Source organism: Pseudomonas sp. HN2-3 (assembly GCF_020691745.1).
Classification (GTDB): Bacteria; Pseudomonadota; Gammaproteobacteria; order Pseudomonadales; family Pseudomonadaceae; genus Aquipseudomonas; species Aquipseudomonas capeferrum.
Map to the genome: position 1 here is coordinate 4209565 of NZ_CP085704.1, position 112652 is coordinate 4322216.

Below are 112652 nucleotides of genomic sequence, written 5' to 3' on the forward strand. Positions count from 1 at the left end.
CGATAGCCGCCGTGTGCGGCAGGCCTTCTTCGTCACCGTTCTGGGTAACCACAATCAACGCATCGATCGATTGCGGATCAAGGTCAGGGTTGGCGGCGAACAGGGCCTGGGCCGCTTCGACGCAGAGGTCGGAGGTTTCCTGCTCTTCGGCCTTGCGCGGCAAGAACGACGCGCCGATCTTGCCGAACATGAACTCTTCGTCCTTGCCGAACTTCGCACCCTGGACGTAGTTGTCCAGGCCAGCGGTGGGCACGTAACTCGCGATGCTTTTGATGCCAATCATTCTGGCTTCCCAATGAAAACAGCCAAAGACCACCACTCGATGAATTGAGGGCGCCAAATACCGGAGCGTCACCCCACGGGGGCGAGCAAGGCCTGGCAGCCTGGCTCGCATGCAAACCGGTAACAAAATGCTGCAACAGCTGCTGCATAGAATACAGGGAAGATGACCGTTTTGACTCATTGGTCACATTGAAATGCTACGAAAGCCTTGCGAGGGGTGTGGAAACTGGGGAGTTCTGCGGGGGATTGAGGGCTTGGGGCTGCAAGGCAGCCCCAAAATCTCACAGGCCGATCAGAGCTTGTTGAACAGGCTCAACTGCGAAATGCGCGCAAATGCCAGCTGCGAAGCCTCGAGCATCGCCTGTTGCAGGGTCAGCTGGATGGTCGCCGAGGCCATGTCGGTGTCGCCAATGGCGCTCTGGGTGGTCTTGTTGGCCAAGCCCAGGCTGATGTTCTCCTGCTCCTGGATCTCCAGCGAGTTGCCGCGCGCACCAATCGAACCGCGGGTAATGTCGATACGCTCACGGGCACTGGCCAGGTTGGAGATCGCCGAGTCGGTCGCCGTCTTGAGCGCTGCCTGCGCCTCCGGACTGTCGACCGGCTTGCCCAGCGCCGTGCGCAATTGGCCGAGGCTGTCGAGCACGTTCTGCGTGCGGTGCGTGTTGGCCGTCACCGAGAACTGGTCGCCTTCACCAGGTGCACTGTCGAACTGGAAGGTCACGCCCGCCACCGTCACCGCGTTACCCGCCCCGACAGTGCCCGAGGCCACCGGTTTGCTGTCGGCACTGTACGGCTGCGCATACAGCGAATACTCGGTCGCACTGGTGAACTTGATCACCGCGCCGTTGCTGGGGAAGGTGCTGCGATAGACATCCGCATCGGTAATGCTGCTACCGGTGACCTGCGCTGTCGATGCGTTGCCCGCGCTGCGTGTGGCATTCAGGCTGTCGGGCTTGGCTTCCAGGGTGAACACGTGGCCGGCGACGACCGCGTCGGCATCGTCACCTTCCTGCAGGTTCAGGTTGATCTCGAAATCGACACCGCGCAGCGAAATCATCTTGCCGCCTTCAGTGTTGACGTCGAACTTGCCGTTGCTCGCGGTTTCGCTGGTGATGTCCTTGCCGGTGGCATCCTTGACGCTGTACTCGGTGGCACTGGTGAAGGTGATGGTGTACGGCTGACCGCCGGCGAACTGGTTGTTGTAGGTGTTCGCCGAGGTCATCAGGCCACCGGACAACAGCACCTTGCCGTCATCCGGGGTCGGCGCCTGCAGGCTCGACTGCGTACGGCTGTTGTTGGTCGCCTGGTCGAAGATGCTGAAACCGCTGTCATTGGTCGCCAGGCTCAAGGTATCGGACACCTGCAGGCTAAGCTGGGTCTGGTCACCCTGGTAGCTGTAGGTACCGTCGCTATTGCGCACATAGGGCGGCGTTGCCGACTTGGAGCCGCCGAACATGTAGTCGCCATTGGCGTCGCGGGAATTGAGCAGGCCGAAGACGTTCGCCTCGATCTCTTTGATCTCGCTGGCGATCGATGCGCGGTCGGCATCGCTCTTGCCACCGTTACCCGCCTCCAGCGCCAGCTCGCTGGCACGCTGCAGGGCATCGTTGATGGTCGAGAGCACGCTCTCTTCCTGCAGCAGGGCATTCTTGACCGTGGTCATGTTGCCGTTGTACTGGTCCAGCAGCGCGCTCTGCTGCTGCAACAACAGCAGGCGCGCGGCGCCGACCGGGTCGTCGCCCGCCGTCTGGATGCGCGACTTGGAGGTGATCTGCTCGGTGGTCTTGGCCGTGTCCGAGAAGTTCTTCGAGTAGGTGTTGGCGCTGGTCTCATAAAACTGAGCAGTAGAAATACGCACGGCCAGCACTCCTTAAAGGGCGTTGATCAAGGTCGAAAAGGTTTCTTGCGCCGCCTTGATGATCTGCGACGACGCGGTGTAGTAATGTTGGAACTTCACCAGGCTGGCCGCCTCGTCATCGAGGTTGACCCCTGAAACCGCGCTGCGGCTTTCGGCGGCGGACTTGAACACTGCCTGGGTCGCCGTGGTGTCGATGGAGGCCTGGCTGGCCTTGGCGCCCACGCGCTCGACCAGCGAGGCATAGGCCGAGGTGAAGCTGGTACCGCCACCAGACCCGGTGTTCACCGTCGACTTGGTCTGCAGGTCGAGCAGCGCCGTGGCATTGCGGTTGTCGGCCTTGCCGTCTGCATTGAACGACAGGGTGAAGCTGTCGTTGGCAGACGGGCTGCCGCCGATGGTGGTCTCGACATTGAAACTGCGCGGCTTGCCGTCGCCATCAAGGATCGGCTGGCCAGCGGCATCGAGCATTGGCACGGCGATGGACAATTTGTTGTCCTGGCCAGGCACCACGCTGCCGGTGCCGATCTGCGTGCCCTTGGCATCGAACAGCTTGTAGCCTTGGGAACCGCCGTTGGCGGCGTCGAACACCACGCGCACCGGCATCGAGTCGCGAATCGCCTGCTGCACCAGCGCTGTATCGGCACCGCCGTAGATATCCAGCGAATCGCCCAGCACCGGCTGGGTGATGGTGCCGGTGCCACCGTTGCCGCTGCCCGCCGTGGCGCTGATCGGCCCGGCAAAAGCTAGTTTGTTGGCATCGGTCATGATGGTCGAGATGTTGCCCGCCGCGGAACGGGTCGGGATGACCTTGAAGCTGTCCCCCGCTGCCAGGCCACCGCCCTTGAGCGCCAGGCTGAAGCCGTCGATCACCGGGGCCGGGTCGGCGCTCAGGTCGAAGCTGCCCATGTCGGTGCCATCGGAGCGGCGCACGCTGTACTGGTTGGCGCTGGTGAACTTCACTTCGTAATCGTATGTGGTCAGCGCGCCGCTGTCGGCAATGGTCACATCGAGGTTGCCGGACCCGGCACTGTTGCTCGACGAAGCCAGGCTGCGCTGGGCCAATGCACTGGCGCTGTTGATGCTGGAGAACAGCGCGCTGCCGAATTGGGCGTTGGCATCCAGGCCTTGGCCCAGCTGGCTGTTGATGCTGTCAGCAACCACCAGGGCCACACGGCCGAGCTCGTTCATCGACGGCATCAGCACGTCCTGGCGGTAGCGCAGCAGGCCGCCGATCGTGCCACCGGTCACCACCGAGGTCACGTCGGAGCTGAACGACTCGTAGTTGATGCGCAGGCTGGCTTGGCTTTTGTCAGCCACACCCGGCTGCACCGACAAGGTGTTGCCCTTGACCCCGGTGACCAGTGACTGGCCACTGCCCAAGTAGACGTCGTAGTTGCCGTCGCGCTCCTGCACCGTGACCCCGACCAGCTCGTTGAGCTGGCGCACGGCTTCGCTGCGCGCATCCAGCAGGCTGTTAGGGGTATTGCCGGTGGCGGTGGCCGCGACGATCTGCTTGTTGTACTCGGCGATGTTGCTGGTGAGCTTGTTGACCTGGCCTGCGAGCGTGCCGAGCTGAGAGTTGATCGTTTCGTTCTGCTGGGTCAGCTGCGTGCCCACCGCATTGAAGCGGTTGCTCAGGGTTTGCGCCTGGGTCAGCAGCAACTGCCGCGAGGCGACATCACCCGGCGTGGCCGAAGCGGTCTGCAACGCCGAGAAGAACGCGGTCAGCACCGAGCTGATGCCGGTATCACGGTCGGCCAGCAATTTGTCGACGCTGGTGATCTGGTCCTGGAACGCCACCGAGTCGGCCTGCAACGAGGTCGCGGTCTGCAACTGATTGTCCAGGTAGGCGCTGTAGATCCGGCGCACATCCGACAGCGTGGTGCCCGTACCCAGAAAGCCCGCGCCCATATTGTGCGAAGGGCCCGCAACCTGAACCGCTTGCTGGCGCGAATAGCCACTGGTGGCGGCGTTGGCAATGTTGTTACTGGTTACCGACAGTGCCGCCTGGCTGGCACCCAGGCCACTCAGACCGATCGAAATCAGACTCGACATGTTTTAGTCCTTATAGATTCGTAGTTCTGCCAGCCATGGCGTATTGCGGGGTTGCTTGCATTTGCTGGGCGATGCTGATGATCTTCTTCGCATAGCCCGGGTCAGTCGCATAACCTGCCTTTTGCAGCTCTCTTGCAAACTGCTCAGGGTTATCGGCCGCGTCCAGCGCACCTTGATAGCGGGAATTGCCCTGCAACAGATTCACCAGGTCATGGAAGCTGTCCTGGTAGGAATCGTACGAGCGGAACGCCGCCGTTTCCTTGACGAATTGGCCATCACGGAATTCGCTGGTGATCGCCCTCGCCTGCTCGCCCTGCCAGTTGCCACTGGCCTTGATGCCGAACAGGTTGTGGCTGCTGCTGCCATCGGTGTTGCGCATGACCGACTTGCCCCAGCCCGTTTCCAGCGCCGCCTGGGCCACCAGGTAGCGCGGGTCGATACCGATGCGCTTGGCGGCCTGCTCGGCCATCGGCAGCATGGTCGCCACGAACGTGTCGCTGTCGCTGAAGGCTTTGTTCGGCGCCAGCGGCGGCTGGGCCACGGCACGCCCGACAATGCGCAGGCCGTTTTCCGGCACGGCAAAGGCCTTGGCCACTTGCTGGCCGTCACGGGCCGGCACGGCGGCGCCGTTGCTGGTCGCGGCCGACGGCACGATGCCGGCCAGCAGGCGGTCGGTGAGCTTGCTCGGCAGCGCCAGGCGCCGCGCATTGAGGGCCGCGACGTCGTTGCGGGTGGCACCCGACTCGGTGGCATGCACCGGCTCAGCCACCTTGTTGCCCCACAGCGCCGGGCCACTGCCCTCGCCGCGCGCAAACGGGCTGCTGGCGCCTGCCGTGCTCTTGCTCTTGGTCAACTGGCGCACCAGCACGTCCTGCAGGCCGATACCGCCACCCTCGCGGGACATGCTCACGGCCAACTGCTGGTCATACATGTCGCGGTACTGTTTGACCGTCTCGGTGTTCATCGGGTTGTCGGCGGCCAGCACATCGCTGGCCTTGCGCGAGGCCTTGAGCATTTCGCTGATGAACAGCGATTCGAACTCCTGGGCCACCTTGCGCACGTTGGCTTCGCTGTCGCGGTCGCCGTGCTTGAGCGAGTTGAGGCGGTTGAGGTCGGTGTAGGCGCCGCTGTCGACGCTGCCGGATACCAGACTTTTGCTGTTCATCCTGCGTCCTCAGATCACGATCAGGTCGGCTTGCAAGGCGCCGGCCTGTTTCAGGGCTTCGAGGATCGCCATCAGGTCGCTGGGCGCCGCGCCAACCTGGTTCACCGCGCGGACGATTTCATCCAGCGTGGTCCCCGGGCCGAACTTGAACATCGGCTTGGCTTCCTGCTCGGCGTTGACCCGCGAGCGTGGCACCACGGCAGTCTGGCCATTGGAGAACGGCCCCGGCTGGCTGACGATCGGGTCTTCGGTAATGGTCACGGTCAGGCTGCCGTGGGTCACTGCGGCCGGCGACACCTTGACGTTCTGGCCAATGACGATGGTGCCGGTACGCGAGTTGATGATGACTTTCGCCACCGCCTGGCCCGGGTCGATCTCGAGGTTTTCCAGGATCGACAGGTAATCCACCCGCTGGCTTGGGTCCATCGGCGCACTGACGCGTACCGAGCCACCGTCCAAGGCCTGGGCGACGCCCGGGCCAAGCAGTTCGTTGACCTTGTCGACGATGCGCTTGGCGGTGGTGAAGTCTGGGCGGTTGAGGTTCAGGGTCAGGCTGTTGCCCTGGTTGAACCCGCTCGGCACGGCCCGCTCGACGCTGGCGCCGCCCGGGATACGCCCGGCCGACGGAACGTTGACGGTGATCTTCGAGCCATCGCGCCCTTCGGCATCGAAGCCGCCGACCACCAGGTTGCCTTGGGCGATCGCGTAGACGTTGCCGTCGATACCCTTGAGCGGGGTCAGCAGCAGGCTGCCGCCGCGCAGGCTCTTGGAGTTGCCGATCGACGAAACGGTGATGTCCACCACCTGGCCGGGTTTGGCGAACGCCGGCAGGTCGGCGTGCACCGACACCGCCGCGACGTTTTTCAACTGCACGTTGCCGGAACCCGCCGGCACCTTGATGCCGAACTGCGACAGCATGTTGTTGAAGGTCTGCAGGGTGAACGGCGTCTGGGTGGTCTGGTCACCCGTGCCATTGAGCCCCACCACCAGGCCATAGCCGATCAACTGGTTGGAACGCACGCCAGAGATACTGGCGATGTCCTTCAAGCGCTCGGCCTGGGCCGCGAAGGCACAGGACAGGAGCAGGGTAGCGGCAATCAGCTGCCTCACGTTGAACATGGTCATCCGTACTCAGAAAGGCCAAAGCGGGCTGATGAAGAAGCGGTCCAGCCACCCGGGCTGGCTGGCATCGGCAAACGAGCCAGTCCCCGAATAGGTGATGCGCGCATCGGCCACGCGGGTGGACGGCACGGTATTGTCGGTGGCGATGTCGTCGGCGCGGATCATGCCGGCAATGCGCACCAGCTCTTCGCCGGTGTTCAGGGTCAGCCACTTCTCGCCGCGCACGGCGATGATGCCGTTGGGCAGCACTTCGGCCACGGTCACGGTGATCGAACCGGTCAGGGTGTTGCCCTGGGTGGCCTTGCTGTCGCCCTTGGTGGCACGTTCGCCGCTGTAGCCGGCCTCCAGCGAAAGGTCACCGCCGCCGAACGGGTTGTTGGTGTTGGGCGTGCTGCCGAACAACGAGCTGAGGCCGATGTCGGCCTTGCTGTTTTTCTGGATCTGCGAACCGGCGTTCTTGCTGGCCGAGGTGCGCTCGTTGAGGGTGATGGTGATGATGTCACCGACCCGGAACGCCTTGCGGTCGCTGTACAGGTTCTGCTCGAAACCGGCCTGGTAGATCGAACCGTTGTTGGCCGCCGACGGCAACGGGGTGCGCGGCAACACCGGCGCATAGTACGGGTCGTTGGGCTTGGGCGTCGGCGCGACGCAACCTGCCAGCAACACCGCCCCCCCCAGGGCGAAGACGGACAACAGACGATTCATGACGCTACCTCACGGTGTAACTGGGCTACGTGGACCAGGTTCAGGGTGTTACAGCTGCTGGGTGACGAACGACAGCATCTGGTCGGCGGTGGAGATGACCTTGGAGTTCATCTCGTAGGCACGCTGGGTGGTGATCATGTTCACCAACTCTTCCACGGTGCTGACGTTGGAGTTTTCCAAGGTCTGCTGCAGGGTGGTGCCGAAGCCGTTCAGGCCTGGGGTACCGACTTGCGGCGCACCGCTGGCGGCGGTTTCCAGGAACAGGTTGTCGCCGATTGCCTGCAGGCCGGTCGGGTTGATGAAGTCAGCGGTCTGGATGTTGCCGATGACCTGGGCCGCCGGGTTGCCGGCAGTGGTGATCGACACGGTGCCATCCTGGCCGACGGTGAAGGTCTGCGCGTCGTTCGGCACGACCACCGCAGGCTCCAGGGCAAAGCCGTTGGCCGTGACGATCTGGCCATCGGAGTTCAGGTGGAAGGTGCCGTCACGGGTGTAGGAAACCGTGCCATCTGGCTGCAGGATCTGGAAGAAGCCACGGCCGTTGACCGCCATGTCCAGCGGGTTTTCGGTGGTCTGCAGGCTGCCGGCGGTGAAGTTCTTCTGGGTGCCGACAATGCGCACACCGGTACCCACTTGCAGGCCCGATGGCAGCTCGCTGTCCTGGGTCGACTGGGCGCCAGGCTGACGCTTGATCTGGTAGAGCAGGTCCTGGAACTCGGCGCGATCACGCTTGAAGCCGGTGGTCGAGACGTTGGCCAGGTTGTTGGAAATGACCGTCAGGTTGGTGTCCTGGGCGGACAGGCCGGTTTTAGCGACCCAAAGAGCCGGAAGCATGCTGTTCTCCTCGTGCGCCTGTTTTACGGCACCCGTTCAAATGTGATTAGCCGATTTGCAAAACACGCGCCATGGCTTCGTCGCCTTCCTTGGCCGTGTTCATCATCTTGACGTGCAGCTCGAACTGACGGGACAACGCCAGCACCGAGGTCATTTCCTCGACGGCGTTGACGTTGCTGCCTTCCAGGAAGCCCGACACCACGCGCACATTGACGTCGGCGTCGGCCGGTTGGCCATTGCTGGTATGGATCATGCCGTCCAGGCCCTTGGTCAGGCCTTTGGTGTCGGGGTTGACCAGCTTGATACGGTCGACCTCGGCCATTACCCGCGGGTCTTCACCCATGGCGCGGATGCTGATGGTGCCGTCGGCGCCCACTTCAACCTTCTGCTCCGGGGGGATGGCAATCGGGCCACCGTTGCCGATCACCGGCATGCCGTTGCCGGCACGCAGTACGCCCAGGGCATCGATGTTCAGGCTGCCGGTGCGCACGTAGGCTTCGCTGCCGTCCGGGGCCTGCACGGCGATGAAGCCCTTGCCGGTCACGGTGACGTCCAGCTCGCGACCGGTCTCGATCATCGGGCCTTCGCTGAAGTCAGTGGCCGGGCGCTCGGTCATGGCAAAGGCGCGCGCCGGAAAGCTGTCGCCAAACACCGGCATCGAGCGCGCCTGTTCCAGGTCGCGCTGGAAGCCGTTGGTGGAAATGTTCGCCAGGTTGTTGGCATGGGCCTTCTGCGCCAGCGCGTTCTGGCTGGCGCCGGTCATGGCCACGTAAAGCATCTTGTCCACAGCATCTCCTCTGCGCGTACCTGCCGCGCTGTCACTGAGCAGGGATAAGCAATAATCGAACCAGGTCTTAAGCCCAATGATTACAGGGGTTGTAGCACGCCGAGGGGAAAAAACCGTCAGTTTGTCGGCGGATGTTTGCCGCCAGCGGCAAGGCAGTGCTCAGTACGCCCGGCAACCGGCGTTGTTGTAGGGGCCGGAAAAGCGCATCCAGCCTTCGCCTGGGTTGGTGGCCGAGCACATGAAACGACCGGTGACCAGGCTTTGCCATTGGTAAAAGGGGGCGGGGGCGGCGAACACTGGCGCAGCGGCGATCAGGAGAGGGAGCATCGCTAACAGCAGCAGCCTTTTCATGGGGGTAAACCTTCCAAAAATCTGGGGCCGCTTAGCGGCCCCAATTACAGACAACAACACACCACGCAGACCACCATCAGCTCATCTGAATGATGGTCTGCATGATGGTGCTTTCAGTAGAAATGGTCTTGGCGTTTGCCTGGTAGTTGCTCTGCGCCTTGATCAGGTTAACCAGCTCGCCAGTCAGGTCGACGTTCGAGTCTTCCAGCGCGCCACCAGTAATCTGCCCCAGCGTTCCGGTATCCGGTTCGCCGACAACAGGCACTCCTGATGTGTAGGATTCTTTCCAGGCAGTACCACCCACCGGCGTCAGGCCTTGGAGGTTGGCGAAGTTGACCAGTGCGACCTGGCCGATCACCTTGTTCTCACCGTTGGTGAAATTGGCGAACATGTTACCGCTGGCATCGATGCTCAGCCCAGACAACTCACCCGTCGCAAAACCATCCCCGCTCTTGGCGGTGGTGGCAGACGCGGCGTTGTATTGCGTGGTGGCGATCATGTCCAGCTTAACCCCGGAGGCATGCGCGTTGGCGCCGTTGGCGGCCCACACACCTGCAACAGTCTTCTGCGCCGGCACCCAGCCGTCCAGATTGAAGGTCTTGTCAGCGTTGATGGTGAGCCCACCTGGCACCGCACCTGCGCTCATGCCAGCGGTGTTCAAGGTGCCGTCACTCTTGAATGGCAGCGTGTTTGCCAGCGGGGTGGTCGAAGTCGGGTCGGCTGGGTTGCGGCCGTCGATGGTGGTGTACATGGTCCAGGAGTTGGTACCAGCATCCTTCATGAAGTACTGATTCATCTGGTGCAGGTTGCCCTGGCTGTCATACACATCGGTGTTGAAGGTGTAGTTGTAGGTCTTGACGTTGCCCGGGTCGAACGGCGCCTCGGCCGGGGCGGTATCGCTGGACTTGAGGTTGAGCGTCTCAGTGATGAGACCGGTAGGGTTGGGCGTCAGGTTGGACGTGTCGATCTTCAGGTCGGTCAGCGCACCCGGGACAACATTGCCATTGCCATCAACGCCATAACCTTGCAGCTTGGCGCCCGACGAGCTGATGACATTACCTTCCTTGTCGCTGTAGAACATGCCGGCACGGGTGTAGATCTTCGAACCATTGTCATTCAGGGCGAAGAAGCCGTTACCATCAATCGCCATGTCCAGAGCTTGGCCGGTACCGTTGATATTGCCCGGCGTAAACATCTGCGACACCGCAGCCGTTCTCACGCCAGTGCCGACGACCGTCTTGCCGCCGCTGGTGCCGCGAATGGAGTTGGAGTACTGATCAGCGAACTCGGCACGCGATGCTTTGAAGCCGGTAGTGGCGACGTTGGCAATGTTATTGCCAGTGACGTTCAGGGCCTTGTTTGCTGCATTGAGGCCGCTAAGGCCGGTATTGAAAGACATGTGCTACTCCTGTCGTTAGCTTAGGCCCTAGATGCCAATGGTTTGAACTTTGGACAGCGCAACGCTGCCCAGCCCGGCGAGATTGAGCGTCATTTCTGCGCCGTTGGTACCCATGGTCACACTGGTGACCGTGGCCGGCAGGTTGGTGGTCATGGCTTTGGCAGTGCCATCGATGCTGGCGGTAGCCTTGAAGGTGTAGGTACCCTCCTCCAACGCCTCGCCATCGTCGTCCAGCCCATCCCAGGTGAAGTCGGCCTTGCCGGCGGCCTTGGAGCCCAGGTCCAGGGTGCGCACCAGCTTGTCGTCTTTGTCGTAGATGCCGACGGACGTGGCGGTGCTCGAAGAGGTCAGGTTGACCGAGCCTTTGAGCTCCTTGCTGGTGTCGACCACGGCCTTGTCGGTCTGGACGATCACGTTGCGCCCAACCAGCGACGAGGCCTGCAATGCCTGGGACGACTGGAACGAACCGGCGATGTAGTTCACCGTTTCGTTGAGCGTCTGCATGCTTTCAAGGCTGCTGAACTGCGCCAGCTGCGCCACGAACTCGCCGTTTTCCTGCGGGTCGAGCGGGTTCTGGTTTTTCATCTGCGTTACCAGCAACTGCAGGAACGCGTCCTTGCCCAGCGCACTGCCGGCAGCGCCGGTGCTGCTGTCGGTCTTGCTGGTCTGCTTTTGCAGCGAGGTCAGGTACGCGCTGCCGACGTCACTGGTGGAATTGGTCGTGGTCATGTCGGCTTCCTATCACTGACCCAAGGTCAAGACTTTCTGCATCATGCTTTTGGCGGTGTTCATCAGTTCGGCGTTGGTCTGGAACGCACGGCTGGCAGAGATCATGTCAGCCATCTCCTCGACCACGTTGACGTTCGGGTAGTAGACGTAGCCGTCCTTGTTCGCCGCCGGATGGTTGGGCTCGTAGCGCGCTTCCAGGTTGCTCTGGTCTTCGACGATACCTTTGACCTGCACGCCCTGCCCGGCTTCGCCCTGGTCCTCGAACAGCGACTGGCTGGTACCGCCTTGCGCGTCCTGGAAGGTGGTGGCGAATACCGGATGGCGTGCGCGGTAGGTCTGGTCGATGCTCGACGACACGGTCTCGGCGTTGGCGATGTTCGAGGCCACGGTGTTGAGGCGAGTGTTTTGCGCGCTCATGCCGCTGCCGGCAATGTTGAAGACACTGGATAGGGACATGGTTACTCTCCGCGCAGGGCCGAAACCAGCCCTTTGAATTTACTGTTGAGCAAGGTGAAGCTGGCCTGGAAACCGATGGCGTTTTCCGTGTAGTTCGATTGCTCGATCTGGGCGTCCACGGTGTTCTGGTCGATCGACGGCTGCAGCGGCGTGCGGTACTTGAGCGCCTCGTCGCTAAGGGCCAGGCCATCGGCCTCGATGTGCCGGCTGTTGGTCCGGTCCAGAGCGAAGCGGCCGCTTTGCTGTTTTTCACTTTCGGCGGCGAGCACCGAGGAGAAGTCCATGTCACGCGCCTTGTAGTTGGGCGTGTCGGCGTTGGCGATGTTGTTGGCCAGCACTTCGGCGCGCTGGGCGCGGAAGTCCAGGGCCTTTTCGTGAATGCCAAGCGCCTTGTCGAAGCTGATGCTCATGTCGGGGAAACCTTCGAAGGTTGACCGGAGTGTCGTTGAGCAAGGCATAGCAAGGGCTGTGCCAACCAGCGGAAAGGCCCGGAAATACGGGCTAGCAAGACGGAATGCTGTCAGGGTGATGCCAGAAAAGCGGCAAAGGTCTTCCGCTTGAAGGGGCGCAAGCGGCAATTGCCGGTCGGCATGGGCGGCAAAACAAAAAATTGACGTGCTTGGCGATAGCGGTGTGGCGCCTATGAGACCGAGCGCCGCGCGGGCGGCGCTCGATCTCATAGGCGCCACAACCCTCAAGGCAAACCCTACTTGGCCTGGTAGATAATCCCCGGGCTGCACTGCACCATCTGGTAATGGTCCGGCAACCCGTTCAGCGCCTCGGAGGCGCCAAGGAACAGGTACCCGCCCGGCTTGAGGGTGCTGTGGATACGCAGCAGGATGTCTTTCTTCACCTGGGCCGAAAAGTAGATCAACACGTTGCGACAGAACACGATGTCGAACTTGCCCAAGCTCGCGTAACTGTCGAGCAGGTTGAACGAGCGGAACTCGACGCGGCTGCGAATGGCCGGCTTGATCGCGTAACGCCCCGCCCCCTTGGGGTCGAAGTAGCGCTGCAGGCGCTCCTGCGATAGGCCGCGGGCAATCGCCAGGCTGTCGTATTCGCCGGTCTTGCAGTTGGTCAGCATGGTCCCGGACAGGTCGGTCGCGACAATCTGCGCGCCCATCTTCAACTGGCCCAGGTTGCTGCGCTCGAACTCATCGATAGCCATCGAGATCGAGTACGGCTCCTGCCCCGACGAGCAGGCCGCCGACCACATGCGCAGGCGCTGGCCCGGGTTGTTCTTGATGAACTCGGGGATGACCTTGTTCTTCAGCACCTCGAACGGGTAGGTATCACGGAACCACAGGGTCTCGTTGGTCGTCATCGCGTCGACCACCTGTTCGCGCAAACCGCTGCGCGGCTGGGTCTGGATGCGCTGCACCAGCTCGCCCAGGCTCTTGATACCTTGTTGCTCCATCAGCTTGTTGAGACGGCTGGAGACCAGGTACTGCTTATTCTCGCCCAGCAGGATGCCACAGGCTTTCTCCAGGAAGACCCGGAACTGTTCGAAATCCAAATTACCCGTAGACACTACTGCCGCCTCTTTTCAATCGCTGGTGCCGGGAGCGTGCTCCCGGCTGCTTCAATGTGTTGCCTTGATCCGGTCGACCACGCGCTGCGCCAGGTCGTCCGGTTTGAACTTGGCCAGGAAATCATCGGCGCCGACTTTCTTGACCATCGCCTGGTTGAATACCCCGGACAGCGAAGTATGCAGGACGATGTGCAATTTTTGCATGCGCGGATCGCTGCGGATCTCCGCGGTCAGCGTGTAACCGTCCATTTCTGGCATTTCAATGTCCGAGATCATCATCAGGAACTCTTCCTCCGGCCTTTTGCCCTCCTCCACCAATTGCCGGAGGTAGTTGAGCGCCTGGCGGCCATCGTTGAGCGCCACCACTTCGACGCCGACGGTTTGCAGGCAGCGGCTGACCTGCTTGCGCGCCACCGACGAATCGTCGACGGTCAACACCCGCAGCAACACGGCCTTGTCCTGCACCTCGGCATCGACCACACCGGCAGACACCTGCTCGGACGACGGCGCCACTTCGGCCAGCACCTTTTCCACGTCGATGATCTCGACCATGCGGTTATCCACCCGGGTGACCGCAGTCAAGTAGTGGTCACGGCCGGTGCCCTTGGGTGGCGGATGGATTTCTTCCCAGTTCATGTTGACGATGCGCTCGACCGAGTGCACCAGAAAGCCCTGGGTCTTGGTGTTGTACTCGGTGATGATCACAAAACTGTTGCGCGTGTCCTCCTGCAGTGGCGCCAAACCAGTAGCCATCGACAGGTCGAGGATCGGGATGGTCGCCCCGCGAATGTTGGCCACGCCGCGCACCACCGGGTGGGACTTGGGCAGCACGGTCAGCGCAGGGCACTGCAGCACCTCCCTGACCTTGAACACGTTGATGCCGTAGAGCTGGCCGCCATTGAGGCGAAACAGCAACAATTCCAGGCGATTCTGCCCCACCAGCTGTGTGCGCTGGTTGACCGAATCCATAACACCCGCCATGCCAGACTCCTTTACGTTTCAGCCTTTCGTTGCAAATCAGGTACCGAGTCGGCACGGGCTTTGCTTTTTTGAGCGCCATGTACACGAAAACGACATTTTTCCGACGATTGACGCACCTGCTGACTGGCTCGCTGGCCACGCTGTGCCTGCTGGCGCCCGGCGTTCGCACGCTGGCGGACGCGTTTACCTTGCCTGAACAGCTTATCGGTGTCACCCAAGGGTTTCTTGAATTCACCGTAGAAGATTATCTGGCCACCACCCAAACCGTCGGCCGTTACGAGATCCAGGTCAGCACCCTCGACCCGCGCTTGCGCATGCCATTGTGCAGCCAGCCGCTGGACGCTTCGCTGGAAAGCCCCGCGCAGCCACTGGGACGGGTCACGGTGCGGGTGCGTTGCGACAGTGCGGCACCGTGGACCGTGTTTGTGCCGGCAACGGTGCGGCTGTTTCGCGATGTGGTGGTGGTCACCCGCCCGCTCAAGCGTGACAACGTGGTCAGCGAAGGTGACGTGGCCCTGCGCGAGCGTGATGTCGGCACCCTCGGCCAGGGCTTTCTCAGCGAGCTGGACCAGGCAGTGGGCATGAAGATGCTGCGCCCTACGGTCATCGACCAGGTGCTCACCCCGCAGCACCTTGAGCAAGCCGAAGTGGTGCGCAAGGGCGACCACGTGGTGATCATCGCCCGCAGCGGCAGCCTGAGCGTGCGCATGCCAGGCGAAGCGCTGAGCAAGGGTGGCCTGAGTGAACAGATCCGGGTGCGCAACCTCAACTCTAAACGGGTGATCAAGGCCCGCGTGACCGGCCCCGGCCAGGTCGAGGTGACGATGTAGCAGGATTGCGCTGGCAGTGTGGAACCGCTTTTCCTAAACTGTGTCAGAACACGGGTTCGCGAGCTTGCTGACAGGCGGCTATGCATTTGTGCCTAAAGTTTCTTTCGGGTTGGCCGAAAACAAGGCAAGCGTCCAAATACCCAGGGGTTTCTGATCATGGTCATCGACTTCAGTCGTTTGAATAACTCTCCGTCCGTCACGGGCGGCGTTCGCGGCAATGCCGCGCCCGGCACCGCCGAAAAGCCCGGCGCGAGCCAGGAAGCGCCTAAAAGCACCAGCGCCAGCGGAGAAGCCGTACACCTCAGCCAAGAGGCCCAGCAGTTGCAAAAGATCAGCGACACGCTGCGCGAACAGCCCGTGGTCAACAGTGCCCGCGTGGCCGAGTTGAAACAGGCGATCGCCGATGGCAGCTACCAGGTCGATGCCGGCCGGGTCGCCAGCAAACTGCTCGATTTCGAAGCCCAGCGCTGACCGTTCGGCGCGCTGACTTCACGGACGCTTAACAAAGCCAAGAGTTAGCCATGCACGACACCACCTTGCTGCAACTGATCGAAGATGACATCGCCCCGATGCAGGAACTGCTCGACCTCCTTCATAAAGAAGCGGTCGCCCTGCATGGCCGCGAGATGGCGCTGCTGGAACAGATCCTGGCCCGCAAGCAGTCATTGATCATCTTGCTCGAGCAGCATGGGCAGCGGCGCAGCCAGTTGCTCACCGGCCTCGGCCTTAGCGCCGACCGCGCCGGTGTGCAGGCAGTGGCAGCGCAGTCGCAGCATGGCGAAACAATGCTGCAACGGCTCGATATGCTCTCGCAACTGATGGACACCTGCCAGCAGATCAACGAGACCAACGGGCGCATCATCCAAGTGCAGCAACACGTCACCAACAACCAGATCAGAATCCTCATGGGTGGCGATTCTCCGTCGCTCTACGACAGCCGTGGCGGCACCTCGCTGCTGGCCAAGCCGCGCGCCCTCAGCCAAGTGTGATACTTCTATCAAGGCACGGAACATACTGGCAAAATGCCGTTACTTGCGTGTGTCGTTTTTGCCTGGAGATTGATTAGCCGTGTTCAATGAAGCCGATGCCCCGCAGCCGCCGAAGGTGCTGAGTACACCTTTGGAGATCGCAGCCAACCTGCGACAGCTGCAGGAAAGCCATGACCCCCTGATCATCACCTTCCATGATCGCAACCAGCGGTTCCAGAGCTACGTGGTGAATGTTGACCGCGACAGCAATACCCTGGCACTGGACGAAATGATCCCCCGCGACGGCGAAAAATTCATCGAGAACGGCGAACCGTTCCGCGTCGAAGGCTTCCACGATGGCGTGCGCATCGCCTGGGAATGCACTGCCCCGCTGACCATCAGCGAAGTCGACGGCCACCGCTGCTACCGCGGCGCGATGCCGGAAGAAATGACCTACCACCAGCGCCGCAACGCCTTTCGCGCTGCGTTGAAGCTGTCGCAGCTGGTCGATGTCATCCTCGACGGCACCCACCTCAAAGGCAACGGTGCCCTGCGCGGCAAGCTGCTGGACATCTCTGCCACCGGCTGCAAGCTGCGCTTCGAAGGCAACGTCGAGGACCGCCTGCAACTGGGCCAGGTGTACGAGCGCTTCAAGGCCGGCAACCCGCTGGGCCTGATCGACACCATGGTCGAGCTGCGCCACCTGCACTTCGAGGAGCGTATCAACACCACCTTCGCCGGCGTGCGCTTCCATAACCTCAACGGCCAGGCGCAACGCAAGATCGAAAGCTTCGTCTACCAGTTGCAGCGTGAAGCGCGACGGTTCGATAAAGACGACTATTGAGGTCATCGCCTGATGCGCCAACGCCACCCAAACGGGTGGCGTTTTTGTTGGCGCCCATTACCCGACCTTGCATGCGGGCAACCGGGTTTGCTGACCAGCAAGGTTTCCCGCTTACCGCTGTTTTGTCGGCTGCTTAATGTGGTTTTGTACCGCCCGGCTGGGCGGGTCAGAGGAGCAGACAGCGCATGATTCGTTCCACATTTACCGCAGAATTGCATAGCCAGTTTGGCCGGATCGGGGTGGTTGATACACCTTATTGGGCCTATCCGCCTTTTGCTGCAAACCAGGACGGCTGGTTGTGTACCGACGACGAACGAGGTGATTCAGTCAGTTTCAAACCGCTCACATTCAAATTCACCTTCATCGAAGAAACGGCGAACCGCCTCATTTATCGAATCAACAGCACCGCAGACGCCAAGTTCAATAACGCAAGGCTTGAGCAAAACAGCAACGGCTGGCTGGGTATGTATGGGTACGGGCTGACACATGAGCTCACCAGCGGACTCAATCCTTCGGTGCTCCTGAACAAGGCCCCCTTCTTCCAGGATCAATGGAAGATTGAATTACTCGACAAATGGGACGGCAACCTGACGGGCGCCGAAGACGTCGAGTTTTACTTACGTGACAAAGACGGCCATCGGGTCTCGCAGGTTCTGTCGGTCTACAAAGACCGATTCGAGACACTCCGTCACTGGTTCTTGCACGCAGGCACCAAGGACGGAACGATACTGAAATTCCACCTGCACGCCATCAAGGTGTTGTGATCGGCGGTGAGTCACCGCGACGCCCAGCGACGGATACGGCTCATTCGGCCTTCAACGCTGGGCGGCCTGACCTCACACAGACTTGTCGACTTCAGGTTGCGCCTTGGCTTCGCGCTCTACCGAGCCTTGGTCCGCTTCCGTATCCTCCGCCGCCACCGGCGCCTGCATCACATCCTGCACCGTCTGCTCATCGACCCGTGGGTCGAGCGCTGCCGACAACGGCGAACCGGCCGCCGGCATTGCCACGTGGCCCAGCGGCGCGTCCTGCACCTGGTGCAGCCCGGTGACCGCTTTCGGCCGAATGCGCCACACCAGCACCAGCGCGAAGAACGTGAAGAACGCATACAGCATCTGCGCGCCCAGCACTTTCATCAATACGCCCGCCGCCAGAGGGCCGATACAAGCGCCCACACCATAAGTGACCAGCAGCATGGCGGTCAGCGAGACCCGCCGCTCGCTCTCCACGTGGTCATTGGAGAACGCAACTGCCAAGGGGTACAGGCAGAACTGCAATAATGAAATGACAAAGCCGATACCGAACAGCAACTCCAGCGGCACGCTGGGCAAGAGGGCCAGCGGCGCAGAGGCCACCGCCAGGCCCACGGCAGCACTGCGGATCAGTAACGCGCGGTCGTAGCGGTCGGACAGCCAGCCCAACGGCCACTGCACCAGCAGCCCGGCAAAGATGCAGCTACCCATGAACAGACCGATCTGCTCGGTGGACAGCCCCTGATTGGAAGCGTACAGCGGCGCCAAGCCGTAGAACGAACCGACGATCAGGCCCGAACCGAGCACCGTGCTCAACGACTGCGGCACCCGCTTGATGAAGAACTTCGGCTCCATCGGGGCCGGGCGCAAAGGCGCCGGGTGAATGCGCCGGGTCATCGCCACCGGCACCAGGCACAGGGCGAAGCACATGGCGACCAGCATCAGCAGTTCAGGGCCGAGCTCGGGGTGCACCACCAGAATCAGCTGGCCGAGCACCAACCCCAGGTAGGAGGCGATCATGTAGCCACTGAATACCGCACCGCGGTGCTTGGCATCGGCCTGTTCGTTGAGCCAGCTTTCGATGACCATGTACTGGCACATCATCCCCAGGCCGACCACCATCCGCAGCCCGACCCAGGCCGGCAACCAATTGGTCATGCCATGGCCGAGCACCGCCGCGCAGACGATACCGGCGCAGGTGGCATACGCGCGAATGTGCCCTACCCGGCCGATCAGCCGGTGGCCGACCTTGCCGCCCACGGCCAAGCCGAAGTAGTTGGCCGCCATCAACGCACCGACCCACAAGCTGTCGACATGGTCGGCCGCCAGGCGCAGTGCCAGGTAGGTACTGAGCAGGCCTGAGCCGATAAGCATCATCAAGGCAGCGAAATACAGCGACTGAAACGGCTTCCAGATGTTTCGCATACGTCCCGTCGGGCTCCTTGGTCAGGTGGCGTTGGCCTGGCAAGCATAAAAGCAATTGTGTTGCAGCGCAGTCCCTTGCCTGCGAAATAGCGTGCAGGGGACGCGTCCAGTAGCGGTTGTGTCGCGATCAGGCCTGTGCTGCCAGCACCCGACGCTCCCACGGCGTGATCTCGTCGAAGAAGTCGGTCAGCTCCAGCGTCTTGCTGGCAACATAGCCTTCGATGAACTCGTTGCCGAACAGTTCCCGCGCCAGCGCGCTGCGCTTGAGGCGCTGCAGTGCTGCGTGCAGGGTGCACGGCAGGCTCAGGTGCTCTGGCACCTCGAACTCACCCTGGATGGCCGGCGCCGGCTGCAAGCGTTGCTCGATGCCGTGCAACCCGGCAGCCAGGCTTGCGGCAATCGCCAGGTACGGATTGGCATCGGCGCCGGGCAAGCGGTTTTCCACGCGCCGGGCCACGGGCGCGCTGGCCGGTATGCGCAAGCCCGCCGCGCGGTTATCCTCGGACCAGCAGGCGTTGTTGGGCGAGGCGTACGGGTGGCACAGGCGCTGGTAGGAATTGACATTGGGCGCAAACAACGCGGTGAAGTCCGCCATGCACGCCTGCAGGCCACCGATGAAGTGCAGGAAGGTGGCGGTCGGCTGTCCCTGCTCATCGCTGAACACGTTACGCCCGCTGCCGATCTCCACCAGGCTCTGATGAATGTGCATGGAACTGCCGGGGGTCTTGGCCAGGGGCTTGGCCATGCACACCACGGTCAACCCATGCTTGAGCGCTACTTCCTTGAGCAGGTGCTTGAACAGGAAGGTCTGGTCGGCCAGCAGCAGCGGGTCACCGTGCAACAGGTTGATCTCGAACTGGCTGATGCCCATCTCGTGCATGAAGGTGTCACGTGGCAGGCCGAGCGCTGCCATGCACTGGTAGACCTCGTTGAAGAACGGACGCAAGCCATTGTTGGAGCTGACACTGAACGCCGAATGGCCAAGCTCCCGGCGGCCATCCTTGCCCAGGGGCGGCAGAAAGGGCTGCACGGGGTCGGTGTTGGGTGCAAAGACAAAGAATTCGAGTTCGGTTGCCACCACCGGGGCCAGGCCCAAGGCTGCGTAGCGGGCGATCACCGCCTTGAGCTGGCCGCGAGTGGACAACGCAGACGACCTGCCATCCAGTTCGTTGGCGTCGCAGATGGCCAGGGCGCGGCCATCCTCGCTCCAGGGCAGGCGGTGAATTTGCGTGGGCTCGGCCACCAGCGCCAGGTCGCCGTCATCACTGCCGTAGAACCTTGCCGGCGGGTAGCCGCCCATGATGCATTGCAACAGCACGCCACGGGCCATCTGCAGACGCCGGCCTTCGAGGAAGCCCTCGGCAGTCATCACTTTGCCGCGCGGCACACCGTTGAGGTCAGGGGTGACGCATTCGATTTCATCGATGCCGTGAAGGTGTTCGGCGAGGGTGCTCTGGCCTGCGGTGGTCATGACGCGTGTCCTTGTTGTTATGGCTGACAACAACATAGGCTGGGGGTGTTTAAAATATCAAGCACCTACTGGGTTGCCAGTGCCGGCCTCTTCGCGGGGCGAGCCCGCTCCCACAGGTACCCTGTTGCTCTTTGATTCACCGGTGTGGGAGCGGGCTTGTCCCGCGAAGAGGCCAGCACTGGCAACCCTTTATTCGCGCAGGGTCATGCCATTGGCCGGCAACGGCAAGGCGGTCTTGTAGCGCACCTGCTTCAAGGCAAAACTCGAGCGAATGTTCGCCACTCCCGGCAACCGCGTCAGGTAATCGAGAAACCGCTCCAGCGCCTGAATGCTCGGCAACAGCACCCGCAGCAGGTAGTCCGGGTCGCCGGTCATCAGGTAGCACTCCATCACCTCGGGGCGCTCGGCGATCTCCTCCTCGAACCGGTGCAGCGACTGCTCCACCTGTTTTTCCAGGCTCACATGGATGAACACATTCACATCCAGCCCCAGCGCCTCCGGTGACAACAAGGTCACCTGCTGGCGGATCACCCCAAGTTCCTCCATGGCCTTGACCCGGTTGAAACAGGGGGTGGGCGACAGGTTAACCGAACGCGCCAGCTCTGCATTGGTGATGCGGGCGTTTTCCTGAAGGCTGTTGAGAATGCCGATATCGGTACGATCGAGTTTGCGCATGAGACAAATTCACCGGTTTTTTGTGTTTATGCGGAATGTTTATCTGCGCCCGTCGGCAAAGGCAACCAACTTGAGAGAAATATTCTTCTGCCGTGCCACTAAGATGTAGGGGACGCTGACTTGCCAGTCACGAGCCGGTACTCAGCGGCGGCCGCTTCAGAGCTCACAAAAACAACATTCGAGCGAGCGTAAAAAGCATGAACGAGTACGCCCCCCTGCGTTTGCATGTGCCCGAGCCAACCGGCCGGCCAGGCTGCCAGACCGATTTTTCCTACCTGCGTCTGAACGATGCAGGTATTGCCCGTAAACCTTCGATCGACGTCGACGCTGCCGACACCGCCGAGCTGTCCAACAGCTTGATCAGAGTGCTGGACGAGCATGGCGACGCACTTGGCCCGTGGGCCGAGGACATCGACCCAATGGTCCTGCGTCAAGGCATGCGCGCCATGCTCAAGACGCGTATCTTCGACAGCCGCATGGTGGTTGCCCAGCGCCAGAAAAAGATGTCCTTCTACATGCAGAGCCTGGGCGAGGAAGCCATCGGCAGCGCCCAGGCCCTGGCGCTGAACCGCACCGACATGTGCTTCCCCACCTACCGCCAGCAGAGCATCCTCATGGCCCGCGACGTGTCGCTGGTGGAGATGATCTGCCAGCTGCTGTCCAACGAGCGTGACCCGCTCAAGGGCCGCCAACTGCCGATCATGTATTCGGTGCGCGAGGCAGGTTTCTTCACCATCAGCGGCAACCTGGCGACCCAGTTCGTGCAGGCGGTCGGCTGGGCCATGGCCTCGGCGATCAAGGGCGATACCAAGATCGCCTCGGCCTGGATCGGCGACGGCGCCACTGCCGAGTCGGACTTCCACACCGCCCTGACCTTCGCCCATGTGTACCGCGCGCCGGTGATCCTCAACGTGGTCAACAACCAGTGGGCGATCTCCACCTTCCAGGCGATTGCTGGCGGTGAATCGACCACCTTCGCCGGCCGTGGCGTAGGGTGCGGCATCGCCTCGCTGCGCGTCGACGGCAACGACTTCGTCGCTGTCTACGCCGCCTCGCGCTGGGCTGCCGAACGCGCCCGCCGTGGTCTGGGTCCTTGCCTGATCGAGTGGGTCACCTACCGTGCCGGCCCGCACTCGACCTCCGACGACCCGTCCAAGTACCGCCCCGCCGATGACTGGAGCCACTTCCCGCTGGGCGACCCGATCGCCCGCCTGAAGCAGCACCTGATCAAGATCGGCCACTGGTCCGAGCAAGAACACCAGGCCGTCACCGCCGAGTTCGAAGCTGCGGTCATCGCGGCGCAGAAGGAAGCCGAACAGTACGGCACCCTGGCCAACGGCCACATCCCGAGCGCAGCCTCGATGTTCGAGGACGTGTACAAGGAAATGCCCGAACACCTGCGCCGTCAACGCCAGGAACTGGGGGTTTGAGATGAACGACCATAACAACAGCATCAACCCGGAAACCGCCATGGCCACCACTACCATGACCATGATCCAGGCCCTGCGCTCGGCCATGGATATCATGCTTGAGCGTGACGACAATGTCGTGGTCTATGGCCAGGACGTCGGTTACTTCGGCGGCGTGTTCCGCTGCACCGAAGGCCTGCAGAACAAATACGGCAAGTCGCGCGTGTTCGACGCGCCGATCTCCGAAAGCGGTATCGTCGGCACCGCTGTGGGCATGGGTGCCTACGGCCTGCGCCCGGTGGTGGAAATCCAGTTTGCCGACTATTTCTACCCTGCGTCCGACCAGATCGTCTCGGAAATGGCCCGCCTGCGGTATCGCTCGGCCGGCGAGTTCATCTCGCCGCTGACCCTGCGCATGCCGTGCGGGGGTGGAATCTACGGCGGCCAGACCCACAGCCAGAGCCCGGAGGCGATGTTCACCCAGGTGTGCGGACTGCGCACGGTCATGCCGTCCAACCCCTATGACGCCAAGGGCCTGCTGATCGCCTCGATCGAATGCGACGACCCGGTCATCTTCCTCGAGCCCAAGCGCCTCTACAACGGCCCGTTCGACGGCCACCACGACCGCCCTGTGACGCCCTGGGCGAAGCACCCGCACAGCGCCGTGCCGGATGGCTATTACACCGTGCCACTGGACAAGGCGGCGATCACCCGCCCGGGCAATGATGTCACCGTGCTGACCTACGGCACCACGGTCTACGTGGCCCAGGTGGCCGCCGAGGAGACCGGCGTCGACGCCGAAGTCATCGACCTGCGCAGCCTGTGGCCGCTGGACCTGGAAACCATCGTCGCGTCGGTGAAGAAGACCGGCCGCTGCGTGGTGGTGCATGAGGCCACCCGTACCTGTGGTTTCGGTGCCGAGCTGGTGTCGCTGGTTCAGGAACACTGCTTCCATCACCTCGAAGCGCCGATCGAGCGCGTCACCGGCTGGGACACCCCCTACCCCCACGCACAGGAATGGGCTTACTTCCCAGGGCCTTCGCGGGTAGGTGCGGCATTGAAACGGGTCATGGAGGTCTGAATGGGCACGCACGTCATCAAGATGCCGGACATTGGCGAAGGCATCGCACAGGTCGAGTTGGTCGAGTGGTTCGTCAAGGTCGGCGATGTGATCGCCGAGGACCAGGTAGTGGCCGATGTCATGACCGACAAGGCGACCGTGGAAATCCCTTCGCCGGTCAGCGGCAAGGTGCTGGCCTTGGGTGGCCAGCCGGGTGAAGTGATGGCGGTCGGCAGCGAGCTGATCCGCATCGAAGTAGAGGGCAGCGGCAACCATGTCGACGCGCCGCAGGGCAAGCCGGCCGACACCAAGCCGGCCGAGGCAGTTGTCGCGCCAGTCGCGAGCACGCCGCAACCGCGTGCCGCAGTGCCAGCGCCCGCCTGCCAGGGCGCAGCCCCCCACACCGCCGCGCCCATCGTGCCGCGCCAGGCCGGCGACAAGCCACTGGCCTCTCCGGCCGTGCGCAAACGTGCGCTGGATGCCGGTATCGAACTGCGCTACGTGCACGGCAGCGGCCCGGCCGGGCGCATCCTGCACGAAGACCTCGACGGTTTCATGAGCAAACCGCAGACCGCAGCCGGGCAAGCCCCGAGCGGCTACGCCAAGCGTACCGACAGCGAGCAGGTGCAAGTCATCGGCCTGCGCCGCAAGATCGCCCAGCGCATGCAGGACGCCAAGCGCCGGGTCGCGCACTTCAGCTATGTCGAGGAAATCGACGTCACCGCCCTGGAAGCCCTGCGCCAGCAGCTCAACCAGAAGCACGGCGACAGCCGTGGCAAGTTGACCTTGCTGCCGTTCCTGGTCCGCGCCCTGGTCGTGGCCCTGCGCGACTTCCCGCAGATCAACGCCACCTATGACGACGAAGCACAGATCATCACCCGCCATGGCGCGGTGCATGTGGGCATCGCCACCCAGGGTGACAACGGCCTGATGGTGCCGGTGCTGCGCCATGCCGAAGCCGGCAACTTGTGGGGCAATGCCAGCGAAATCTCGCGCCTGGCCACTGCCGCGCGCAGCAACAAGGCCAGCCGCGAAGAACTGTCCGGCTCGACCATCACCCTGACCAGCCTCGGTGCGTTGGGCGGCATCGTCAGTACGCCGGTGGTCAACACCCCGGAAGTGGCGATCGTCGGCGTCAACCGCATGGTCGAGCGGCCGATGGTGATCGACGGCCAGATCGTCGTGCGCAAGATGATGAACCTGTCCAGCTCGTTCGACCACCGGGTGGTCGATGGCATGGATGCCGCGCTGTTCATCCAGGCCGTGCGTGGCCTGCTTGAACAACCCGCCTGCCTGTTCGTGGAGTGAGCATGCAACAGACTATCGAAACCACCCTGCTGATCATCGGCGGCGGTCCTGGCGGCTATGTGGCCGCCATCCGCGCCGGGCAACTGGGTATCCCCACCGTGCTGGTCGAAGGCCAGGCGCTGGGCGGCACTTGCCTGAACGTCGGCTGCATTCCCTCCAAGGCATTGATCCATGTCGCCGAGCAGTTTCACCAGACCTCGCGGTACACCGCGCCGTCGGCACTGGGCATCAGTGTCAGCGCGCCGCGCCTGGACATCACCCAGAGCGTGGCCTGGAAAGACGGTATCGTCGACCGCCTGACCAGTGGGGTTGCGGCCTTGCTGAAAAAGCACGGGGTCAAGGTGATCCACGGCTGGGCGAAGATCCTCGACGGCAAGCATGTCGACGTCGATGGCCAGCGCATCCAGTGCGAGCACCTGCTGCTGGCTACAGGCTCCAACAGCGTCGAACTGCCGATGCTGCCGCTGGGCGGGCCGATCATTTCCTCGACCGAGGCACTGGCACCGGCGGCCTTGCCGCAGCACCTGGTGGTGGTAGGCGGTGGCTATATCGGCCTGGAGCTGGGTATCGCCTACCGCAAGCTGGGCGCACAGGTGAGCGTGGTGGAAGCACGCGAGCGCATCCTGCCAACCTACGACAGCGAACTGACTGCCCCGGTGGCCGAGGCGCTGAAGAAGTTGGGCATCGCCGTGCACCTGGGCCATAGCGTCGAGGGTTACGATAACGGCTGCCTGCTGGCCCGTGACGGCCAGGGCGAGCAACTGCGCCTGGAAGCGGACCGGGTACTGGTGGCCGTGGGCCGCCGCCCCCGCACCCAGGGTTTCAACCTTGAATCCCTGGCGCTGAAGATGAACGGCGCCGCCATCGCCATTGACGAGCGCTGCCAGACCAGCATGCACAATGTCTGGGCCATCGGCGACGTGGCCGGTGAACCGATGCTCGCGCACCGGGCCATGGCCCAGGGCGAGATGGTCGCCGAGATCATCGCTGGCAAGGCACGGCGCTTCGAACCCAGCGCAATCGCTGCGGTGTGCTTTACCGACCCGGAGATCGTGGTGGTCGGCAAGACGCCTGAGCAGGCCAGCCAGCAGGGCCTTGACTGCATCGTCGCGCAGTTCCCGTTCGCCGCCAACGGCCGGGCCATGAGCCTTGAGTCCAAAGCCGGCTTCGTGCGCGTGGTAGCGCGCCGCGACAATCACCTGATCCTGGGTTGGCAGGCGGTGGGCGTGGCCGTTTCGGAATTGTCCACGGCCTTTGCCCAGTCACTGGAAATGGGCGCATGCCTGGAAGATATCGCGGGCACCATCCACGCCCACCCGACGTTGGGTGAAGCGGTCCAGGAAGCGGCATTGCGTGCGCTGGGCCACGCCCTGCATATCTGACGCTGAAAGGGCTCAGGCCGATTGAGTCCCTGGGGGTGCGGGTAAAACCGCTCCCCTCAGGCACCCGCTAAATCAGCAAGATCCGTGTTGTTCTGCAAGCGCAGTCAGGTCATCTGCTATCGCGTTCTTGCCCGCCCCCTTGGCCCGGTACAGGGCCTTGTCGGCACGGGCCAGCAGGTCATCCGGCGCATCACCTTCCTGCCACTGCACCACCCCATAGCTCATGGTCAGGCGACACTCGCCGACCGGCTCCACCTTCTCCATCACCTGGCGCAACCTTGCAGCCACTTCAAGCGCCTCGTCCAGCAGCGTCTGCGGCAGCACAATGACGAACTCATCGCCGCCCCAACGCGCCCGCAGGTCATATTCGCGCAGGCAGGTCCGCAGGTTGTCGACCACCTGGACCAGCGCCGCATCGCCACGGGCATGGCCATAGCGGTCATTGATCGGTTTGAAGTCATCCACGTCCATGGCAATCAGCGACAACGGCTGGCGGAAGCGTTGGCTCCGCTCGCATTCCTGCTGCAGCACCTTGTCCAGCCGATAGCGATTGGCGATCCGGGTCAACGCATCGCGCTCGGCTAATTCGCGGTTTTCATCCAGCTGGCGCTGCAACTGCTGGTTGACACAGGACAACTCACGGGTGCGTTCGGCCACCAGGCTTTCCAGCGACAGGTTCTGTTGCTCAAGCTGCGCTACCCGCCGCTTGCCGGCATCGATGTTGCGGTGGGCGCCAAGCATGCGCGCCACCGAGCCGTCGCTGTTGCGGGCGATGATGTAGCCGCTGTCTTCGACCCACAGATAACTGCCATCCTGGCAACGACATCGGTACTCGATCAGGTAGCGCTCGTTGCGTTGGGTGATGTAGGCCTCGAAGTGCGCCATTACCCGCGGATAGTCCTCCGGGTGGATCACGCTTTCCCAGGTCAGCACCGAGTTGGCCATGGAATGGCTGGCGTAGCCGAGCATGGCGTACCAACCCGGGTTGCGATAGACGTAGCCAGTGTTGGCATTCCAGTCCCAGATGCCGTCGCTGATCAATTCGAACAAGGTATGCAGCTGCTGCTCACTGAAGCCGGCGGGTGCCGGCCTGGTGTTGTGACTCATGGACGCTCTCCCTGATGTCCAGCAACTGCGCCCCGGTCAAGAGCTGCCGACAGTTTTGATAGGTGCCGCAGGCGGCAAGGCAATGCCGCTGACGGGCAAGCATATGCCCGCCAGGGTGCAACCGGAATAGTACCAAGGGGCTATTTCTCGATGGGCCTCGCGGCGGCGGCTGGTTTGGCTGGCATTGCGTTTCGTATAAGATATCCACAAAGCCTGATTGCTGGAAAATCCCGTGCCGCTGCCGTCGTTCAAAGCTACCAACCTGGGTGCCACACCTTCGATGTCCGAAATCATCGCCAAGCACCTGCGCGAGGCGATCATCTCGGGGCAGCTCGCCGAAGGCGAACCGGTGCGCCAGGACGAGGTGGCGCAGGCCTTCAATGTCAGCAAGATTCCGGTGCGCGAGGCGTTGAAACGCCTTGAAGCGGAAGGCCTGGTGGACTTTCATCGCAACCGTGGTGCCCTGGTTACGCGCATTTCCGAGCCTGAGCTGGCGCAGATGTTCGAGGTCAGGGTGCTGCTGGAGGTGAAGGCGATTCGCCTGGCGATCCCCAACATGACCGAAGCGCACTTTGCCCGTGCCGAAGCCATCTGCGCGGAGTTCATCGGCGAGGACGATATCGGCCGCTGGGCCGACCTCAACTGGGCGCTGCATGCGTGTTTGTACGAGCCCGCAAAACGCCCCTACCTGATCGGCCTGATTCGCTCCATCCATGACAAGGTCGAACGCTATCTGCGCATGCAGATGAGCTTGTCGGCCGGCAAGGACCGCGCGGATCACGAGCATCGCGACATTGTCGCCGCCTGCCGCGCACGGGACGTGGAGCTGGCTGCCCGGCTGATCGAGACGCACATCAATGGGGTGTGCCAAAGCCTTTACGATCATCTGCCCCATAACTGAGCAGCCCTGCCTTGATTTTTAGGGTGGCGTATAGCGAGCGCCGCCCGCCCGCGACCGCCTGTCCTTGGCTTCGTTTTTGCTTATCTAGATATCGTATACGAAATACAATATAAGGAATGGACGGCACCCAACGATGCCGAACTGCCTACTCCTTCTTCCAATAATACGTATCGGAGTGCAAAACGATGACCACACCCACAACTGCGGCATCAGTGAGTGCCGCGAACACAGCAGAAAAGGCGCCTGCGGGCATCAAACGCGTGGTGGCAGCCGCAATGGCGGGCGCCGTTGCCGAGTGGTACGAATTCTTCCTGTATGGCACCGCGTCCGCGCTGGTCTTCGGCCAACTGTTCTTCCGCCAGACCGGTAGCGCGATGGACGGCATCATCGCGGCATTCGCCCTCTATGCCGTGGGCTTTCTCGCCCGCCCCATCGGCGGCCTGGTATTTGGCCACTACGGTGACAAGGTCGGGCGCAAACACTTGCTGCAGATCAGCCTGATCGTGGTCGGGGTGACCACCTTCCTCATGGGCTGCCTGCCCACCTTCGAACGCATCGGCTATGCCGCCCCCATCCTGCTGGTGGTATTGAGATTGATCCAAGGCTTTGCCTTTGGCGGCGAATGGGGTGGGGCCGTGCTGCTGGTGTCCGAACACAGCCCGGACAACCGTCGCGGCTTCTGGGCCAGCTGGCCGCAAGCGGGCGTGCCGGCAGGCAACCTGATTGCCACGGTCATCCTTCTGCTGCTCTCGACCAACCTGTCCGAAGCGCAATTTCTCGACTGGGGCTGGCGCGTCGCCTTCTGGTTCTCGGCCGTGGTGGTGCTGATTGGCTACTGGATCCGCACCCGGGTCGATGATGCGCCCATCTTCAAAGAAGCCCAGGCCCGCCAGCAGCGGGTGGAAAGCCAGCAACTGGGCGTGGTCGAGGTGGTCACCAAATACTGGCGCGAAGTGCTGATCGGCATCGGTGCCCGGTTTGCGGAGAACATCCTCTACTACATCGTCGTCACCTTCTCCATCACCTACCTGAAGCTGGTGGTGCACAAGGACACGTCAGAGATCCTGCTGCTGATGTTTGGCGCTCACCTGCTGCACTTCTTCATGATCCCGCTCATGGGCTACCTCTCGGACATCATCGGCCGTAAGCCTGTGTACCTGATCGGCGCCGTGCTCACCGCGTTCTGGGGCTTCGTCGGCTTCCCGATGATGGACACCGGCAACGACTGGCTGATCATGGCGGCCATCACCCTGGGCCTGGCCATCGAGTCGATGACCTACGCGCCCTACTCCGCCCTGATGGCCGAACTGTTCCCGACACATGTGCGCTACACCGCCCTGTCGCTGTGCTACCAGGTGGCGCCGATCCTGGCCGGTTCGCTGGCGCCGCTGATCGCCGTGACCCTGCTGAAGGAATACAACAGCTCAACGCCGATCGCCTGGTACCTGGTGGCCTCCGCCGTGATCTCGATCATTGCCGTCGCCGGTGCCAGGGAAACACGTGGCAAGTCGCTGCGGGCGGTGGATGAAGAATCCCTGGCACGCACCGCCGACCGCTGACAGACCAACAAGAACGATAACCCTCGAGGTAATGACCATGAGCAACATCTTCACCGGCACCATCCCCGCACTGATGACCCCGTGCACCCCCGAGCGCAAGCCCGATTTTGACGCCCTGGTGCGCAAAGGCCGCGAACTGATCGAAGCTGGCATGAGCGCCGTGGTGTATTGCGGCTCCATGGGCGACTGGCCGCTGCTCACCGAGGCAGAGCGCCAGGAGGGGGTGGCACGCCTGGTAGCGGCCGGCATCCCGACCATCGTCGGCACCGGTGCGGTCAACTCCCGCGAAGCCGTGGCCCATGCCGCCCATGCTGCTAAGGTTGGCGCCCAGGGGTTGATGGTGATCCCCCGTGTGCTGTCCCGTGGTGCGTCGGCAGTGGCCCAGAAGGCCCACTTCAAGGCCATCCTCGATGCCGCCCCGCAGCTGCCGGCGGTGATCTACAACAGCCCGTACTACGGGTTCGCGACCCGCGCCGACCTGTTTTTCGAACTGCGCCGCGAGCACCCCAACCTGATCGGCTTCAAGGAGTTCGGCGGCGCTGCGGATATGCGTTATGCCGCAGAGTTCATCACCTCCAAAGATGATGACGTCACCTTGATGGTGGGCGTCGATACCCAGGTGGTGCACGGGTTCGTCAACTGCAATGCCACCGGCGCCATCACCGGCATTGGCAATGCGCTGCCGCGCGAGGTGCTGCACCTGGTGGCGCTGGCCAAACGTGCAGCCCAGGGCGATGCCAAAGCGCGGCGCCTTGCCGGGGAACTGGAAGCGGCCCTGGCCGTGCTGTCGTCCTTCGATGAAGGCTGCGACCTGGTGCTGTACTACAAGCACCTGATGGTGCTCAACGGCAACCCGGAATACGCCCTGCACTTCAACGAAACCGATGCATTGACCGACGCCCAGCGCCACTATGCCGAACAGCAGTACGCGCTGTTCCGCGCCTGGTACGCCGACTGGTCGGCGGCCAACAACGTGGACTGACAACGCGCAGCCATGCCCCCTTCCCTTGGGCAGGGGGCAGCAGTGTGTAAGATCTACCCTTGCGGCCAACTTTCACGGGCATTACCTTGGCAGCAACCCTCGCCCTCCCGGACACCGTCAAGGACTTCAAATGCCGTACCCCAGCGCGACCCAAGCGTTCAGACAGGGCGCCCACAGCGTCCTGCCGTTGACCTCCGGGGTCGTGCCGTTCGGCTTGATCACCGGGGTCACGGCCATCGGCATGGGCCTGTCGCCCGCCGATGCCATCGGCATGACCTTGCTGTTCTATTCAGGCTCGGCGCAAATGGTGGTGATGCAGTTGATGCAGAACAGCGCCCTGCCGGTAACCATGGTGGTCACGGCGCTGGTGATCAACCTCCGCTTCCTGATGTACAGCGCCAGCCTGGCCCCGCACCTTGGCCATCTGCCACGGCGGCACAAGTGGCCGATGGCCTACCTGCTTTCGGACCAGTCCTTTGCCTTGTGTTCGTTGAAAATGGCCTCGGGGGAACTGGGCCGTTTCGCCTTCCACTACTACGCCGGCACGGCCATCACCATGTGGTTCGGCTGGAACCTCTCGGTGCTGGCCGGCATATACCTGGGCGCGGGCATCCCGGAAGACTGGTCCCTGGGCTTTGCCATCCCCTTGTCGTTCCTGGCGCTGCTGATCCCCAGCCTGCGCAGCCCGGCGACCATTGGCGCGGCATTGACCGGTGGTGTACTCGCCGTGCTGGCGGTAGACCTGCCCTATAACCTGGGCCTGTTGGCGGGTGCACTGGGCGGGATCATCGCCGGCCTGCTCCTCGAGCGCCTGCAAAAAGGCAGAACCGTGCAGCCTGTGGCTGATGAAAACCGCGAACAGGAAGCATCATGAGCGAAATGACCCCGTGGATGACCTTCTTGCTGATCGGCCTGGGCACCTTCGCGGTGCGCTTGTCGTTCATCGAGTTCTACGCCGTGCTGCGCATACCGCCGCTGTTTCGCCGCGCCCTGGCGTATGTGCCGGCCAGCGTGCTGGCCGCACTGGTGCTGCCGGCCGTGGTGCTGCCTGACCGGCAGGCCGACTTCGACTGGCTGAACCCGCAGATACCGGCCGCGATACTCGCGGGCCTGGTTGCCTGGCGCACGCGCAGCACGCTGCTGACGCTGGGCGTGGGCATGGGCGCGCTGTGGGCGTTGAAGCACTGGGGGCTGTAGGCTTTGGCGGAGGGTGTGAAGAAATGGCGTCCCAGGCAGGAATTGAACCTGCAACCTTCCCCTTAGGAGGGGGATGCTCTATCCAATTGAGCTACTGAGACGCAAACACCGGCAGTGAGCACTGCACGGTTGGACGGCCAGCATGTTAACCAGCATGCTGGCGTTTGTCATGCTGCAACAGGCCTTTTTCACGTAATCCTTTTCTGCGGGCCGGTGCCGGGCGCGTCTGGCCCGGCAATCACGCCTTCATCGTGCAGCAGTTTGAACAACCTGGTCACCGCCGCTTCGAGCGTGGTGGAGTTGTCCAACACATGCACTGACGGATCGGCGACCGCCTGCAGCCCGCTGTTACGTGCCAGGCGCTGCTCGATCTCTTGCGCGGTCTCCCGGCCTCTGGCAAGCAAGCGCTCGCGCAGCACCTGCAGTTTCACGTCGATGAGCACCGGCAGAAGGTCTGGGTAGCGCCGCCGCGCTTCGCTCAGGTAGGCCCGGGAACCGTTGACCAGTACCGGCCTGCCCGCCTGCAGCCATTGATCGACCTGTAGCGGGATGCCGTAACCCAGGCCATTGGCGCGCCAGTGCATGGCGAAAGCACCTTGGGCACACAGCGCTTCGAACTGCTCGGCAGTGACGCCATGGGCAGCTTCACCCTTGGCTTCGGCCGAACGGGTGATGACGCGACGGGCGATTTGCACCCCGGCTGCAACAAGTTGTTCGCGCGCGGCATCGATCAGGGAATCTTTCCCGGAACCCGAGGGTCCTATGAGAAATATCAGCCGGCCTGTCGCTGATCGACGAGCGCTTGCGTCATGTTGCATAGCCACTATGCTCTAAGGAAGGAAACCCGCGCATTCTAGGTGTTTTCTTGGCCTTTTGCTGCGTTTTACCAGTTTTTGACGGCAGAAGAATGACGGCAGGGCAAGTTGGGGCAGGTAAAACTTTTCAAACCAGTGCTCATTTCTGATAATTGGTACTGGCATAAAGCCTTTATCCAGCTCACTATTTGTCACAGAATTGACGCCAAGGAAACGGCGAGCATGAGGCAAGATGAGCATCCAATTTTCCATGTCGGTTGAACATTTTGTCGTCGTCACGGTCGTACTTCCACCCCCGTGCGGCCAATTTGACAACCGCGTCCCCTGAACCAGAAAATCCGGTCAATTTATATGCGCCCATTGAAACAGGCTATTTATTCGAGCCGCACTGCTGACAAGTTTGTCGTCCGCCTGCCAGACGGGATGCGTGAGCGCATTGCCGAGGTAGCGCGCAACCATCACCGCAGCATGAACTCCGAAATCATCGCGCGCCTGGAACAGAGCCTTATCCAGGAAGGTGCGTTGGGTGACGAGCTGAGCATGCGCCTGGACAGCCCTGAACTGTCCCTGCATGAGCGCGAGCTGCTGCAGCGCTTCCGCCAACTGTCGCACCGACAGCAGAACGCTCTGGTCGCCCTCATCGCTCACGATGTGGAAATGGCCGCAGACGCTTCCTGACGTCAGCTTGCAATCGAGTACAAAAAAGCCAGCGTAAGCTGGCTTTTTTGGTTCTGCCTGTGGGAGCCGGGTTCACCCGCCCCCACACGCCAGGGTTCAGAGCAGGAACAGCGTCGCCAGCCCGAGGAAGATGAAGAACCCGCCACTGTCGGTAACCGCAGTGATCATCACACTCGACCCCATCGCCGGATCGCGCCCCAGACGCGTCAGCGTCATCGGGATCAACACGCCCATCAGCGCGGCCAACAACAGGTTTAGCGTCATCGCCGCGGTCATCACCAGGCCCAGCGACCAGCTGTCATACAGCCAGAACGCCACCACACCAATCACACCGCCCCAGATCAGGCCGTTGAGCAGCGACACCGCCAGTTCCTTGCGCATCAACCGACTGGTATTGCCTGGCGACACCTGGTCCAGCGCCATGGCGCGCACGATCATGGTGATGGTCTGGTTACCCGAGTTACCCCCAATACCTGCCACGATCGGCATCAGCGCAGCCAGCGCCACCAGCTTCTCGATCGACCCCTCGAACAGGCCGATCACGCGCGAGGCCAGGAACGCCGTGATCAGGTTGATGGCCAGCCACGCCCAGCGGTTGCGCAGCGAACGCCAGACCGAAGCGAAGATATCTTCTTCTTCGCGCAGACCTGCCATGTTCAGCACTTCGCTCTCGCTCTCCTCACGGATCAGGTCGACCATTTCGTCGATGGTCAGACGGCCGATCAAGCGATCGCTCTTGTCCACCACCGGGGCGGATACGAGGTCGTAACGCTCGAAGGCTTGAGCAGCGTCGTAGGCATCTTCATCGGGGTGGAAGGACACAGGGTCGGTCGCCATGACCTCCGCCACCTTCTTGTCCGGATCATTGACCAGTAGACGCTTGATAGGCAGCACGCCCTTGAGGATGCCGTCATAGTCGACCACGAAGAGTTTGTCGGTGTGGTTCGGCAACTCTTTCAGGCGGCGCAGGTAACGCAACACGACTTCGAGGCTGACGTCTTCGCGGATGGTGACCATCTCGAAGTCCATCAGCGCACCCACCTGCTCCTCGTCGTAGCTCAACGCCGAGCGCACACGCTCGCGTTGCTGGGCATCGAGAGTTTCCATCAACTCGTGAACGACGTCGCGCGGCAGCTCCGGCGCCAGGTCGGCGAGTTCGTCGGCGTCCATTTCCTTGGCAGCGGCGAGCAGTTCGTGATCGTCCATGTCGGCGATCAGCGACTGACGAACCGAATCGGAAACTTCAAGCAGGATGTCGCCGTCGCGGTCCGAGCGCACCAGCTGCCAGACCGTCAGGCGGTCTTCCAGGGGCAATGCTTCGAGGATGTAGGCGACGTCGGCGGGGTGCAGGTCATCGAGCTTGCGTTGCAGCTCGACCAGGTTCTGGCGGTGGACCAGGTTTTCCACCAGGTCGTGGTGAGCACCCTCCTGGCGGTGGGTGAGGTCTTCGACCACACGCTGACGCTGCAGCAGTTCGACCACCTGGGCCAGGCGATCCTGCAGGCTCTCTTGCGCTTTCTTTACTTCTACTTCAGTCATAGGCGAGCTCCACTCCCAGCAGCGGAGCACGCCGGGGGAATCAATCGGTCAGATCTTTCTGTATGAAACTTGTTAAGGAGTAACTACTGGGTAAGTCCATGGTGGTATTCCACAAGCCCCGGCGGGGCTGACGGGCGCAATCATACACTGCCTCGGCGGGCAGATCGCTTAAATTTTTGGCCAGAACAATCGTTTGCGAGATAAAGCTAGGACAACGCTCGAAGCTATCAGTGCGACGGCTGTACTGGATCAGGAAGCACATTTGTTTTCTTGGCAGGCGGCGCGCCAGCTTCTGGCGGCACCCCAGCGATTACAGAAAAGCTTAGTTGGACATCGCCGACAATTCAGCGAAACAGAAAAACAAAAAGCCCGCTTGAATAAGCGGGCTTCTTGTTTGTGTGTGTGGCGGACTCAGCAGGATTCGAACCTGCGACCGCTCGGTTCGTAGCCGAGTACTCTATCCAGCTGAGCTATGAGTCCGCAATGGGTAGTTTTAGACCAGATTACCACTGGTTGTCTGAAGTAGCTTTGCAAGCAGAGCCACTTCAAAAAGTGGCGGACTCAGCAGGATTCGAACCTGCGACCGCTCGGTTCGTAGCCGAGTACTCTATCCAGCTGAGCTATGAGTCCGCAATAGGTAGTTTTAGACCAGATTACCACTGGTTGTTTGAAGTAGCCTTGTAAGCAAAGCCACTTCAAAAGTGGCGGACTCAGCAGGATTCGAACCTGCGACCGCTCGGTTCGTAGCCGAGTACTCTATCCAGCTGAGCTATGAGTCCGTGTCTTGCCGCGCATTATAGGCCGCTGAATCATTTTGGCAAGAACTTTTTTCGTTTAATTTCAACGACTTAGCGTTCTTACCGATTACAGCGCCCTAAGCGAATAATGGCGGTGAAGGGGGGATTCGAACCCCCGATACCCTTATGAGGTATACTCCCTTAGCAGGGGAGCGCCTTCGGCCACTCGGCCACCTCACCGCAACACGAGGCGAATATTAAAGAACCTCTTTCACCTTTGCAACCCTTTTTTTGAAAAAAACTTCAAAAAAATTAAAGGCTTGGCTCTTCATCCTTCTCCTTCTTGATCCGCAGGTAGATTTCCTCGCGGTGAACAGCCACTTCTTTAGGGGCGCTGACGCCAATACGCACCTGGTTGCCTTTGACGCCAAGCACCGTCACGGTGATCTCGCCGTCTCCAATGATCAGGCTCTCGGCGCACCGACGAGTCAGAATCAACATAGCTTTCTCCTTACGCATAACTTTCAGGGGTAACAGTCTTGGGTATCAGGGCCTGGCCGTGGACGACGACCCAGGCCCTGGTTGTTCGCCACGCAGGGCAAGCGCCTGCCTGGCGAGCAGAAACGCGAAGGGCGCGGCAAGCCGCGCCCTTCCAGGCAGCGCCTTACTCGCCCTGTCGGGCAGGAGCGTCGAGCTCGAACGCGGTGTGCAGCGCGCGTACGGCCAGCTCCAGGTACTTCTCTTCGATCACTACCGACACCTTGATCTCGGAGGTGGAGATCATCTGGATGTTGATGCTCTCCTTGGCCAGGGCTTCGAACATGCGGCTGGCAACGCCGGCGTGTGAGCGCATGCCAACGCCAACGATCGAGACCTTGGCGATCTTGATGTCGCCGATCACTTCACGGGCACCGATTTCGCGGGCGGTGTTTTCCAGCACGCTTTGCGCCTTCTCGTACTCGTTGCGGTGTACGGTGAAGGTGAAGTCGGTGGTGTTATCGTGCGCAACGTTCTGCACGATCATGTCGACTTCGATGTTCGAGGCGCTGATCGGGCCGAGGATCTTGAAGGCCACGCCCGGGGTGTCCGGCACGCCGCGAATGGTCAGCTTGGCTTCATCACGGTTGAAGGCGATACCGGAAATGATCGGCTGTTCCATGGATTCCTCTTCATCAATGGTAATGAGGGTACCTGAACCCTCCTTGAAGCTGTGCAGCACGCGCAGCGGGACGTTGTACTTGCCGGCGAACTCCACCGAACGGATCTGCAGCACCTTGGAGCCGAGGCTGGCCATTTCCAGCATCTCTTCGAAGGTGATCTTCTCCAGGCGCTGCGCCTGCGGCACAACGCGCGGGTCAGTGGTGTAGACGCCATCGACGTCGGTGTAGATCTGGCACTCATCGGCCTTGAGCGCCGCCGCCAGGGCCACGCCGGTGGTGTCGGAGCCACCACGGCCGAGGGTGGTGATGCTGCCGTGCTCGTCGACGCCCTGGAAGCCTGCAACCACGACCACGCGCCCTTCCTTGAGGTCGTTACGAATCTTCTGGTCGTCGATCTGCAGGATGCGCGCCTTGTTGTGCGAGCTATCGGTCAGAATGCGTACCTGATTGCCGGTGTAGGACACCGCTGGCACACCACGCTTGATCAAGGCCATGGTTAGCAGGGCAATGGTGACCTGCTCACCGGTCGACACGATCACGTCCAGCTCACGTGGAACCGGCTGATCGGTGATCTGCTTGGCCAGATCGATCAGGCGATTGGTTTCACCGCTCATGGCCGACAGCACAACCACCAGGTCGTCGCCTGCCTCACGGTGTTTCTTGACCTTTTCGGCTACCTGCTCGATCCGCTCGATGGAACCGACAGAGGTGCCGCCAAATTTCTGTACGATCAACGCCATTTCAATGGTGCCTCAGCCCATACAGGGCCCCAAAAAACAATCCAACATGAAGGGGCCGGCGACTACCCGCCGGCCCCCTCATCTCAAAGTCCCTGCTCTGCGAACGGCACGGCCAGCGCCAGGGCCTGGTCCAGCGCAGCGACGTCGACGCCACCACCCTGGGCCATGTCCGGACGGCCACCGCCCTTGCCACCCACTTTTGCTGCGGCTTGTTTCATCAGATCGCCAGCCTTGAGTTGGCTGGAGAGGTCTTTGGTCACGCCGGCCACCAGCACGACCTTGCCCTCATGCTCGCTGCCCAGCAGGATCACTGCGTGGCCGAGCTTGTTCTTCAGCTGATCGACCAGGGCCAGCAGGGCCTTGCCATCCTGCCCATCCAGGCGAGCGGCAAGTACCTTGGCACCTTTGACCTCAACGGCCGCGTTGGAGAGATCATCCCCGGCGGCGCTGGCGGCTTTGGCCTGCAGCTGTTCCAGCTGCTTCTCCAGCTGACGGTTGCGCTCGAGCACAGCCGACAGCTTGTCGATCAGGTTGTCACGATTACCCTTGACCAGTTGCGCGGCTTCCTTGACCTGCTCTTCGGCAGCGTTCAGGTAGGCCAGCGCAGCCGCGCCGGTAACCGCTTCGATACGACGTACGCCAGAGGCCACGCCGCCTTCGCTGATGATCTTGAACAGGCTGATATCACCCGTGCGCTTGGCGTGTATACCACCGCACAGCTCCACCGAGAAATCGCCACCCATGCTCAGCACACGCACGGTGTCGCCGTACTTCTCGCCGAACAGGGCCATGGCGCCTTTGCGCTTGGCGGTTTCGATGTCGGTCACCTCGGTCAGCACCTCGGTGTTGCGGCGCACTTCACGGTTGACGATCTCTTCCAGCGCCTTGATCTGCTCTGGCTTGACCGCCTCGAAGTGGCTGAAGTCGAAACGCAGGCGCTGGCTGTCGACCAGCGAGCCCTTCTGCTGTACGTGGTCGCCCAGCACCTGGCGCAGCGCTTCGTGCAGCAGGTGGGTGGCCGAGTGGTTCAGCGAAGTGGCGTGCTGCACTTCGGCATCGACCTTGGCCTCGACCTCGGCACCCACGCTCAGCGCTCCGCTGGCCACCACACCGTGGTGCAGGAAGGCACCGCCGGTCTTGGTGGTGTCGCGCACGTCGAAGCGCACGGCGCCAGCCTGCAGGTAACCGCAGTCACCGACCTGGCCACCGGACTCGGCGTAGAACGGCGTGCGATCGAGGACCACTACCCCCTGTTCGCCCTCGCCCAGTTGCTCGACGGCCTGGCCGTCCTTGTACAGGGCGATGACCTTGGCCTGGCCTTCGGTGGTGGTATAGCCCACGAAGTCAGTGGCGGTGTCGACCTTGACCAGGCTGTTGTAGTCCATGCCGAAGGCACTGGCAGAGCGGGCACGCTCACGCTGGGCGTCCATTTCGCGCTCGAAACCGGCTTCGTCGATGGTCAGCTCGCGTTCACGGGCGATGTCGGCGGTCAGGTCCATGGGGAAACCGTAGGTGTCATACAGCTTGAACACCACGTCACCCGGGACTACGTCACCCTGCAGTTGCGCCAGGTCCTGTTCGAGGATACGCAGGCCTTGCTCCAGAGTCTTGGCGAACTGCTCTTCTTCAGCCTTGAGCACGCGTTCGATATGCGCCTGCTGGCTTTTCAGTTCAGGGAAGGCTTCACCCATTTCGGCCACCAGCGCGGCAACGATCTGGTAGAAGAAGCTGCCCTTGGCACCCAGCTTGTTACCGTGGCGGCAAGCGCGGCGGATGATGCGGCGCAGCACGTAGCCACGGCCTTCGTTGGACGGCAGCACGCCATCGGCAATCAGGAAGCCGCAAGAACGGATATGGTCGGCGACCACTTTCAGCGACGCCTGGCTGTCATTGCTGCAACCGATGGCCTTGGCCGCCGCGCTCAGCAGGTTCTGAAAGAGGTCGATCTCGTAATTCGAGTGAACATGTTGCAGTACCGCACTGACCCGTTCCAGGCCCATGCCGGTGTCTACCGACGGGGCTGGCAGCGGGTGCAAGACGCCATCGGCGGTGCGGTTGAACTGCATGAAGACGTTGTTCCAGATCTCGATGTAACGGTCGCCGTCTTCTTCCGGGGAGCCGGGTGGGCCGCCCCAGATGTCGGCGCCGTGGTCGTAGAAGATCTCGGTGCAGGGGCCGCATGGGCCGGTATCACCCATGGTCCAGAAGTTGTCGGACGCGTAGGGGGCGCCTTTGTTGTCACCGATGCGCACCATGCGCTCGGCCGGCACGCCGATTTCCTTGGTCCAGATGTCGTAGGCTTCGTCATCGGTGGCGTACACGGTAACCCAGAGCTTTTCCTTGGGCAGGTTAAGCCACTTGTCCGAGGTCAGGAAGGTCCAGGCGTAGGTGATCGCGTCACGCTTGAAATAGTCGCCGAAGCTGAAGTTGCCCAGCATCTCGAAGAACGTATGGTGACGCGCGGTGTAGCCGACGTTTTCCAGGTCGTTGTGCTTGCCGCCGGCGCGTACGCACTTCTGGCTGCTGACCGCGCGGGTGTAGGCGCGTTTTTCCTGGCCGAGGAAGCAGTCCTTGAACTGGTTCATGCCGGCGTTGGTAAACAGCAGGGTCGGGTCATTGCCCGGAATCAGGGAGCTGGAGGCGACTCGGGTATGCCCCTGCTCCTCGAAGAAGCGAAGGAAGGCTTCACGGATTTCTGCGCTTTTCATAGGTTCTTCCACGGAAACGGCGGCCCTGGTGGGCAAACGCGTCGACGAAACGACGGCAAAGGGCCGCATTATATCGGTCCTGCAAGCTCGGTGCAGTGTGTTTATGCGATGGAAAACGTCGATTAGACGGTTTTCAGGCGGTTGCAAACGAAAATGACATGACCGGATGCTAATTGCAGCCTTTCGCCACTGGCAAGCCCATTACGGCCGAAGGGAAGGGAAAATGGAATAGACGGTGAATTAAAAGGTTTTCATCTGAAATCGGATCCAAACCGACTCTCTCACTGGCGGCGGGTTGGCCGCGCCGACCCGCAAGCAGCACCCTGCATAGCACACTGAAGAATGTCTCAGCGCTATTTGTGTAGCGCCCTGTGTCCTGCGTTCATACCTAGTCTGGCCAGCCATTTTCCCAGAGCACATGCACATGACTACCCATGCAGTAACTGCGCAGCGCGTGGACGGTAATGACAGAAGCAAAGGCGCCGGTTTCGGCGAAATGGATGAAGCAATCGGCTATGACAACCCGTCGCCTTCAGGGCTCGGCGTCTCTCGGGTGTATTTCAATTACGAACTGTTCGATCTCTACAAGGCGCCCTTGGTACATTTTCAGCGCAGGGTCATCGAGGCCATCGATGACGAGGAAAGCGTCGGTAACCTGGACGAGATTCTGGTCTGGTTGAGTACCGCCAATGTGAAATTGAGCCAGGGTAGCGATATCACCCTGGAAGTCGAAGGCGAGTCTTTCATCATTCAGCAGGCCTCACCTGAGCAGCGGCTTCATTTGCTGTTCATGGGCACAGCGCTGCCAGAAACGATTGGCGATGGCGTCACGTGCCCGCTGCGCATTGACGCCAGCGCCGACCCGGACAGGCATTTTGAAATCACCGCCATCGAAAACCTGTACCTCTACGGCACCCCACAGTTCCTGGCACGCGTCTTCGAACAGCTGGCCCTTCTGCCGGGCTACCCCGAACTCAAGCGGCTTCTGGATACAGCGCGCCAACAGTACGCCAGCGTGCCTGATATCGTGCTCATGCAGCGCCATGCCGGGCCGCCGCAACAGGGCCCGGGCTTTGACCTGCAACGCGTGATCCCTGCCAAGTATTCACATCTGCTGCCGGGCAGCTACACCGCTGTGCTTTACGACCCCTATGACGCCAGCGGCCTCGACGGACTGACCACGTTGGCGAGAATCCTGCAGCAGGCCTATGACGCACTGGCACCAGACATGCTGGCCCCTGCCCCAACGTCAGCCGACTGACCGGTTCAGGACAGACTACGCCCTTCATCAGGCACGATGAGAATCCCTGCCCTGAGGCCATTCCTGACCTTGGGGTTGGGGAAGATGATGCGCGCACCCTCCTCTTCGACTACCCAGCGCATCTCGGCCAGGTCTTCAGCCAACAGGTAACCTTTGCTCAACTCGGAGAAGTTTTCGATATCCGCCGGCAAGTGCAGGCGGAAGCCCTCGCTGTGCTTGATGATCTCGCGGGCGACACTGAACAGTTTCAGGCCATCGAGCGAGTCTTGCGTCTCGGGTTCGGTGCCTTCGATGATCTGGATCAGGCGCTTTTCCAGCTTGTCCAGATTGACCTCTTCGTTCTGCCCGAACGGCCGCGCCCTGCCCAACTCCAGGGTAAACGCCTCGGCATCGAGCTGCTCATAGGTGAATGCACTGAAGGTGATGGACGACTTGCTCTGCAGCAGCACCGCCTCCATGCCGGCTGCCGCCAGGCGCGCCAGCTCTCGACGAGAATGTTTGCGCCCCTCCTTGTACGGGTACAGGGCGAACTGCTCGATCTTCGAACCACGGATGGCGGTATGCAGGTCGTAATGCAAGCGCAAGCGCTCGGGCTTGCTGAAGAACACCCGGGCAAACTGCTCAAGCTCCGCGGCGCGCAGCGCCTCGAAACCACTGGAAAGCTCGTGACGGCCATTGAACAGGCGGTTGATGTCTTGCTCGATGAAGCGCTCGCCCTTGCGGATGGCCGCCGGGTTACCGAACAGGAACAACACCCGCGCGCACGGTTTGATCTTGCCATTGGCCACGCCATGCAGCAGCCGTTCGAGCAATTCGATCGGCGCTGTTTCGTTGCCATGGATGCCGGCCGACAACAGCAGGTCGAGCCCGCAATCTTCAGCCTCGGTCGGGCGCACTTCGAGTGCGCCCTCCCCCAGCCAGCGCAAACGCACGCCCTTGGGTGTAACTTGGGTCTTCTCGGCCGGTTCGTGATCGGTCAAGGTCAGCTCAAGCAATTTGCCGAGGGCGAGCATAGGCACTTCCTTAGTGTTGGTGGCCGCAGTCGGGGCCATGGACGTGATCGTCGCCGTCAGCGACTTCGGCCGGCTCCATCTCCAGCTGCAGGCTGACCAGGTTGGTGGCCATCGGGCGCAGCAGCAGGTTGGCGTACTCGGTGTCGTCTTCCTCGACGTCCACGCCAATCAGCAACTGGCCGCGGCCGTCCTGCTGAATCCACACTTCCTTGCCTTGCCAGACAACGGCAAAGCGGGTGCAGGAAGTTTCCAGCTGGGTGCCGTCTTCGTCTTCGAGGATCAGGCGCAGGGCATCGGTCATTACTTAGTCTCTCTTCAAGGTTGGCGTTGGAACGGATAGACCGAACCCAATTGCAGAATCTGAGTCAACTCATCCAGTGCCGTACGGCATTCGACCAACAACTGCGGGTCGGCAAGGTCCGCTTCGCCCATGCGGTCGCGGTAATGCTTGTCTACCCACTGCAGCAGCGTGTCGTACAGCGGCGCGGTCATGATAACGCCTGGATTGACCGCCGCCAGTTCCGATTCCTTCAACGCTACGCGAAGACGCAGGCAAGCAGGGCCTCCGCCGTTCTGCATGCTTTGCTTGAGGTCGAACACCTTGACCTCGCTTACCGGGCCGCCCTGCTGGGTCAACTGGCCAAGATAAGCCCAGACCCGCTCGTTGCTCCGGCATTCTTCCGGCACCACCAACAGCATGGAGCCGTCATCGCGGCTGAGCAGCTGGCTGTTGAACAGGTAGGAACGCACCGCATCCTCCACCGCCACTGCCGCACGCGGCACACGGATGGCCTGGAAGTTGCCACCCTTACTGGCCAGTTTAGCTTGCAGCTGGCCAAGCACCGCATCGGTCTCGAGGAAGGCGTCTTCGTGGTAGAACAGCACCTCGCCGTTACCCACCGAAATCACGTCATTGTGGAACACGCCCTGGTCGATCACCGCCGGGTTCTGTTGAGCGTAGACCACGCCGTCGTCGCTCAGGCCATGCAGCCGGGCCACGGCTTGGGACGCTTCCAGGGTCTGGCGCGCCGGGTACTTCTGCGGCGCGGGGTAGCGGCTGTCGAACGCGCTGCGGCCGTAGACGAAGAATTCGACGCCCGCTTCGCCGTAGCGACGGCAGAAGCGTGTGTGGTTGGCCGCACCCTCGTCGCCGAACTGCGCCACCGCCGGCAACGCCGGGTGGTGAGCGAAGTGCCTGTCATCGGCGAACATCGCACCCAGCACACGGCTGGTGGTCGGGTGCTCGATGCTGCGGTGGTACTTGCAGTTGAGGTTGGCGGCCGTGAAATGCACGCGGCCATCGGCCGTGTCAGCACTGGGGCTGACCGTGGCGGCATTGGCCACCCACATGCTCGACGCCGAGCAACTGGCGACCAGCAAGGGCATGGCTTCCCTCGCTGCGCGCTGGATCACCTCGGCATCGCTGCCTGAGAAGCCCAGCCGGCGCAACGCGGCCACGTCTGGCCGTTCCTGCGGGGCCAGCACGCCCTGCTTGAAGCCCATGTCGGCCAGGGCCTTCATTTTTGCCAGGCCCTGGCGCGCGGCTTCGCGCGGGTTGGACGACTGCTGGCTGTTGCTCTGCGAAGCTACATTGCCGTAGGACAAGCCGCCATAGTTGTGGGTTGGCCCCACCAGGCCATCAAAATTCACTTCGTAGGATTTCATCGGCTAGGCTCCGAGACCGTTTGTTATAGGGTGACGCCCGGCGTCAGGGTTGCCGGCAAGGCGAGGCTGGCGGTCTCCAGCGAGGCCACGGGGTAAGCGCAGTAATCGGCTGCGTAGTAGGCACTGGCGCGGTGGTTGCCGCTGTTGCCGACGCCACCGAACGGCGCGCTGCTGGCGGCACCGGTCAGCTGCTTGTTCCAGTTGACGATGCCCGCCCGGCTGCGCAGCCAGAAATACTGGTAGCGCGCGCGGGAGTCGGAGAGCAACCCGGCGGCCAGGCCGTACTGGGTGTTGTTGGCCTCATCGATGGCGGCATCGAAGTCGGTGTAGCGAATCACCTGCAGCAACGGGCCGAAGAACTCTTCGTCAGGGCGCCCGGCAACGGCGCTGACATCGAGGATGCCAGGCGTCAGCAGTGCGGCGTCGGCCTGCGGCTGGGTCATCTCCAGCAACTTCACAGCGCCCTTGCCCACCAGGTCGGCCTGGGCTGCAATCAGCGCCTGGGCCGCCTGCAGCGAAATCACCGAGCCCATGAACGGCGCTGGCTGCTGGTCGAATGCGCCCACCGTGATGCTTCTGCACACCTCGACCAGCCGCGTGATCAGCGTATCGCCCCAGGCCCCTTGCGGCACCAGCAGGCGACGCGCGCAGGTGCAGCGCTGGCCAGCGGAAATGAATGCCGACTGGATGATGGTGTACACCGCAGCGTCGAGATCCTTGACCTCGTCCACCACCAGCGGGTTGTTACCGCCCATCTCCAGCGCGAGAATTTTGTCCGGGCGCCCGGCGAACTGCTGGTGCAGCAGGTTGCCGGTGCGACTGGAGCCTGTGAAGAACAGCCCGTCGATCCCCGGGTTGGCCGCCAGCGCCACACCGGTTTCGCGCGCGCCCTGCACCAGGTTGAGCACACCGGCGGGCAGGCCGGCAGCGATCCAGCAGTTGACGGTCAGCTCGGCAACCTTGGGCGTCAGCTCGCTGGGCTTGAACACCACGCTGTTGCCCGCCAGCAGTGCCGGCACGATATGCCCATTGGGCAAGTGGCCCGGGAAGTTGTAAGGCCCGAACACCGCCACCACACCATGTGGCTTGTGCCGCAACACGGCGGTGGCATCGGCCAGCGGGCCACTTTTTTCGCCGGTCCGCTCGCGGTAGCTCTGCACCGAAATCGCCACCTTGTTGACCATGCTGGTGACTTCGGTCGCCGACTCCCATAGCGGCTTGCCGGTTTCTTCACCGATGCAATGCGCCAGCGCCTCGGCATGCTGCTTCAGCTGTTCAGCGAATTTTTCCAGCACGTCGATACGCGCTTCCAGGCTCAGCTGTGCCCAGGCCGGAAAGGTCTGGCGAGCAGCCCGCACGGCGGCATCAACCTGGCTGGCATCGGCACCCTGCCCTTCCCAGACTACGGCCTGGCTCACCGGGTTGAGCGATTGCAGGGCGGCGCCCTGGCCGGCCTGCCAGTTGCCGGCGATGTAATGGGTGGTCATTTACTGGGCCTCCCGGCTAGCCGACAGCGGCACGGCCCGCACGTTGTCGCCAGCCCCCATGCGCAGGCGCTTGGCGGTCAGCGGGTCGACCACCAGGGTGCCTGCCGCCAGGCGTGCGGGCGCGGCCGTGATGCGGCAGTCGTCGCGTTTGCGGTTGTGGATGATGTAAGGCGTCGCGTCATCGCCGGGGGTACCGACCGCCAGCACCAGGGTCTGGCTTTCGCGCACGGCGCGAATTTTCGCGGTCTCGCATTCGATGGCAGGGCCGGCGTCGAAGATGTCGACATAGCCTTGGTAGCTGAACCCTTCCTGCTTGAGCATGGCCAGCGCAGGCTCGGTGTCGGTGTGCACACGGCCGATCACATTGCGCGCCGCCTCGGACAGGAAGCAGGTGTACAGCGGGAACTTGGGCATCAGCTCGGCGATGAACGACTTGTTGCCCACCCCGGTCAGGTAGTCGGCCTGGCTGAACTCCATCTTGAAGAAGTGCCGGCCCAGGCTTTCCCAGAACGGCGAACGCCCCTGCTCGTCGGACATGCCGCGCATCTCGGCGATAATCTTCTTGCCGAACAGCTCCGGGAATTCGGCGATGAACAGCATGCGTGCGCGTGACAGCAAGCGGCCGTTGAGGCCAGAGCGATAGTCGCTACGCAGGAACAGCGAGCACAGCTCGGAGTTGCCGGTCAGGTCGTTGGCCAGGAACAGGGTGGGGATCTCGCGGTAGATGTTCAGCTCCTGCGAGGCGCTGACGGTCAGGCCGACCCGGTAGTTGTACCAGGGCTCACGCAGGCCGACGGCACCGGCGATGGCGCTGATGCCCACCACCATGCCTTCGTCATTCTCCAGCACGAACAGGTAGTCGGTATCGCCACGTTCGGCTTCACCACGGAAGCTCTTCTCGGCCCAACCCACGCGATGCCCGAGGCGTTCTTCGTTGGCCGGCAGCGTAGTCAGCCCAGTGGTGCCGGTGCTGCGAGCCAGTTCGATCAGCGCGGGTAAATCGCTGCTGCGTACGGGACGAACGATCATGCTATCTCCTTGAGCGGCGACCTCTGCCACCGCGAAACGCTTCGTTTCGAGCTTGCTGTTACGAGCTGTCTGCGCAGGCTCGCGCCTCAGACGGCAACCAGACGCACACTGCCACCCTCACCAATGCCCAGGGCGTCGGCCGCATCGCGCCCCAGGCTGACCGGTTTGCCGGGCACCCAGTCGAGCTCCAGCAACACTGCACGGTAGTCCTGCAACTGGCCGTTGCACACCAGGTACGGGCGCCCGCCCTTGACCGGGGCATCTTCAAGCTTGACCGGCACCACACGGCTCTGGGCAATCGAGCGAATGCCCGAAGCCCGCGCATGCAAGGTCGGCCCGCCGTCGAAGATGTCGATGTAGTGCTCGGTCTCGAAACCTTCACGCATCAGGATGTCGAAGGTGATCTGCGCCCGCGGATGAACCTGGCCCATGGCCTCCTGGGCTTCGTCGGGCAGCAGCGGCACATAGATCGGGTAGTGCGGCATCAGCTCGGCCAGGAACGTGCGGCTCTTCAACCCGCACAGGCGCTCGGCGTCGGCGTAGTTGAGGTCGAAGAAATTGCGCCCTATGGCATCCCAGAATGGCGATTCGCCCTGATCATCGCTGTAGCCAACGATCTCGGTCACCACCGAGTCGGCGAAGCGCTCCGGGTGCGCGGCCATGAACAGCAGGCGGCCACGCGAGTTGAGCTCGGCCCAGCCACTGCCGACCAGTTCAGGCAAGACGTAGAAGCTGGTCAGCAGGCTGTTGCCGGTCAAGTCATGGCACAGCGACAGGACATGGATCTTGTTGTGGATCTTCAGCTCGCGCGAGGCGTGCACGAAGGTCTCGTTACGGAAACTGTAGAACGGCTCGGAGTAGCCGGCCGAGGCGACGATGGCCGAACAGCCGGCAAGCTTGCCGGTGACGCTGTCTTCGAGCACGAAGAAGTAGCTTTCTTCGCCATTGAAGCTGACCTCGGCGGCGAAGGAGGTTTCCGACGCGGCGATCTTGTCGCCCAGACGGGCAGAATCGTCCGGCAGCGAGGTGACACCAATGGGGCTGTCGGCAGCCATGCGCTGCACTTCGTTCAGGTCAGCCATTTGCGCGGGGCGCATCACCAGCATGGTGTCACTCCTTTGGTAAAGCGGGCCGCTTATGGCGGCACGAAAAAACGGCGGGCGCGCGATTGACACTGCAAGCACGCGCCCGCGCTGGAATTCAGGTATCGCCGGCCCCTTCTGGGCCGACGACAGGACCGCAGGCTTATCAGCCCTGGGTCAGTGTGGCCACGGCGCGTTCGAAGCGGTCCAGGCCTTCATCGATGTCGGCGTCTTCAACCACCAGGCTAGGCGCGAAACGCACCACGTCCGGGCCGGCTTGCAGCACCATCACCCCTTCTTTCTCGGCGGCGTTGAGCACGTCCTTGGCCTTGCCCTTCCAGGCGTCGGTCAACACGCAGCCAATCAGCAGGCCAACGCCACGCACCTGGGTGAACAGGCTGTACTTCTGCCCGATCTGATCCAGACGGGCCTTGAAACGCTCGTGCTTGGCCTTGATGCCGGCCAGTGTTTGCGGGGTGTTGATCACGTCCAGCACGGCGCAGGCAACGGCGCAGCCCAGCGGGTTGCCACCATAGGTGGTGCCGTGGGTGCCGACAGCCAGGTGCTTGGCCAGCTCGGTGGTGGTCAGCATGGCGCCGATCGGGAAACCGCCGCCCAGGCTCTTGGCGCTGGTCAGGATGTCGGGGGTCACACCGTAGTGCTGATAGGCGTACAGCGAACCAGTACGGCCGACGCCGGTCTGCACTTCGTCGAAGATCAGCAGTGCATTGTGCTCATCGCACAGCTTGCGTGCGCCTTCCAGGTAAGCCTTGTCGGCCGGGACCACACCGCTCTCGCCCTGGATCGGCTCGATCACCACGGCGCAGGTCTTGTCGGAAATCTGTGCCTTGAGCGCTTCCAGGTCGTTGTACGGCACATGGCTGATGCCGGTGATCTTCGGCCCGAAGCCGTCGGAGTACTTTGGCTGGCCGCCGACGCTGACGGTGAACAGGGTGCGCCCGTGGAAGCTGTTCACGGTGGCGATGATTTCGTGCTTTTCAGGGCCGAAACGGTCATGGGCAACGCGACGGGCCAGCTTGAAGGCGGCCTCGTTGGCTTCGGCACCGGAGTTGCAGAAGAAGGCTCGGTCGGCAAAGGTCGCGTCCACCAGTTTGTGGGCCAGGCGCAGCGCAGGCTCGTTGGTGAATACGTTGGATACGTGCCAGAGGGTGTTGGCCTGCTCGGTCAGTGCCTTGACCAGTGCCGGATGGCAGTGACCCAGGGCGTTGACGGCGATACCGCCAGCGAAGTCGATCAGCTCGCGACCCGACTGGTCCCAGACTCGGGAACCCTCGCCTCGCACAGGAATGAAGGCCGCCGGCGAATAGTTGGGGACCATGACCTGGTCGAAATCGGCACGTTGCACCGGGGCTTGCTCAACGGACATCTGAGTCTCCTGAAGAGGAACGCTGGCCTGGAAGTGGCGAGCGATGGGGGGATTGTAAGGACTGATGGGCGCCTGTCCTTGCGGCCAAGCGACAACTTGTTACAGCGCAAAACCCTGTTTTACCCAGGCTTTCGGCAATGCGACAAACACTGTCGCAATCGCGCAGTGTAACGGGAGTGGGTGGCTGGGTGAACGGGTGTTCACACCGGGATTGGATGCTGCCGGCACCGACCCATTCGTGGGGCCTGCACCGTCAGACAAGCGTCAACCCTTCTCGGCAGGCGCCGAACTCAACTCGAACGGGCTGCTGTTACGCCGCTGGTTGCGGTCTTCACGCGGCGTCGCGCCAAAGAAATTGCGGTACGCACTGGAAAAATGCGGCCCCGAGGAGAACCCGCACGACAAGCCGATCTGGATGATCGACTTGCTGGTCTGCATCAGCATCTGCCGCGCTTTGTTAAGCCGCAGCTCGAGGTAATACTGGCTGGGTACCCGGTTCAGGTACTGCTTGAAGATGCGCTCCAGCTGCCGACGCGACACGCACACATGCTGAGCGATCTCGTCAGTGGTCAGCGGTTCTTCGATATTGGCTTCCATCAGCAATACGGCCTGGGTCAGCTTGGGGTGGCTGGAGCCCAGGCGGTTCTGCAACGGAATACGCTGACGCTCGCCCCCCTCGCGGATACGCTCGACCACCAGTTCTTCAGACACCGCCCCCGCCAGCTCCGCACCATGATCACGGGCCAGCACGGCCAGCAACAGATCAGTCACCGCCATGCCACCACAGGCGGTCAGGCGGTCACGGTCCCAGTCGAACAGGTGGCTGGTGGCGATGACCTTGGGGAAGCGCTCGGCAAAATCGTCCTGCCAGCGCCAGTGCACCGCCGCACGATAACCGTCGAGCAGGCCAAGCTGGGCCAGCGGATACACACCGGCAGACAAGCCACCGATCACGCAACCACTTCGCGCCTGCTGCTTGAGCGCGGTCGATAGCACCGAGCCGACGGCCTGCGGTGGCTCGTCGGCCAGCAACAAGAGCTTCTGACAGCCCTCCAGGCGGCCATTCCACGGCTCGCCCGGCAGGCGCCAGGCACCCTCAACGGCAGGCTCCGCCTGAAGAAAGGCCAATTCGTAGACCACATCCGGATGCACCCGCTGGGCCACCTGCAACACTTCCTCGGCCAGCGCCAGGGTCAAGGGCTTGGTGCTGGGCCAGATGAGAAAACCGATTCGCTGGGTGGTCATAGGGTGCGGTCCGAAACCTGGGGTCGTTCGAGTCTGTGGCGCAGGGTCAGGCTGCGCTCGCTGCGCAGCATGCCCTATTCTGGTGCAAAGATGCAGCGTTCTTTACTTGAGGCTGCCGGAGAGGAACTGCTTGAGCCGCTCCGATTGCGGGTTGGCCAGCACCTCGCGCGGGCAACCGGTCTCTTCCACCAGGCCCTTGTGCAGGAATATCAACTGGTTCGACACCTCGCGGGCAAAGCCCATCTCGTGGGTCACCACCACCATGGTCCGGCCTTCCTGGGCCAGTGCCTGCATGACCTTGAGCACATCACCCACCAGCTCGGGGTCGAGCGCCGAGGTCGGTTCGTCGAACAGCATCACCTCAGGCTCCACGGCCAGGGCACGGGCAATCGCCACGCGCTGCTGCTCGCCACCGGACATGTGCCCCGGGAAGGCATCCTTGCGGTGGGCGACACCGACCTTGGCCAGGTAGTGCTCGGCCTTTTCCAGGGCCTCTTTCTTGTTCATCCCGAGCACGTGCACGGGGGCCTCGATGACGTTTTCCAGCGCAGTCATGTGCGACCACAGGTTGAAATGCTGAAACACCATCGACAGGCGCGAGCGCATGCGCTGCAACTGACGCGGGTCGGCCGCCTTGAGTGCGCCATCCTTGCCGGCGACCAGCTTCAACGCTTCGTTGTTGAGCAGGATCTTGCCGGCGTGGGGCTGCTCGAGCAGGTTGATGCAGCGCAGGAAGGTCGACTTGCCCGAACCGCTGGAGCCGATGATGCTGATCACATCGCCAGCCTTGGCCGCCAGGGACACGCCCTTGAGCACTTCATGGCTGCCGTAGCGCTTGTGCAGGTCTTGGACTTCGAGTTTGTACATGCTGTCGATTCTCACAGAGCGGTCAGTGCTTGCGCGGCGCCAGGTAGCCGAGCCAGCGGCGTTCGGCCATCTTGAACAGGCGCACCAGGATGAAGGTCAGGCACAGGTAGAACACGCCCGCCGTGATGTAGGCCTCGAAAGGCAGGTAGTACTGGGCATTGACCGTGCGCGCTGCGCCAGTGATGTCGATCAGGGTAACGATCGAGGCAAGGCTGGTGGTCTGCAGCATCATGATCACTTCGTTGCTGTACTGCGGCAGCGCCCGGCGCAAGGCCGACGGCAGCAGGATGCGCCGGTACATCTTGAGGCGCGACATGCCCATGGCCTTGGCTGCCTCGATCTCGCCATGGGGCGTGGCCTTGAGGCTGCCGGCGATGATCTCTGCGGTGTAGGCACTGGTGTTGACGGCAAAGGCCAGGCAGGCGCAGAAGGTGGCACTGGACAGCATCGGCCAGAAGATACTCGCGCGCACCGCTTCGAACTGGGCCAGGCCGTAGTAGATCAGAAACAGCTGCACCAGCATCGGCGTGCCGCGAATCACATAGGTGTACAGCCAGGCACTGAGGTTAACCAGCGGCTGCTTGGACACCCGCATCAAGCCCAGCGGAACCGCTGCGAGCAGGCCGAAGAACAGCGACAGCGCCAGCAGCTTGAGGGTGGTCAGCAGCCCGCCGAGGTACAGCGGCATGGCCTCCCACACCACGTTGTAGTCGAAGATCATAGTTCAACCACCTTGACGCCCACCGAGTAGCGTTTTTCAAGATACTTCAAGGCCAGCAGCGAGACACTGGTCAGTACCAGGTACATGGCCGCCACCGCCAGAAAGAAGGTGAAGGGTTCGCGGGTGGCGTCAGCCGCCTGCTTGGCTTTGAACATCATGTCCTGCAGGCCGACCACCGAGATCAGCGCCGTGGCCTTGGTCAGCACCAGCCAGTTGTTGGTGAAGCCCGGAATGGCCAGGCGGATCATCTGTGGCACCTGGATGCGGAAGAACACCTGAAGGTTGCTCATGCCATAGGCCACGCCGGCTTCGGCCTGGCCCTTGGGGATGCCGAGGAAGGCGCCACGGAAGGTTTCCGACAGGTACGCGCCAAAGATGAAGCCCAAGGTGCCGATGCCCGCAGCCAGCGGGTTCAGGTCGATGTAGTCTTCGTAGCCAAACAGCGGCGCTACCCGGTTGATGATGTCCTGCCCGCCGTAGAAGATCAGCAGGATCAGTACCAAATCCGGAATACCACGGATCACCGTGGCATACATATCGCCCAACCAGGCCAGCCAGCGCACCGGCGACAAGCGCAGCGCCACGCCAATCAGGCCGAGCACGATGGCCAGGGCCATCGACGACAGGGCGAGCTGCAGCGTCAGCCACGCCCCGTCGAGGATGACTGCCCCGTAGCCTTTCAACATGATGAGGTCCTCGACCTAAAGAATGAAAAATGGTGCAAACCTCAGAGCCTCTGCTGTTTGCACCATTGCACAGGTGAAACCCGACGTCTTAGTTCGAGTCTGGACCGTAGATGTCGAAGTTGAAGTACTTCTTCTCGATTTCTTTGTACTTGCCATTGGCACGGATGGCGTCGATGGCCGCGTTGATGCGGTCGACGTTGGCCTTGTCACCCTTGCGCACGGCAATGCCGATGCCGTCGCCGAAGTACTTGGCGTCGGTGAACGCTGGGCCAACGAAGGCGAAGCCTTTGCCTGCGTCAGTTTTCAGGAAGCCGTCTTCCAGCAGGGTGGCGTCAGCCACCGTGCCATCGAGGCGGCCGGCAGCCACATCCAGGTAGATTTCGTTCTGGGTGCCGTAAGGAACCACGGTGGCACCTTTGGCGCCCAGCACTTCCTTGGCGAAGCGGTCATGGATCGAGCCGCGCTGCACGCCGATCTTCTTGCCCTGCAGTTCGCCCAGGCTGTCGCTGACCGTGGTGCCTTCCTTCATCACCAGGCGTGCTGGGGTCAGGTAGTAGCGGTTGGTGAAGTCGACCGACTTCTTGCGGTCTTCGGTAATCGACATGGACGACAGAATCGCGTCGATCTTGCGCACCTTCAGTGCCGGGATCAGGCCGTCGAACTCTTGCTCGACCCAGGTGCACTTGGCTTTCATCTCTTCACACAGGGCATTGCCGATGTCGTAGTCGAAACCGGCAATGCTGCCGTCGGGCTGCTTGAAGGCAAAGGGTGGGTAGGCGGCTTCGATACCGATTTTCAATGGTTTTTCATCGGCCTGCGACACAAGGGAAAACACGGACAGCGCCAGGGCGCCAAGCAGTGCGAGCTTCTTCATCAGGTAACTCCATCGGTACGGGGCAATACAAGGCAGGTAACGGCTGCCCGATATGCGAATGGGTACAACGCGAGCCGCGCAGGGTCGGTCGGAGACCACGAGCGAGTGAGTGGCATTTTAACGACAGCCCGGTAGTCGATATTTCTTCAAAGCGACAACTACTTACAGAAGCGCTTGAAACCGCTGCGGGCGATGTTGACAGCCATTGCAAGATATGCAAGAGCGCAAGAATTAGAACCCATTGAACTAGCAAATACTGGGCCTATTATTGGCAAAGCCTTGTGTCACGGCAAGTGCAGCGTACCACCCAGGCAAAAATGCCTGCAAAAATGCACCGAAAGTGGGCCGAACTGTTTCCTCGCGCCCCGTTTGCGATCACCCAAGGTGACAGAAGAGTTACCGATGAATGTCGGGTAACAGTAAAGCAAAAACCCCGCCGGTTGCCCGAGCGGGGTTTTTATCAGGGCCTGAGGGGGGGCGTGCTACAACCCCCTGCGCATCACGCCGAAGCCAGGTTCATCGCTTTGTGCGTGTCGATCAGATGCTGCACCACACCCGGGTCGGCCAGGGTCGAGATATCCCCCAATGAGCCGTACTCCGCCGTGGCGATCTTGCGCAGGATACGCCGCATGATCTTGCCCGAGCGGGTCTTCGGCAGCCCAGGCGCCCACTGGATCACGTCCGGCGAAGCAATCGGCCCGATCTCCTTGCGCACCCAGTTTTTCAGCTCCAGGCGCAGTTGCTCGCTGGGCTCCACGCCGGCATTGAGGGTGACATAGACATAGATGCCCTGCCCCTTGATGTCGTGCGGCACACCCACCACGGCCGCCTCGGCAACCTTGGCGTGGGCAACCATGGCACTTTCGATTTCGGCAGTGCCCATGCGGTGGCCGGACACGTTGAGCACGTCATCCACACGGCCGGTGATCCAGTAGTAACCATCCTCGTCGCGGCGCGCGCCGTCACCGGTGAAGTACATGCCACGGAAGGTCTTGAAGTAGGTGTCGACGAAACGGTCGTGATCGCCATACAGCGAACGCGACTGGCCCGGCCAGGAATCGAGGATCACCAGGTTGCCTTCGGCGGCGCCATCAATGAGGTTGCCCAGGTTGTCCACCAGCGCCGGCACCACACCGAAGAACGGACGGGTTGCCGAACCCGGCTTGAGGCCGGTGGCGCCTGGCAACGGGCTGATCAGGATGCCGCCAGTTTCGGTCTGCCACCAGGTATCGACGATCGGGCAACGCTCTTTGCCGACCGCCTTGTAGTACCAGTTCCATGCCTCGGGGTTGATCGGCTCGCCGACCGAACCCAGCAGGCGCAGGCTGGAACCATCGGCGCCGTCAACGGCCGCCTGCCCTTCGGCCATCATGGCGCGAATCGCGGTAGGCGCGGTGTAGAGGATGTTGACCTTGTGCTTGTCGATGATTTTCGACACCCGGGTGATGTCCGGGTAGTTCGGCACACCCTCGAACAGCAAGGTGGTTGCGCCGTTGGCCAGCGGGCCGTAGACGATGTAGCTGTGGCCGGTGACCCAGCCCACGTCTGCGGTGCACCAGTAGACCTCACCCGGGCGGTAGTCGAACACCCGCTCATGGGTCAGCGCGGCATACACCAGGTAACCCCCCGTGGTGTGCAGCACGCCCTTGGGCTTGCCGGTGGAGCCGGAGGTATAAAGGATGAACAGCGCTTCCTCGGCACCCATTTCTTTCGGCGCGCAGTGGCTGGAAGCCACTTTCATCAGGTCTTCGTACCAGATGTCGCGGTGCTGGTGCCAGGCAATCTCGCCACCGGTGCGCTTGCACACGATGATCTTCTGCACACTGTTGGTTTCAGGGTTGGTCAGGGCCAGGTCGACGTTGCCCTTGAGCGGGGTACGACGGCCGCCGCGCAAACCTTCGTCGGCGGTGATCACCACCTTGGACTTGCAGTCGATGATTCGGCCGGCCAGCGCCTCGGGGGAGAAGCCGCCGAATACCACCGAGTGGATTGCACCGATGCGGGCACAGGCCAGCATGGCGACCACGGCCTCGGGGATCATCGGCATGTAGATGGTCACCACGTCGCCGCGGTGCACGTCCTGGCCACGCAAGGCGTTGGCAAACTTGCAGACCTGCTCGTGGAGCTCGCGGTAGGTGATGTTGCGGTGCTCGGAAGGGTCGTCGCCCTCCCAGATGATCGCCAACTGGTCGCCACGCTCTTCAAGGTGACGGTCCAGGCAGTTGGAGGAAACGTTCAGAGTGCCATCGGCAAACCACTTGATATCGACATGGTGGTCATCGAACGAGGTCTGCTTGACCTTAGTAAACGGCTTGATCCAGTCCAGACGCTGGGCCTGCTCGCGCCAGAAGCCGTCCGGGTTGATCACCGATTGCTGGTACATGGCCTTGTAGGTGGCCTCGTCGGTCAGGGTAGTGGCCGCAACCTCGGGACGAACGGGATACAGTGGAGCCGCACTCATCTGTGTTACCTCGGTGTAATAGTTGTTTTTGTATGGAACCGTTTGTAACTGTACCAGAGCGACAAAAGCCATTCGACGTTGGTAGTAAAGCGGCCGAATTTGGTACTGACGTACGAGCAGAGCGCTCTAGCTCGCGGCTCGTAGCCCTGGCCCGAAAAAAGCAGGGTGCTTTTGGGGTGATTGTTACAGATTCTGTCAAAACACTTTATCAAAAGGCCTACTGTTTCAGCGCAAGCCGCCCCCCTAAAATTCATCTCGCCAACAACGGCAAGGCGATTAACTTCTGGTAACAGCCCCCACGAAGGCAAGCGTTAATCCCCCTCTACTTCGATAGTTAAAACCCGCAGCACGTGCGGCGTTACACACGCCGCGCACCCCCTCACGACCTTAGACAGGTAAATAGAAAATGAAAGCTTTACTGGTATTGGTACTTGGCAGTCTTTGCGGCGCGGCAATGGCCGGCGAAGCAAACGATGCCGAGCAGATTCCGGTTGAACAGTACAGTTATTCGCAGCACCTGGACATTGCCCGCGTCATCTCCATGAGCGAAGTGCCCAACGTCTGTGAAGTCGTGCCCGCCCGCATGACCTACGAGGACTCCAAGGGCCAGACGCACATTCTTGAATACCGCGTGATGGGGAATGGCTGCTCTAACGGCTAACCCTTGAGATCAGGGCCCCGCTGGGGCCCTTCGCGGGCAAATCCGCTGCCACACGCCATTCAAACTTACATCGACGACTATTATTCTGGCGTCTTGCCCAGCGAATAATCGCGCAACTTGTTGGCAATGGTCGTGTGCGAAACACCCAATCGTTTGCCCAATGCGCGGCTACTTGTAAATTCCCCCATCAAACTTTCCAGTACGGCCTTTTCAAAGCGCCCGACAATCTGCGAAAGGTCCCCTTCCAGGGAAAACTCCCCCAGCGGTTGACGCACGCCATAATCCGGCAAACGAATATGCTCGCTTTTAACCACGCCGCCTTCACATAACGAAACCGCCTGGAACAATACGTTTTCCAGTTGCCGTACATTACCGGGCCAGTGGTACTGGCTGAGTTTATCCATCGCTGCCGGCAGTAGGCGTGGCAACGCACAGCCAATTTGTCGGCTGGCCTGATCGAGAAAGTGCTGCACCAGCCCTTCCAGCCCATCCATGCACTCACGCAAGGGCGGGATGTGCAAAGACAACACATTGAGGCGGTGATACAGGTCCTGGCGGAACTCGCCGCGTGCGCACAACTCGGACAAGTCCACCTGGGTCGCGCAAATGACCCGCACATCCAGGTACACCTCTTCATCACTGCCTACCCGGCGAAAGCAACCGTCCTGCAGAAAACGCAGCAGCTTTACCTGCAGCCGCGGGCTCATCTCCCCGACCCCATCGAGAAACAGCGTACCGCCAGCCGTCAACTCCAGCAGCCCCAGCTTGCCTTCGGCCCGCGCCCCTTCGAAGGCACCCGGGCCGTAGCCGAACAGCTCGGTCTCGGCCATCGACTCGGGCAACCCCGCGCAATTGAGCGCCATCAGCGGCGACTGCCCACGCGGGCTGGCCAAGTGGCAGGCGCGCGCCAGCAGCTCTTTACCGGTGCCCGTCTCGCCTTCGATCAGCAAGGGTGCATCCAGGGGCGCCATGCGCCGCGCCTCACGCACCACCGCCGCCATCACCCGCGAGCTCTGGAAGATACTGTCAAAGCCGCGCAACTCCTGCTTGCGCACGTTATAGATGCGCTCACCGATACGGTCGGCGCGGTGCAAAGTCAGCACCGCGCCGGCCAGCGCCTCGCTGTCGTCATGCTCGGATTGCAACGGCGCGATATCGGCGAGAAACACGTCGCCCTTGACCTTGACCCGCAAACCATTGATGCGCGACTTGTTGGCCCGCACCAGTTCGGGCAGGTCGAAGTCTTCGACATAACGCGCCAGCGGCATGCCCGGCACCTCATCGACCCGCACCCCGAGCAACTGCGCCGCCGTGCGGTTGGCGGCAACGATGCTGCCGCCCATGTCGATCGACAGCACGGGGAAGTCCAACGCGCCCAGTAACGCATTCAGTTCCATGTGCCGACGCTCACTGGGCATCAGCCCCACGCGCTTGACGCCGAACACTCCGGCAATGGCCTCGAATTTCGGCCGCAGGGCCTGGAACTGCAGGTTGATCAGGTTCGGGCAGTGCAGGTAGATGGCATTGCCATGATCCCCCCCCACCTCGCCGCGCAGCACGTTGATGCCGTACTCCACCAACAGGTTGAGGATGTCGCGAAGGATGCCGATGCGGTTCTGGCAATGCACTTTGATACGCATGAGAGCTCTCTAAGCGCCGATGTTTTTCACCTGGGCGCGGAAAATTCGTAAAGATAAGCTGACAAAAACAGGTAAACCATCAGCCCTATGCCCCGGATTTTCCGTCACTCGCGTCGTTTTGTAAAATTTTCGTTACGAATAGCCGCCAACCCATCACCTGACAGAAGCACGCGCCCCGGTGCAAATTGCCGGATGAGGGGATATTCCTAGGGTAAGCACATAACAAGAAAAGCCCTCACCAGGAGAGCCACATGAAACAGACGCAATACGTGGCACGCGAGCCCGATGCGCATGGTTTTATCGACTACCCGCAGCAAGAGCATGCGGTGTGGAATACGCTGATCACCCGTCAGCTGAAAGTCATCGAAGGCCGTGCGTGCCAGGAATACCTGGACGGCATCGACCAGCTCAAGCTGCCCCACGACCGCATCCCGCAACTGGGCGAGGTCAACAAGGTGCTGGGCGCCACCACTGGCTGGCAGGTCGCCCGCGTACCGGCACTGATCCCCTTCCAGACCTTCTTCGAATTGCTGGCCAGCAAGCGCTTCCCGGTTGCCACGTTCATCCGCACCCCGCAAGAACTGGACTACCTGCAGGAACCGGACATCTTCCACGAGATCTTCGGCCACTGCCCGCTGCTGACCAACCCCTGGTTCGCCGAGTTCACCCACACCTATGGCAAACTCGGCCTGGCCGCGAGCAAAGAGCAGCGCGTGTACCTGGCACGCCTGTACTGGATGACTATCGAGTTCGGCCTGATGGAGACCCCGCAAGGTCAGAAGATCTATGGCGGCGGCATCCTTTCCTCGCCGAAAGAAACGGTCTACAGCCTGTCGAATGAACCGGAACACCAGGCGTTCGACCCGATAGAGGCGATGCGCACGCCGTACCGCATCGACATCCTGCAGCCGCTGTATTTCGTCTTGCCCAACCTCAAGCGGCTGTTCGACCTGGCCCATGAAGACATCATGGGCATGGTTCAGCAGGCCATGCAGCTGGGCCTGCACGCCCCCAAGTTTCCACCCAAGGTTGCTGCCTGAAGCCACCCTGATAACAACTCGAACCGGAAAAGTAATCATGAATGCCTTGAACCAAGCCCATTGCGAAGCCTGCCGCGCCGATGCACCGAAAGTCAGCGACGAGGAACTGGCGGAGCTGATTCGCGAAATCCCGGACTGGAACATCGAAGTGCGCGACGGCCACATGGAGCTGGAGCGCGTGTTCAAGTTCAAGAACTTCAAGCATGCCCTGGACTTTACCAACGCCGTGGGTGCAATCGCTGAAGCCGAAGGCCATCACCCTGGCCTGCTGACCGAGTGGGGCAAAGTCACCGTGACCTGGTGGAGCCACTCGATCAAGGGCCTGCACCGCAACGACTTCATCATGTGCGCGCGTACCGACAAGGTTGCCGAGTCGGCTGAAGGCCGCAAGTAACACCTGAAGACGGGGCCGCTGTGCCCCCCTATACGGCGTTCCGGCGCGAAGGGGGGGCACAGCGGCCCCGTTTTTTTTGTAGGACAAATGTCCGTTATTCGCCCGTAAACCCGACAAGCGAACGGGAAAAAGTTCAAACTGTCATCCAGACTGCTGTATCCTGCCCCAGCTTTCCGAAGCCCTAAACGCGCCTGGCGCAGCCTTTTCACTCACACTTGCGAGGAACGACGAGATGCATGAAATCCCGAATCTTCCCTTCCCAAGCCTGAACCCAGAAGAGCAAACCGTTTCCGTCCACGCCGAGCCGACGCCTGCCGTCGACCAGGATGGTGACGATCAATCCAGCGCTGATCAGGAATAAACCGCGCATCACAACTGTGTGAAAACGGCTGACCTGCGGGCCACCGCGGTCAACACGTTTTCACACCGTTCAGCCTCAGGCAGTAGCCTGCTACCCCCCGCTCACCTGCCAGGCTATGCATCGTTGCGGCTCCCTTACCGGAGATTGCACCATGCATTCACCCTCCCCCGCTCCCGACGAGTACCGCCGCCGCATAGAGGCGATCACTGCCCAGGACATCCTGCTGGCGAATGATACGTCCGGCCCCCTCGACCTGAAGACTTCGCTGAGCCTGCACTTTGACCGGGCATTCGACTTCGACGACCTGTTTCCGCGTCAGCTCCAGGACCATGAGTTGCGCAAGGCCCTGAACCAGGCATTTGCCAGCCAGGCAGCCGCGAGCCACCTCAACGCCTTTTTCAAACGCCCGCCAGCCACACCCTTGGCCACCGGCGAGTGTGCCTATTTTTTCAGAACCTTGGTGGCACGGGCACTTCCCGACGACCTTACTGGCCCATCGGGTGCCGCTGCCTATCAAAGCTGCAGCCTGGCCCAGACACTCTGGGCCAGGCACCTTTGCCACAAGCGCCGTGACGCCTTCCTCATGGCGACCCTGCTGCTTCACAACGACCTGCCCGACGAGGCCCCGCCACCCCTTGCGCCGGTAACGACAGTGGAACTGGCGCATGCCCTGGACCTCAATGCCTTGTCACACCACCTGCTGGCCACCCCGGCAGGCACCAACCCAGCCGAGCACCTTTTCGCGACACTTGAGGCAGACGTCTACTACCAGGGGCTGCGCTATCGCCCCCCGACCCTGCGTGAACGCGAAGCCGGCCATGAGCCCAACCAATACGGCAAAGTCACCTTGCCGGGTGCAGCATTGAATGCCCCCGTCGCCCATGTACTGGATGCATTGCTGCACGCCCAAGCTTTCAGCCAGTGGGCCGCTCGCCTGGCACAAGCCCTGCAATTGCCCGAGGCAATCAACAGCCGTGACCTTGCCGAGCAGGCCATGACCGATTGGCTCTACCCACCGCATGCGCGACGTGCCGGCTATGTATTGGACTTCGAACTGTTCAACCCGCAGAACCAGAGGCTGCCCTATGCCGACATACGCCTGGACCTGACCAACAGTGTGCAGGCAAGCCTCGGCTGCCGCCCCGCCGTTGCTGAACTGGCCGCCGAGTTACTGCTGCGCCATTTCGCCCCCGAACTGCTGCTCGACGACACCCCCACAGCGATACCTTATCGACCCGACCTGAACTGGGCCATTCTGCGCCAAGGGGTCATGCTGCTGCGCGACCTGCAGCGCCCGCTGAGCCATGAACAGGCAGAGCAGATACTCAGCCAGCCCGTCGAAGACTCCGCTGGCAGCAGTGAAGCCCTGCGCGACACGCTCGCCCAGTGGGGGCCGCTGCAAGGTCACATCGCGTACATGCCGCCGTGGTCGGCCCAGCAATGGCGCACGGTCTACGATCACTACCTGATTGCCTGGGATGTGGCGCAACTGCAGCAGCGGCCAGACCGCATTGCCGAAGCGTGCAGGTTGCTGGAGGCGGCCAACATCGACCCGGCCGGGCACAATGCCGATGGCCAGCTTCACCTTGAAGCGTATCTCGATCTACAAACCCGCTACAGCGCGAAAGGCCTACCAGACGTCACGCAATGGTTCGAAGAGGCATTTGACCGCTGGCTGGCCTCAGCCCGAATACTCCATGAAGGCCTGATGCAACGGCTGCTCAGGCATCTACCGGAAGATTATCTGCAGGCACTGCGCGAAGGCCCGTGGACCTGTTACGCCGCGACCTGGCCACGTTATCGGCAACCTGACCCGGTCCCGCCCTATGGTGACAGTCCCGAGGAACACTGGCAGCAAGAGGTAGGCACACTGGGCATGCTGGTTTTGTTGCAAGGTGAACACGACCACACGTTGCTGGAACTGTTCCCGCAGCGCTTGACATGGCACGAGCGCGCCATCCCCCCGGCTGCCGCCCACCGCCTCTCGGACATCGTGACACTGCCCTATCAGGCCTATAACGAAGCGCCCCCTACCTGGGATGTCGCCACGTTCCATTCCAGCCTGAGCACCATCATCCAAGCGCCGGCGCAGCACAGACTGGAGGCTCTGACCAACGCCTACGTCCAATACGTCGGGCTAGGTAACAGCGCAGCGTTGCATGCCGTCAGCAAAGGCGCCACGCGACACGAGGCATTTCTTGCCGAAAAGCGCCAAACCAGCAACTGGGGTTACCTGTGGAAGCTGATCAAACACACTGTGCCGGGGGCTGCGTGCATCGATGCCCAGAACGGGCAAGATGCAGTGAGTTGCATACTGGACCTGGCAGCCGGCGCAGGCTCGGCAACCCGTGCGATCCGCCGCGCAGCCAACCCACTGGCGCGCCTGTCCGCTGCCAACAGCCAAGCCGCTCAGGCGATGCGCCTAGGGCTGGTCAAATCAGCCAGGCGCTGGTCCGAGTTATCCGAATTGCCGCCTGCGGTTTATGCCCGAACCGTTGGGCCCAGGCGCTGGCACAGTCAGCCTGAACTTCCCACTCATGCCACTTGGCCGGACAACTTCAGGCTCGATCAGCCGCCCCCGCCCGGCCTGACCCCCGGCCAGTTCATGCGCGACCGCCTGACACCGCCGGATGCACCTTTGGCGTGGCAAGGCCATCCCCGCCCCCTGTCAATTGCCAGGAGCGATGGCCACGTGGATACACTCATCAACGGCGCTATCTATCGCCATCACCCCGGCGAACTCAGCAATACGCTTCGCCGCATCGACAACCAGAAGTTGTCGTCTGCACCTGCCCCAACCCTGCAAAACGCGCCGTACCGTAACGAAGGTGACAGGCATATCGCCTTGAGCTTCTCCCCGGCCGCCAACGAAGCGCATACCCCCCTGTTCGGCCAGCAGGTAAGCCATGCTTTCCAGCATGTGCGTATCGAGCCTGCGCCCATACGCATGCACGGAGGCGACAGCCGGTTTGACGCCTGGACACAGGCCATGGTGCATGAGGGCAAGGTGGTGAACTACACCGGCCAGTCGTCCAAACCGCTCGCCCCGATAAAGGCACTGGAGGCTCGGGTTCGCCTGGGCATCATCACCCCCCCGGTTTACCACCGACGCATCACTGCCGACCCTTTGGCGGAATTCTGGTTTGGCTTGCCCGAAACGTTTTCAGCCGCCCAAGTGCAACTGATCGCCCGCGTCTGCCCACCGGTGCGCCTGGGCGGGCTGGCCAGAACCGTGCCCGACCGCCGCACGTTGAGGGCGGCAATCATCGCGTGGCAAAGCCGCGACTGGATAATCGTCGAGGCCGATGTCGGCGTCTTCTATGCAGCGCAGTGGGTGATATCGCCCTGGCAAGCACGCCAGTTGAACGCGCTTGCAGCCGGTACATTGCGGCCAGGTGACCTGCCCACGCCACCCTCCAGCACGCGACAAACCCTGTCGCGGGTGCGCGACGACAAGATGATCGAACGTTATCTGCAGGTCAGCGAAACCTACCGGATCGTCGCGACTCGCCCCAATCTGCAGCGTGACATCGACAACCTGACCGCCCTCCTGCGCGACTGGCTTGAACACAGCCGCGCCAGCCACCCGCCCGCGCCCAGCGTGTTCAAGGAAGTACTCGATGCCGCCGAGGCGCGCATGCTGCCGGAATACGCCAAGAGCATTCTCACGGCTCCCACCGCCCAGGATGCCCTCACCGGTGTCGCCAAGCTCAACCTGGCAGGTCTGAACCGGGAAATCATTCCCGCCTGGCGGCCACTGCGCCAAGCCGCGCTGACTGAGCAGGATCACGTAGCCCTTGTCCTCAACACCTTGCTGCCCGCCACCGGCACCGACGCGCCCTTCATGCCGATGAGCGTGGCCGAACTACTCAGCGAAGCTGGCGCGCTGCAACTTCGCCGACACTTGCCTGGTGCTAACCTGGCTTTCGCCACCGCGACACTGGAAGATGGCAGCCGCCGGGTCTACTTTTCGCTGTCCGGTGGCTGGAAAAACCGCAAGGTAGGCATACCAACACCGCCAGCCGAACCGCACACACGCGTGACCTACATCGATGCACGCGCGCGCATGGAGGGCCAGCCACCGTCCCCCCGCTTTACTGAGCTGCCCACATTGCGTCGCCCCGACCACTTGAATATCGTCGAGCATCATAGGCACCTGGACTCCGAACGCTTGATCGCCACAGTGCTCAACGACGACCTGCTTGCCACGCACGCCAGCGTGCGCAGCATCGACGTCTTCACCCTGTTCAGTACCTGCCGCTCATGCGGAGGCTACGTGCTGCCGCGTCTGCGCCTGGACTACGGCAAGGCATCCTTCAGTGTCAGTTGGCTGGTGGACTACAAGGAGTAACCGTGCGCCGTGGGCAGGCTTGTTCATCAAAGACCTGCCCACAGGCCGGGCCAGGGTGGATATGATTACACCGTTCTCGCCCGTCTAGCCCAATGGATCTGCCATGCCCGCCAAATCCACGTCACACCTTGCGATCACCGCGCAGGTGGTGTCCATCGTCCTTTTCACGTTCATCGGCTACCTGAATATCGGCATCCCCCTGGCCGTGCTGCCGGGTTATGTGCATAACGACCTGGGCTTCAGCACCGTGATCGCCGGCCTGGTGATCAGTGTGCAGTACCTGGCCACATTGCTCAGCCGCCCTACGGCCAGCCGCATCATCGATAACCTCGGCAGCAAGAAGGCAGTGATGTACGGCTTGGCCGGATGCGGGCTCAGCGGCGTATTCATGCTGGCCTGCGCCTTCCTCACCCACTTGCCCTGGCTGAGTTTGACCTGCCTGCTGGTCGGCCGCCTGGTGCTGGGCAGCGCCGAAAGCCTGGTGGGTTCTGGCGCGATTGGTTGGGGGATCGGCCGAGTTGGCGCCGAAAACACGGCCAAGGTGATTTCCTGGAACGGCATCGCCAGCTACGGCGCGCTGGCCATCGGCGCCCCACTGGGTGTGCTGATGGTCAAGAGCCTGGGGCTGTGGAGCATGGGCGCAAGCATCATCCTGTTGTGCGTGCTCGGCCTGCTGCTGGCCTGGCCGAAGCGCGCCGCGCCAGTGGTCAGCGGGGTGCGCCTGCCGTTCCTGCGGGTGCTGGGCAAAGTGTTCCCGCATGGCTCGGGGCTGGCACTGGGCTCGATCGGCTTTGGCACCATCGCCACCTTCATCACCCTGTACTACGCCAGCCGTGGCTGGGCGAATGCGGCACTGACCCTGAGCCTGTTCGGGGCCAGTTTCATCTGTGCGCGGCTGCTGTTCGGCAACCTGATCAACCGGCTGGGCGGCTTCAGGGTTGCGATCGCCTGCCTGGCGGTGGAGACGCTTGGCCTGCTGATGCTGTGGCTGGCGCCCAGCGCCGAGCTGGCATTGGCCGGGGCGGCGCTCAGTGGTTTTGGCTTCTCGCTGGTGTTCCCGGCACTAGGGGTCGAGGCGGTGAACCAGGTGTCGGCGGCCAACCGCGGGGCGGCGGTAGGTGCGTATTCGCTGTTCATCGATTTGTCGCTGGGCATTACCGGGCCGTTGGTGGGCGCGGTGGCGGCGGGGTTCGGGTTTGCTTCGATGTTCTTGTTTGCGGCGGGGGCTTCGGGGTGCGGGCTGGTGTTGAGCCTGTACCTGTATCGGCAGGCGCGACATGGCCGCAAACAGGCCAAGGATGCTTGAGCTTGCAAGGCCTGGACTGCCCTCTTCGCGGGTAACACCGCGAAGAGGGCCTTACAGGTTTACCGCTGTGCGTACTGCAACACCACTTCCAGCGGATGACGCATCTGCCGCTCGGTCATGCGCTTGACCTGGCTGCGGCACGAGTAACCTGTCGCCAGCGCCTCGCCTTCCTTGTCCAGCTTGGTCGCCCAGGACTGCTCGAAGATGGTCCGTGAAGTCGCCTGGTTACGCGCTTCATGCCCGTAGGTGCCGGACATGCCGCAGCAACCGGTAGCCTCGGTCACCAGCTTCAGGCCCAGGCGTGCGAACACCTGCTCCCACTGCCGGGTGCTGGCCGGTACGTTGGTTTTCTCGGTGCAGTGGGCCATCAAGCGGAAATTGCCGGGTGCGGTCGGCGCCTGCTCGGGCAGCACATCCATCAGCCACTCCTGCGGCAACAGTACGTTCGGGCAGCCTTCCAGGCCCGGCACCTTCTGGTACTCCTGGCGGTACACCAGGGTCATGGCCGGGTCCAGCCCCACCAGCGGCACGCCGCAATCGGCCAGGGCCTTGAGCTGGGTACCGTTGCGGATCGCCGCCTTGGCGAAGGCCCCCAGGAAGCCCTGCACATGCAAGGGCTTGCCGTTGGCACTGTATGGCGCCAGGAATACCCGGTGGCCCAGGCGGTGAGCCAGGTCGATGAAGGCAGCCAGCAGCGGCGTCTCGAAGTAACGGGTGAAGGCATCCTGCACCAGCACGATGCTGCGCTCACGCTGGGCCGGCGTCAGCTCGCGCAGGGCCGGCACGCTGGCCACGCCGACGCGGCAGCGGGTCAAGGTGGCCTGGAAGTTGAAACGGCTGATCAACGGGCTGTCGACCATGCCGACCTTGTCGGCCAGCAGCTTGCTGACCCACTTCGAGCCCATTACCGCGTTGTACAGCCCCGGCGCATGCGCCAGGTACGGGATGGTGAACTCCAGCGAGCCAATCAGGTAATCACGCAGCGGGCGCTGGTAGCGGCCGTGGTAGAGCTCGAGGAAACGCGAGCGGAAGTCCGGCACATTGACCTTGATCGGGCACTGCCCCGCGCACGACTTGCACGCCAGGCAACCGGCCATGGCATCGTAGACCTCGTGCGAGAAGTCTGCCTGCCCCTGGTCGCGCCCGCGGTTGTTGCGCAGCCGCGCCGGCAGGCCCTTGAGCCAGGACACCTTGTTGCGCGCTGCCGCCAGTACATCGATATCCGCTGCACCTTGCAGGCGCAACCATTCACGCATCAACGAGGCACGGCCCTTGGGTGAGTGCTGACGCTCACGGGTGGCCTTCCACGACGGGCACATGGCGTCGTTGGGGTCGTAGTTGTAGCAGGCGCCGTTGCCGTTGCAGTGCACGGCGCTGCTGAAGTTCTGCCAGACGCGCTCGTCGATGGTGCGGTCGAGGTCACCGCGCAAGGTCACGCCATCGACCTTGGTCAGGCCTTCGGCGCTGTCTGGCGGTGTGCAGATCTTGCCGGGGTTGAGCTGGTTGCGTGGGTCGAATGCACCCTTGAGGCGCTGCAACGCCGGGTACAGTTCGCCAAAGTAATCGGGCACGTACTCCGAACGCAGGCCCTTGCCGTGCTCACCCCAAAGCAGCCCGCCATAGCGCTGGGTCAGCGCCGCCACGGCATCGGAAATCGGCTTGACCAGTGCGGCCTGGGCCGGGTCTTTCATGTCCAGCGCCGGGCGCACGTGCAGCACGCCGGCGTCGACGTGGCCGAACATGCCATAGGCCAGGCCATGGCCGTCGAGCAGCGCGCGGAAGTCGGCAATATAGTCGGCCAGTTGCTCCGGCGGTACTGCCGTGTCTTCGACGAATGGCTGCGGGCGCACCTCGCCCTCGACGTTGCCAAGCAGGCCCACCGAGCGTTTGCGCATGGTGTAGACGCGGGTGACGGCCTCGGCGCCCTCGGCCAGGGTGTGCCCAAGGCGCTCGACGCTGGTATCGCTTTGCAGGTGCTGGATGAACGCCTGCACCCGCGCATTGACCTCGTCAGGCTGATCGCCACAGAACTCCACCAGGTTGATACCCAAGGTCGGGCGCTCGGGGTCGGCGGGGAAATATTCGGCGACGCTGTGCCAGACGATGTCCTTCATCGCCAGCATCAGTACCTTGGAGTCGACGGTTTCGATCGACAAGGGTTTGTGCGCCATCAAGGCATTGGCGTCACGCAGGGCATCCATGAAGCTGGTGTAGCGGACGTTGACCAGTACCGCGTATTTCGGGATCGGCAGTACATTGAGCTTGGCTTCGACCACGTAACCCAGCGACCCTTCGGCACCGCACAGCACGCTGTTGAGGTTGAAGCGCCCCTGCTCGTCGCGCAGGTGCGCCAGGTCGTAACCGGTCAGGCAGCGGTTGAGCTTGGGGAAGGTGCTTTCGATCAGCTCGGCCTGGGTTTCCTGGATTTCGCGGGCCACCCGATAGACTTCGCCAACCCGCCCCGGCGCGGCGCAGGCCTGGTCCAGCGCGGCGTCATCGATGGGCAGGCTGTGCAGGCGTTCGCCGCCGAGCAGTACGCTGTGCAATTCGAGCACGTGATCGCGGGTCTTGCCGTAGGTGCAGCTGCCCTGGCCGCTGGCGTCGGTGTTGATCATGCCGCCGACCGTGGCGCGGTTGGAGGTGGACAGTTCAGGCGCGAAGAACAGCCCATGGGGCTTGAGCGCGGCATTGAGCTGATCCTTGACCACACCGGCCTGGACCCGTACCCAACGCTGTTCGACGTTGATTTCGAGGATGCTGTTCATGTGCCGCGACAGGTCGACCACAATGCCGTCGGTCAGCGACTGGCCGTTGGTGCCGGTGCCGCCGCCACGCGGGGTCAGCTTGACCTGCGCAAAGCGCGCCTCTCCCATCAGCGCGGCGACCCGCGCCACGTCATCGGCGTCACGCGGGAACACCGCCGCCTGGGGCAGGCGCTGGTAAATCGAGTTGTCGGTGGCCAGCACCGTACGGGTAGCGTAATCGGCACTGATCTGGCCACGGAAGCCGCTGTTGCGCAGGGCTTCGAGGAATTCTGGGTAGTTCGCGGACGGTGCACTGGTCGGCAGCTGGGCGATCATCGAAGGATGGCCTCTTGATATGGGCTAATTCACGGAAATCCTGTCACGCCGGCATGAGTCGTTTCACACCTGATGACGAATAGGTCAATGTTCCTGTACTTTCGCGCCAGGGGCAAACGGATAATCCTGCCGCTATCGATGACTTTTATGAATGAATTACCGCCACCTGACACCGTCCATGTCACTGCTGCTGGCATTCGAAGCCGCCGCGCGGCATGAAAGCTACACCCGCGCCGCCGCCGAACTGTCACTGACCCAGAGCGCCGTCAGTCGCCAGGTGCAGGCGCTGGAGCAGCAATTGGGGCTGACGCTGTTTCGCCGCGAGGGCCGCCAGGTGCAATTGACCGACGTCGGCCGGCTGTACCAGCGCGAGCTGAGCGAGGCATTGGGGCGCATCCGCAGCGCCACGCTGCAGGCGCTGGCCTACCAGTCGGGCGTCGGCACGCTGCGCTTGGCCACCCTGCCCACCTTCGGCTCGAAATGGTTGCTGCCGCGGCTGCATGCGTTCTACAGCGCCCACCCGGGCATGTTGGTGCATATCCATTCACGGATCGAAGCGATCAACTTCGACACCAGCGAGATTGATGCGGCCATCGGGGTGGCGAGCCACGACCTGCCAGGGCTGATCTGCCACCGCCTGCATGCCGAGGAGCTGCTGGTGATCCTGCCGCCAGAGGCAGCCGTCGACCCGCATGGCTGGAGCCCCGCCCGGGTCAGCGAGGAAGTGCTGCTCAATGTCGCCAACAACCCGCATGCCTGGGGCGAGTGGTTCTCGCATCACCAGCTACCGCACCGGGCGATGCGCCTGGGGCCGAGTTTCGAGCTGACCTCACACCTGATCCAGGCGGTGCGGGCCGGCATCGGCATTGGCCTGGTGCCGCGGATTCTGGTGCAAGAGGAGCTGGCCAAGGGCGAGCTGTTCAGCCCCGGCGCAGCATTTGCCAGCCAGCGCAGCTATTACCTGATCTACCCGCCGCGCAATGAAGCGCTGCCGTCGTTGCGGGCGTTTCGCAGCTGGTTGCTCGAGCAGATCTGAGTTTTTGACTGCTTTATTGGCAACAAAAAACCCGATGCCAATGACCTGACATCGGGTTTGCGTTATCGCCTGCAGCGCTTACTTGGCAACAGTACCGGCAGCGGTGCCATTGGCCTGTGCATCACGCTTGGGCTTGAGGATGTAGAAGATGAACATCACCAACAACCACACCGGGATCGCATACACCGAAATATTGATACCCGGAATCTGCAGCATGATGCCGAGGATCAGCACCACGAACGCCAGGCAGAGGTAGTTGCCGTAGGGGTACCACAGCGCCTTGAACAGCGGCTTCTGGCCAGTGCGGTCGAGGTGCTGGCGGAATTTCAGGTGCGAGTAGCTGATCATCGCCCAGTTGATCACCAAGGTCGCCACGACCAGCGACATCAACAGCTCCAGCGCATTCTGCGGAATGAAGTAGTTGAGCAGCACTGCAATCAGGGTCACCGCAGCCGACACCAGGATCGACCGCACCGGCACACCGCGCTTGTCGACCTTGGCCAGGGCCACCGGGGCGTCACCTTGCTCGGCCATGCCCAGCAGCATGCGGGCGTTGCAGTAGGTACCGCTGTTGTACACCGACAGCGCTGCGGTCAGGACCACGAAGTTCAGCAGGTGGGCGGCCACATCGCTACCCAGCAGGGAGAACACCTGAACGAACGGGCTGCTGCCGTAGCTGCCGCCAGAGGCGTCGATGCTGGCGACCAGGTTGTCCCACGGGGTCAGCGACAGCAGCACGACCAGCGCACCGATGTAGAAGATCAGGATGCGGTAGATGACCTGGTTGATGGCCTTGGGAATCACGGTCCTCGGCTTGTCGGCCTCGGCTGCGGTGAAGCCGAGCATTTCCAGGCCACCGAAGGAGAACATGATGAACGCCAACGCCATCACCAGGCCGCTGACGCCATGCGGGAAGAAGCCGCCGTGCGCCCACAGGTTGGTAACCGACGCCTCGGGGCCACCGCTACCGCTGGTCAGCAGGTACGCACCCAGGCCGATCATGCCGACGATGGCCACGACCTTGATGATGGCGAACCAGAATTCTGCCTCGCCGAAGACTTTCACGTTCATCAGGTTGATGAAGTTGATCAGCAGGAAGAAGCCCGCCGCCGTGACCCAGGTCGGGATCTCTGGCCACCAGTAGTGGATGTACTTGCCGACCGCCGTCAGCTCTGACATGCCCACCAGGATGTACAGCACCCAACAGTTCCAGCCCGACATGAAGCCGGCGAAGCCGCCCCAGTACTTGTGGGCAAAGTGGCTGAACGAACCGGCCACCGGCTCTTCGACGATCATCTCGCCCAGCTGGCGCATGATCATGAAGGCGATGAAGCCGCAGATGGCATAGCCAAGAATCATCGACGGGCCGGCGGATTTCATCACGCCTGCCGAACCCAGGAACAGGCCGGTACCAATCGCTCCGCCGAGGGCGATCAACTGGATATGGCGGTTCTTCAGGCCCCGCTTTAGCTCGCCTGAATGCATGTTTTGTCCACTCATGAACGAAGTCACCTGCATTGTTTTTATCTGTGACGAAATCGGACCCACCGCGCTCGTGGCGCAGCGGAATGGGCAAGGTGGTTACCTTGGGTTTCTTGAACGCGGGCGCCGCCAGGGCGGGTCAGCCGGGTGTGATCAAGAGTGCGCGGTACGCAAGAGGGTCACAGGTAAAACGCGGCGCACTGTATACCCCTGCAAGCGCGCAGGCGTCAACGCGTTGCGTCATTTCCCCGGGGAAAAACGCAGCGTTCCTGTGGTGAAAGCCTTGAAAGGCGAAGTGATCGGCGTACATGGCGCCTCCATTTGTTGTTTTGTCAGCACGCCTCTCTGGGCGGGCTTTTGCACACGGCAATGGCCGCTATATCAGCGTGCGGCGGGGGTTTGGGCAATAGGGGGAGCGAGCGACAGGGGTGCCTCGCCGCGCGGGGTGCGGCAAGTTATGTTTACACAGGTAGGGGAAATCTGAATTCAGGGCGTATTTTGCCTGCATCCGTATAAATTTCTTTACAGGTCGGTTTGAAAACTTGCCAGTCGTCAGAAAAATTCTTTTTGTTCAATATCTTGGCGACAGCCTAAGGTGCCCCCGCTGAATCCAAAGCAAAAAAAACCAGCCCGGAGGCTGGTTCTTATCTAGCGCTGCAGATCAACCGCGCGGCTTGCCGCGACCACGGCCTGCCGGCTTGTCGCCGTCTGGCTTGGCGGTACGCTTGCGCATCTCGCTCGGGCGCTCGGCCACCGCGCTGCCACGGTTGCCTTTACGCGCGTCGTCACGCGACTGGCGCGCAGGGCGCTCACCGGTGGTATCACGCGGTTGGCGGGCTGGGCGCTCACCAGCGCTGTCACGCGGTTGGCGTGCTGGGCGCTCGGTAGCCCCTTCGCTGGCAGGGCGCAGGTTGCGCACGCGCTCGCCACGGCCCATCGGACGGCTCGACTTGCGCTGCATGCGCTCCATCTTGTCCTTGGCCTTGAGGTTCAAGGTCGGCAGCGCAACTGGCTGCAGGCCCACTTCAGCGGCCAGGATGTCGATTTCACCCTGGGTCATTTCCCGCCAGCGGCCCATCGGCAGGTCCGAGTTGAGGAACACCGGGCCGAAGCGCACGCGCTTCAGGCGGCTGACCACCATGCCCTGCGACTCCCACAGGCGACGCACTTCACGGTTACGGCCTTCCATCACCACGCAGTGGTACCAGTGGTTGAAGCCTTCGCCGCCCGGTGCCTTCTGGATGTCGGTGAACTTGGCCGGGCCGTCTTCGAGCATCACGCCAGCCTTGAGGCGATCGAGCATCTCGTCGTCGACCTCGCCCCGCACACGTACCGCGTACTCACGGTCCATCTCGTAGGAAGGGTGCATCAGGCGGTTGGCCAACTCACCGTCGGTGGTGAACAGCAACAGGCCGGTGGTGTTGATGTCCAGGCGGCCGATGTTGATCCAGCGCCCTTCTTTCGGCCGCGGCAGGCGGTCGAACACCGTCGGGCGGCCTTCCGGGTCGTCACGGGTGCAGATCTCGCCGTCGGGCTTGTTGTACATGATTACCCGGCGGGTGGCCTCGGCGGCTTCTTCGCGCTTGATCAGCTTTCCATCGACAGCGATGGCGTCGTGCAGGTCGACGCGCTGGCCGAGGGTGGCGGCCACGCCATTGACCTTGATGCGGCCCTGGCTGATCCAGGCCTCGACGTCACGGCGCGAACCGACGCCAATGCGCGCCAGTACTTTCTGCAGCTTTTCGCCGGATGGAGGGGTAATTTCGGTGTTTTGCAGGTCTTGCTCACTCATCTGGGCACCTCCCGGTGTAGGAATGAAAAAGGGGTCTTGGCGACGAACGCGCCAAAGGGCCGCGCATCATACGCGGTTCGTATCAGGAACGCACTCGAGCGTAGTGGGTTTTGCGGGGGCCGGCAGGGTTTTCTGCCCAGTGGTTTTGCGCTGTCAGTGCGGGCCTCTTCGCGGGGCAAGCCCGCTCCCACCGGTTTGTGGGCTCTGACGGTGAGCGGCCAACCTGTAGGAGCGGGCTTGCCCCGCGAAGAGGCCGGTACTGCCAGCATAAGCCTCAGGTCTGCAACTTGCCCTCGTCCTCCAGTGAAGCCTCGGGTTCAACCACGTCCTCTTCTTCACGCAAATCATCGAAATCGGTCTTCAGCCCCTCTTCCATCGCATCCAGCTCCACCAGCAGGCTGCGGAAGCTGGTCTCATCCTTCGGCACCTCGGCCTCGGCTTCGCCCTCGCCAAGGCTGGCATCGGCCAGCGCCTGCAGGTGCGCAGGTACTGGCGCGTCATCTGGGTCGAGCAACGGCTCCGGTTCCATCTCGCGCAGTTCGGCCAATGCCGGCAGCTCCTCAAGGCTCTTGAGATTGAAGTGGTCGAGAAATGCCTTGGTGGTGGCGAACATCGCCGGCCGCCCCGGCACTTCGCGATAACCCACGATGCGAATCCACTCGCGCTCCATCAAGGTCTTGATGATATTGCTGTTCACCGCCACGCCGCGCACGTCCTCGATCTCGCCACGGGTGATGGGCTGGCGGTAGGCAATCAGCGCCATGGTTTCGAGCAGCGCACGGGAATAGCGCTGCGGCCGCTCCTCCCACAGGCGCCCAACCCAAGGGGCAAAGGTTTCGCGGATCTGCAGGCGATAGCCGGTGGCTACTTCCTTGAGCTCGAAGGCACGCCCGCTGCAGGACTTGCCGAGCACTTCCAGGGCCTTCTTGAACACCTTGGGCTCCGGGCGCTCGGCCTCCTCGAACAGCTCGTACAAGCGCTCAAGGGATTGCGGCTTGCCCGAAGCGAGCAAAAAAGCTTCGATCAGCGACGCCAGGTCGCGGGGTTCATTCAGGTTCATCAGGTTCTTCAACAAACTCGGCGCGAAGCCGGACGTGGATCGCGGCGAAAGGCTCATTCTGCACCAGTTCGACCAGTGATTCCTTCACCAGCTCAAGAATCGCCATGAACGTCACCACCACGCCCAACTTGCCCTCTTCTGCACCGAACAGCTCGACGAAGGGCACGAAGGCCCCGCCCTTGAGGCGTTCGAGTACTTGGCTCATGCGCTCACGGGTAGACAGCGTTTCGCGGGTGATCTGGTGGCTTTCGAACAGGTCATTGCGGCGCATCACCTCGGCCATCGATACCAGCAGCTCCTCCAGGCTCACCTGGGGCAGCAGCTTGCGCACCTTGGCCTGCGGTGCTTCCAGGCGCGGCACGACAATGTCGCGACCCACCCGTGGCAGTGTATCGATCCCTTCTGCAGCGGCCTTGAAGCGCTCGTATTCCTGCAAGCGGCGGATCAGCTCGGCGCGCGGGTCGCCCTCTTCCTCCTCGATCTCGGCCGAGCGGGGCAGCAACATGCGCGACTTGATCTCGGCCAGCATGGCCGCCATGACCAGGTACTCGGCTGCCAGTTCCAGGCGCACGCTCTTCATCAGCTCGACATAGCCCATGTACTGGCGGGTGATCTCCGCCACCGGGATGTCGAGGATATCGATGTTCTGCTTGCGGATCAGGTACAGCAGCAGGTCCAGCGGGCCTTCGAACGCCTCGAGAATGACTTCAAGCGCATCCGGCGGGATGTACAGGTCTACCGGCATCTCGGTCAGGGCTTCGCCATAGACCAGGGCCAGTTGCAACTGTTGAGGCGACTCGGCCTCCTCGGCCGGCGCCTCGGGCGCCTCCACCTGGCTCACGCATTGACCATGAATGGCGTGGGGTCGCCACAACCTTCGCGGATCAGCTCGGGCTCGTCGCCGGACAGGTCGATGATGGTCGATGCCTTCAGATCACCGAAACCGCCGTCGATCACCAGGTCCACATGATGCTCCAGCCGCTCACGGATCGCGTAGGGGTCGGTCATCGGCTGGTCGTCGCCCGGCAGGATGAGGCTGACACTCATCAGTGGCTCGCCCAGTTCAGCCAGCAGCGCCAGGGTGATGGCGTGGTCCGGCACGCGCAGGCCGATGGTGCGGCGTTTCTCGTGCAGCAGCAGGCGCGGCACTTCACGGGTGCCGTTGAGAATGAAGGTGTACGGCCCCGGCACATGCGCCTTGAGCAGGCGGAAGGTACCGGTATCGACCTTGGCATACAGCCCCAGTTGCGACATGTCGCAGCACATCAGGGTGAAGTTGTGGGTCTTGTCCAGGCCACGCAGGCGCCGTACGCGCTCCACCGCGCCCTTGTCGCCAATCTGGCAACCCAGCGCATAGGCCGAATCGGTCGGATAGACCACCACCCCGCCCTTGCGGATGATCTCCACCGCCTGGCGGATCAGCCGCTGCTGCGGATTCTCCGGATGTATCTGGAAAAATTGGCTCACGTAGTCTTCCTGTTCATACCGCCAAAGGCTGTTCATGGCTGAATCGGCGCCACAGAGGTGGCAGGTCCTCGGGCAAAGGCCGGTAGGCACCGATTTCGCCCCAGGTGCCGGGGCCGTGGAAGTCACTGCCAGCGCTTGCCAGCAGGCCGAACTCGCGGGTGAGGATGGACATCGTGCCCACCTGCTCGGCCGGCATCATCCCGTTGACCACCTCAAGCGCCTGCCCGCCTGCCTGAATATAGTCGGCAATCAGCCGTCTGCGCTTGCTGCGGGTCAGATCGTAATGCATCGGATGCGCCAAGCTTACCCAAGCGTTGGACTGGCGCAGCGTAGCGACAGTTTCATCCAGGGTCGGCCAGTGCTGCTTGACGTCACCCAGCTTGCCGGCGCCCAGCCACTTGCGGAACGCTTCGCCGCGGTCCTTGACGTGACCGGCACGCACCAGAAACTCGGCAAAGTGCGGGCGCGCCGGGGCGTTGCCACTGTCGCCCAACGCTTGCTGCACGGCCCTGGCACCCTCAAGCGCGCCGGGCATGCCCTTGGCCGCCAGCCGTTTGTCGATTTCCTCGGCACGCAGCCAGCGGCCACGGTGCAGGGCTTCGATGGCTTCGAGCAACGGCGGTGCGTCGAGGGGGAAGTCATACCCCAGCACATGGATGGTCGCCCCACCCCACGTGCACGACAGCTCTACCCCGCTGACCCAGTGCATGCCGCGCTCGCGGCAGGCCTGGCGCGCTTCGGCCAGCCCTTCGAGGGTGTCGTGGTCGGTGAGTGCCAGCGTTTGCACCCCGTGCTCATGGGCCCGGGCGACCAGGACCGTGGGCGACAGGGCGCCGTCGGAGGCCGTGCTGTGACAGTGCAGATCAACATTCATGGAGGAGCGCTTTCGCTGGAATCGATGTTTGTTATTATGCCGTCACATCCCGATTCTGGCTGCCATTGTGAAACAATTCATCGATTTCATCCCGTTGCTACTGTTCTTCATCGTCTACAAGCTCGACCCGCGGCCCCTGGAGGTTGCCGGCCACAGCTTCGAATTCGGCGGTATCTACAGCGCCACGGCCATGCTCATCGTCAGCTCCCTGGTGGTCTACGGTGCCCTGTTCCTGCGCCAGCGCAAGCTGGAAAAGGGCCAATGGCTGACCCTGATCGCCTGCCTGGTGTTCGGCGGCCTGACCCTGACCTTCCACAGCGAAACCTTCCTCAAATGGAAAGCGCCGGTGGTCAACTGGCTGTTCGCCCTGGCCTTCGCCGGCAGCCACTTCATCGGCGACCGAGTGCTGATCAAGCGCATCATGGGCCACGCCCTGACCCTGCCCGATGCCATCTGGGCCCGCCTGAACCTGGCCTGGATCTGCTTCTTCCTGGTCTGCGGTGCGGCCAACCTGTTCGTCGCCTTCACCTTCCAGGCCTTCTGGGTCGACTTCAAGGTGTTCGGCAGCCTGGGCATGACCGTGATCTTCCTGGTGGCCCAGGGTGTGTACCTGTCACGCCACCTGCACGACGACCCTACTACCTCCAAACCCAAGGATTGACATGCTCTACGCCATCATCGCCAGCGACGTCGCAAACTCCCTGGAAAAGCGCCTGGCTGCCCGCCCTGCACACATCGAGCGCCTGCAGCAGCTCAAGGCCGAAGGCCGCGTGGTGCTGGCAGGCCCACATCCGGCCATCGACAGCAACGACCCAGGTGAAGCCGGTTTCAGCGGCAGCCTGATCGTGGCCGAGTTCGACTCCCTGGCTGCGGCACAGGCCTGGGCCGATGCCGACCCGTATATTGCTGCGGGCGTGTACGACAACGTCATCGTCAAACCCTTCAAGCAAGTCCTGCCTTGACCCGACACCGCGCGGCCCTTTTCGCGGGTAAAGCCGCACCCACAGGGCCGCGCGGTACTGGCGGTTATACGCTTGCCATCAGTCTGCGGTATCTTTGCCACTGGCGGGCCGAATACTCGCCGTCAATGGTTGAATTGAGTGAGTCATGAGCGAGCTGTTACTGATTGATGATGACCAGGAGCTGTGCGAGCTGCTCGGCAGCTGGCTGACCCAGGAAGGGTTTACCGTCCGCGCCTGCCACGATGGCCTGAGCGCACGCCAGGCCCTGGCCGAACATGCCCCGGCCGCCGTGGTGCTGGATGTGATGCTCCCAGACGGCAGCGGCCTGGAACTGCTCAAGCAATTGCGCAGCGAACATGCCGACCTGCCTGTGCTGATGCTCTCGGCACGGGGCGAACCCCTGGACCGCATCCTCGGCCTTGAGCTCGGCGCCGACGATTACCTGGCCAAACCCTGCGACCCGCGCGAGCTCACGGCCCGCCTGCGCGCCGTGTTGCGCCGCAGCCACCCGGCAGCCACCACCACCCAGGTAGAGATCGGCGACCTGGTCTACAGCCCGGCACGTGGCGTGGCCAGCATCGATGGCCGCGAGATGACCCTGACCCTGTCCGAAAGCCGCATCCTCGAAGCCCTGCTGCGCCAGCCGGGCGAGCCGCTGGACAAGCAGGAACTGGCGCAGATCGGCCTGGGCCGCAAGCTGACCCTGTACGACCGCAGCCTGGACATGCACGTCAGCAACCTGCGCAAGAAGATCGGGCCGCATGCCGATGGGCGCCCACGCATCGTTGCGCTGCGCAGCCGCGGCTATTACTACAGCCTGTGACGTGCCGGGGCCGCCTCGCAGCCCCAACACGCTCGGCAACTCATCTTTACCCAGCCTTTACCCTCCCCTGACCGCCCTTGACGGTCAGCTGCGTAGACTGTGCTCATCCGGTAACCACCGGCCTATGAAAGGAGAGACACCATGCGCAAGACCCTTATCGCCCTGATGTTCGCCGCCGCCCTGCCGACCGTGGCCATGGCCATGCCTGAAGGCGGCCCACGTCACGACGGCCCGCATCATCGCGGTGATGCGCCTTTCGCCCAACTGGACCTGAGCCGCGACCAGCGCCAGCAGATTGGCAAGCTGATGGGCGAGCAGATGAAGCAACGCCGCGACATCACCGAGCGCTACCTGTCCAAGCTGCCGGCCGCCGACCAGAAGGCCATGAAGGACGAACTCAAGGCCAGCCGCGACAAGACCGACAGCCAGGTCCGCGGCCTGCTCAAGCCTGAGCAACAGAAGCAGTTCGACGAGCTGCAAAAAGAACGCGCCGCGAAGAAAGCCGAATGGCAAGAGTTCCAGGCCTGGAAAGCTGAAAAAGGCGGCAAGGCCCAGTAAGCTGTCCGCCCCACGCCCGGCCCGCACCCCTGCGGGCCGGGCTTTTCCCGTTTGCAGGAGGTGCACTTGCGTTCACTGTTCTGGCGCATCCTGGCCAGCTTTTGGCTGGCCATTACCCTGGTTGCGGGCCTGTCGATCCTGCTCGGCCACATGCTCAACCAGGACGCCTGGATCCTCAGCCGCCACCCGGGCCTCAACACCCTGGCCAGCCACTGGGCCAAGCACTACGAACAGGAAGGCATGGACTCGGCGCAGCACTTTCTCGAACGCCGCAAGCAACGCTTCAAGATCGACGTGCAGGTGCTCGACGACAGCGGCGACGCCGTCGTGCCTGGTACCTTCCCGCGCCGCGCCGCCGCGTTCGAGGCACGCCAGCACAATGACGAGCGGCGCCTGCCGTGGCGCCGTCTGACCGAGGAATACACCAGCCCCTACAGTGGTGAAACCTACCTGCTGATCTACCGCATCCCCCACCCTGAGCTGGACGCCTGGCACCGCGAGAGCCTGCTCTGGCCGCTCAGTGCGCTGGGCATCGCCCTGGTGGTGCTGACCCTGTTCAGCCTGCTGGTGACCCTGTCCATCACCCGCCCTTTGAGCCGCCTGCGCAGCGCCGTGCACGACCTCGGCCAAACCAGCTACCAGCAGAACAGCCTGGCCCGCCTGGCCGCCCGCCGCGATGAGTTCGGGGTACTGGCCAACGACTTCAACAAGATGGGCGCCCGCCTGCAGAGTACGATCGGCAGCCAGCGCCAGTTGCTGCGCGATGTGTCTCATGAACTGCGCTCACCGTTGGCACGGCTGCGCATTGCCCTGGCATTGGCCGAGCGTGCCGAGCCCGAGCAGCGCCAGGCCTTGTGGCCACGGCTGACCCGTGAATGCGACCGGCTCGAAGACCTGATCAGCGAAATCCTCGCCCTGGCCCGCGTCGATGCCGAGCAGGCCCACGCCGAGCCGGTCGACCTCAACGCCTTGCTGGGCGGCGTGCGCAAGGATGCGTTGCTCAGCGCACCGGAGCAGGAGGTGCGGCTGCAGGCGCAAGCAGGGCTGACCTTGCAGGGTTGGCCAACACTGATCGAGCGCGCCGTTGACAACCTGCTGCGCAATGCCTTGCGCTTCAACCCGGCCGGGCAGCCGATCGAAATCAGCGCCGAGCGTGAGCAGGACCGTATCGTGTTGACAGTACGCGACCATGGGCCTGGGGTAGCGGTAGAGTACCTCGCGCAGCTGGGTGAGCCGTTCTTCCGTGCGCCGGGGCAGCAAGCAGCTGGGCATGGGCTGGGGCTGGCGATTGCGCGCAAGGCGGCGGAGCGCCATGGCGGCAGCCTGGTATTGGCGAATCATCCGCAGGGCGGGTTTGTGGCCAGGCTGGAGTTACCTGTAACGGAGGTTATGGTTTGAGATTGCCGGGGCCGCTACGCGCCCCAGCATTCTCAGCGGTTACTCACCCCAGGCACTGACGAAATCAGCAGTCTCCAGCACTGGCGCCGTACGCGGCTCGTTCACCGGCGTGCCGACATACAGGTAACCGATCAACTCCTCGCTCTCGGCCAACCCCAGCCCCTTGTGCACATGCGCGTCAAAGGCCATGTCACCGGTACGCCACACCGCGCCAACCCCCTGGGCATGCGCCGCGATCAGAATGCCATGGGCCGCACACCCCGCCGCCAGGCGCTGCTCGGACTTGGGCACCTTGAAGTGGTCCTGCAGCTTGGCGATCACCACGATCAGCAACGGCGCACGCAGCGGCATGGCGCGAGCCTTGTCCAGCGCTGCCTGGCTGGCATCGCCCTTGTTCTGCACCGCTTCGGCGAACAACTCGCCGAGCTTCTCGCGGCCCTGGCCTTCGATGGTCAGAAACCGCCACGGGCGCAGCTGGCCATGGTCCGGTGCACGCAATGCGGCCTGGAACAACGCCTCGCGCTGGGCATCATTGGGCGCGGGGTCGGTCAGGCGTGGCACGGAAACACGGTTGAGCAATGCGTCGAGAGCCTCCATCGGCTACCCTCCTGGCAGGTGAATGTGCGGCCATTCTAGCGTTTACATCACCAGACCCATAGGTAGAATGGCGCCCTTCCGTTTCGAGTCAGAGCAGATCACATGGCGTTGCCGACCTTAAGGATCATTGGTTTCATCATCGGCATCTTTCTGATCACCCTGGCCGTCAGCATGGTCGTGCCCATGGCCACCCTGGTGATCTTCGAGCGCACCGGCGACATGCCGTCGTTCCTCTGGTCCAGCCTGATCACGTTCATCGCCGGCCTGCTCATGGTCGTACAGGGCCGCCCCGAGCATGTGCACCTGCGCCCGCGCGACATGTACCTGCTGACTGTCAGCAGCTGGCTGGTAGTGTGCGTGTTCGCCGCCCTGCCGTTCCTGCTGACCCAGCACATCAGCTACACCGACGCCTTCTTCGAGAGCATGTCCGGCATCACCGCCACCGGCGCCACGGTGCTCAGCGGCCTGGACAGCATGTCGCCGGGGATCTTGATGTGGCGCTCGATGCTGCACTGGCTCGGCGGCATCGGCTTCATCGCCATGGCGGTCGCGATTTTGCCGCTGCTGCGCATTGGTGGCATGCGCCTGTTCCAGACCGAGTCCTCGGACCGTTCCGAAAAGGTCATGCCCCGTTCGCACATGGTGGCCAAGTCGATCGTCGGCGTGTACGTCGGCTTCTCCGTGCTCGGCGCGCTGGCCTTCTGGTGGGCCGGCATGCGGCCGTTCGATGCCATCAACCACGCCATGTCGGCGATTTCCACCGGCGGGTTCTCGACCTCCGACCAGTCGCTGGCAAAATGGGATATCCCTGCCGTGCACTGGGTCGCGGTGGTGGTCATGATCCTCGGCAGCCTGCCCTTCACCCTGTACGTGGCAACCCTGCGCGGCAACCGCAGGGCGTTGCTCCGCGACCAGCAGGTTCAGGGGTTGCTCGGCATGCTGGTGGTCACCTGGCTGGTGCTGGGCTCCTGGTACTGGGCCACCACCAACCTGCACTGGCTGGATGCCTTGCGCCACGTGGCGCTGAACGTGACCTCGGTGGTGACCACCACCGGCTTCGCCCTGGGCGACTACAGCCTGTGGGGCAATTTCTCGCTGATGCTGTTCTTTTACCTGGGCTTCATCGGCGGCTGCTCTGGCTCGACCGCAGGCGGTATCAAGATTTTCCGCTTCCAGGTCGCCTACATCCTGCTCAAGGCCAGCCTCAACCAATTGATCCACCCGCGCGCAGTGATCAAGCAGAAGTACAACGGGCACCGCCTCGACGAAGAAATCGTGCGTTCGATCCTGACCTTCTCGTTCTTCTTCGCGATCACCATCTGCGTGATGGCGTTGCTGCTGTCGCTGCTGGGCGTGGACTGGATGACCGCACTGACCGGTGCTGCCGGCACGGTGTCGGGCGTAGGCCCGGGGCTGGGCGAAGTGATCGGCCCGGCCGGCAACTATGCCACGTTGCCGGACGCCGCCAAGTGGATCCTCGCCGGCGGCATGCTGCTGGGCCGCCTGGAGATCATCACGGTGCTAGTGTTGTGCATGCCGGCGTTCTGGCGTCACTGAGCCCCTCAGGCTCCGCGCCCAGACGGGCGCGGTACTCGCTGGGTGTGGCATCGAACCAGCGACGGAACGCCCGGTAGAAATTACTCGGGTCGGCAAAGCCTAACAGGTAGGCGGTTTCCAGCAAGGTCATGCCCGGCTGGGCGAGGTACTGCTCGGCCAGCTCACGCCGGGTATCGTCGAGCAAGGTCTGGAAGCTGGTGCCTTCTTCTTGCAGGCGCCGCTGCAAGGTACGTTGAGACAGGTGCAGGGCCTGGGCCAGGGTTTCGCGCTTGGGCTCGCCCTGGGGCAATATGCGGCACAGCACCTGGCGGACCCTGTGGGTCACCCGGCTTTCCGAGAAGCGCGCCAGGTACTCACCGGCAAAACGGTCATGCAGCACCGCCATCGCCTCGTTGGCAGTCGGCAGCGGCGCCTCCATGTCGGCACGCTCGAACACCAGTGCATCGTGCGGTGCGTCGAACACCAGCGGTGAGTGGAACGCCACCTTGTAAGGTTCGACGTTCTTGGGCTGCGGCCCCTGAACCAGCACACGTCGTGGCTGAATATCACGCCCGCTGAGCCAGGTGCACAACGCCAGCGCACACGCCAACGACGCTTCGGCGCTGTGCCGGGTTGGCGGCAGATGGTCGCCATGCACGGTCAGAACCAGCGAATAGCCCTCTGGGCCAAGGCGAAAGCTGAGGTCGGAGCTTTCGGCAATGATGCGCTGGTACCGCACCAGCCGCTCGAAACCTTCGGCCAGGGTGCGGCTGGACATCAACGCATAGCCCACCACATGGAACGACGCCGGGCGCACCACCCGCGCCATGTTCAGGCCGATGGCTTCGTTGCCCGACAGCTCTACCGCCAGCTGCCAGAGCCGGGTCATGGCGTCCTGGGGGAAACGCGCGTCGGGGTCATCGAGGGCAGCGAAGTCCAGCCCTAGCTGCTTGAACATGGCCGGGCAGTCGAGCCCTTCCAGCTCGAGTGCCTTGACGATCCCTGATGCCCAGCTGGCTGACGTGGTTCTTTCACTCATGACAGGCTTCTTATGCTGACCGCTCCTGCGGTGAACCCCAAGGATACTCAATTGGCGCCTATTGTCACTGGTAGGCCCCGCCAATGACTCTAGACTCGATTCAGGCTCCACGCCGTGCATCTTATCCACAAGTATTAATCCCGGAGCACTGCCATGACCCGCACAGCGCAGTTTCGCAGTTTTGCCGAGTTCTACCCCTACTACCTGGGCGAGCACAGCAACCCCACGTGCCGCCGCCTGCACTTTGTCGGGACGAGCCTGGTAATTGCCCTGCTGGCGTACACCATAGGCAGCGGCAAATGGTTGCTGCTGCTGGCCGTGCCGCTGTTCGGCTATGGGTTTGCCTGGGTCGGGCATTTCTTTTTCGAGAAGAACCGGCCGGCGACGTTTACCTACCCGTTCTATAGCCTGATGGGGGATTTCGCCATGTTCCGCGATATTCTGCTGGGCAAGATCAGCCTGTAAATCGCCGGGGCCGCATTGCGCGCCCTATACCGCTCAAGCCTCACGCCGATTCGCGCACCGTCGCCACCTTCTGCGCGCTCTGCGCCTGCACATCCGCCAGCCGATACAATTCGATGCTGCCATCCCAGTGCTCGATCAACGCCGTGCACGACTCCACCCAATCCCCGCAATTGAGGTACTCGACCTCCCCCACCTTGCGCATTTCGGCATGATGAATATGCCCGCAAACCACCCCGTGAAAGCCTCTGCGGGTGCACTCATGGGCAATGGCAGCCTCGAAGTCACTGATGAAGTTCACCGCGCCCTTGACCTTGTGCTTGAGGTAGGCCGACAACGACCAGTAGCCATAGCCGTAACGGGCACGCCAATGGTTGAGCCAACGGTTGAGCACCAGGGTGAACTCATACGCGCGGTCCCCCAGAAACGCCAGCCAGCGGTGGTAGCGGGTAATCACATCGAACTGGTCGCCATGGATCACCAGCAGGCGTCGGCCATCGGCAGTCAGGTGCTCGGCCTCGTCCACCAACTGGATATTGCCCAGCATCAGCTTGGAATAGCGGCGCAGGAATTCGTCATGGTTGCCGGTGACATAAATCACCTCGGTGCCCCGCTTGCTCATGGTCAACAGGCGTCGGATCACGTTGGTGTGGGCCTGCGGCCAATAGATGCCGCCGCGCAGCTTCCAGCCATCGATGATATCGCCCACCAGGTAGATGCGGTCGGCCTGGTAGCCCTTGAGAAACCGCGACAGATACTCGGCCTGGCAGTCACGGGTGCCCAGATGTACATCGGATATCCATAAGGTGCGCACGCGCTGCTTGCGCGAGGGACGGGAGAGTTCGGCATGGGTCATGGGCGGGCTCCGGCGCAGTTTGCTGGAGCCTGGCAGGTGCAGATGACAGTGCAGTGGCAAAACGGTTACCCGTGATGGCCTGCCGTGAATGAGGCACAATGCGCACCTGCCCTGCGAGGACGCCCCCATGACCACCGGCCCGATTCTCTCGCTGCGCCGTTACCGGAACAGCCTGATTACCCACAGCCACGAACATCCGCAACTGGTATTCGGCTTGGCTGGACGCTTGCACTTCGAGGTCCAGGGCCACGGGGCACGGGTTGATCGCCAGGGCCTGATGGTGGTGCCGGCAGGCGCACATCACACCTGCGCCAGCGATGCTGGCAGCGATTGCCTGGTGCTGGATGTGCCCGGGGAGCACTGGTTGCGTGAACAGCTGGGCGAGCATGCCGATGCCAGCCGTCGCCTGCTCGATCGCCCCGCTGCCTTGGGCCTGGATAGCCGCCAGCAGCAGTTGGTCGACTGGCTGGCGACCAGCCCCATCGACGACCCGCTGATTGCCCGGCAAGGCGCGGCGCTGCTGTTGGCCAGCCTCAACCCCGCGGCAGCCGCAAGCATCCGGCCCAGCCAGCGCCTGCCTTATGCCGCCTTCGATGCGCATATCGAGCAACATGCCGCCCACCCCTTGCAGGTGGCCGACCTGGCGCGCCTGGCCGGCCTGTCCACTGCGCGGCTGCATGCGCGCTTCATCGCCGAATGCGCGATGACGCCGATGGACTACATTCGCCAGCGGCGCCTGCTCAAGGCGCGGCAGCTGGTGGAGCGGACCTTGCTGCCGTTGGGCGAGATTGCGGCGCAGGTGGGGTACAGCTCGCAGAGTGCGTTTTCGGCGGCGATGCTACGGGCGTTTGGCTGTACACCGCTAGCCTTGCGGCGAGCGTCTGGCGACAACGGACGCTAGGCGCGCGACAGATCCTATTGGCCTGAGGACTTACACTGTGCCTGCACTGGCCCTTTCGCGGGGCAAGCCCGCTCCCACACATACAGCATTGATCCTGAGGGTGATGCAATACTTGTGGGAGCGGGCTTGCCCCGCGAAGGGCCAGTGCTGACCTGCTCTTGCTCAAGGACCCACCATGAACCACCGCACTGCCCTAGGCGCCCTGCACATCGGCGCGCTGTTTTTCGGCCTCACCGGGGTGTTTGGCAAACTGGCCGCCAGCGCCAGCCCAGCGATCATCGTCTTCGGCCGCGCGGCCTTCGCCGTCATCGCCCTGGCGCTGTTCGCCCAGTTCGCCCGCAAAGGCTGGCACCGGCTGACAGGCCCGGATGTGCGCCGCTTGCTGCTAGGCGGCGTACTGCTGGCGGGTCACTGGGTCAGCTTCTTCATTGCCGTCAAGGTCGGCGGTGTAGCCATCGCCACCCTGGGCTTTACCAGCTTCCCGGCCTTTACCGTGATCCTTGAAGGGGTGCTGTTCCGCGAACGCATCCGCCGCAACGAAGCCGTGCTGGTCGTGCTGGTGTGCATCGGCCTGGTGCTGGTCACCCCGGCATTCGACCTGGCCAGCCAGGCCACCGGGGGCCTGCTTTGGGCAATGCTGTCGGGGCTGCTGTTCTCGCTGCTGTCGCTGACCAACCGCGCCGGCTCCGGGCGCTTGCCAGCAGTGCAGGCAGCGCTGTGGCAGAACCTGGTGGTCAGCCTCTGCCTGTTGCCGTTCGCAGCGTCGGGGCTGGCGGCGGTGACGCCGATGGACTGGGTGTGGATCGCCCTGCTCGGCATCTTCTGCACCGGCGTGGCCCACAGCTTGTTCGTCGCCAGCCTGGCCGTGATCAAGGCGCGTACCGCCGCCGTGGTGTTCGGTATGGAGCCGGTGTATGGCATCGCCGTGGCCTGGGCGGTGTTCGCCGAGACCCCTACTGTGCGCATGCTGCTGGGGGGCGCGCTGATCATTTTCGCCATCGTGCTGTCCAGCCGCCTGGCTGCCGAACAACCCGCCAAGCCCCGGCCTTTGGCAGAGGGTACGTAATCAGCGGTCGTTGTGGCCCAAGTCGCGCTGCGGGTCGATCTGGTCACGTACCCGCTGCTTGAGCACCTTGGCCTCCGGGAACCCACCGTCGGCCTTGCGCTCCCAGATCTGCACGCCATTGCAGGTGATGCGGAAGATGCCACCGGTGCCAGGCTCCAGCGCCACCCGGCCGAGGTCGTCGGCAAAGGTACTGAGCAGCTCCTGGGCCAACCAGGCGGCGCGCAGCAACCACTGGCACTGGGTGCAATAAATGATGACGATTTCCGGCTTGCTGATGGCCATGGTGAAGCATCTCCAGGTAAGGGGCCGCTTATACTAGCGGTCTTTCGCCCACGGTTTGAGACTCACGATGCGCCGTTTGCTGTTCTGTTTGTTGTCGATATTCGTTGCTATTACGGCACATGCCGCCGAACAGGCTCGGCCCAAGGTCGGCTTGGTGCTGTCTGGCGGCGCGGCCCGTGGCCTGGCCCATATCGGCGTGCTCAAGGCCCTGGAGGAACAGGGCGTGCGCATCGACGCCATCGCCGGCACCAGCATGGGCGCGGTGATCGGCGGGCTGTACGCCTCCGGCTACAGTGTCGAAGAACTGGAAAAGCTGGCCACCACCCTGGATTGGCAGCAGGCGCTGTCCGACGCGCCCCCGCGCAAGGACATCCCCTTCCGGCGCAAGCAGGACGACCGCGACTTTCTGGTCAAGCAGAAGCTGAGCTTTCGCGACGACGGCAGCCTGGGCTTGCCCCTGGGCGTGATTCAGGGCCAGAACCTGTCACTGCTGCTTGAAAGCAAACTGGCCCACACCGCCGACACCCGCGACTTCGACAAGCTGCCGATCCCTTTCCGTGCGGTGGCTACCGACATCGCCAGTGGCGAAAAGGTGGTGTTCCGCCGCGGCCACCTGCCCCAGGTGATCCGCGCCAGCATGTCGATCCCTGCCGTGTTCGCCCCGGTCGAGCTGGATGGCCGGCTGTTGGTGGATGGCGGCATGGTCGACAACATTCCGCTGGACGTGGCCCGCGACATGGGGGTGGACCTGGCCATCGTGGTCGACATCGGCACGCCACTGCGTGACCGCAAGCAACTGGCCACGGTGGTCGATGTGCTGAACCAGTCGATTACCCTGATGACCCGGCGCAACTCCGAAGAGCAGCTGGCCAGCCTGCACCGTGATGACATCCTGGTGCAGCCACCGCTGGCCGCGTTTGGCGTGACCGACTTCGGCCGGGCCCGCGAAATGATCGAAGCTGGCTACCGTGCCACGCGCCTGCTCGACCCGCGTCTGGCGGCGTTGCGCCAGCCCGAAGGTGACAGCAGCCTGGCCATTGCCCGCTCGCCGCACCAACGCACCCCGGTGATTACCGCCATCAGGGTAGAGAACGACTCCAAGGTCAACGACGACGTGATCCGCTCCTATATCCGCCAGCCGATCAATGCGCCGCTTGAGCTGGACCGCCTGCAGACCGACATGGGCACGCTGTATGGCCTGGACTACTTTGACCGGGTGCAATACCGTGTGGTGCACAAGGGCGCCGACAACACGCTGGTGATCAATGCCCGTGGCAGACGCGGCGGCACCGACTACCTGCGCCTGGGGCTTAACCTGTCGGACGACCTGCGCGGCGACAGCGCCTTCAACCTCGGCGCCAGCTACCGGGTCAACGGCATCAACAGCCTGGGCGCCGAATGGCTGACCCGCGCGCAGATCGGCGACCAACAGGAGCTCTACAGCGAGTTCTACCAACCGCTGGACGTAGGCTCGCGCTTCTTCATTGCCCCCTACCTGGACGTGGGCTCGCGCAACATCGAGGCGACCCTGGACAACGACCCGGTCGCCGAGTACCGCCTGGAGCGCTACGGTTTCGGCCTGAATGTGGGCCGGCAGATCGGCACCTACGGCGAGGTACGACTGGGTGCGGGCAAGGCCTGGGGCGAAGCCGAAGTGCGCATCGGCGACCAGGACCTGCCCAAGGTCAGCTTCAATGAAGGCTTCTACGAGCTCAAGTACTCGTTCGACACCCTCGACAACGTGTACTTCCCGCACAGTGGCGAAGACATCGGCCTGACCTTGCGCAAGTACGACAAATCGCTCGATTCCGACGAGGACTATCGCCAGTGGCTGTTCAGCCTGGACAAGGCCATCAGCAGTGGCCCGAACACCTGGGTGCTGGGCGGGCGCTACGGGCGCACGCTGGATGAAACGGAGGTGGTGCCGTCGAGCTTCGTGATGGGCGGCGCACGGGAGCTGTCAGGGTTCCGCCAGGACTCGGTGTCGGGGCAAAACGTCAGCTTGCTGCGCATGGTCTACTACCGCCGCCTGACCCCGCGGGCCTACGTGCCACTGGACTTCCCGCTGTATATCGGCGGGTCGCTGGAGCGTGGCCGGGCGTGGAACAACGACAACGAATTTGACAGCGGCTATATCAATGCAGCGAGCATCTTCCTGGGGATGGAGACGCCGCTGGGGCCGCTGAACCTGAGCTACGGGGCCAACAGCGCACATGAGCAGGCGGTGTATCTGAACCTGGGGCATACGTTCTGAAACGTGGGGCCGCTGTGCGGCCCCCAAAAATCAGGGCTTTTCGAGGTTGCCGAGGATTTTCGCATGCACGCGCATGCACACCTCCAGGTCCGCTTCATCCACGCCGGTGAACAGCTCAAGCCGCAATGCATTGGCAATGGTCTCGATCTGTTCGATCAGCGGCTTGGCCGGTGGGCATAGCAGGATTTTCTTCGCCCGCCGGTCTTCAAGCACCGCTTGGCGCCGCACCAGGCCCTGCGCCTCGAGGCTGTCGAGCAAGCGTGCCAAGGTCGGGCCTTCGACCCCAACGCTCTGGGCCAATTCACGCTGAGTGGGGGCCTCCTCGAAACGGGCCAGGTGCAGCAACACCAGCCAGCGCGCCTGGGACAGGTTGAGCCCGGCCAGGCGGCGATCCAGCTCGGCACGCCAACCCCGGGACATCTGGGCCAGCTGCATGCCGAAGCGGTGTTGGTTGTCGGTCAGGGGCATAAGCAACTCATTGGATAGATCTAATTATTAGGCAGCTAACCATGACCCGGACCACGTGGCAAGGCTCGGGCACTTGCCAGTGTCCGATAATCGTCAAAAAACATGACAAAGGTCAGCAGTTGGCGGGTCTGGCCTCGAACCTTGTCGCGCTCAGAGCTCGAACTCCGCCGCCAACGCGGCGCGCACGCAATACAGCACACCTTCAGGTATACGCGACCCGAACAGCGGCGCGATGGTCGATACCGGCGGCAGTTCGCCCTCCCCGTCAAGGAAGGCGTCCTGCACCTCCGCCAGCAAGTCCTCTGGCAGGTCGATGGCTTGATCAAGGCTCAGTTCCTGACGGCCGAGCGCCTCGGCCAGCAGGCTATAGACGTTCTTTTCACTGCAATTGAGTTGCCCGGCGATCTGCGCCGGGGTCATCCCCGCGCGTGCCAGGCTGACCAGCTCGTGACGCAGGTCCAACACCACTTTCGGTGCCTCGTCAGTGCCACCGCTGTTGTTGAGCACCTCAAGGAACGCCTGGCCATAGCGCTCAAGCTTGCGCGCGCCCACGCCGCTGACCTGAGCCATGTCGCTGAGGCTGGCCGGCTGGCTGCGTAGCATCTCGAGCAGCGTCGAATCGGGGAAGATGACGTAAGGCGGCACGCTGTGCTCCTCGGCCAGCTTGCGCCGCAGGGTACGCAGCGCTTCCCACAGTTCGCGCTCTTCGGCACGCACCAACTGGCTGGCCGGGCTGCCGCCGCCAGAGGCGCTCTTGGCCACCGTCTGCGGCTTGAGGTCACGGCGCAGTTGCAGGTTCACCTCGCCGCGCAGCAGCGGCCGGCAGCTGTCGGAGAGGCGCAAGCCGCCGTAGCCTTCCAGGTCGATATCCACCAGGCCGCGCGCGACCAACTGGCGGAACAACGAGCGCCACTCGGCTTCGGCCAGCGACTTGCCGACACCGAACACCGAAAGCTTCTCGTGGCCGAAATTGCGCACCTTCTCGGTGTCCTTGCCCAGCAACACATCGACCAGGTGCCCGACCCCATAGCGCTGACCGGTACGGAACACCGCTGACAGCGCCTGGCGAGCCGGCTCCGTGGCGTCCCAGGTCTGTACCTGGTCGATGCAGTTGTCGCAATGCCCGCAGGGCTGCTCCAGGGTTTCGTCAAAGTAGGCCAGCAGCGACTGGCGGCGGCAGCGGGTTTCTTCACACAGGGCCAGCATGGCATCGAGCTTGTGCTGCTCGATGCGCTTGTGGCGCTCGTCGCCTTCTGAGTTCTGCAACATCTGCTTGAGCATCACCATGTCCTGCAGGCCGTAGGCCATCCAGGCATCGGACGGCAAGCCGTCACGGCCGGCACGGCCGGTTTCCTGGTAGTAGGCCTCGAGCGACTTGGGCAGGTCGAGGTGGGCGACAAAGCGCACGTTGGGCTTGTCGATGCCCATGCCGAAGGCGATGGTGGCGACCATGATCAGCCCTTCCTCGTTGAGGAAGCGGTGCTGGTTGGCAGACCGCGTCTCGGCCGCCAGGCCGGCGTGGTAAGGCAGCGCAGGGAAGCCTTGATCGCAGAGAAAAGCAGCGGTCTCGTCGACCTTCTTGCGCGACAGGCAGTAGACGATGCCTGCGTTGCCACGACGCTCGCCGAGGAAGGCCATCAGCTGCTTGCGCGGCGCTTCCTTGGGCACGATACGGTAGAAGATGTTCGGCCGGTCGAAACTGGAAAGGAAACGCTCGGCGCCCTGCAGGTGCAGGCGCTGGACGATCTCTTCGCGGGTGCGCATGTCGGCGGTGGCGGTCAGGGCGATGCGCGGCACATGCGGGAACAGCTCGGCCAACTGGCCCAGTTGCAGGTATTCCGGGCGGAAGTCATGGCCCCATTGCGACACGCAGTGGGCCTCGTCGATGGCGAACAGCGAGACGTCCAGCTCGCGCAAGAAATCGAGCATGCGCGGCTGCACCAGGCGCTCGGGTGCCAGGTACAGCATCTTCAGCTCACCGCGGCGCATGCGCCCGGCCAGCTCACGTTGCTGCTCGGCGTTCAGGGTGGAGTTCAGCGCGGCCGCAGCCACCCCAAGCTCATCGAGCGTGGCGACCTGGTCGTCCATCAGCGCGATCAGCGGCGAAACCACCACCGTGAGGCCGGGGCGCAACAGCCCAGGCACCTGGAAACACAGCGACTTGCCGCCGCCGGTGGGCATCAGTACCAGCGCATCGCCGCCGTTGGCCACGCATTCGATGATTGCTGCCTGGCGCCCACGGAAACTGTCGTAGCCGAAGATATCCTTGAGAACGCGCTGAGCCTGTTCGAGCATGTGCAACTCCACAAATCGCCGTACCATCCTGGATACAGGCTGGACGAAAAACCCGCCCCGCACACGCCGAATGCGTAAGCGGTTTTTGCCAGACGGCCGCAACAGCCCGCCCTGGATGAAAAATCGCGGATTATACCCCAGTGCCAACCCCCGCAGGAGGCTGCGGTGACAGACGTTCCCTTTGCCCTGCTTTCGCCGCAAGATGCTAGAATTCGTTATCGTTTATTCCCCAAGGTAGCCCTGTAATGTCCTTCGCCGAGCAACTCACCCGCCTGCAAGCCTTCCTCGACGCCGACGAGCTGCACGAAGAAGCGCTGGACTACGTCGCCGCCCACGGCTACCTCACGGCACTTTCGATCAATGCCGAGGACGTTCCCGAGCGCGAGTGGATCGACGCCCTGTTCGCCGAAGAGCCGCACTACGCCAGCGATGCCCAGCGCACCGAGATCGAAGCGACCCTGGTGGCGCTGAAGGCTCACATCGCCCGCCAACTGGCCAGCGACGAGGAGTTCGACCTGCCATGCGACCTGGACCTGACCGACGAGCCGGACGATTCCGACCTGCGCGGCTGGTGCATCGGCTTCATGGAGGGCGTGTTCCTGCGTGAAGAGGCCTGGTTCGAGAGCGCCGAGGAAGAAGTCAGCGAGATGCTGCTGCCGATCATGGTCGGTTCGGGCCTGTTCGACGAACAGCCAGAGTTTGCCGACATCGCCAGCAATGCCAACCTGCAGGACGACATGATCGTGCAGATCCCAGAGGCACTGAGCGCGCTGTTCCTGCTGCTGCACGCCCCTGACGAGAAGCCGGCGCTGCTCAAGCCACGCCACCACTGAGTCGGCTGTGCGCTACCTGCTGCTGGCCATCGGCTGGCTCAGCGTCGCGCTGGGGGTGCTGGGGATATTCCTGCCGGTGTTGCCCACCACCCCTTTTCTGCTACTGGCGGCAGCCTGCTTTGCCCGCAGCTCGCCGCGCTTTCATCACTGGCTGGTCCATCACCCGAAGCTCGGGCCGTGGATCCGCGATTACCTCAGTGGCGAAGGCATCCCCCTCAAAGGCAAGGTCTACGCTATCGGCCTGATGTGGGCCAGCATCGGCCTGTCGTGCTACCTGGTACCGCTGTTCTGGGCACGCGCCTTCATGCTCACCAGTGCGGTACTGGTGAGCCTGTATATCCTCAAGCAGAAGACCCTGCACAGACCACGCTGAACGCGGCGCGCCAGTAAAGGCACCCTCGCAGGGCGTGCCGTGGCTGTCGAAAAGCACAGATAGTCAATTTTTTGTCGCCAAATATCTATTTCGCCTATCCAGGCATTTTTTTAGCTACAAAAGTTCTGGAACTCTCTGTAAACCTTGAAAAACGAGACTTTCAGCAGCTTTTAATTTCGCTGTTATGGATCAGCGCCCAGCCCCTCTTAGACCACATAAGTCAAATAACAGTAATTGTTATGAGAAAATCTTCTTACGACTTTGATTGAATGTTCTTAGCTCTGTTGTTAAAAACCTGACACGATTTGCAGGATAACTATATCGTCATTTTTTTGGCGACAAGCAGGACTTATTTTAGGATCAGGGAGAGGTACCCATGCGCGTTTTGAACCCCATCACCAGTGCATTACTGTTGGCCATGGCGTGTGCCAACGTACAGGCGATGTCGATTACCGAGGCTGTCCAGAGCGCCGTGGATTACCATCCGCAGATCAGCTCCAACCGCAACAGCAAGCTGTCCGCTGATGAAGACGTGAAATTCGCGCGTGGCGGCTACTACCCTTCCGTGGACCTGGTTGCAGGTTATGGCCGCCAGCGTTCGGACAACCTCAACACCCGCGGCACCAATGCCGACGGTACGCGCAGCCACGACAAGGCCACCCTCAGCTACACCCAGTCGGAACTGCGCCTGCGCCAGATGCTGTTCGACGGCTTCAACACTTCGAACGAAGTAGGCCGCACCGAGGCGGTCGCCACCTCGCGCGCCTACTACACCCAGGCCGTCGCCCAGGATGTTGCCCTGCGCGCGGTAGAGGTGTACCTGGAAGTACTCAAGCGCCGTGAGCTGGTGACGCTGGCCAAGAACAACCTGCAAGCGCACCTGCGGGTCAACGACCAGATCGGCCTGCGCACCGAGCGCGGCGTCGGCAGCACCGCCGACCTCGATCAGTCCCGCGCCCGTCGTGCACTGGCAGAAAACAACCTGGACACCGCCGAAGTCGACCTGGCCGATGCCGAGGCCAACTTCTTCAGCGTCATCGGCCGACAGCCCGATGAACTGGAGGGGCCGCAATCGATCAAGGTGGAGATCCCCGGCACCCTCGACGATGCCCGTGAAGGCATGCGCCAGAACAACCCGTACATCAAGTCTGCCCAGGCCGACGTCAATGCTGCCGAGCAGCAGTATGAAGTGGCCAAGTCGACCTTCTACCCACGCCTGGACGCGATACTGGCCACCGGCGCCAACAACAACCTCGGCGGCGAGAAAGGCCACAGCAACAACGACTGGCAGGCCGGTGTCGAGCTCAACTACAACGTGTTCCGCGGCGGCAGCGACAAGGCCCGCCTGCAGTCCGATGCCCACAAGATCAACCAGGCACTGGACATTCGCAACAACGCCCTGCGCGAGCTGACCGAGAACCTGAGCCTGGCCTGGAACGCCATGAACAACGCGCGCAAGCAGACCCCGACCGCGCGTGAATACGCCGAGACCACCAAACGTGTGCGTGCTGCCTACCAGGACCAGTTCGGCCTTGGCCAGCGTACCCTGCTCGACGTGCTCGACAGTGAGAACGAGCTGTACAACGCCGACCGCCGTTACACCGAAGTGCGCTACACCGAGGAGTTCTCGATGTACCGGGTACTGGCCACCATGGGTGAACTGCTGAGCAAGCAACGTATCTCGCTGCCGCCGGAAGCCATTGCCAGCAATGAGGTGAAGACCGAAGCCAGGCTGCCTGACATGCGCTGAGCGCAAGCCTCAGAGCGCCTATGAAGGGCCGTGATTGCGCTGGAAGGTCTCGGCGCCCATGGCCTTTATCTGCCCCTCGATCAGCGCGTCGAACGGTTTGAGCAGCGCGTCAAAGCTGACTGGCTGCTCCAGCACGTTCAGCGCCTCGACCACCGCCTCCAGGGTCGACAACGCACCCGCCTCCGGCGCCTTGCGCAGCCGGTAGCGCGAAGGCGCAACCGCGCCCAGCGTCACCCGCGGCAATGCCGCAAGCATTGGGTTCAGGTACAGCAGCTTGCGGGCCTTGCGCCAGGTACCATCGGGTACGATCAACAGCAACGGCTGGTCATCCACTTCGGTATAAGCCGTCAGCACCTGGGCTTGATCGCCCGGGAACAGCAACGCGGCACGGTAACCGGGCGTGGCAAGCAGCTCATCCAGGCCATCGAACACCTCTCCGACCCGCAACTCGGCATTGTTCAGCCCCAGGGCCGCCAGGCGCGCGGTATTCAGGGCATGGGCGGTTTCACTGGGGTGCTGCAGCAGGACGATACGGGTGCGGCTGGCGAGCGAGGGGATCAGTGGGCATAGGCAGTGGTCAAGCGGGCGCTGGCAGCGCTCGCAGCGGGGTCTGGGCATAGGGCTCTCCTTACCGGGCGCAGTGTGCCACAGCTTGTTCGAAATCCCCTGCCTCAGCGGTTGAAGCGCTCAGCCAGGCTGTGCAGGTATTCGGCCATCCGCTCCAGGTCCTGGCTGATTTGCGCACCCTGCCTGGCCTGCCCCGCGCTCTGGTCACACAGGTGTGCAATCCTCACGATCTGCTGGTTGATATCCTCGGCAACATGACTTTGCTGCTCCGAAGCCGTCGCCATCTGCTGGCTCATGCCGGTAATGCGGCTGACCGCCTGGGCGATACCGGCCAACGCCACTTGCACCGCCTCGACACTGTGCACGCTGTCGCGCGAAATCTGCTCGCCGCGGGTGGCGGTACTCACTGCCCGCTCTGCCCCCACCCGCAACGAGGCGATGATCTGATGAATCTCTTCGGTCGAGGCACGGGTGCGCTGGGCCAACGAACGCACCTCATCAGCCACCACGGCAAACCCGCGCCCCTGTTCACCGGCCCGCGCAGCCTCGATGGCGGCATTGAGTGCCAGCAGGTTGGTCTGGTCGGCAATCGAAGTGATCGTGTCGACCACGCTGCCAATCGACTGGGTCTGCTCGGCCAGTGCATTGACTGCCTGGCCGATATCATTCACCGCATCGCTCATGCTCCCCATCGCCTTCAGGCTCTGCTGGGCCAACTCGCTGCCATGCTGCGCCAACTGGTCGGCATCGCCTGCGGCATGGGCGGTGCTTTGCACGTTATGGGTGACCTCCTGGATGGTCGCTGCCATCTGCGCGATCGCCGTGGCGGACTGGTCGGTTTCGCTGCGCTGGCGGTCAAGCATCTGCGCCTGGGCGTCTGACAGGTCGGCCGACTGCGCCGCACGTGACTTGACCCCGACTCCTGCATCCACCAGGCGGGTCAAGGCGGTTTGCAAGCGCGCCTCTTCACTGATGATGGCCAGGTCCAGCTGGCCTTGCAGCCCCGGGTTGTCGCTGTAGGTCAACGCCACCAACGGGCTGGTGAAGGCTTTCGGGTGCTCGTCCAGGGTACGCCGGATGGCATGGCTCTGCCGGTGTTCGATCAAGTACCAGGCCAGCAGCAGGCTGGCCATCAATACCCCCAGCGCCGCATACGGCGGCAACCACAGATAACCTGCGGCCGACAGCAGGCCTGCGCCAATCAGCGGCCAGCCGTGGCCCAGCTGATGCCCTAGCCGCGCGGCCCAGGGCACCGCTGAGCGGCCGGCACGCAGGCGCGCGTATAGCGCTTCGGCACGGCGAATCTGCTCGCGCGTCGGCACCGAGCGTACCGACTCGTAGCCGCTGACCCGCCCTTGCTCATACACCGGGGTGACGTAGGCGCTGACCCAATAGTAATCGCCGTTTTTTGCGCGGTTCTTGACCACGCCCATCCAGGGTTTGCCTTGCTTGATGGTGTCCCACATGTGGCCGAAGACGGCCGGGGGCATGTCGGGGTGACGCACCAGGTTGTGGGGCTGGCCGACCAGTTCGTCGTAGGTGAACCCGCTGATCGCCACGAAGGCGTCATTGCAGTAGGTGATGCGGCTGTTGAGGTCCGTCGTGGAGATCAGGCGTTGATCGCTGGAGAAGGTTCTTTCGTGCTCAGTGACGGGCAAATTCATGCGCATCTTGGGCGATCCTTGCAGGATGAAGAGGGGGAAATCATCAGCGCAAGTTGATATTTAGCAGAGCGCTATCAGGTTAGCGGTCCAGTTTTGTAGGAATTGAGCCCGTCCCGACGGAATGCATGAACACACGGTGTATCAGCCGACGTTGAGTTGGCTTTTAAGCAGGTCGCGGAAGGTCTGAATCAACGGTTCGCGGCTACGGCCGCGGCGAACGATCAGCGAAAATGGCGCCTGATAGCCGAAGGTAGACGGCGACAAGACGCGCAGGTCGCCCTTGTCCACCCATGCCTGGGCGTAGTGCTCTGGCAGGTAGCCGATGTAGGCACCCGACAGGATCAGAATCAGCTGCGCCTCCATGCTCTCCACGGTCGCCGCACTGTGCTTGAAGCCGTGCCGGGCCAGTTCTGCCTGGCTCCAGTAGCCGCGCCCGACCATGCGCTGCTGGGTCACCACCTGCTCGGGGATGCGCCGCTCGGCGAACAACGGGTGGCGGCTGCTGCAATACAGCCAGTGCTGCTCACGGTACAGGGGCTGATAGACCAGGCCACTCATGCGCGACGAAAACGCCCCGATGGCCAGGTCGAGGCGGTTGTCCTGCACCCCCAATTGCAGCTCGTAGGGGCTGGACACCGACAGGTGCAGGTGAACACCCGGGTGCTCCTGGCTATAGGCACCGATGGCTTCGGCCAGTGGCAACGCGCGGTCACCCACGGTCGAGTCAATTACCCCCAGGTTGAGCGTGCCCCGCAGCTCGCCCTTGAGCGCCGCGGCATATTGCTCGAAGCCATCCAGCTCGGCCAGCAGGCGCAGGCTCTCCTGGTGGAACAGCTCACCTTTGCTGGTCAGGCTGAAACCGCCGCGCCCACGGTGACACAGGACAATCCCCAGCCCGCCCTCCAGTTGGCTCATGTAGGTGCTGATAGCCGACGTCGACAGGTTCAGCTCGCGCTGGGCGTTGGCGAAGCCCTGGTGGCGCACCACGCTGACGAAGATGCGCAGCAGTTTCAGATCGGGCAGGGTCGAGGCCATGGTGCAACGGTTCCGCAAAGTTAATGGCGGCAATTCTAACCGGTTGCGCAGGCATTAGTTCAGAAATTCCTGAAGTAAGTATTTGCCGGTAGCGATTCTTCCCGGGCACTACCTTGCGCAAACTCGGCCGAAATGTCCTGCCCGCCGGCACAACCAAAGCAAACAGGCGCGCCGCGGCACAGGTTCGAACAAACACAACAATCGACCGACTGATGAGGCCCACCGTGGACAAGACTCTCCACCAACCACTGGGCGGCAACGAAATGCCGCGTTTCGGCGGCATCGCCACCATGCTCCGCCTCCCCCACCTGCAAAGCGCCGCCGGCCTGGACGCCGCGTTCATCGGCGTGCCGCTGGACATCGGCACCTCCCTGCGCTCCGGCACCCGCTTCGGCCCACGGCAGATCCGCGCCGAATCGGTGATGATCCGCCCGTACAACATGGCCACCGGTGCTGCACCGTTCGACTCGCTGTCGGTAGCCGACATCGGTGACGTGGCCATCAACACCTTCAACCTGCTCGACGCCGTGCGCATCATCGAAGAAGCCTACGACGAGATCGTCGAGCACAACGTCATCCCGATGACCCTGGGTGGCGACCACACCATCACCCTGCCAATCCTCCGTGCCCTGCATAAAAAGCACGGCAAGATCGGCCTGGTACATATCGATGCCCACGCCGACGTCAACGACCACATGTTCGGCGAGAAGATCGCCCACGGCACCACCTTCCGCCGCGCCGTGGAAGAAGGCCTGCTCGATTGCGACCGCGTGGTACAGATCGGCCTGCGCGCCCAAGGCTATACCGCCGACGACTTCAACTGGAGCCGTCGCCAGGGCTTTCGCGTAGTTCAGGCCGAGGAATGCTGGCACAAATCGCTGGAACCGCTGATGGCCGAAGTACGCGAAAAGGTCGGCGGTGGCCCGGTTTACCTGTCGTTCGATATCGACGGCATCGACCCTGCCTGGGCACCGGGCACCGGCACGCCGGAAATTGGGGGCTTGACCACGATCCAGGCGATGGAGATCATTCGCGGCTGCCACGGCCTGGACCTGATCGGCTGTGACCTTGTCGAAGTCTCCCCGCCTTACGACACCACCGGCAACACCTCGCTGCTCGGCGCCAACCTGCTGTTCGAAATGCTCTGCGTGCTACCCGGCGTAGTGCGTCGCTGAACCAGGCCTGCGCCGCGCCAACCGCGATACCCGCTATACCCTGGCAGGAGCCATGAGGGAGGGCCATTGAGGCCCGTCAACACAAGACAAGACCGCCAGGTGCCGTAAGGTGCCCGGGCGGTCGATCTCGCCATAATAAAGATAATCGGGAGACTCCCAATGGCCTTGGACATCATTGTTGTAATGATCTATACCGCCGGCATGCTCGGGCTTGGCTGGTATGGCATGCGGCGTGCGAAAACCCACGAAGACTACCTGGTGGCCGGACGCAACCTCGGCCCCACCCTGTACATGGGCACCATGGCCACCACCGTGCTGGGCGGCGCGTCCACCGTCGGCACCGTGCGCCTGGGCTATGTCCACGGCATTTCGGGCTTCTGGCTATGCGCTGCGCTGGGCCTGGGCATCATCGCCCTCAACCTGTTCCTCGCCAAACCGCTGCTGCGCCTGCGCATCTTCACCGTCACCCAGGTGCTGGAGCGTCGGTACAACCCCATGGCACGCCAGGCCAGTGCAGCGATCATGCTGGCATATGCGCTGATGATCGGCGTCACCTCGACCCTGGCCATGGCAACCGTACTGCAGGTGCTGCTGGAACTGCCGTTCTGGATGTCGTTGCTGCTCGGCGGTGGCGTGGTGGTGCTGTACTCGACCATCGGCGGCATGTGGTCGCTGACCCTGACCGACATCGTCCAGTTCGTGATCAAGACCGTCGGCCTGATGTTCATCCTGCTGCCAGTCTGCCTGTACAAGGCCGGCGGCTGGGACACCCTGGTGGCCAAGCTGCCAGCGTCGAGCTTCCAGCTGACCAGCATCGGCTGGGACACCATCATCACCTACTTCCTGATCTACTTCTTCGGCATCCTCATCGGCCAGGACATCTGGCAGCGGGTGTTCACCGCCCGTGACGAGAAGGTCTGCCAGCGCGCCGGTACCACCGCTGGTGTGTACTGCGTAGTGTACGGCCTGGCTTGCGCCCTGATCGGCATGGCTGCACACGTGCTGATGCCAGACCTGGCAAACCCGAACAATGCCTTTGCCGAGATGATCAAGAGCACCCTGCCCGATGGCATCCGCGGCCTGCTGATGGCGGCGGCCCTGGCAGCCATGATGTCCACCGCCAGCGCCGGCCTGCTGGCCGCGTCCACCACCCTGACCGAAGACCTGCTGCCCAAGCTGCGTGGCGGCAAGCAATCGAGCCTGGGCATCAGCCGCCTGTTCACCTTGCTCACCGGCCTGGTGGTGCTGGGTATCGCCCTGGTGGTGAACGATGTGATCAACGCCCTGACCCTGGCCTACAACCTGCTGGTCGGCGGCATGCTGATCCCGCTGATCGGTGCGATCTTCTGGAAGCGCGCAACCACCGCAGGCGCAATCGCCAGCATGTCGCTGGGCTTCGCCACCGCGCTGTTGTTCATGTTCAAGGATGGGTTGGAAGCCAACACGCCGATCTACTACAGCCTGACGATCGGCCTGGTGAGCTTTGTGGGGATCAGCCTGATGACGCGTAAATCGGTGGCAGCGATGAAGCTGGCCTGATAGCCGATACGCGCTTAGATAACACCCGGCAACAAAAAGGCCGCCGCATCAGCCATGATGCGGCGGCCTTTTTCATTTCAGCGACGACGCGGCTGGCGCTTGCGCTGCTCTTCGTCAGTCGGGATCGGCACCGGCTGCAAGGGTGGTGGTATCAGCCCCAGTGCGACAGCCAAGTCGTGGAGCCAGTTGAACAGTGGTTTCTTCATAGTGCCCCCTTTGACGGGTCAGCCTCACGGTCAATCAATCCAGTCATGTTTCATACAGATCATAGCCCGATGTCCTGTATTGCGCATGTATCTGTTCCTAGAGATAGGGGCCATTTTGACGCGGATCAAGGGGAAACGCCGCATTCCGACGACTGGCTAATCGTTTCGCTTTGTTGCAGATCGATCCACGCCTGCAAATTCGCCCCTCGCATCCCCTGGCGCCACATCAACCAGGTCACCGCCTGATCGAACGGCGCCTGCAGGCGATGAACCCGCACCCGGTCACGCCCCGGCAGGCTGTCGAGCATGGACTGCGCCATCATCGCCACGCCAGCGCCGGCGATGACGCAAGCCAGCATGCTCTGGTAGGACTCGATCTCCATCACCCGCCCCATCGGCGTATGCGCGTGGGCATACCAGGCTTCAAGGCGCATGCGGTATGAGCAGCCCTGGCGGAAGGTGAACACCGCCTTGCCTGCCACGTCTTTTGCCGTGTGCACGGGCGGGTGCTCAGGGCTGGTGATCAACACCAGTTGTTCTTCGCACAGTGGCACACCATCCAGCCCGGCCAGGCTCGGCGGGCCATCCACCAAGGCCGCATCCAGGCCATGGCTGAGCAAACCCTCGAACAACTCGCCGCTGGGCGCCGCGCGCACCTGCAGGTTCACCGCCGGGTACGCCTGGTGGTAACGCGCCAGCAAGGCCGGCAGGTGGGTCGCTGCAGTGCTGTACATGGTGCCCAGCACAAACTCCCCGGCCGGCTGGCCACCCTGCACGGCCGCCATCGCCTCGTCACGCAGGGCCGACAGGCGATTGGCGTAGTCCAGCAACACCTTGCCCGCAGGTGACAGCTGCAAGCGCTGGCGCTCGCGCAAAAACAGCTCGACGCCCAGTTGGTCTTCGAGCTGGCGCAGGCGCGTCGACAGGTTCGAGGGCACCCGATGCAAGCGCTCGGCGGCGCGGGTCACCGAGCCTTCCTCGGCAACCGCCTGGAAGATGCGCAGTTGGCTGAACTCCATACTATTCTCCAAAACAGAACAACTTCATCATCATTATTCAATTTTATTGAAGATAAAAGCCCCTTAACCTGCCAGCCATCGCTTACCCCGTGCAGGAGTCCCTCCATGTCACCGCTCATACAACTGCTGGCCAGCGCCGTGGCGCTGATGATGGCCATGGGCATAGGCCGCTTCGCCCTGACCCCGCAACTGCCGCAATTGATCGCTGAAGGCCAGTTCGACCTCACGGCCGCTGGGTTGGTCGCAGCAGCCAATTACCTGGGCTACTTCCTGGGTGCAGTGGATGCCATGTTCGCCCGCACCCCTGCCCAGGTTCGGCTGCGCCTGCATGGCGGGCTGTGGCTGTGCGTGCTGTTGACCGTGGCCTCTTGGGCCGCCGATGGCTTCTGGAGTCACCTGCTGCTGCGTTTCGGCACCGGCGTGGCCAGCGCCTGGGTACTGGTGATGATCACCAGCCTCAGCCAGCAGGTCGCCAATGCACACCAGCGCCAGCGCCTGGGTGCGCTGGTGTTCGCAGGGCCCGGGGTGGGTATCGCCGTTAGCGGACTGTTGGCGCTGGGTGCGCATGTGCTGGGGCTGGGTTCGGCAGCGCTCTGGCTGATCTATGCCACCGCCGCGCTGCTAATGCTGCTGGCAGTAAGGCCTTGGTTGCCACGGCCGCAGGCGCCGGCGGTGATCCCGGCCACTGTGCAGCCAGGTACAAGGCACGGTGCCGGTATTGGGCGCCTTGGGCTGGTGTATGCCTTGTACGGCGTCGGTTACATCCTGCCGGCCACTTTCTTGTCACAGATGGCCAATCAGCAGTTTCAGGGACAATGGCTGGCCGACCTGTTCTGGCCTGCGTTTGGCGTGGCGGCAGCGCTGGGCGTGGTGCTGGTGAGCCTGCGCCGGGGCGGCCGGACCTCCGCCTGGCTGACCGCCACCCTGTGGCTGCAAGGGCTGGGCGTGCTGGCTTGCTTGTGGGGCGGCGGCCTTGGCCTGGCCTTGGGCGTGGTGCTGTGCGGTGCGCCGTTCCTGGCCTGCATGCAGCTGGTGATGCAGCGTTCGCGGGAGCTGGCGCCGCAGGCGACACAGCGTAATGCCGGGCTGCTCACTGCGTGCTTTGCGCTCGGGCAACTGAGCGGGCCGTTGTTGGCGGCCGTCAGCAACCACTACACGGGGAGTTTGCAGCCCGCATTGCTGCTGGCTGCCAGTGGTCTGGCAGTGGCCGGGGGGCTGGTGCTGGCTGGCGCCCAAGCCCATCGCACCTGCCCTGCCCAACACTCGGCGGATGCGCGCTCGGTGTAGGTGCAACCGTCACCCCACCCACTTACGCAATTGCTGCTTTACCCAGGGCTCGGCACTCACCAGCACCACCCCAAGCAACACCATCACTGCGCCGAGTACGAAGTTCACGCTCAGTGGCTCATCCAGCAGCAGCACTCCGAACGTCACGCCGAACAACGGCGTGATGAACGAAAACACCGCCAGGTTCGACGCCAGGTATTTGCGCAATAGCCAGAACCAGGTCAGGTAGCTGACAAACGACACCACGATCCCCTGGAACAGCACACTGCCAATCGCCAACGGCGTCAGCGACACCGCCCCGATCTGGCCACTGAGCAAGGCAATCAGCAGCAACCCGGCAAAACCGACGGCCAGCTGATAGAACAAGGTCAAGGTCGCTGGCGCTTCCGACAACCGCGAACAGCGCACCACCACCGTCGTCGCGCCCCAGGCCAACCCTGCCACGACACCGAAGGCATCGCCCAGCAAGGTGCGGCTGTCCATCTGCTCGAACGACATACCGCCGGCAAATGCCGTGGCGATCCCGCCGAACGCCAGCAAGATCCCCAACCACTGCAGCAGTCGCAGCCGCTCGCTGGGCAGCAAGAAGTGCAGGCCCAAGGCAGTAAACACGGGTGCCGTATACAGGAAGACAGACATGTGCGCTGCCGACGTCAGCTTCAGCCCCTCGGCGATGAACAGAAACTCCACGCCGAACAGCCCGCCGGCCAACAGCCCGGCGCGCCAGGTAGTGCCCACCTGCTCCCAACCACCGCGCCAGCAGATCATCAGGCCCACCAGCACTGCAGCGATGCAGTTACGCAGGGCGGCCTGCATCACTGGGGCAATGTCGACGGCGGCCGTCTTGATCAGCACCTGCTGGCAGCCCCAGATCAGGCACAGCCCGAGCATGACCTGGAAAGCAAAGGCGTCGGGGTTCTTCCGGGCCGCGCTCATGAGCGGGCCTTACGGATAATCGATGGCATGGGCGTCAACTCGGCAGTCTTCAAGAATTACCGATTATCGGTTTTCCTTGGCCACCCGTGCCACCCTCAAAACGACCTCAAGCAATCTGCGCCTTGGAGGACACCTGCTCAAAGGTTGCCTCATCCAGCGCGTCTTCCTGTTCTTCAAGCACTTGGCGGGGGTGCTCGAAGCCTGGGATGCTGCTGTCGATCAGGCTCAACAGGCGTGATCCGCGCTCGGTGAGGACAAAGTTTTCACCGTTGCCACCGTCTTCTGCGGGCCGGGTTTCGATGAAGCCGCGCTCGAACAGCAGCTTTTCATACTCGCAAGCGCGGGTCTTCAGGTGGTCAAGGTCGCCAACCGGCTGGCCTTTGGCGGCCAACGCTGCGGCGTGCTGCTCGGCATAGGGGCGTGGCGTGAAGCTGTGACCGGCGCTGTTCTGGGCTTCATGCAGCAAGCGCTCGATCAGGTCCCAGTCGTAGGTGATGCTCATGGCGGCAGGCTCCTGCTGTGGACGGAAGGGGTACACAGGGTGGACCTGTCGACAGTGAGCCATGTTCAGAAAAAAACAGAAACCATTTGATGCGTTGCTCCGTGTGATTTATAAACTACATTCGCCCAATGAAGAAAATCGAATCCAGCAGTTTCAGGCATTGGGTGCATGGACTCCGGGACGACACGGCGCGTATCCGGATTATTGCTCGTATCAACCGCTTGATGGAGGGCCTGCCTGGCGACGTTTCAGCAGTTGGCCATGGTGTAAGTGAATTGAGAATTCACTATGGGCCGGGCTACCGCGTGTACTTTCACCAATCAGGCGATACGTTGGTAATTCTGCTCTGCGGCGGGCACAAAAGCAGCCAACGGCGGGACATCAAAGCGGCTCACGAAATCCTGCGCTCCTGGAGGATGCAACATGACTGAAACATTTTTTGACTTCGATGCGGCTGATTACCTGACCACCCCGCAAGCCATCGCGCAGTTCATGTCCGATGCGCTTGAAACGGGCGATGCCAGCTACGTGGCCAAGGCCGTTGGTGTGGTAGCACGTGCCAAAGGCATGAGCGAATTGGCGAAAGAGACGGGTTTGTCACGTGAACAACTTTATCGCTCGTTCAGCGAGCACGGTAATCCGACGTTGAAGTCGTTTCTTGCCGTCATGAAGGCGCTGGGAATAGACATGACCGCCAAACCTCATCTTGCCCACTGACAACATCAGTTGTACTGCAGGTACGGATTGCAGAGCCCGCCGGTCGCTGAAGCTGAACTTCGATGCATCGACTGCCCTCCATCACGCATAGCCAACGCGAGAGGTAAGAAGGATGAAACCGCTGCTAAGCATTGCCTGCGCCACCGCCCTGCTCTGCGCCCTACCCGCCTGGGCCTGCACACCGGAAGAGGCCACGCAGAAGCGTGAAGAACTGGCCGGCCTGGTCAGCCAGCTCACTGAGCAGAACCCGCAGAAGGCCAAGGAAATCAATGATGAGCTCCAAGGGATGGAGCTGGGGACGGCGAGCAAGGACTTGCCCGACAAATGCCAGTTGATCGATACACGGATCAAGGAACTGAAGACAGCGGAGAAAAAAGCTGACTGATGCGAGGTTGTGAAGCCCTATCGCCGGCAAGCCGACGATAGGGCACAAGTCGATTTACTCAGCTGCAGGCTGACGCTTTCTCAGCGGAGCCATGCCGTCGGAACTGGCCAGTGGCGCGTTCGCCTTTGGCTTGGCGGTTGGCTTGCGCTTGGCTGCAGCCTTCTTGTCCCCCGACTTCTTCTCGACCTTTTTCTTCTTGGTCCCGGCAGCCTTGCCCGAGGCCTTGACCTTTTTCGGCCCGTTGTAGGTACCTTTGACTTCCTTGATAACCCGGCGCTCGAACTGCTGCTTGAGGTAGCGTTCGATGCTCGACATCAAGTTCCAGTCGTTGTGGGTGATCAACGAGATGGCCAGGCCTTCGCCCCCGGCACGGCCGGTACGGCCAATGCGGTGCACGTACTCGTCGCCACTGCGCGGCATGTCGAAGTTGATCACCAGGTCAAGGCCGTCGATGTCCAGGCCACGGGCCGCCACGTCGGTCGCCACCAGCACCTTGGAGCTGCCCTGCTTGAAGCGGTCGATGGCCAGCTTGCGGTCTTTCTGGTCCTTTTCACCGTGCAGTACGAAGACCTTGACGTCCTTGGCCACCAGGTGACCATAGATGCGGTCTGCCAGGGCACGGGTGTTGGTGAAGATGATCGCCTTCTGGTAGGTCTCGTTTTCCAGCAACCACTGGACGATCTTCTCTTTGTGCTGGTCGTGGTCAGCCATGATGATCTGCTGACGCGTGCCCTCGGCCAGTTGCGAGACGCTGTTGAGCATCAGGTGCTCAGGGTCTTTCAACACCTTGCCGATGATGTCGCGCAGTGCTGCGCCACCGGTGGTGGCGGAGAACAGCAGGGTCTGCTCGCGGTTCTCGCACTCCTTGCACAGGCGCTCCATGTCTTCGGCAAAGCCCATGTCGAGCATGCGGTCGGCTTCGTCGAGGATCATCACCTTGACATGGGACAGGTCCAGGTTACCGGCATTGAGCTGTTCGAGCAGACGGCCCGGGGTGCCGATCAGCACGTCCGGTACCTTGCGCAGCATGGCGGCCTGTTCCTTGAAGTCTTCACCGCCGGTAACCAGGCCAGCCTTGATGTAGGTGAACTGGGAGAACAGCTGCACCTGCTTGAGGGTCTGCTGCGCCAGCTCGCGGGTAGGCAGCAGGATCAGCGCGCGGATTTCCACGCGTGGGCCGCTCAGGTCGACCAGGCGGTTGAGCATCGGCAGGACGAATGCCGCGGTCTTGCCGCTGCCGGTTTGCGCGGTCACACGCAAGTCACGCCCTTGCAGGGCCAGGGGGATGGCCGCTGCCTGCACCGGGGTCGGCTCGACAAATTTAAGCTCGGCCACGGCTTTAAGCAGGCGTTCGTGCAGGGCGAATTGGGAAAACACGGAGGTAACCTCAGGCAAGTGCGGGAAATTCAGTTGCATAGGGTAACGTTTTCTGCCGCCATAGCCGAATTTCTTTTGGCAACTTTATCGGCTTCCGCGCTCTAATGGCGCTTCGTTTGGCAATACAGACCGCTCACAACCCCATGGATATCCAACGAATCTGGCGTGACTCCCTCGACCTCTGGGGCACCCTCGACCAACATCCCATGCTCCACGCCGCCATCGGCCTGGCCGTCCTGCTGCTGATTTCCCTGGTGGTCGGCCGCCTGGCGCGCTTCCTGATGCTGCACGGTACCCGCCTGCTGGCACGCCAACAGGCGCTGAAATGGCTGGATGACCTGCGCCACAATAAAGTCCTGCACCGGCTGGCCCAGACCACACCATCGCTGGTGCTGCAGTTTGGCCTGAAACTGGTGCCGGAGTTGTCCGACACGGCGCAGCACTTCCTCGGCAACGTCGCCCTGGCCTTCACCCTGCTGTTCATGACCATGGCCCTGTCGTGCCTGCTCGATGCCCTGCTCGACATCTACGCCCGCACCGAGCACGCCCGCACCCGCTCGATCAAGGGCTATGTGCAACTGGCCAAGATGATGCTGTGGATTTTCGCCTCCATCGTCATCGTCGCCACCCTGATCGACCGCTCGCCATTGCTGCTGCTGTCGGGCCTGGGTGCCATGTCGGCGGTGCTGCTGTTGGTCTACAAGGACACGCTGCTGTCGTTCGTGGCCAGCGTGCAACTGACCAGCAACGACATGCTGCATGTGGGTGACTGGATCGAAATGCCCCAGGTGGGCGCCGACGGTGACGTGGTGGACATCACCTTGCACACGGTGAAGGTGCAGAACTTCGACAAGACCATCGTCTCGATCCCGACCTGGCGGCTGATGAGCGAGTCGTTCCGCAACTACCGCGGCATGCAGCAATCGGGCGGCCGACGCATCAAGCGCAGCCTGTTCATCGACGCCGCGGGTGTGCGCTTCCTCACCCGCGAAGAAGAGCAGCGCCTCACCCAGGTGCGCCTGCTGGGCGACTACCTGGCCAGCAAGCGCCAGGAACTGCAAACCTGGAACGAAGCCCTGGGGCCGGTGGCCGAGCTGTCCGCCAACCGGCGCAAGCTGACCAACATCGGCACCTTCCGCGCCTTTGCTCTGGCTTACCTGAAGAACCACCCCAACGTGCATCAAGGCATGACCTGCATGGTTCGCCAGATGCAGACCACCGCCGAAGGCGTGCCGCTGGAGATCTACTGCTTCACCACGACCACGGTGTGGGCGGAGTATGAGCGGATCCAGGGGGATATCTTCGATTACCTGTTGGCGGTGTTGCCGGAGTTCGGGTTGAGCTTGTACCAGCAGCCTAGCGGCAATGACATGCGGGCGGGGTTGGCGGGGCGACTGTCAAATGAACCTGTGCCGCGTCGTCTGGAAGACATGAGCGAGGCTTGAGGCTGACGGGGCCGCTTTGCGGCCCATCGCAGGCAAGCCAGCGCCTACTCGAGTTTCAGCCCCACCAACGGCCACGGGCTGGCTTGCCCCATGCCCCGTTTCTCGGCCAGGAACGCCCCCAGTGAAATCAGCGCGCACGGGGTGGTCGCCAGCGCCAGCATGTCGAGAAAATGCAGCACCGGCTCCGCCAGGCCCAAACCAGAAACCGCCCAGGCCGCCGACGCACAAGGGGATACCGATGTAGCCATGCGGGTTCATTCACGCCTTGTTGCCAAGCGGTACCTGAGCACGGCTGCCCAACCGGCTCAGCCACACCGACGCCAGAATTACTGCCCCGCCGATGAACAGCCGCCCTAGCGGCTCGTGCTGGTTCCAGATCAACAGGTTGAGCAACAGCCCCACCGGCACATGCAGGTTGTTCATCACCGCCAGTGTCGCCCCGGAGACCAGGCACGCGCCCTTGTTCCACCAGTACAGGCCCAATGCAGTAGGGCACAGCCCGAGGAACAACAGCACCAGCCATTGCACATCGGTGCTCGGCAAGTGCTGGGCATTGCCGAACAGCACAAACGCCGGCAACACCACGATCAAGGCCCCCAGGTAGAAGTAGCCGAAGCGCGTGTAGTGCGGCAGGTTGCTGGGGTTTCGGGCGACCAGATGGCGGTACAGCACCTGGCCGGCGGCATAGGTGAAGTTGGCCAGCTGCAGCAGCAGGAAGCCGATGAAGAACTCGCCGCTGATGCTGTCGAAGCGGATCACCGCGGCCCCGGCCACCGCCACCAGCGCCGCGAGCAACGCCCACGGGTTGAAACGCCGGTTCAAGGCGTCCTCGATCAAGGTGACGTGCAACGGCGTGAGGATGGTGAACAACAGCACTTCCGGCACGGTGAGCACGCGAAAGCTCAGGTACAGGCACACATAGGTGATGCCGTACTGCAGCGCGCCGATCAGCAGCATCGAGCGCATGAAGCGCGGCTCGACCTGGCGCCAGCGGGTCAGCGGCAGAAACACCAGGCCCGCCAGCAGCACCCGCGCGAGCACGGCAAAGTAGCTGTCGACGTGCCCGGCCAGATACTCGCCGATCAAGCTGAAGGAAAACGCCTGGATCAGCGCGACGATAATCAGGTAGCCCATGGTTGCCTCTCGTGGATCAAGGCGGCGACCTTAGCGGGTTGCGGCCGCTGTGTTCAACCATGAGGAATGTAGGGATGGCAGCGCGCGCGACCGTTCCGGTCCTAAAAGCAGACCGCCTTGGCCACGGTAAAATAGGTTCTTCACAGAATGTTGGGGAAGTGGGGCTGCTATGCGCTTGTCGGGAGATAGGGTGATGGCGGCTAGCTGCCTGTCTTGGATTTGGAGGTGGGGCGGAAATCGAGCGCCGCCCGCGCGGCGCATCGCGACGCAAGGCCGCTCCTACATTTGTTTCGGGCCAATTATGCCTGAGGTATTGGCGCGCGGCCCCTTGGTGCCCGCCTAAATATCGCGTCGTACTAACAAAGCGGTCGCGCGCAAATGCCACAGGTCTCACTGGCCCGAAACAAATGTAGGAGCGGCCTTGCGTCGCGATGCGCCGCGCGGGCGGCGCTCGATCTGATAGGCGCTGAAAATGCCAAGCCAGGCACCTGGTGGCCCCGAATCCAATCTCCAGGCATCCACAACCTCCCCCCAAAAAAAAGCCCGGCCATTGGCCGGGCAGGTACACCCAAAGGAGCAAACAAGGTGTCAGGCTTGGGAATTCGTTGACGCTCAGGCCACCGCAGCCAGTTTGGCCTTGGCCTGGTTGAGGCCCTTCTCGAAGAAGTCGCCGCTCATGTTCAGGCCCTCGGCATGGATGAAGTTCACATCGTGAATGCCGATGAATGCCATCACCTGGCGCAGGTACGGTTCCTGATGGTCGCTGGTGGCGCCGGCATGAATACCGCCGCGGGCAGTCAGGACGATGGCGCGCTTGCCGGTCAGCAGGCCTTGCGGGCCGGTCGGGGTGTACTTGAAGGTGATGCCGGCGCGCAGTACATGGTCCAGCCAGGCCTTGAGGGTGCTGGGGATGGTGAAGTTGTACATCGGCGCGGCCATCACCAGCACGTCGGCCGCCAACAGCTCATCGGTCAATTCGTTGGAGCGGGCCAGCGCGTCCAGTTCGGCGGCGCTGCGCTGCGCCTCGGGCTTCATCCAGCCACCGAGCAGGTTGGCATCCAGGTGGGGCACCGGGCTCACGGCCAGGTCACGTACGTTGATCTCGTCGGCCGGGTGGGCCGCCTGCCATTGCTGGATGAAGTCGCGGGTCAGCTGACGGGAAACGGAATCCTGCTGGCGGGCGCTGCTTTCGATGATCAGTACGCGGGACATGGGGTGCCTCCATCGGCAAATAGGGTGCGATTCGATGGAGGTGAGATTAAGGCTTGACCTATCGATAAAAAAGCGTAAAAAGTGGGTTCAATCAATCGATTAATCAGTTTTATTCGGCCGCGCAGTTCACGCCGATCCGCAGCTTGATGATCTGGCGATTGAACTTGGCGGTCACATCGACGCTTTTACCTGCCGGTACGTTCACCCGGCGCACCCGCGGCGCTTCCGGGCCGTTGCGGAACGTTACCTTGCAGGCTGCCGGTACCTGCCCGTAGTTGTTGAGGGTGATGGCACCAATATCGTAGGCAGTGTCGTAGGCGGTGTAGTCGAGTTTGACCCCGTCCAGCTGCTTCTCCACATCGATGGGGTAAGCCATGGCCCCGAGGGGCAGGCACATCAGTATTGCCGCACAACATTTCTTCATGGGGCGCTCTCCTTGGAAGAGCGCAGCTTAGGACAACAGGAGCGAAACATGAAAGCGCCGCGCGTAACCCTTGATCAGTGGCGAACCCTGCAAGCAGTGGTCGATCACGGGGGGTTTGCCCAGGCCGCCGAGGCACTGCACCGTTCGCAGTCATCGGTCAGCTACACCGTGGCACGCATGCAAGAGCAGCTCGGTGTACCGCTGCTGCGCATCGACGGGCGCAAGGCCGTGCTCACCGAAGCCGGCAACGTGCTGCTGCGCCGTTCGCGCCACCTGGTCAAGCAGGCCAGCCAGCTCGAAGACCTTGCCCATCACATGGAGCAAGGCTGGGAAGCCGAAGTGCGCGTGGTGGTCGATGCCGCCTACCCCAGCGCCCGGCTGGTACGTGCCTTGAGTGCATTCATGCCGCAGAGCCGTGGCTGCCGGGTGCGTCTGCGCGAAGAGGTGCTGTCGGGCGTCGAAGAAGTGCTGCGTGAAGGCATCGCCGACCTTGCCATCAGCAGCTACAGCATCGGCGGCTACCTGGGTGCCGAACTGAGCGCGGTGGAGTTCATCGCCGTTGCCCACCCCGAACACAGCCTGCACCGCCTCGGCCGGGACATCACCTTCCAGGACCTGGAAAGCCAGCTGCAGGTGGTGATCCGCGACTCCGGCCGCGCGCAACCGCTCGATGTCGGTTGGCTGGGTGCCGAGCAGCGCTGGACCGTCGGCAGCCTGGGCACCGCCACCACCTTCGTCAGCAGCGGCC

General features: G+C 62.6%; 108 protein-coding genes, 5 tRNA genes and 1 pseudogene (2 of these 114 only partly in view). 45 read left to right on the plus strand and 69 right to left on the minus strand.

Features of this window, described 5'->3' with window-relative positions; genetic code table 11:
* The 15 genes from LJX93_RS19040 to LJX93_RS19110 form a co-directional block, all read right to left on the minus strand.
* Positions 1-283, minus strand: the beginning of a protein-coding gene (locus tag LJX93_RS19040; RefSeq protein WP_047583433.1) for a ketoacyl-ACP synthase III. It extends 647 nt beyond the left edge of the window; 283 of the gene's 930 nt are visible here — the first part of the coding sequence; its start codon is at positions 281-283; the stop codon falls past the left edge of the window.
* Positions 284-574: 291 nt separating this feature from the next.
* A complete protein-coding gene (locus LJX93_RS19045; RefSeq protein ID WP_047583434.1) occupies positions 575-2140 on the minus strand; it encodes a flagellar hook-associated protein 3 in 1566 nt (521 codons plus the stop codon).
* A gap of 12 nt (positions 2141-2152) precedes the next feature.
* On the minus strand, positions 2153-4195 hold the full coding sequence (gene flgK / locus LJX93_RS19050) for a flagellar hook-associated protein FlgK (protein ID WP_047583435.1): 2043 nt from the start codon (positions 4193-4195) through the stop codon (positions 2153-2155).
* Between the two features lie 10 nt (positions 4196-4205).
* Positions 4206-5360: a flagellar assembly peptidoglycan hydrolase FlgJ gene (gene flgJ / locus LJX93_RS19055; RefSeq protein WP_047583436.1), complete on the minus strand. Its 1155-nt coding sequence runs from the start codon at positions 5358-5360 to the stop codon at positions 4206-4208.
* Positions 5361-5369: 9 nt separating this feature from the next.
* Positions 5370-6479, minus strand: coding sequence for a flagellar basal body P-ring protein FlgI (locus LJX93_RS19060; protein ID WP_033700185.1), 1110 nt, complete (start codon positions 6477-6479; stop codon positions 5370-5372).
* Positions 6480-6491: 12 nt separating this feature from the next.
* Entirely contained in the window at positions 6492-7187 is a 696-nt protein-coding gene (flgH, locus tag LJX93_RS19065; protein WP_033699509.1) for a flagellar basal body L-ring protein FlgH, read from the minus strand.
* A 48-nt stretch (positions 7188-7235) separates the two neighbouring features.
* Entirely contained in the window at positions 7236-8021 is a 786-nt protein-coding gene (flgG, locus tag LJX93_RS19070) for a flagellar basal-body rod protein FlgG (protein ID WP_033699511.1), read from the minus strand.
* A 46-nt stretch (positions 8022-8067) separates the two neighbouring features.
* On the minus strand, positions 8068-8808 hold the full coding sequence (locus tag LJX93_RS19075) for a flagellar basal body rod protein FlgF (protein ID WP_033699512.1): 741 nt from the start codon (positions 8806-8808) through the stop codon (positions 8068-8070).
* A gap of 159 nt (positions 8809-8967) precedes the next feature.
* Positions 8968-9159 carry a hypothetical protein gene (locus LJX93_RS19080; protein ID WP_047583437.1) on the minus strand — a complete coding sequence of 64 codons (192 nt, stop codon included), beginning with the start codon at positions 9157-9159 and terminating at the stop codon, positions 8968-8970.
* A 76-nt stretch (positions 9160-9235) separates the two neighbouring features.
* Positions 9236-10558, minus strand: coding sequence for a flagellar hook protein FlgE (gene flgE, locus LJX93_RS19085; protein ID WP_047583438.1), 1323 nt, complete (start codon positions 10556-10558; stop codon positions 9236-9238).
* A 27-nt stretch (positions 10559-10585) separates the two neighbouring features.
* On the minus strand, positions 10586-11287 hold the full coding sequence (flgD, locus tag LJX93_RS19090; RefSeq protein WP_047583439.1) for a flagellar hook assembly protein FlgD: 702 nt from the start codon (positions 11285-11287) through the stop codon (positions 10586-10588).
* A gap of 12 nt (positions 11288-11299) precedes the next feature.
* Positions 11300-11743: a flagellar basal body rod protein FlgC gene (gene flgC, locus LJX93_RS19095; protein ID WP_033699519.1), complete on the minus strand. Its 444-nt coding sequence runs from the start codon at positions 11741-11743 to the stop codon at positions 11300-11302.
* A gap of 2 nt (positions 11744-11745) precedes the next feature.
* A complete protein-coding gene (gene flgB, locus LJX93_RS19100) occupies positions 11746-12153 on the minus strand; it encodes a flagellar basal body rod protein FlgB (RefSeq protein WP_033699522.1) in 408 nt (135 codons plus the stop codon).
* 296 nt (positions 12154-12449) lie between these two features.
* Complete coding sequence (gene cheR, locus LJX93_RS19105) at positions 12450-13277, minus strand: protein-glutamate O-methyltransferase CheR (RefSeq protein ID WP_047583440.1); 828 nt, start codon at positions 13275-13277, stop codon at positions 12450-12452.
* A gap of 51 nt (positions 13278-13328) precedes the next feature.
* Positions 13329-14258, minus strand: coding sequence for a chemotaxis protein CheV (locus LJX93_RS19110; protein WP_033699526.1), 930 nt, complete (start codon positions 14256-14258; stop codon positions 13329-13331).
* A gap of 77 nt (positions 14259-14335) precedes the next feature.
* On the opposite strand from LJX93_RS19110, the gene flgA reads away from it, so the two are divergent.
* The 5 genes from flgA (at position 14336) to LJX93_RS19135 (ending at position 17664) form a co-directional block, all read left to right on the plus strand.
* A complete protein-coding gene (gene flgA, locus LJX93_RS19115) occupies positions 14336-15088 on the plus strand; it encodes a flagellar basal body P-ring formation chaperone FlgA (protein WP_227696288.1) in 753 nt (250 codons plus the stop codon).
* A 156-nt stretch (positions 15089-15244) separates the two neighbouring features.
* Positions 15245-15559 (plus strand): flagellar biosynthesis anti-sigma factor FlgM, encoded by a 315-nt coding sequence (flgM, locus tag LJX93_RS19120; protein WP_033699529.1) that lies wholly within the window; start codon positions 15245-15247, stop codon positions 15557-15559.
* 50 nt (positions 15560-15609) lie between these two features.
* Positions 15610-16077 (plus strand): flagella synthesis protein FlgN, encoded by a 468-nt coding sequence (locus tag LJX93_RS19125; RefSeq protein WP_033699531.1) that lies wholly within the window; start codon positions 15610-15612, stop codon positions 16075-16077.
* Between the two features lie 79 nt (positions 16078-16156).
* Positions 16157-16900 (plus strand): flagellar brake protein, encoded by a 744-nt coding sequence (locus LJX93_RS19130; RefSeq protein WP_033699532.1) that lies wholly within the window; start codon positions 16157-16159, stop codon positions 16898-16900.
* Positions 16901-17085: 185 nt separating this feature from the next.
* On the plus strand, positions 17086-17664 hold the full coding sequence (locus LJX93_RS19135; RefSeq protein ID WP_033699533.1) for a hypothetical protein: 579 nt from the start codon (positions 17086-17088) through the stop codon (positions 17662-17664).
* Between the two features lie 72 nt (positions 17665-17736).
* Here LJX93_RS19135 and LJX93_RS19140 read toward each other — a convergent pair whose 3' ends face one another.
* The 3 genes from LJX93_RS19140 to bkdR all read right to left on the minus strand — a co-directional run bounded on the left by LJX93_RS19140 (position 17737) and on the right by bkdR (position 21223).
* Positions 17737-19077, minus strand: a complete 1341-nt coding sequence (locus LJX93_RS19140; RefSeq protein WP_033699534.1) for an MFS transporter — start codon at positions 19075-19077, stop codon at positions 17737-17739.
* Positions 19078-19204: 127 nt separating this feature from the next.
* Complete coding sequence (locus LJX93_RS19145) at positions 19205-20446, minus strand: glutamine synthetase family protein (protein WP_077068544.1); 1242 nt, start codon at positions 20444-20446, stop codon at positions 19205-19207.
* Positions 20447-20737: 291 nt separating this feature from the next.
* A complete protein-coding gene (bkdR, locus tag LJX93_RS19150; protein ID WP_027593063.1) occupies positions 20738-21223 on the minus strand; it encodes a Bkd operon transcriptional regulator BkdR in 486 nt (161 codons plus the stop codon).
* Between the two features lie 197 nt (positions 21224-21420).
* Between bkdR and LJX93_RS19155 the strand changes: the two genes are divergently transcribed.
* From LJX93_RS19155 to lpdA, 4 genes are read left to right on the plus strand one after another with little or no spacing between them, the layout of a single operon-like run.
* Positions 21421-22653, plus strand: coding sequence for a 3-methyl-2-oxobutanoate dehydrogenase (2-methylpropanoyl-transferring) subunit alpha (locus LJX93_RS19155; RefSeq protein ID WP_156310986.1), 1233 nt, complete (start codon positions 21421-21423; stop codon positions 22651-22653).
* Position 22654: 1 nt separating this feature from the next.
* Positions 22655-23713, plus strand: a complete 1059-nt coding sequence (locus tag LJX93_RS19160) for an alpha-ketoacid dehydrogenase subunit beta (RefSeq protein ID WP_033699538.1) — start codon at positions 22655-22657, stop codon at positions 23711-23713.
* Complete coding sequence (locus LJX93_RS19165) at positions 23714-25000, plus strand: dihydrolipoamide acetyltransferase family protein (RefSeq protein WP_033699540.1); 1287 nt, start codon at positions 23714-23716, stop codon at positions 24998-25000.
* 2 nt (positions 25001-25002) lie between these two features.
* The gene (gene lpdA, locus LJX93_RS19170) at positions 25003-26382 is read left to right on the plus strand and encodes a dihydrolipoyl dehydrogenase (RefSeq protein ID WP_227696289.1); all 1380 of its coding nucleotides are present in this window, start codon (positions 25003-25005) and stop codon (positions 26380-26382) included.
* Positions 26383-26454: 72 nt separating this feature from the next.
* Here the strand turns inward: lpdA and LJX93_RS19175 are convergent, their stop codons facing one another.
* On the minus strand, positions 26455-27489 hold the full coding sequence (locus LJX93_RS19175; RefSeq protein ID WP_227696290.1) for a sensor domain-containing diguanylate cyclase: 1035 nt from the start codon (positions 27487-27489) through the stop codon (positions 26455-26457).
* Between the two features lie 280 nt (positions 27490-27769).
* Here LJX93_RS19175 and LJX93_RS19180 point away from each other — a divergent pair, with 280 nt between their 5' ends.
* The 5 genes from LJX93_RS19180 to LJX93_RS19200 all read left to right on the plus strand — a co-directional run bounded on the left by LJX93_RS19180 (position 27770) and on the right by LJX93_RS19200 (position 32128).
* On the plus strand, positions 27770-28390 hold the full coding sequence (locus LJX93_RS19180; protein WP_152604616.1) for a GntR family transcriptional regulator: 621 nt from the start codon (positions 27770-27772) through the stop codon (positions 28388-28390).
* A gap of 185 nt (positions 28391-28575) precedes the next feature.
* Complete coding sequence (gene abaF / locus LJX93_RS19185) at positions 28576-29949, plus strand: fosfomycin efflux MFS transporter AbaF (RefSeq protein WP_033699544.1); 1374 nt, start codon at positions 28576-28578, stop codon at positions 29947-29949.
* A gap of 37 nt (positions 29950-29986) precedes the next feature.
* Positions 29987-30931 carry a dihydrodipicolinate synthase family protein gene (locus LJX93_RS19190; protein ID WP_400613963.1) on the plus strand — a complete coding sequence of 315 codons (945 nt, stop codon included), beginning with the start codon at positions 29987-29989 and terminating at the stop codon, positions 30929-30931.
* 130 nt (positions 30932-31061) lie between these two features.
* Positions 31062-31805 carry an AzlC family ABC transporter permease gene (locus tag LJX93_RS19195; RefSeq protein WP_047583448.1) on the plus strand — a complete coding sequence of 248 codons (744 nt, stop codon included), beginning with the start codon at positions 31062-31064 and terminating at the stop codon, positions 31803-31805.
* Complete coding sequence (locus LJX93_RS19200; RefSeq protein ID WP_033699548.1) at positions 31802-32128, plus strand: AzlD domain-containing protein; 327 nt, start codon at positions 31802-31804, stop codon at positions 32126-32128. Before LJX93_RS19195 ends, LJX93_RS19200 begins: the two co-directional genes overlap by 4 nt.
* Positions 32129-32152: 24 nt before the next feature.
* Here the strand turns inward: LJX93_RS19200 and LJX93_RS19205 are convergent.
* The 3 genes from LJX93_RS19205 to LJX93_RS19215 all read right to left on the minus strand — a co-directional run bounded on the left by LJX93_RS19205 (position 32153) and on the right by LJX93_RS19215 (position 33222).
* A tRNA-Arg gene (locus LJX93_RS19205) sits at positions 32153-32229 on the minus strand.
* A gap of 87 nt (positions 32230-32316) precedes the next feature.
* Positions 32317-32946, minus strand: a complete 630-nt coding sequence (phnN, locus tag LJX93_RS19210; RefSeq protein ID WP_047583449.1) for a phosphonate metabolism protein/1,5-bisphosphokinase (PRPP-forming) PhnN — start codon at positions 32944-32946, stop codon at positions 32317-32319.
* Between the two features lie 12 nt (positions 32947-32958).
* Complete coding sequence (locus tag LJX93_RS19215; RefSeq protein WP_077068496.1) at positions 32959-33222, minus strand: hypothetical protein; 264 nt, start codon at positions 33220-33222, stop codon at positions 32959-32961.
* Positions 33223-33294: 72 nt separating this feature from the next.
* On the opposite strand from LJX93_RS19215, the gene LJX93_RS19220 reads away from it, so the two are divergent.
* Entirely contained in the window at positions 33295-33621 is a 327-nt protein-coding gene (locus LJX93_RS19220) for an Arc family DNA-binding protein (protein ID WP_033699552.1), read from the plus strand.
* A 96-nt stretch (positions 33622-33717) separates the two neighbouring features.
* On the opposite strand, the gene mgtE is transcribed toward LJX93_RS19220, so the two are convergent.
* The 8 genes from mgtE to alaS all read right to left on the minus strand — a co-directional run bounded on the left by mgtE (position 33718) and on the right by alaS (position 40505).
* The gene (gene mgtE, locus LJX93_RS19225; RefSeq protein WP_033699555.1) at positions 33718-35160 is read right to left on the minus strand and encodes a magnesium transporter; all 1443 of its coding nucleotides are present in this window, start codon (positions 35158-35160) and stop codon (positions 33718-33720) included.
* 403 nt (positions 35161-35563) lie between these two features.
* A tRNA-Arg gene (locus LJX93_RS19230) sits at positions 35564-35640 on the minus strand.
* A gap of 73 nt (positions 35641-35713) precedes the next feature.
* Positions 35714-35790, minus strand: a tRNA-Arg gene (locus tag LJX93_RS19235).
* A gap of 72 nt (positions 35791-35862) precedes the next feature.
* Positions 35863-35939, minus strand: a tRNA-Arg gene (locus tag LJX93_RS19240).
* Between the two features lie 107 nt (positions 35940-36046).
* Positions 36047-36137 (minus strand) — tRNA-Ser (locus LJX93_RS19245).
* A gap of 72 nt (positions 36138-36209) precedes the next feature.
* On the minus strand, positions 36210-36398 hold the full coding sequence (csrA, locus tag LJX93_RS19250; RefSeq protein ID WP_003254503.1) for a carbon storage regulator CsrA: 189 nt from the start codon (positions 36396-36398) through the stop codon (positions 36210-36212).
* Between the two features lie 163 nt (positions 36399-36561).
* Positions 36562-37797 carry an aspartate kinase gene (locus LJX93_RS19255; RefSeq protein WP_227696292.1) on the minus strand — a complete coding sequence of 412 codons (1236 nt, stop codon included), beginning with the start codon at positions 37795-37797 and terminating at the stop codon, positions 36562-36564.
* An 83-nt stretch (positions 37798-37880) separates the two neighbouring features.
* A complete protein-coding gene (gene alaS / locus LJX93_RS19260; RefSeq protein ID WP_156310963.1) occupies positions 37881-40505 on the minus strand; it encodes an alanine--tRNA ligase in 2625 nt (874 codons plus the stop codon).
* 424 nt (positions 40506-40929) lie between these two features.
* On the opposite strand from alaS, the gene LJX93_RS19265 reads away from it, so the two are divergent.
* Positions 40930-41766 carry a hypothetical protein gene (locus LJX93_RS19265; RefSeq protein WP_227696293.1) on the plus strand — a complete coding sequence of 279 codons (837 nt, stop codon included), beginning with the start codon at positions 40930-40932 and terminating at the stop codon, positions 41764-41766.
* Between the two features lie 5 nt (positions 41767-41771).
* Here LJX93_RS19265 and astE read toward each other — a convergent pair whose 3' ends face one another.
* From astE to acs, 13 genes are all read right to left on the minus strand, one after another.
* Positions 41772-42779, minus strand: coding sequence for a succinylglutamate desuccinylase (astE, locus tag LJX93_RS19270; RefSeq protein WP_227696294.1), 1008 nt, complete (start codon positions 42777-42779; stop codon positions 41772-41774).
* 10 nt (positions 42780-42789) lie between these two features.
* Positions 42790-43080 (minus strand): topoisomerase II, encoded by a 291-nt coding sequence (locus tag LJX93_RS19275; RefSeq protein WP_033699561.1) that lies wholly within the window; start codon positions 43078-43080, stop codon positions 42790-42792.
* Positions 43081-43094: 14 nt separating this feature from the next.
* Positions 43095-44444, minus strand: a complete 1350-nt coding sequence (gene astB / locus LJX93_RS19280) for an N-succinylarginine dihydrolase (protein ID WP_033699562.1) — start codon at positions 44442-44444, stop codon at positions 43095-43097.
* A 23-nt stretch (positions 44445-44467) separates the two neighbouring features.
* Complete coding sequence (gene astD / locus LJX93_RS19285) at positions 44468-45931, minus strand: succinylglutamate-semialdehyde dehydrogenase (protein WP_227696295.1); 1464 nt, start codon at positions 45929-45931, stop codon at positions 44468-44470.
* Positions 45932-46960: an arginine N-succinyltransferase gene (gene astA / locus LJX93_RS19290; RefSeq protein WP_033699564.1), complete on the minus strand. Its 1029-nt coding sequence runs from the start codon at positions 46958-46960 to the stop codon at positions 45932-45934. It abuts the gene before it with no gap.
* An 86-nt stretch (positions 46961-47046) separates the two neighbouring features.
* Entirely contained in the window at positions 47047-48066 is a 1020-nt protein-coding gene (gene aruF / locus LJX93_RS19295) for an arginine/ornithine succinyltransferase subunit alpha (RefSeq protein ID WP_047583454.1), read from the minus strand.
* A gap of 142 nt (positions 48067-48208) precedes the next feature.
* Positions 48209-49429, minus strand: a complete 1221-nt coding sequence (locus tag LJX93_RS19300; protein ID WP_033699566.1) for an acetylornithine transaminase — start codon at positions 49427-49429, stop codon at positions 48209-48211.
* A gap of 264 nt (positions 49430-49693) precedes the next feature.
* Positions 49694-50674 carry a transcriptional regulator ArgR gene (gene argR / locus LJX93_RS19305; protein WP_033699568.1) on the minus strand — a complete coding sequence of 327 codons (981 nt, stop codon included), beginning with the start codon at positions 50672-50674 and terminating at the stop codon, positions 49694-49696.
* 102 nt (positions 50675-50776) lie between these two features.
* Positions 50777-51541, minus strand: a complete 765-nt coding sequence (locus LJX93_RS19310; protein WP_033699569.1) for an ABC transporter ATP-binding protein — start codon at positions 51539-51541, stop codon at positions 50777-50779.
* Between the two features lie 22 nt (positions 51542-51563).
* Entirely contained in the window at positions 51564-52262 is a 699-nt protein-coding gene (locus tag LJX93_RS19315) for an ABC transporter permease (protein ID WP_033699570.1), read from the minus strand.
* Complete coding sequence (locus tag LJX93_RS19320) at positions 52259-52948, minus strand: ABC transporter permease (protein WP_033699572.1); 690 nt, start codon at positions 52946-52948, stop codon at positions 52259-52261. The genes LJX93_RS19315 and LJX93_RS19320 overlap by 4 nt, the downstream gene beginning before the upstream one ends.
* A gap of 88 nt (positions 52949-53036) precedes the next feature.
* On the minus strand, positions 53037-53822 hold the full coding sequence (locus tag LJX93_RS19325) for an ABC transporter substrate-binding protein (RefSeq protein WP_033699573.1): 786 nt from the start codon (positions 53820-53822) through the stop codon (positions 53037-53039).
* Between the two features lie 499 nt (positions 53823-54321).
* On the minus strand, positions 54322-56283 hold the full coding sequence (gene acs, locus LJX93_RS19330) for an acetate--CoA ligase (RefSeq protein WP_033699574.1): 1962 nt from the start codon (positions 56281-56283) through the stop codon (positions 54322-54324).
* Positions 56284-56315: 32 nt separating this feature from the next.
* Here acs and LJX93_RS19335 point away from each other — a divergent pair, with 32 nt between their 5' ends.
* Both LJX93_RS19335 and LJX93_RS19340 read left to right on the plus strand, forming a co-directional pair.
* Positions 56316-56573 (plus strand): hypothetical protein, encoded by a 258-nt coding sequence (locus LJX93_RS19335; RefSeq protein WP_143500693.1) that lies wholly within the window; start codon positions 56316-56318, stop codon positions 56571-56573.
* A 116-nt stretch (positions 56574-56689) separates the two neighbouring features.
* Positions 56690-56944 (plus strand): DUF2790 domain-containing protein, encoded by a 255-nt coding sequence (locus tag LJX93_RS19340; RefSeq protein ID WP_033699576.1) that lies wholly within the window; start codon positions 56690-56692, stop codon positions 56942-56944.
* Positions 56945-57024: 80 nt separating this feature from the next.
* Here LJX93_RS19340 and LJX93_RS19345 read toward each other — a convergent pair whose 3' ends face one another.
* Positions 57025-58584, minus strand: a complete 1560-nt coding sequence (locus LJX93_RS19345) for a sigma-54-dependent phenylalanine hydroxylase transcriptional regulator PhhR (protein WP_033699577.1) — start codon at positions 58582-58584, stop codon at positions 57025-57027.
* A gap of 251 nt (positions 58585-58835) precedes the next feature.
* Here LJX93_RS19345 and phhA point away from each other — a divergent pair, with 251 nt between their 5' ends.
* The 5 genes from phhA (at position 58836) to LJX93_RS19365 (ending at position 66036) form a co-directional block, all read left to right on the plus strand.
* Positions 58836-59624, plus strand: a complete 789-nt coding sequence (phhA, locus tag LJX93_RS19350; protein WP_033699579.1) for a phenylalanine 4-monooxygenase — start codon at positions 58836-58838, stop codon at positions 59622-59624.
* A 37-nt stretch (positions 59625-59661) separates the two neighbouring features.
* Positions 59662-60018 carry a 4a-hydroxytetrahydrobiopterin dehydratase gene (locus LJX93_RS19355; RefSeq protein ID WP_033699581.1) on the plus strand — a complete coding sequence of 119 codons (357 nt, stop codon included), beginning with the start codon at positions 59662-59664 and terminating at the stop codon, positions 60016-60018.
* A 232-nt stretch (positions 60019-60250) separates the two neighbouring features.
* Positions 60251-60379, plus strand: coding sequence for a hypothetical protein (locus tag LJX93_RS27320; RefSeq protein WP_077068497.1), 129 nt, complete (start codon positions 60251-60253; stop codon positions 60377-60379).
* A 151-nt stretch (positions 60380-60530) separates the two neighbouring features.
* Positions 60531-64730, plus strand: coding sequence for a deaminase domain-containing protein (locus tag LJX93_RS19360; protein WP_227696296.1), 4200 nt, complete (start codon positions 60531-60533; stop codon positions 64728-64730).
* Between the two features lie 103 nt (positions 64731-64833).
* Entirely contained in the window at positions 64834-66036 is a 1203-nt protein-coding gene (locus LJX93_RS19365; RefSeq protein WP_033699586.1) for an MFS transporter, read from the plus strand.
* Between the two features lie 59 nt (positions 66037-66095).
* Here LJX93_RS19365 and LJX93_RS19370 read toward each other — a convergent pair whose 3' ends face one another.
* The gene (locus LJX93_RS19370) at positions 66096-69116 is read right to left on the minus strand and encodes an FAD-binding and (Fe-S)-binding domain-containing protein (protein WP_047583457.1); all 3021 of its coding nucleotides are present in this window, start codon (positions 69114-69116) and stop codon (positions 66096-66098) included.
* Between the two features lie 151 nt (positions 69117-69267).
* Here LJX93_RS19370 and LJX93_RS19375 point away from each other — a divergent pair, with 151 nt between their 5' ends.
* Complete coding sequence (locus tag LJX93_RS19375; RefSeq protein WP_033699588.1) at positions 69268-70152, plus strand: LysR substrate-binding domain-containing protein; 885 nt, start codon at positions 69268-69270, stop codon at positions 70150-70152.
* A 78-nt stretch (positions 70153-70230) separates the two neighbouring features.
* Here LJX93_RS19375 and LJX93_RS19380 read toward each other — a convergent pair whose 3' ends face one another.
* The 6 genes from LJX93_RS19380 to LJX93_RS19405 all read right to left on the minus strand — a co-directional run bounded on the left by LJX93_RS19380 (position 70231) and on the right by LJX93_RS19405 (position 76827).
* Positions 70231-71652: an amino acid permease gene (locus LJX93_RS19380; RefSeq protein ID WP_227696297.1), complete on the minus strand. Its 1422-nt coding sequence runs from the start codon at positions 71650-71652 to the stop codon at positions 70231-70233.
* 643 nt (positions 71653-72295) lie between these two features.
* Positions 72296-73426: a 23S rRNA pseudouridine(2605) synthase RluB gene (rluB, locus tag LJX93_RS19385; protein WP_033699590.1), complete on the minus strand. Its 1131-nt coding sequence runs from the start codon at positions 73424-73426 to the stop codon at positions 72296-72298.
* 274 nt (positions 73427-73700) lie between these two features.
* A complete protein-coding gene (gene scpB / locus LJX93_RS19390; RefSeq protein WP_033699591.1) occupies positions 73701-74486 on the minus strand; it encodes an SMC-Scp complex subunit ScpB in 786 nt (261 codons plus the stop codon).
* Positions 74473-75231: a segregation and condensation protein A gene (locus tag LJX93_RS19395; RefSeq protein WP_162181148.1), complete on the minus strand. Its 759-nt coding sequence runs from the start codon at positions 75229-75231 to the stop codon at positions 74473-74475. The genes scpB and LJX93_RS19395 overlap by 14 nt, the downstream gene beginning before the upstream one ends.
* A gap of 92 nt (positions 75232-75323) precedes the next feature.
* On the minus strand, positions 75324-75953 hold the full coding sequence (locus LJX93_RS19400) for an L-threonylcarbamoyladenylate synthase (protein ID WP_227696298.1): 630 nt from the start codon (positions 75951-75953) through the stop codon (positions 75324-75326).
* Positions 75954-75966: 13 nt separating this feature from the next.
* The gene (locus tag LJX93_RS19405; RefSeq protein ID WP_033699594.1) at positions 75967-76827 is read right to left on the minus strand and encodes a PHP domain-containing protein; all 861 of its coding nucleotides are present in this window, start codon (positions 76825-76827) and stop codon (positions 75967-75969) included.
* A 67-nt stretch (positions 76828-76894) separates the two neighbouring features.
* Between LJX93_RS19405 and LJX93_RS19410 the strand changes: the two genes are divergently transcribed.
* The 5 genes from LJX93_RS19410 to LJX93_RS19430 all read left to right on the plus strand — a co-directional run bounded on the left by LJX93_RS19410 (position 76895) and on the right by LJX93_RS19430 (position 80568).
* Positions 76895-77488 (plus strand): septation protein A, encoded by a 594-nt coding sequence (locus LJX93_RS19410; RefSeq protein WP_033699595.1) that lies wholly within the window; start codon positions 76895-76897, stop codon positions 77486-77488.
* A gap of 1 nt (position 77489) precedes the next feature.
* Positions 77490-77789: a YciI family protein gene (locus LJX93_RS19415; protein WP_033699597.1), complete on the plus strand. Its 300-nt coding sequence runs from the start codon at positions 77490-77492 to the stop codon at positions 77787-77789.
* Between the two features lie 145 nt (positions 77790-77934).
* On the plus strand, positions 77935-78612 hold the full coding sequence (locus LJX93_RS19420; protein ID WP_033699599.1) for a response regulator transcription factor: 678 nt from the start codon (positions 77935-77937) through the stop codon (positions 78610-78612).
* A 141-nt stretch (positions 78613-78753) separates the two neighbouring features.
* Entirely contained in the window at positions 78754-79170 is a 417-nt protein-coding gene (locus LJX93_RS19425) for a Spy/CpxP family protein refolding chaperone (RefSeq protein ID WP_033699600.1), read from the plus strand.
* Positions 79171-79230: 60 nt separating this feature from the next.
* On the plus strand, positions 79231-80568 hold the full coding sequence (locus tag LJX93_RS19430; RefSeq protein WP_033699601.1) for a sensor histidine kinase: 1338 nt from the start codon (positions 79231-79233) through the stop codon (positions 80566-80568).
* A 39-nt stretch (positions 80569-80607) separates the two neighbouring features.
* Here LJX93_RS19430 and LJX93_RS19435 read toward each other — a convergent pair whose 3' ends face one another.
* Positions 80608-81165, minus strand: a complete 558-nt coding sequence (locus LJX93_RS19435; protein ID WP_033699602.1) for an NAD(P)H nitroreductase — start codon at positions 81163-81165, stop codon at positions 80608-80610.
* 102 nt (positions 81166-81267) lie between these two features.
* On the opposite strand from LJX93_RS19435, the gene LJX93_RS19440 reads away from it, so the two are divergent.
* Positions 81268-82722 (plus strand): TrkH family potassium uptake protein, encoded by a 1455-nt coding sequence (locus LJX93_RS19440; protein WP_033699604.1) that lies wholly within the window; start codon positions 81268-81270, stop codon positions 82720-82722.
* Here LJX93_RS19440 and LJX93_RS19445 read toward each other — a convergent pair.
* Complete coding sequence (locus LJX93_RS19445; protein ID WP_047583458.1) at positions 82679-83740, minus strand: AraC family transcriptional regulator; 1062 nt, start codon at positions 83738-83740, stop codon at positions 82679-82681. The two genes, LJX93_RS19440 and LJX93_RS19445, sit on opposite strands and share 44 nt — an antisense overlap.
* A 153-nt stretch (positions 83741-83893) precedes the next feature.
* Here LJX93_RS19445 and LJX93_RS19450 point away from each other — a divergent pair, with 153 nt between their 5' ends.
* Positions 83894-84205, plus strand: a complete 312-nt coding sequence (locus LJX93_RS19450) for a DUF962 domain-containing protein (protein WP_033699608.1) — start codon at positions 83894-83896, stop codon at positions 84203-84205.
* Positions 84206-84245: 40 nt separating this feature from the next.
* Here the strand turns inward: LJX93_RS19450 and LJX93_RS19455 are convergent, their stop codons facing one another.
* Entirely contained in the window at positions 84246-85058 is an 813-nt protein-coding gene (locus LJX93_RS19455) for a UDP-2,3-diacylglucosamine diphosphatase (protein ID WP_047583459.1), read from the minus strand.
* Between the two features lie 127 nt (positions 85059-85185).
* Here LJX93_RS19455 and LJX93_RS19460 point away from each other — a divergent pair, with 127 nt between their 5' ends.
* A complete protein-coding gene (locus tag LJX93_RS19460) occupies positions 85186-85959 on the plus strand; it encodes an AraC family transcriptional regulator (RefSeq protein WP_033699612.1) in 774 nt (257 codons plus the stop codon).
* Positions 85960-86134: 175 nt separating this feature from the next.
* Positions 86135-87025 (plus strand): DMT family transporter, encoded by an 891-nt coding sequence (locus tag LJX93_RS19465; RefSeq protein WP_095063756.1) that lies wholly within the window; start codon positions 86135-86137, stop codon positions 87023-87025.
* Here the strand turns inward: LJX93_RS19465 and LJX93_RS19470 are convergent, their stop codons facing one another.
* On the minus strand, positions 87026-87307 hold the full coding sequence (locus tag LJX93_RS19470; RefSeq protein ID WP_156310953.1) for a SelT/SelW/SelH family protein: 282 nt from the start codon (positions 87305-87307) through the stop codon (positions 87026-87028).
* 67 nt (positions 87308-87374) lie between these two features.
* Between LJX93_RS19470 and LJX93_RS19475 the strand changes: the two genes are divergently transcribed.
* Positions 87375-89561 (plus strand): patatin-like phospholipase family protein, encoded by a 2187-nt coding sequence (locus LJX93_RS19475; RefSeq protein ID WP_156310951.1) that lies wholly within the window; start codon positions 87375-87377, stop codon positions 89559-89561.
* 30 nt (positions 89562-89591) lie between these two features.
* On the opposite strand, the gene LJX93_RS19480 is transcribed toward LJX93_RS19475, so the two are convergent.
* Both LJX93_RS19480 and recQ read right to left on the minus strand, forming a co-directional pair.
* Complete coding sequence (locus LJX93_RS19480) at positions 89592-90029, minus strand: MarR family transcriptional regulator (protein WP_033699619.1); 438 nt, start codon at positions 90027-90029, stop codon at positions 89592-89594.
* Positions 90030-90179: 150 nt separating this feature from the next.
* Entirely contained in the window at positions 90180-92324 is a 2145-nt protein-coding gene (gene recQ / locus LJX93_RS19485; RefSeq protein WP_033699621.1) for a DNA helicase RecQ, read from the minus strand.
* 245 nt (positions 92325-92569) lie between these two features.
* On the opposite strand from recQ, the gene LJX93_RS19490 reads away from it, so the two are divergent.
* The 3 genes from LJX93_RS19490 to LJX93_RS19500 all read left to right on the plus strand — a co-directional run bounded on the left by LJX93_RS19490 (position 92570) and on the right by LJX93_RS19500 (position 95280).
* Positions 92570-93157 carry a YecA family protein gene (locus LJX93_RS19490; RefSeq protein WP_033699623.1) on the plus strand — a complete coding sequence of 196 codons (588 nt, stop codon included), beginning with the start codon at positions 92570-92572 and terminating at the stop codon, positions 93155-93157.
* Between the two features lie 7 nt (positions 93158-93164).
* Positions 93165-93530, plus strand: a complete 366-nt coding sequence (locus LJX93_RS19495; protein WP_033699624.1) for a YbaN family protein — start codon at positions 93165-93167, stop codon at positions 93528-93530.
* A gap of 376 nt (positions 93531-93906) precedes the next feature.
* A complete protein-coding gene (locus tag LJX93_RS19500; RefSeq protein WP_033699626.1) occupies positions 93907-95280 on the plus strand; it encodes a TolC family outer membrane protein in 1374 nt (457 codons plus the stop codon).
* Positions 95281-95298: 18 nt separating this feature from the next.
* On the opposite strand, the gene LJX93_RS19505 is transcribed toward LJX93_RS19500, so the two are convergent.
* From LJX93_RS19505 to LJX93_RS19515, 3 genes are all read right to left on the minus strand, one after another.
* The gene (locus LJX93_RS19505; RefSeq protein WP_033699628.1) at positions 95299-95898 is read right to left on the minus strand and encodes a tRNA-uridine aminocarboxypropyltransferase; all 600 of its coding nucleotides are present in this window, start codon (positions 95896-95898) and stop codon (positions 95299-95301) included.
* Positions 95899-95951: 53 nt separating this feature from the next.
* Positions 95952-97517 (minus strand): methyl-accepting chemotaxis protein, encoded by a 1566-nt coding sequence (locus LJX93_RS19510; RefSeq protein WP_033699630.1) that lies wholly within the window; start codon positions 97515-97517, stop codon positions 95952-95954.
* Between the two features lie 135 nt (positions 97518-97652).
* Positions 97653-98546 carry a LysR family transcriptional regulator gene (locus tag LJX93_RS19515; protein ID WP_033699632.1) on the minus strand — a complete coding sequence of 298 codons (894 nt, stop codon included), beginning with the start codon at positions 98544-98546 and terminating at the stop codon, positions 97653-97655.
* A 224-nt stretch (positions 98547-98770) separates the two neighbouring features.
* On the opposite strand from LJX93_RS19515, the gene speB reads away from it, so the two are divergent.
* Entirely contained in the window at positions 98771-99721 is a 951-nt protein-coding gene (gene speB / locus LJX93_RS19520) for an agmatinase (RefSeq protein WP_027593127.1), read from the plus strand.
* Positions 99722-99880: 159 nt separating this feature from the next.
* Complete coding sequence (locus tag LJX93_RS19525; RefSeq protein ID WP_033699635.1) at positions 99881-101260, plus strand: sodium:solute symporter; 1380 nt, start codon at positions 99881-99883, stop codon at positions 101258-101260.
* A 77-nt stretch (positions 101261-101337) separates the two neighbouring features.
* Here the strand turns inward: LJX93_RS19525 and LJX93_RS27325 are convergent, their stop codons facing one another.
* Both LJX93_RS27325 and ptrR read right to left on the minus strand, forming a co-directional pair.
* Positions 101338-101466 (minus strand): PA1414 family protein, encoded by a 129-nt coding sequence (locus LJX93_RS27325; RefSeq protein ID WP_256214945.1) that lies wholly within the window; start codon positions 101464-101466, stop codon positions 101338-101340.
* A gap of 125 nt (positions 101467-101591) precedes the next feature.
* A complete protein-coding gene (gene ptrR / locus LJX93_RS19530; protein ID WP_033699637.1) occupies positions 101592-102485 on the minus strand; it encodes a putrescine utilization regulator PtrR in 894 nt (297 codons plus the stop codon).
* A gap of 105 nt (positions 102486-102590) precedes the next feature.
* Here ptrR and LJX93_RS19535 point away from each other — a divergent pair, with 105 nt between their 5' ends.
* Positions 102591-103772 (plus strand): MFS transporter, encoded by a 1182-nt coding sequence (locus LJX93_RS19535; protein WP_047583464.1) that lies wholly within the window; start codon positions 102591-102593, stop codon positions 103770-103772.
* A 9-nt stretch (positions 103773-103781) separates the two neighbouring features.
* On the opposite strand, the gene LJX93_RS19540 is transcribed toward LJX93_RS19535, so the two are convergent.
* Entirely contained in the window at positions 103782-104708 is a 927-nt protein-coding gene (locus LJX93_RS19540) for a DMT family transporter (protein WP_033699642.1), read from the minus strand.
* Between the two features lie 106 nt (positions 104709-104814).
* Positions 104815-105210 carry a transcriptional regulator gene (locus LJX93_RS19545; RefSeq protein ID WP_033699644.1) on the minus strand — a complete coding sequence of 132 codons (396 nt, stop codon included), beginning with the start codon at positions 105208-105210 and terminating at the stop codon, positions 104815-104817.
* Positions 105211-105338: 128 nt separating this feature from the next.
* Between LJX93_RS19545 and LJX93_RS19550 the strand changes: the two genes are divergently transcribed.
* From LJX93_RS19550 to LJX93_RS19560, 3 genes are all read left to right on the plus strand, one after another.
* Positions 105339-105641, plus strand: coding sequence for a type II toxin-antitoxin system RelE/ParE family toxin (locus LJX93_RS19550; RefSeq protein WP_095063759.1), 303 nt, complete (start codon positions 105339-105341; stop codon positions 105639-105641).
* Entirely contained in the window at positions 105634-105927 is a 294-nt protein-coding gene (locus LJX93_RS19555; protein ID WP_095063760.1) for an addiction module antidote protein, read from the plus strand. Before LJX93_RS19550 ends, LJX93_RS19555 begins: the two co-directional genes overlap by 8 nt.
* 112 nt (positions 105928-106039) lie before the next feature.
* On the plus strand, positions 106040-106312 hold the full coding sequence (locus tag LJX93_RS19560) for a hypothetical protein (protein WP_033699650.1): 273 nt from the start codon (positions 106040-106042) through the stop codon (positions 106310-106312).
* Between the two features lie 54 nt (positions 106313-106366).
* On the opposite strand, the gene LJX93_RS19565 is transcribed toward LJX93_RS19560, so the two are convergent.
* A complete protein-coding gene (locus tag LJX93_RS19565; protein WP_033699652.1) occupies positions 106367-107728 on the minus strand; it encodes a DEAD/DEAH box helicase in 1362 nt (453 codons plus the stop codon).
* A gap of 104 nt (positions 107729-107832) precedes the next feature.
* On the opposite strand from LJX93_RS19565, the gene LJX93_RS19570 reads away from it, so the two are divergent.
* A complete protein-coding gene (locus LJX93_RS19570; RefSeq protein WP_033699654.1) occupies positions 107833-109134 on the plus strand; it encodes a mechanosensitive ion channel family protein in 1302 nt (433 codons plus the stop codon).
* Between the two features lie 50 nt (positions 109135-109184).
* Here the strand turns inward: LJX93_RS19570 and LJX93_RS19575 are convergent.
* The 4 genes and pseudogenes from LJX93_RS19575 to LJX93_RS19590 form a co-directional block, all read right to left on the minus strand.
* Positions 109185-109370 (minus strand): annotated as a pseudogene (locus LJX93_RS19575) (AEC family transporter); the annotation flags it as partial.
* A 22-nt stretch (positions 109371-109392) separates the two neighbouring features.
* Positions 109393-110268, minus strand: a complete 876-nt coding sequence (locus LJX93_RS19580; protein WP_033699658.1) for a carboxylate/amino acid/amine transporter — start codon at positions 110266-110268, stop codon at positions 109393-109395.
* A gap of 612 nt (positions 110269-110880) precedes the next feature.
* Positions 110881-111480 (minus strand): FMN-dependent NADH-azoreductase, encoded by a 600-nt coding sequence (locus LJX93_RS19585; RefSeq protein ID WP_033699661.1) that lies wholly within the window; start codon positions 111478-111480, stop codon positions 110881-110883.
* Between the two features lie 109 nt (positions 111481-111589).
* Positions 111590-111904 (minus strand): hypothetical protein, encoded by a 315-nt coding sequence (locus LJX93_RS19590; protein WP_033699663.1) that lies wholly within the window; start codon positions 111902-111904, stop codon positions 111590-111592.
* Between the two features lie 48 nt (positions 111905-111952).
* Between LJX93_RS19590 and LJX93_RS19595 the strand changes: the two genes are divergently transcribed.
* Positions 111953-112652, plus strand: the 5' portion of a protein-coding gene (locus LJX93_RS19595) for a LysR family transcriptional regulator (RefSeq protein ID WP_033699665.1). Its footprint extends 224 nt past the window's final position; 700 of the gene's 924 nt are visible here — the first part of the coding sequence; its start codon is at positions 111953-111955; the stop codon falls past the right edge of the window.

Excerpts from the sequence above, each read along its gene's own strand:
- LJX93_RS19570 (WP_033699654.1), top strand. The coding sequence starts at position 107,833 with ATGGATATCCAACGAATCTGGCGTGACTCCCTCGACCTCTGGGGCACC.
- astA (WP_033699564.1), bottom strand. The coding sequence starts at position 46,960 with ATGATCGTTCGTCCCGTACGCAGCAGCGATTTACCCGCGCTGATCGAA.
- LJX93_RS19220 (WP_033699552.1), top strand. The coding sequence starts at position 33,295 with ATGCGCCCATTGAAACAGGCTATTTATTCGAGCCGCACTGCTGACAAG.
- flgA (WP_227696288.1), top strand. The coding sequence starts at position 14,336 with ATGTACACGAAAACGACATTTTTCCGACGATTGACGCACCTGCTGACT.
- LJX93_RS19540 (WP_033699642.1), bottom strand. The coding sequence starts at position 104,708 with ATGAGCGCGGCCCGGAAGAACCCCGACGCCTTTGCTTTCCAGGTCATG.
- LJX93_RS19275 (WP_033699561.1), bottom strand. The coding sequence starts at position 43,080 with ATGACCGATGCCCTGCGCCTGATCCTCGAAGACGAAGACGGCACCCAG.
- LJX93_RS19125 (WP_033699531.1), top strand. The coding sequence starts at position 15,610 with ATGCACGACACCACCTTGCTGCAACTGATCGAAGATGACATCGCCCCG.
- LJX93_RS19455 (WP_047583459.1), bottom strand. The coding sequence starts at position 85,058 with ATGACCCATGCCGAACTCTCCCGTCCCTCGCGCAAGCAGCGCGTGCGC.
- alaS (WP_156310963.1), bottom strand. The coding sequence starts at position 40,505 with ATGAAAAGCGCAGAAATCCGTGAAGCCTTCCTTCGCTTCTTCGAGGAG.
- argR (WP_033699568.1), bottom strand. The coding sequence starts at position 50,674 with ATGACCACCCAGCGAATCGGTTTTCTCATCTGGCCCAGCACCAAGCCC.
- LJX93_RS19590 (WP_033699663.1), bottom strand. The coding sequence starts at position 111,904 with ATGAAGAAATGTTGTGCGGCAATACTGATGTGCCTGCCCCTCGGGGCC.
- LJX93_RS19460 (WP_033699612.1), top strand. The coding sequence starts at position 85,186 with ATGACCACCGGCCCGATTCTCTCGCTGCGCCGTTACCGGAACAGCCTG.
- LJX93_RS19565 (WP_033699652.1), bottom strand. The coding sequence starts at position 107,728 with ATGCAACTGAATTTCCCGCACTTGCCTGAGGTTACCTCCGTGTTTTCC.
- LJX93_RS19450 (WP_033699608.1), top strand. The coding sequence starts at position 83,894 with ATGACCCGCACAGCGCAGTTTCGCAGTTTTGCCGAGTTCTACCCCTAC.
- LJX93_RS19560 (WP_033699650.1), top strand. The coding sequence starts at position 106,040 with ATGAAACCGCTGCTAAGCATTGCCTGCGCCACCGCCCTGCTCTGCGCC.
- LJX93_RS19175 (WP_227696290.1), bottom strand. The coding sequence starts at position 27,489 with ATGAGTCACAACACCAGGCCGGCACCCGCCGGCTTCAGTGAGCAGCAG.
- csrA (WP_003254503.1), bottom strand. The coding sequence starts at position 36,398 with ATGTTGATTCTGACTCGTCGGTGCGCCGAGAGCCTGATCATTGGAGAC.
- flgM (WP_033699529.1), top strand. The coding sequence starts at position 15,245 with ATGGTCATCGACTTCAGTCGTTTGAATAACTCTCCGTCCGTCACGGGC.
- LJX93_RS19165 (WP_033699540.1), top strand. The coding sequence starts at position 23,714 with ATGGGCACGCACGTCATCAAGATGCCGGACATTGGCGAAGGCATCGCA.
- LJX93_RS19380 (WP_227696297.1), bottom strand. The coding sequence starts at position 71,652 with ATGAGTGGACAAAACATGCATTCAGGCGAGCTAAAGCGGGGCCTGAAG.
- abaF (WP_033699544.1), top strand. The coding sequence starts at position 28,576 with ATGACCACACCCACAACTGCGGCATCAGTGAGTGCCGCGAACACAGCA.
- LJX93_RS19395 (WP_162181148.1), bottom strand. The coding sequence starts at position 75,231 with ATGCCGGTAGACCTGTACATCCCGCCGGATGCGCTTGAAGTCATTCTC.
- LJX93_RS19515 (WP_033699632.1), bottom strand. The coding sequence starts at position 98,546 with ATGGCCTCGACCCTGCCCGATCTGAAACTGCTGCGCATCTTCGTCAGC.
- acs (WP_033699574.1), bottom strand. The coding sequence starts at position 56,283 with ATGAGTGCGGCTCCACTGTATCCCGTTCGTCCCGAGGTTGCGGCCACT.
- LJX93_RS19555 (WP_095063760.1), top strand. The coding sequence starts at position 105,634 with ATGACTGAAACATTTTTTGACTTCGATGCGGCTGATTACCTGACCACC.
- astE (WP_227696294.1), bottom strand. The coding sequence starts at position 42,779 with ATGCTCGCCCTCGGCAAATTGCTTGAGCTGACCTTGACCGATCACGAA.
- LJX93_RS19490 (WP_033699623.1), top strand. The coding sequence starts at position 92,570 with ATGTCCTTCGCCGAGCAACTCACCCGCCTGCAAGCCTTCCTCGACGCC.
- LJX93_RS27325 (WP_256214945.1), bottom strand. The coding sequence starts at position 101,466 with ATGAAGAAACCACTGTTCAACTGGCTCCACGACTTGGCTGTCGCACTG.
- flgB (WP_033699522.1), bottom strand. The coding sequence starts at position 12,153 with ATGAGCATCAGCTTCGACAAGGCGCTTGGCATTCACGAAAAGGCCCTG.
- LJX93_RS19190 (WP_400613963.1), top strand. The coding sequence starts at position 29,987 with ATGAGCAACATCTTCACCGGCACCATCCCCGCACTGATGACCCCGTGC.
- LJX93_RS19160 (WP_033699538.1), top strand. The coding sequence starts at position 22,655 with ATGAACGACCATAACAACAGCATCAACCCGGAAACCGCCATGGCCACC.
- phnN (WP_047583449.1), bottom strand. The coding sequence starts at position 32,946 with ATGCAACATGACGCAAGCGCTCGTCGATCAGCGACAGGCCGGCTGATA.
- LJX93_RS19355 (WP_033699581.1), top strand. The coding sequence starts at position 59,662 with ATGAATGCCTTGAACCAAGCCCATTGCGAAGCCTGCCGCGCCGATGCA.
- LJX93_RS19140 (WP_033699534.1), bottom strand. The coding sequence starts at position 19,077 with ATGCGAAACATCTGGAAGCCGTTTCAGTCGCTGTATTTCGCTGCCTTG.
- LJX93_RS19310 (WP_033699569.1), bottom strand. The coding sequence starts at position 51,541 with ATGTACAAACTCGAAGTCCAAGACCTGCACAAGCGCTACGGCAGCCAT.
- LJX93_RS19300 (WP_033699566.1), bottom strand. The coding sequence starts at position 49,429 with ATGTCCGTTGAGCAAGCCCCGGTGCAACGTGCCGATTTCGACCAGGTC.
- ptrR (WP_033699637.1), bottom strand. The coding sequence starts at position 102,485 with ATGGAGTTCAGCCAACTGCGCATCTTCCAGGCGGTTGCCGAGGAAGGC.
- LJX93_RS19505 (WP_033699628.1), bottom strand. The coding sequence starts at position 95,898 with ATGCCCAGACCCCGCTGCGAGCGCTGCCAGCGCCCGCTTGACCACTGC.
- LJX93_RS19420 (WP_033699599.1), top strand. The coding sequence starts at position 77,935 with ATGAGCGAGCTGTTACTGATTGATGATGACCAGGAGCTGTGCGAGCTG.
- LJX93_RS19255 (WP_227696292.1), bottom strand. The coding sequence starts at position 37,797 with ATGGCGTTGATCGTACAGAAATTTGGCGGCACCTCTGTCGGTTCCATC.
- LJX93_RS19360 (WP_227696296.1), top strand. The coding sequence starts at position 60,531 with ATGCATTCACCCTCCCCCGCTCCCGACGAGTACCGCCGCCGCATAGAG.
- LJX93_RS19180 (WP_152604616.1), top strand. The coding sequence starts at position 27,770 with ATGTCCGAAATCATCGCCAAGCACCTGCGCGAGGCGATCATCTCGGGG.
- LJX93_RS19110 (WP_033699526.1), bottom strand. The coding sequence starts at position 14,258 with ATGGCGGGTGTTATGGATTCGGTCAACCAGCGCACACAGCTGGTGGGG.
- LJX93_RS19425 (WP_033699600.1), top strand. The coding sequence starts at position 78,754 with ATGCGCAAGACCCTTATCGCCCTGATGTTCGCCGCCGCCCTGCCGACC.
- astD (WP_227696295.1), bottom strand. The coding sequence starts at position 45,931 with ATGACCACCCATTACATCGCCGGCAACTGGCAGGCCGGCCAGGGCGCC.
- LJX93_RS19535 (WP_047583464.1), top strand. The coding sequence starts at position 102,591 with ATGTCACCGCTCATACAACTGCTGGCCAGCGCCGTGGCGCTGATGATG.
- LJX93_RS19475 (WP_156310951.1), top strand. The coding sequence starts at position 87,375 with ATGCGCCGTTTGCTGTTCTGTTTGTTGTCGATATTCGTTGCTATTACG.
- LJX93_RS19145 (WP_077068544.1), bottom strand. The coding sequence starts at position 20,446 with ATGACTGCCGAGGGCTTCCTCGAAGGCCGGCGTCTGCAGATGGCCCGT.
- LJX93_RS19375 (WP_033699588.1), top strand. The coding sequence starts at position 69,268 with ATGAATTACCGCCACCTGACACCGTCCATGTCACTGCTGCTGGCATTC.
- LJX93_RS19415 (WP_033699597.1), top strand. The coding sequence starts at position 77,490 with ATGCTCTACGCCATCATCGCCAGCGACGTCGCAAACTCCCTGGAAAAG.
- LJX93_RS19525 (WP_033699635.1), top strand. The coding sequence starts at position 99,881 with ATGGCCTTGGACATCATTGTTGTAATGATCTATACCGCCGGCATGCTC.
- LJX93_RS19440 (WP_033699604.1), top strand. The coding sequence starts at position 81,268 with ATGGCGTTGCCGACCTTAAGGATCATTGGTTTCATCATCGGCATCTTT.
- LJX93_RS19585 (WP_033699661.1), bottom strand. The coding sequence starts at position 111,480 with ATGTCCCGCGTACTGATCATCGAAAGCAGCGCCCGCCAGCAGGATTCC.
- LJX93_RS19445 (WP_047583458.1), bottom strand. The coding sequence starts at position 83,740 with ATGAGTGAAAGAACCACGTCAGCCAGCTGGGCATCAGGGATCGTCAAG.
- phhA (WP_033699579.1), top strand. The coding sequence starts at position 58,836 with ATGAAACAGACGCAATACGTGGCACGCGAGCCCGATGCGCATGGTTTT.
- astB (WP_033699562.1), bottom strand. The coding sequence starts at position 44,444 with ATGAAATCCTACGAAGTGAATTTTGATGGCCTGGTGGGGCCAACCCAC.
- LJX93_RS19335 (WP_143500693.1), top strand. The coding sequence starts at position 56,316 with ATGGAACCGTTTGTAACTGTACCAGAGCGACAAAAGCCATTCGACGTT.
- LJX93_RS19315 (WP_033699570.1), bottom strand. The coding sequence starts at position 52,262 with ATGATCTTCGACTACAACGTGGTGTGGGAGGCCATGCCGCTGTACCTC.
- bkdR (WP_027593063.1), bottom strand. The coding sequence starts at position 21,223 with ATGCGCAAACTCGATCGTACCGATATCGGCATTCTCAACAGCCTTCAG.
- LJX93_RS19345 (WP_033699577.1), bottom strand. The coding sequence starts at position 58,584 with ATGCGTATCAAAGTGCATTGCCAGAACCGCATCGGCATCCTTCGCGAC.
- LJX93_RS19155 (WP_156310986.1), top strand. The coding sequence starts at position 21,421 with ATGAACGAGTACGCCCCCCTGCGTTTGCATGTGCCCGAGCCAACCGGC.
- LJX93_RS19060 (WP_033700185.1), bottom strand. The coding sequence starts at position 6,479 with ATGTTCAACGTGAGGCAGCTGATTGCCGCTACCCTGCTCCTGTCCTGT.
- LJX93_RS19200 (WP_033699548.1), top strand. The coding sequence starts at position 31,802 with ATGAGCGAAATGACCCCGTGGATGACCTTCTTGCTGATCGGCCTGGGC.
- scpB (WP_033699591.1), bottom strand. The coding sequence starts at position 74,486 with ATGAACCTGAATGAACCCCGCGACCTGGCGTCGCTGATCGAAGCTTTT.
- LJX93_RS19080 (WP_047583437.1), bottom strand. The coding sequence starts at position 9,159 with ATGAAAAGGCTGCTGCTGTTAGCGATGCTCCCTCTCCTGATCGCCGCT.
- aruF (WP_047583454.1), bottom strand. The coding sequence starts at position 48,066 with ATGCTGGTGATGCGCCCCGCGCAAATGGCTGACCTGAACGAAGTGCAG.
- flgH (WP_033699509.1), bottom strand. The coding sequence starts at position 7,187 with ATGAATCGTCTGTTGTCCGTCTTCGCCCTGGGGGGGGCGGTGTTGCTG.
- LJX93_RS19325 (WP_033699573.1), bottom strand. The coding sequence starts at position 53,822 with ATGAAGAAGCTCGCACTGCTTGGCGCCCTGGCGCTGTCCGTGTTTTCC.
- LJX93_RS19465 (WP_095063756.1), top strand. The coding sequence starts at position 86,135 with ATGAACCACCGCACTGCCCTAGGCGCCCTGCACATCGGCGCGCTGTTT.
- LJX93_RS19340 (WP_033699576.1), top strand. The coding sequence starts at position 56,690 with ATGAAAGCTTTACTGGTATTGGTACTTGGCAGTCTTTGCGGCGCGGCA.
- LJX93_RS19550 (WP_095063759.1), top strand. The coding sequence starts at position 105,339 with ATGAAGAAAATCGAATCCAGCAGTTTCAGGCATTGGGTGCATGGACTC.
- flgD (WP_047583439.1), bottom strand. The coding sequence starts at position 11,287 with ATGACCACGACCAATTCCACCAGTGACGTCGGCAGCGCGTACCTGACC.
- LJX93_RS19435 (WP_033699602.1), bottom strand. The coding sequence starts at position 81,165 with ATGGAGGCTCTCGACGCATTGCTCAACCGTGTTTCCGTGCCACGCCTG.
- LJX93_RS19580 (WP_033699658.1), bottom strand. The coding sequence starts at position 110,268 with ATGGGCTACCTGATTATCGTCGCGCTGATCCAGGCGTTTTCCTTCAGC.
- lpdA (WP_227696289.1), top strand. The coding sequence starts at position 25,003 with ATGCAACAGACTATCGAAACCACCCTGCTGATCATCGGCGGCGGTCCT.
- LJX93_RS19135 (WP_033699533.1), top strand. The coding sequence starts at position 17,086 with ATGATTCGTTCCACATTTACCGCAGAATTGCATAGCCAGTTTGGCCGG.
- flgE (WP_047583438.1), bottom strand. The coding sequence starts at position 10,558 with ATGTCTTTCAATACCGGCCTTAGCGGCCTCAATGCAGCAAACAAGGCC.
- recQ (WP_033699621.1), bottom strand. The coding sequence starts at position 92,324 with ATGCTCGAACAGGCTCAGCGCGTTCTCAAGGATATCTTCGGCTACGAC.
- flgJ (WP_047583436.1), bottom strand. The coding sequence starts at position 5,360 with ATGAACAGCAAAAGTCTGGTATCCGGCAGCGTCGACAGCGGCGCCTAC.
- LJX93_RS19500 (WP_033699626.1), top strand. The coding sequence starts at position 93,907 with ATGCGCGTTTTGAACCCCATCACCAGTGCATTACTGTTGGCCATGGCG.
- LJX93_RS27320 (WP_077068497.1), top strand. The coding sequence starts at position 60,251 with ATGCATGAAATCCCGAATCTTCCCTTCCCAAGCCTGAACCCAGAAGAG.
- rluB (WP_033699590.1), bottom strand. The coding sequence starts at position 73,426 with ATGAGTGAGCAAGACCTGCAAAACACCGAAATTACCCCTCCATCCGGC.
- LJX93_RS19545 (WP_033699644.1), bottom strand. The coding sequence starts at position 105,210 with ATGAGCATCACCTACGACTGGGACCTGATCGAGCGCTTGCTGCATGAA.
- LJX93_RS19195 (WP_047583448.1), top strand. The coding sequence starts at position 31,062 with ATGCCGTACCCCAGCGCGACCCAAGCGTTCAGACAGGGCGCCCACAGC.
- flgC (WP_033699519.1), bottom strand. The coding sequence starts at position 11,743 with ATGTCCCTATCCAGTGTCTTCAACATTGCCGGCAGCGGCATGAGCGCG.
- LJX93_RS19480 (WP_033699619.1), bottom strand. The coding sequence starts at position 90,029 with ATGCCCCTGACCGACAACCAACACCGCTTCGGCATGCAGCTGGCCCAG.
- LJX93_RS19510 (WP_033699630.1), bottom strand. The coding sequence starts at position 97,517 with ATGCGCATGAATTTGCCCGTCACTGAGCACGAAAGAACCTTCTCCAGC.
- LJX93_RS19265 (WP_227696293.1), top strand. The coding sequence starts at position 40,930 with ATGACTACCCATGCAGTAACTGCGCAGCGCGTGGACGGTAATGACAGA.
- flgG (WP_033699511.1), bottom strand. The coding sequence starts at position 8,021 with ATGCTTCCGGCTCTTTGGGTCGCTAAAACCGGCCTGTCCGCCCAGGAC.
- LJX93_RS19365 (WP_033699586.1), top strand. The coding sequence starts at position 64,834 with ATGCCCGCCAAATCCACGTCACACCTTGCGATCACCGCGCAGGTGGTG.
- LJX93_RS19320 (WP_033699572.1), bottom strand. The coding sequence starts at position 52,948 with ATGTTGAAAGGCTACGGGGCAGTCATCCTCGACGGGGCGTGGCTGACG.
- LJX93_RS19470 (WP_156310953.1), bottom strand. The coding sequence starts at position 87,307 with ATGGCCATCAGCAAGCCGGAAATCGTCATCATTTATTGCACCCAGTGC.
- LJX93_RS19370 (WP_047583457.1), bottom strand. The coding sequence starts at position 69,116 with ATGATCGCCCAGCTGCCGACCAGTGCACCGTCCGCGAACTACCCAGAA.
- LJX93_RS19405 (WP_033699594.1), bottom strand. The coding sequence starts at position 76,827 with ATGAATGTTGATCTGCACTGTCACAGCACGGCCTCCGACGGCGCCCTG.
- mgtE (WP_033699555.1), bottom strand. The coding sequence starts at position 35,160 with ATGACTGAAGTAGAAGTAAAGAAAGCGCAAGAGAGCCTGCAGGATCGC.
- flgK (WP_047583435.1), bottom strand. The coding sequence starts at position 4,195 with ATGTCGAGTCTGATTTCGATCGGTCTGAGTGGCCTGGGTGCCAGCCAG.